The sequence below is a fragment of the Gordonia polyisoprenivorans genome, from assembly GCF_017654315.1.
GTDB lineage: Bacteria > Actinomycetota > Actinomycetes > Mycobacteriales > Mycobacteriaceae > Gordonia > Gordonia polyisoprenivorans_A.
Genome location: NZ_CP072203.1, coordinates 2,128,580 through 2,243,922, shown reverse-complemented (window position 1 = coordinate 2,243,922; position 115,343 = coordinate 2,128,580). Strand labels below are relative to the sequence as shown.

The 115,343-nt window shown below is 66.8% G+C and carries 99 protein-coding genes, 1 tRNA gene and 3 pseudogenes (1 of these 103 cut by a window edge); 47 read left to right on the top strand and 56 right to left on the bottom strand.

Annotation, left to right across the window (positions count from 1 at the left end):
- The 4 genes and pseudogenes from sfnG to J6U32_RS10000 all read right to left on the bottom strand — a co-directional run.
- Nucleotides 1-581, bottom strand: partial view of a dimethylsulfone monooxygenase SfnG gene (gene sfnG / locus J6U32_RS10015; protein WP_014359358.1) — the 5' portion only. It extends 529 nt beyond the left edge of the window; the window shows 581 of its 1,110 coding nt (coding positions 1-581); its start codon is at nucleotides 579-581; the stop codon falls past the left edge of the window.
- Between the two features lie 163 nt (nucleotides 582-744).
- Nucleotides 745-1,416: a TetR family transcriptional regulator gene (locus J6U32_RS10010; protein ID WP_094602501.1), complete on the bottom strand. Its 672-nt coding sequence runs from the start codon at nucleotides 1,414-1,416 to the stop codon at nucleotides 745-747.
- An 84-nt stretch (nucleotides 1,417-1,500) separates the two neighbouring features.
- Nucleotides 1,501-1,734 (bottom strand): annotated as a pseudogene (locus J6U32_RS10005) (acyl-CoA dehydrogenase family protein); the annotation flags it as partial.
- Nucleotides 1,735-1,831: 97 nt separating this feature from the next.
- The gene (locus J6U32_RS10000) at nucleotides 1,832-5,101 is read right to left on the bottom strand and encodes an acetyl-CoA carboxylase family protein (protein ID WP_208795156.1); all 3,270 of its coding nucleotides are present in this window, start codon (nucleotides 5,099-5,101) and stop codon (nucleotides 1,832-1,834) included.
- A gap of 236 nt (nucleotides 5,102-5,337) precedes the next feature.
- Between J6U32_RS10000 and J6U32_RS09995 the strand changes: the two genes are divergently transcribed.
- The 4 genes from J6U32_RS09995 (at nucleotide 5,338) to J6U32_RS09980 (ending at nucleotide 8,910) form a co-directional block, all read left to right on the top strand.
- On the top strand, nucleotides 5,338-6,441 hold the full coding sequence (locus tag J6U32_RS09995; RefSeq protein ID WP_208795149.1) for a ferredoxin reductase: 1,104 nt from the start codon (nucleotides 5,338-5,340) through the stop codon (nucleotides 6,439-6,441).
- Between the two features lie 5 nt (nucleotides 6,442-6,446).
- Entirely contained in the window at nucleotides 6,447-7,649 is a 1,203-nt protein-coding gene (locus tag J6U32_RS09990) for a fatty acid desaturase family protein (RefSeq protein ID WP_208795147.1), read from the top strand.
- 122 nt (nucleotides 7,650-7,771) lie between these two features.
- On the top strand, nucleotides 7,772-8,230 hold the full coding sequence (locus J6U32_RS09985; protein WP_208795139.1) for a hypothetical protein: 459 nt from the start codon (nucleotides 7,772-7,774) through the stop codon (nucleotides 8,228-8,230).
- Between the two features lie 170 nt (nucleotides 8,231-8,400).
- Nucleotides 8,401-8,910, top strand: a complete 510-nt coding sequence (locus J6U32_RS09980; RefSeq protein WP_208795138.1) for a DUF4395 domain-containing protein — start codon at nucleotides 8,401-8,403, stop codon at nucleotides 8,908-8,910.
- A gap of 116 nt (nucleotides 8,911-9,026) precedes the next feature.
- Here the strand turns inward: J6U32_RS09980 and J6U32_RS09975 are convergent, their stop codons facing one another.
- From J6U32_RS09975 to J6U32_RS09955, 5 genes are all read right to left on the bottom strand, one after another.
- Nucleotides 9,027-9,974, bottom strand: coding sequence for a Ppx/GppA phosphatase family protein (locus J6U32_RS09975; protein WP_208795136.1), 948 nt, complete (start codon nucleotides 9,972-9,974; stop codon nucleotides 9,027-9,029).
- Nucleotides 9,971-10,495, bottom strand: a complete 525-nt coding sequence (locus J6U32_RS09970) for a DUF501 domain-containing protein (protein WP_208795134.1) — start codon at nucleotides 10,493-10,495, stop codon at nucleotides 9,971-9,973. Before J6U32_RS09970 ends, J6U32_RS09975 begins: the two co-directional genes overlap by 4 nt.
- A gap of 46 nt (nucleotides 10,496-10,541) precedes the next feature.
- Nucleotides 10,542-11,228, bottom strand: a complete 687-nt coding sequence (locus J6U32_RS09965) for an FtsB family cell division protein (protein ID WP_208795132.1) — start codon at nucleotides 11,226-11,228, stop codon at nucleotides 10,542-10,544.
- Nucleotides 11,229-11,241: 13 nt separating this feature from the next.
- The gene (eno, locus tag J6U32_RS09960; RefSeq protein WP_208795130.1) at nucleotides 11,242-12,525 is read right to left on the bottom strand and encodes a phosphopyruvate hydratase; all 1,284 of its coding nucleotides are present in this window, start codon (nucleotides 12,523-12,525) and stop codon (nucleotides 11,242-11,244) included.
- 278 nt (nucleotides 12,526-12,803) lie between these two features.
- Nucleotides 12,804-13,565 carry a lytic transglycosylase domain-containing protein gene (locus J6U32_RS09955; RefSeq protein ID WP_208796046.1) on the bottom strand — a complete coding sequence of 254 codons (762 nt, stop codon included), beginning with the start codon at nucleotides 13,563-13,565 and terminating at the stop codon, nucleotides 12,804-12,806.
- 453 nt (nucleotides 13,566-14,018) lie between these two features.
- On the opposite strand from J6U32_RS09955, the gene efeU reads away from it, so the two are divergent.
- The 4 genes and pseudogenes from efeU (at nucleotide 14,019) to J6U32_RS09935 (ending at nucleotide 19,801) form a co-directional block, all read left to right on the top strand.
- Nucleotides 14,019-15,746, top strand: coding sequence for an iron uptake transporter permease EfeU (gene efeU / locus J6U32_RS09950; protein ID WP_208795128.1), 1,728 nt, complete (start codon nucleotides 14,019-14,021; stop codon nucleotides 15,744-15,746).
- Nucleotides 15,743-16,936, top strand: a complete 1,194-nt coding sequence (efeO, locus tag J6U32_RS09945; protein WP_208795126.1) for an iron uptake system protein EfeO — start codon at nucleotides 15,743-15,745, stop codon at nucleotides 16,934-16,936. The genes efeU and efeO overlap by 4 nt, the downstream gene beginning before the upstream one ends.
- A gap of 43 nt (nucleotides 16,937-16,979) precedes the next feature.
- Nucleotides 16,980-18,275 carry an iron uptake transporter deferrochelatase/peroxidase subunit gene (gene efeB, locus J6U32_RS09940; RefSeq protein WP_208795124.1) on the top strand — a complete coding sequence of 432 codons (1,296 nt, stop codon included), beginning with the start codon at nucleotides 16,980-16,982 and terminating at the stop codon, nucleotides 18,273-18,275.
- A gap of 103 nt (nucleotides 18,276-18,378) precedes the next feature.
- Nucleotides 18,379-19,801, top strand: a pseudogene (locus J6U32_RS09935) (serine hydrolase domain-containing protein).
- An 18-nt stretch (nucleotides 19,802-19,819) separates the two neighbouring features.
- On the opposite strand, the gene cysC reads toward J6U32_RS09935, so the two are convergent.
- The 9 genes from cysC to J6U32_RS09890 all read right to left on the bottom strand — a co-directional run bounded on the left by cysC (nucleotide 19,820) and on the right by J6U32_RS09890 (nucleotide 30,066).
- Nucleotides 19,820-21,709: an adenylyl-sulfate kinase gene (gene cysC, locus J6U32_RS09930; protein WP_208795122.1), complete on the bottom strand. Its 1,890-nt coding sequence runs from the start codon at nucleotides 21,707-21,709 to the stop codon at nucleotides 19,820-19,822.
- On the bottom strand, nucleotides 21,709-22,671 hold the full coding sequence (cysD, locus tag J6U32_RS09925) for a sulfate adenylyltransferase subunit CysD (protein WP_208795120.1): 963 nt from the start codon (nucleotides 22,669-22,671) through the stop codon (nucleotides 21,709-21,711). The genes cysC and cysD overlap by 1 nt, the downstream gene beginning before the upstream one ends.
- Nucleotides 22,668-23,468 (bottom strand): trehalose 2-sulfotransferase, encoded by an 801-nt coding sequence (gene stf0 / locus J6U32_RS09920; protein ID WP_208795118.1) that lies wholly within the window; start codon nucleotides 23,466-23,468, stop codon nucleotides 22,668-22,670. Before stf0 ends, cysD begins: the two co-directional genes overlap by 4 nt.
- Nucleotides 23,469-23,563: 95 nt before the next feature.
- On the bottom strand, nucleotides 23,564-25,081 hold the full coding sequence (locus J6U32_RS09915; RefSeq protein ID WP_208795116.1) for a sulfatase family protein: 1,518 nt from the start codon (nucleotides 25,079-25,081) through the stop codon (nucleotides 23,564-23,566).
- 42 nt (nucleotides 25,082-25,123) lie between these two features.
- Nucleotides 25,124-26,197, bottom strand: coding sequence for a quercetin 2,3-dioxygenase (locus J6U32_RS09910; protein WP_208795114.1), 1,074 nt, complete (start codon nucleotides 26,195-26,197; stop codon nucleotides 25,124-25,126).
- Entirely contained in the window at nucleotides 26,194-27,192 is a 999-nt protein-coding gene (locus J6U32_RS09905; protein WP_244332767.1) for an alpha/beta hydrolase, read from the bottom strand. The genes J6U32_RS09910 and J6U32_RS09905 overlap by 4 nt, the downstream gene beginning before the upstream one ends.
- Nucleotides 27,193-27,261: 69 nt before the next feature.
- Nucleotides 27,262-28,149: a LysR family transcriptional regulator gene (locus J6U32_RS09900; protein WP_208795113.1), complete on the bottom strand. Its 888-nt coding sequence runs from the start codon at nucleotides 28,147-28,149 to the stop codon at nucleotides 27,262-27,264.
- A 25-nt stretch (nucleotides 28,150-28,174) separates the two neighbouring features.
- Complete coding sequence (locus J6U32_RS09895; RefSeq protein ID WP_208795111.1) at nucleotides 28,175-29,431, bottom strand: MFS transporter; 1,257 nt, start codon at nucleotides 29,429-29,431, stop codon at nucleotides 28,175-28,177.
- Nucleotides 29,428-30,066 carry a GntR family transcriptional regulator gene (locus tag J6U32_RS09890; protein WP_208795109.1) on the bottom strand — a complete coding sequence of 213 codons (639 nt, stop codon included), beginning with the start codon at nucleotides 30,064-30,066 and terminating at the stop codon, nucleotides 29,428-29,430. Before J6U32_RS09890 ends, J6U32_RS09895 begins: the two co-directional genes overlap by 4 nt.
- 102 nt (nucleotides 30,067-30,168) lie before the next feature.
- Here J6U32_RS09890 and J6U32_RS09885 point away from each other — a divergent pair, with 102 nt between their 5' ends.
- The 5 genes from J6U32_RS09885 (at nucleotide 30,169) to J6U32_RS09865 (ending at nucleotide 33,834) form a co-directional block, all read left to right on the top strand.
- Entirely contained in the window at nucleotides 30,169-30,450 is a 282-nt protein-coding gene (locus J6U32_RS09885) for a type II toxin-antitoxin system RelE/ParE family toxin (protein WP_208795107.1), read from the top strand.
- Between the two features lie 15 nt (nucleotides 30,451-30,465).
- Nucleotides 30,466-30,750, top strand: a complete 285-nt coding sequence (locus J6U32_RS09880; RefSeq protein WP_208795105.1) for a HigA family addiction module antitoxin — start codon at nucleotides 30,466-30,468, stop codon at nucleotides 30,748-30,750.
- A gap of 384 nt (nucleotides 30,751-31,134) precedes the next feature.
- On the top strand, nucleotides 31,135-32,280 hold the full coding sequence (locus tag J6U32_RS09875) for a TIGR03364 family FAD-dependent oxidoreductase (RefSeq protein WP_208795103.1): 1,146 nt from the start codon (nucleotides 31,135-31,137) through the stop codon (nucleotides 32,278-32,280).
- Between the two features lie 35 nt (nucleotides 32,281-32,315).
- Nucleotides 32,316-32,999 (top strand): phosphonatase-like hydrolase, encoded by a 684-nt coding sequence (locus tag J6U32_RS09870; RefSeq protein ID WP_208795101.1) that lies wholly within the window; start codon nucleotides 32,316-32,318, stop codon nucleotides 32,997-32,999.
- Between the two features lie 103 nt (nucleotides 33,000-33,102).
- Nucleotides 33,103-33,834 (top strand): GntR family transcriptional regulator, encoded by a 732-nt coding sequence (locus J6U32_RS09865; protein WP_208796044.1) that lies wholly within the window; start codon nucleotides 33,103-33,105, stop codon nucleotides 33,832-33,834.
- 20 nt (nucleotides 33,835-33,854) lie between these two features.
- Here the strand turns inward: J6U32_RS09865 and J6U32_RS09860 are convergent, their stop codons facing one another.
- The gene (locus J6U32_RS09860) at nucleotides 33,855-35,090 is read right to left on the bottom strand and encodes a MazG family protein (protein WP_432276989.1); all 1,236 of its coding nucleotides are present in this window, start codon (nucleotides 35,088-35,090) and stop codon (nucleotides 33,855-33,857) included.
- Between the two features lie 225 nt (nucleotides 35,091-35,315).
- Here J6U32_RS09860 and J6U32_RS09855 point away from each other — a divergent pair, with 225 nt between their 5' ends.
- Entirely contained in the window at nucleotides 35,316-36,443 is a 1,128-nt protein-coding gene (locus J6U32_RS09855; protein WP_208795099.1) for a M48 family metallopeptidase, read from the top strand.
- 12 nt (nucleotides 36,444-36,455) lie between these two features.
- Here the strand turns inward: J6U32_RS09855 and mfd are convergent, their stop codons facing one another.
- Nucleotides 36,456-40,031, bottom strand: coding sequence for a transcription-repair coupling factor (gene mfd, locus J6U32_RS09850; protein WP_208795097.1), 3,576 nt, complete (start codon nucleotides 40,029-40,031; stop codon nucleotides 36,456-36,458).
- 90 nt (nucleotides 40,032-40,121) lie between these two features.
- Between mfd and J6U32_RS09845 the strand changes: the two genes are divergently transcribed.
- The gene (locus J6U32_RS09845) at nucleotides 40,122-40,916 is read left to right on the top strand and encodes a dioxygenase family protein (RefSeq protein ID WP_208795095.1); all 795 of its coding nucleotides are present in this window, start codon (nucleotides 40,122-40,124) and stop codon (nucleotides 40,914-40,916) included.
- Nucleotides 40,917-40,931: 15 nt separating this feature from the next.
- Here the strand turns inward: J6U32_RS09845 and J6U32_RS09840 are convergent, their stop codons facing one another.
- On the bottom strand, nucleotides 40,932-41,627 hold the full coding sequence (locus tag J6U32_RS09840; RefSeq protein WP_208795093.1) for a TetR/AcrR family transcriptional regulator: 696 nt from the start codon (nucleotides 41,625-41,627) through the stop codon (nucleotides 40,932-40,934).
- 280 nt (nucleotides 41,628-41,907) lie between these two features.
- Between J6U32_RS09840 and J6U32_RS09835 the strand changes: the two genes are divergently transcribed.
- The 4 genes from J6U32_RS09835 to J6U32_RS09820 are packed head-to-tail and all read left to right on the top strand — an operon-like array spanning nucleotide 41,908 to nucleotide 45,657.
- Nucleotides 41,908-42,552 (top strand): ABC transporter permease, encoded by a 645-nt coding sequence (locus J6U32_RS09835; RefSeq protein ID WP_208796042.1) that lies wholly within the window; start codon nucleotides 41,908-41,910, stop codon nucleotides 42,550-42,552.
- Nucleotides 42,549-43,853 (top strand): ABC transporter ATP-binding protein, encoded by a 1,305-nt coding sequence (locus J6U32_RS09830; RefSeq protein WP_208795091.1) that lies wholly within the window; start codon nucleotides 42,549-42,551, stop codon nucleotides 43,851-43,853. Before J6U32_RS09835 ends, J6U32_RS09830 begins: the two co-directional genes overlap by 4 nt.
- Nucleotides 43,854-43,906: 53 nt before the next feature.
- Nucleotides 43,907-44,653, top strand: a complete 747-nt coding sequence (locus tag J6U32_RS09825) for an ABC transporter permease (RefSeq protein WP_208796041.1) — start codon at nucleotides 43,907-43,909, stop codon at nucleotides 44,651-44,653.
- Nucleotides 44,653-45,657 carry a glycine betaine ABC transporter substrate-binding protein gene (locus J6U32_RS09820; protein ID WP_208795089.1) on the top strand — a complete coding sequence of 335 codons (1,005 nt, stop codon included), beginning with the start codon at nucleotides 44,653-44,655 and terminating at the stop codon, nucleotides 45,655-45,657. The genes J6U32_RS09825 and J6U32_RS09820 overlap by 1 nt, the downstream gene beginning before the upstream one ends.
- Nucleotides 45,658-45,669: 12 nt before the next feature.
- Here the strand turns inward: J6U32_RS09820 and J6U32_RS09815 are convergent, their stop codons facing one another.
- Nucleotides 45,670-46,347 (bottom strand): TetR/AcrR family transcriptional regulator, encoded by a 678-nt coding sequence (locus J6U32_RS09815; protein WP_208795088.1) that lies wholly within the window; start codon nucleotides 46,345-46,347, stop codon nucleotides 45,670-45,672.
- Nucleotides 46,348-46,446: 99 nt separating this feature from the next.
- Here J6U32_RS09815 and J6U32_RS09810 point away from each other — a divergent pair, with 99 nt between their 5' ends.
- Together J6U32_RS09810 and J6U32_RS09805 are read left to right on the top strand one after the other, a co-directional pair.
- Entirely contained in the window at nucleotides 46,447-47,970 is a 1,524-nt protein-coding gene (locus J6U32_RS09810; RefSeq protein ID WP_208795086.1) for an MFS transporter, read from the top strand.
- A 330-nt stretch (nucleotides 47,971-48,300) separates the two neighbouring features.
- Nucleotides 48,301-49,485 carry a serine/threonine-protein kinase gene (locus tag J6U32_RS09805; RefSeq protein ID WP_208795084.1) on the top strand — a complete coding sequence of 395 codons (1,185 nt, stop codon included), beginning with the start codon at nucleotides 48,301-48,303 and terminating at the stop codon, nucleotides 49,483-49,485.
- A 28-nt stretch (nucleotides 49,486-49,513) separates the two neighbouring features.
- Here the strand turns inward: J6U32_RS09805 and J6U32_RS09800 are convergent, their stop codons facing one another.
- The 7 genes from J6U32_RS09800 to J6U32_RS09770 form a co-directional block, all read right to left on the bottom strand.
- Entirely contained in the window at nucleotides 49,514-49,798 is a 285-nt protein-coding gene (locus J6U32_RS09800; protein ID WP_006370873.1) for a hypothetical protein, read from the bottom strand.
- A 159-nt stretch (nucleotides 49,799-49,957) separates the two neighbouring features.
- Nucleotides 49,958-50,404 carry an SRPBCC family protein gene (locus J6U32_RS09795; RefSeq protein ID WP_208795082.1) on the bottom strand — a complete coding sequence of 149 codons (447 nt, stop codon included), beginning with the start codon at nucleotides 50,402-50,404 and terminating at the stop codon, nucleotides 49,958-49,960.
- 87 nt (nucleotides 50,405-50,491) lie between these two features.
- On the bottom strand, nucleotides 50,492-51,160 hold the full coding sequence (locus J6U32_RS09790) for an O-methyltransferase (protein WP_208795080.1): 669 nt from the start codon (nucleotides 51,158-51,160) through the stop codon (nucleotides 50,492-50,494).
- 67 nt (nucleotides 51,161-51,227) lie between these two features.
- A complete protein-coding gene (locus J6U32_RS09785; protein ID WP_208795078.1) occupies nucleotides 51,228-53,864 on the bottom strand; it encodes an ABC transporter ATP-binding protein/permease in 2,637 nt (878 codons plus the stop codon).
- Nucleotides 53,861-54,826, bottom strand: a complete 966-nt coding sequence (locus J6U32_RS09780; protein ID WP_208795076.1) for an ABC transporter permease — start codon at nucleotides 54,824-54,826, stop codon at nucleotides 53,861-53,863. Before J6U32_RS09780 ends, J6U32_RS09785 begins: the two co-directional genes overlap by 4 nt.
- Nucleotides 54,823-56,430, bottom strand: a complete 1,608-nt coding sequence (locus J6U32_RS09775) for an ABC transporter substrate-binding protein (RefSeq protein ID WP_208795074.1) — start codon at nucleotides 56,428-56,430, stop codon at nucleotides 54,823-54,825. The genes J6U32_RS09780 and J6U32_RS09775 overlap by 4 nt, the downstream gene beginning before the upstream one ends.
- A gap of 122 nt (nucleotides 56,431-56,552) precedes the next feature.
- Nucleotides 56,553-57,443 carry a LysR family transcriptional regulator gene (locus J6U32_RS09770; protein ID WP_208795065.1) on the bottom strand — a complete coding sequence of 297 codons (891 nt, stop codon included), beginning with the start codon at nucleotides 57,441-57,443 and terminating at the stop codon, nucleotides 56,553-56,555.
- An 84-nt stretch (nucleotides 57,444-57,527) separates the two neighbouring features.
- Between J6U32_RS09770 and J6U32_RS09765 the strand changes: the two are divergent.
- Nucleotides 57,528-57,739, top strand: a pseudogene (locus J6U32_RS09765) (malate:quinone oxidoreductase); the annotation flags it as partial.
- An 87-nt stretch (nucleotides 57,740-57,826) separates the two neighbouring features.
- Nucleotides 57,827-59,191: a malate:quinone oxidoreductase gene (locus tag J6U32_RS09760; protein WP_432276997.1), complete on the top strand. Its 1,365-nt coding sequence runs from the start codon at nucleotides 57,827-57,829 to the stop codon at nucleotides 59,189-59,191.
- A gap of 24 nt (nucleotides 59,192-59,215) precedes the next feature.
- Here the strand turns inward: J6U32_RS09760 and J6U32_RS09755 are convergent, their stop codons facing one another.
- Complete coding sequence (locus J6U32_RS09755; protein WP_244332765.1) at nucleotides 59,216-59,479, bottom strand: hypothetical protein; 264 nt, start codon at nucleotides 59,477-59,479, stop codon at nucleotides 59,216-59,218.
- 189 nt (nucleotides 59,480-59,668) lie between these two features.
- Between J6U32_RS09755 and J6U32_RS09750 the strand changes: the two genes are divergently transcribed.
- Nucleotides 59,669-60,529 (top strand): HpcH/HpaI aldolase/citrate lyase family protein, encoded by an 861-nt coding sequence (locus tag J6U32_RS09750; protein WP_208795063.1) that lies wholly within the window; start codon nucleotides 59,669-59,671, stop codon nucleotides 60,527-60,529.
- A 41-nt stretch (nucleotides 60,530-60,570) separates the two neighbouring features.
- Here the strand turns inward: J6U32_RS09750 and J6U32_RS09745 are convergent, their stop codons facing one another.
- From J6U32_RS09745 to J6U32_RS09730, 4 genes are all read right to left on the bottom strand, one after another.
- Nucleotides 60,571-61,296, bottom strand: a complete 726-nt coding sequence (locus J6U32_RS09745) for a class I SAM-dependent methyltransferase (protein WP_208795062.1) — start codon at nucleotides 61,294-61,296, stop codon at nucleotides 60,571-60,573.
- Nucleotides 61,297-61,384: 88 nt separating this feature from the next.
- A complete protein-coding gene (locus tag J6U32_RS09740; RefSeq protein WP_244332763.1) occupies nucleotides 61,385-62,764 on the bottom strand; it encodes an MFS transporter in 1,380 nt (459 codons plus the stop codon).
- A 51-nt stretch (nucleotides 62,765-62,815) separates the two neighbouring features.
- The gene (locus J6U32_RS09735; protein ID WP_208795060.1) at nucleotides 62,816-63,784 is read right to left on the bottom strand and encodes a PDR/VanB family oxidoreductase; all 969 of its coding nucleotides are present in this window, start codon (nucleotides 63,782-63,784) and stop codon (nucleotides 62,816-62,818) included.
- Complete coding sequence (locus J6U32_RS09730; RefSeq protein ID WP_208795058.1) at nucleotides 63,781-64,908, bottom strand: aromatic ring-hydroxylating oxygenase subunit alpha; 1,128 nt, start codon at nucleotides 64,906-64,908, stop codon at nucleotides 63,781-63,783. Before J6U32_RS09730 ends, J6U32_RS09735 begins: the two co-directional genes overlap by 4 nt.
- Nucleotides 64,909-65,197: 289 nt before the next feature.
- Between J6U32_RS09730 and J6U32_RS09725 the strand changes: the two genes are divergently transcribed.
- Together J6U32_RS09725 and J6U32_RS27330 are read left to right on the top strand one after the other, a co-directional pair.
- Complete coding sequence (locus J6U32_RS09725) at nucleotides 65,198-65,614, top strand: hypothetical protein (RefSeq protein ID WP_208795056.1); 417 nt, start codon at nucleotides 65,198-65,200, stop codon at nucleotides 65,612-65,614.
- On the top strand, nucleotides 65,578-66,024 hold the full coding sequence (locus J6U32_RS27330) for a hypothetical protein (RefSeq protein ID WP_244332761.1): 447 nt from the start codon (nucleotides 65,578-65,580) through the stop codon (nucleotides 66,022-66,024). The genes J6U32_RS09725 and J6U32_RS27330 overlap by 37 nt, the downstream gene beginning before the upstream one ends.
- A 124-nt stretch (nucleotides 66,025-66,148) precedes the next feature.
- Here the strand turns inward: J6U32_RS27330 and J6U32_RS09715 are convergent.
- Nucleotides 66,149-66,220 (bottom strand) — tRNA-Gln (locus tag J6U32_RS09715).
- 125 nt (nucleotides 66,221-66,345) lie between these two features.
- Complete coding sequence (locus J6U32_RS09710; protein ID WP_079931750.1) at nucleotides 66,346-67,101, bottom strand: SDR family oxidoreductase; 756 nt, start codon at nucleotides 67,099-67,101, stop codon at nucleotides 66,346-66,348.
- A gap of 211 nt (nucleotides 67,102-67,312) precedes the next feature.
- Here J6U32_RS09710 and glmU point away from each other — a divergent pair, with 211 nt between their 5' ends.
- The 5 genes from glmU to asnB all read left to right on the top strand — a co-directional run bounded on the left by glmU (nucleotide 67,313) and on the right by asnB (nucleotide 73,486).
- A complete protein-coding gene (gene glmU, locus J6U32_RS09705; RefSeq protein WP_208795054.1) occupies nucleotides 67,313-68,815 on the top strand; it encodes a bifunctional UDP-N-acetylglucosamine diphosphorylase/glucosamine-1-phosphate N-acetyltransferase GlmU in 1,503 nt (500 codons plus the stop codon).
- Nucleotides 68,816-68,897: 82 nt separating this feature from the next.
- Entirely contained in the window at nucleotides 68,898-69,875 is a 978-nt protein-coding gene (locus J6U32_RS09700) for a ribose-phosphate diphosphokinase (protein ID WP_006370856.1), read from the top strand.
- A 118-nt stretch (nucleotides 69,876-69,993) separates the two neighbouring features.
- Nucleotides 69,994-71,169 carry an MFS transporter gene (locus J6U32_RS09695; RefSeq protein WP_208795052.1) on the top strand — a complete coding sequence of 392 codons (1,176 nt, stop codon included), beginning with the start codon at nucleotides 69,994-69,996 and terminating at the stop codon, nucleotides 71,167-71,169.
- A 10-nt stretch (nucleotides 71,170-71,179) separates the two neighbouring features.
- On the top strand, nucleotides 71,180-71,521 hold the full coding sequence (gene arsC / locus J6U32_RS09690; RefSeq protein WP_208795050.1) for an arsenate reductase (glutaredoxin): 342 nt from the start codon (nucleotides 71,180-71,182) through the stop codon (nucleotides 71,519-71,521).
- A gap of 123 nt (nucleotides 71,522-71,644) precedes the next feature.
- Entirely contained in the window at nucleotides 71,645-73,486 is a 1,842-nt protein-coding gene (asnB, locus tag J6U32_RS09685) for an asparagine synthase (glutamine-hydrolyzing) (RefSeq protein ID WP_208795048.1), read from the top strand.
- Nucleotides 73,487-73,516: 30 nt separating this feature from the next.
- On the opposite strand, the gene J6U32_RS09680 is transcribed toward asnB, so the two are convergent.
- From J6U32_RS09680 to J6U32_RS09670, 3 genes are read right to left on the bottom strand one after another with little or no spacing between them, the layout of a single operon-like run.
- The gene (locus J6U32_RS09680) at nucleotides 73,517-73,927 is read right to left on the bottom strand and encodes a DUF2752 domain-containing protein (protein ID WP_208795046.1); all 411 of its coding nucleotides are present in this window, start codon (nucleotides 73,925-73,927) and stop codon (nucleotides 73,517-73,519) included.
- A gap of 40 nt (nucleotides 73,928-73,967) precedes the next feature.
- The gene (locus J6U32_RS27835) at nucleotides 73,968-74,390 is read right to left on the bottom strand and encodes a TM2 domain-containing protein (protein ID WP_208795044.1); all 423 of its coding nucleotides are present in this window, start codon (nucleotides 74,388-74,390) and stop codon (nucleotides 73,968-73,970) included.
- A gap of 27 nt (nucleotides 74,391-74,417) precedes the next feature.
- Nucleotides 74,418-74,873: a limonene-1,2-epoxide hydrolase family protein gene (locus tag J6U32_RS09670; protein WP_208795042.1), complete on the bottom strand. Its 456-nt coding sequence runs from the start codon at nucleotides 74,871-74,873 to the stop codon at nucleotides 74,418-74,420.
- A 292-nt stretch (nucleotides 74,874-75,165) separates the two neighbouring features.
- Between J6U32_RS09670 and J6U32_RS09665 the strand changes: the two genes are divergently transcribed.
- The 3 genes from J6U32_RS09665 (at nucleotide 75,166) to J6U32_RS09655 (ending at nucleotide 77,520) form a co-directional block, all read left to right on the top strand.
- Nucleotides 75,166-75,798, top strand: coding sequence for a 50S ribosomal protein L25/general stress protein Ctc (locus J6U32_RS09665; protein WP_208795041.1), 633 nt, complete (start codon nucleotides 75,166-75,168; stop codon nucleotides 75,796-75,798).
- Nucleotides 75,799-75,807: 9 nt separating this feature from the next.
- Complete coding sequence (gene pth / locus J6U32_RS09660) at nucleotides 75,808-76,374, top strand: aminoacyl-tRNA hydrolase (protein WP_208795039.1); 567 nt, start codon at nucleotides 75,808-75,810, stop codon at nucleotides 76,372-76,374.
- A gap of 75 nt (nucleotides 76,375-76,449) precedes the next feature.
- Nucleotides 76,450-77,520, top strand: a complete 1,071-nt coding sequence (locus J6U32_RS09655) for a beta-ketoacyl-ACP synthase 3 (RefSeq protein ID WP_208795037.1) — start codon at nucleotides 76,450-76,452, stop codon at nucleotides 77,518-77,520.
- A gap of 83 nt (nucleotides 77,521-77,603) precedes the next feature.
- On the opposite strand, the gene J6U32_RS09650 is transcribed toward J6U32_RS09655, so the two are convergent.
- From J6U32_RS09650 to J6U32_RS09640, 3 genes are all read right to left on the bottom strand, one after another.
- Entirely contained in the window at nucleotides 77,604-78,365 is a 762-nt protein-coding gene (locus J6U32_RS09650; protein WP_244332760.1) for a hypothetical protein, read from the bottom strand.
- 377 nt (nucleotides 78,366-78,742) lie between these two features.
- Nucleotides 78,743-79,504 carry an ABC transporter permease gene (locus J6U32_RS09645; RefSeq protein WP_208795034.1) on the bottom strand — a complete coding sequence of 254 codons (762 nt, stop codon included), beginning with the start codon at nucleotides 79,502-79,504 and terminating at the stop codon, nucleotides 78,743-78,745.
- Nucleotides 79,501-80,514: an ATP-binding cassette domain-containing protein gene (locus J6U32_RS09640; protein WP_208795032.1), complete on the bottom strand. Its 1,014-nt coding sequence runs from the start codon at nucleotides 80,512-80,514 to the stop codon at nucleotides 79,501-79,503. The genes J6U32_RS09645 and J6U32_RS09640 overlap by 4 nt, the downstream gene beginning before the upstream one ends.
- A 258-nt stretch (nucleotides 80,515-80,772) precedes the next feature.
- Here J6U32_RS09640 and J6U32_RS09635 point away from each other — a divergent pair, with 258 nt between their 5' ends.
- From J6U32_RS09635 to J6U32_RS09620, 4 genes are all read left to right on the top strand, one after another.
- Nucleotides 80,773-81,789: a beta-ketoacyl-ACP synthase III gene (locus J6U32_RS09635; RefSeq protein WP_014359290.1), complete on the top strand. Its 1,017-nt coding sequence runs from the start codon at nucleotides 80,773-80,775 to the stop codon at nucleotides 81,787-81,789.
- An 84-nt stretch (nucleotides 81,790-81,873) separates the two neighbouring features.
- Nucleotides 81,874-83,484 (top strand): peptide chain release factor 3, encoded by a 1,611-nt coding sequence (locus J6U32_RS09630; protein ID WP_208795030.1) that lies wholly within the window; start codon nucleotides 81,874-81,876, stop codon nucleotides 83,482-83,484.
- 8 nt (nucleotides 83,485-83,492) lie between these two features.
- Nucleotides 83,493-84,167 carry a hypothetical protein gene (locus J6U32_RS09625; RefSeq protein WP_244332758.1) on the top strand — a complete coding sequence of 225 codons (675 nt, stop codon included), beginning with the start codon at nucleotides 83,493-83,495 and terminating at the stop codon, nucleotides 84,165-84,167.
- A 417-nt stretch (nucleotides 84,168-84,584) separates the two neighbouring features.
- On the top strand, nucleotides 84,585-85,874 hold the full coding sequence (locus J6U32_RS09620; protein ID WP_208795028.1) for an HNH endonuclease: 1,290 nt from the start codon (nucleotides 84,585-84,587) through the stop codon (nucleotides 85,872-85,874).
- A 533-nt stretch (nucleotides 85,875-86,407) separates the two neighbouring features.
- Here the strand turns inward: J6U32_RS09620 and J6U32_RS09615 are convergent.
- Together J6U32_RS09615 and J6U32_RS09610 are read right to left on the bottom strand one after the other, a co-directional pair.
- A complete protein-coding gene (locus J6U32_RS09615; RefSeq protein WP_208795026.1) occupies nucleotides 86,408-87,415 on the bottom strand; it encodes an enoyl-CoA hydratase/isomerase family protein in 1,008 nt (335 codons plus the stop codon).
- 5 nt (nucleotides 87,416-87,420) lie between these two features.
- On the bottom strand, nucleotides 87,421-88,311 hold the full coding sequence (locus J6U32_RS09610) for a LysR family transcriptional regulator (protein ID WP_208795024.1): 891 nt from the start codon (nucleotides 88,309-88,311) through the stop codon (nucleotides 87,421-87,423).
- A 92-nt stretch (nucleotides 88,312-88,403) separates the two neighbouring features.
- Here J6U32_RS09610 and J6U32_RS09605 point away from each other — a divergent pair, with 92 nt between their 5' ends.
- Together J6U32_RS09605 and J6U32_RS09600 are read left to right on the top strand one after the other, a co-directional pair.
- Nucleotides 88,404-89,357 carry a DMT family transporter gene (locus J6U32_RS09605; protein ID WP_208795022.1) on the top strand — a complete coding sequence of 318 codons (954 nt, stop codon included), beginning with the start codon at nucleotides 88,404-88,406 and terminating at the stop codon, nucleotides 89,355-89,357.
- A 146-nt stretch (nucleotides 89,358-89,503) separates the two neighbouring features.
- The gene (locus tag J6U32_RS09600; RefSeq protein ID WP_208795020.1) at nucleotides 89,504-91,039 is read left to right on the top strand and encodes an ABC-F family ATP-binding cassette domain-containing protein; all 1,536 of its coding nucleotides are present in this window, start codon (nucleotides 89,504-89,506) and stop codon (nucleotides 91,037-91,039) included.
- A gap of 36 nt (nucleotides 91,040-91,075) precedes the next feature.
- On the opposite strand, the gene J6U32_RS09595 is transcribed toward J6U32_RS09600, so the two are convergent.
- Both J6U32_RS09595 and J6U32_RS09590 read right to left on the bottom strand, forming a co-directional pair.
- Complete coding sequence (locus J6U32_RS09595; RefSeq protein ID WP_370530183.1) at nucleotides 91,076-91,249, bottom strand: YbdD/YjiX family protein; 174 nt, start codon at nucleotides 91,247-91,249, stop codon at nucleotides 91,076-91,078.
- A 17-nt stretch (nucleotides 91,250-91,266) separates the two neighbouring features.
- Nucleotides 91,267-93,543, bottom strand: coding sequence for a carbon starvation CstA family protein (locus J6U32_RS09590; RefSeq protein ID WP_425324122.1), 2,277 nt, complete (start codon nucleotides 93,541-93,543; stop codon nucleotides 91,267-91,269).
- A gap of 101 nt (nucleotides 93,544-93,644) precedes the next feature.
- On the opposite strand from J6U32_RS09590, the gene J6U32_RS09585 reads away from it, so the two are divergent.
- Entirely contained in the window at nucleotides 93,645-94,421 is a 777-nt protein-coding gene (locus J6U32_RS09585; RefSeq protein WP_208795016.1) for an alpha/beta fold hydrolase, read from the top strand.
- A gap of 3 nt (nucleotides 94,422-94,424) precedes the next feature.
- Here the strand turns inward: J6U32_RS09585 and J6U32_RS09580 are convergent, their stop codons facing one another.
- The 4 genes from J6U32_RS09580 to J6U32_RS09565 form a co-directional block, all read right to left on the bottom strand.
- A complete protein-coding gene (locus J6U32_RS09580) occupies nucleotides 94,425-96,287 on the bottom strand; it encodes an ABC-F family ATP-binding cassette domain-containing protein (protein WP_208795015.1) in 1,863 nt (620 codons plus the stop codon).
- A gap of 67 nt (nucleotides 96,288-96,354) precedes the next feature.
- Nucleotides 96,355-97,452 carry a lipase family protein gene (locus tag J6U32_RS09575; RefSeq protein WP_425324121.1) on the bottom strand — a complete coding sequence of 366 codons (1,098 nt, stop codon included), beginning with the start codon at nucleotides 97,450-97,452 and terminating at the stop codon, nucleotides 96,355-96,357.
- Nucleotides 97,453-97,592: 140 nt separating this feature from the next.
- Nucleotides 97,593-98,552 carry a 4-(cytidine 5'-diphospho)-2-C-methyl-D-erythritol kinase gene (locus tag J6U32_RS09570; RefSeq protein ID WP_208795011.1) on the bottom strand — a complete coding sequence of 320 codons (960 nt, stop codon included), beginning with the start codon at nucleotides 98,550-98,552 and terminating at the stop codon, nucleotides 97,593-97,595.
- A gap of 31 nt (nucleotides 98,553-98,583) precedes the next feature.
- Nucleotides 98,584-99,270 carry an HAD family hydrolase gene (locus tag J6U32_RS09565; protein ID WP_208795009.1) on the bottom strand — a complete coding sequence of 229 codons (687 nt, stop codon included), beginning with the start codon at nucleotides 99,268-99,270 and terminating at the stop codon, nucleotides 98,584-98,586.
- A gap of 137 nt (nucleotides 99,271-99,407) precedes the next feature.
- Here J6U32_RS09565 and J6U32_RS09560 point away from each other — a divergent pair, with 137 nt between their 5' ends.
- Both J6U32_RS09560 and J6U32_RS09555 read left to right on the top strand, forming a co-directional pair.
- Nucleotides 99,408-100,406 (top strand): TIGR03557 family F420-dependent LLM class oxidoreductase, encoded by a 999-nt coding sequence (locus J6U32_RS09560; RefSeq protein ID WP_208795007.1) that lies wholly within the window; start codon nucleotides 99,408-99,410, stop codon nucleotides 100,404-100,406.
- Between the two features lie 188 nt (nucleotides 100,407-100,594).
- Entirely contained in the window at nucleotides 100,595-102,709 is a 2,115-nt protein-coding gene (locus tag J6U32_RS09555; protein ID WP_208795005.1) for a HelD family protein, read from the top strand.
- A 22-nt stretch (nucleotides 102,710-102,731) separates the two neighbouring features.
- Here the strand turns inward: J6U32_RS09555 and rsmA are convergent, their stop codons facing one another.
- The 4 genes from rsmA to J6U32_RS09535 form a co-directional block, all read right to left on the bottom strand.
- Nucleotides 102,732-103,649: a 16S rRNA (adenine(1518)-N(6)/adenine(1519)-N(6))-dimethyltransferase RsmA gene (gene rsmA, locus J6U32_RS09550; RefSeq protein ID WP_208795004.1), complete on the bottom strand. Its 918-nt coding sequence runs from the start codon at nucleotides 103,647-103,649 to the stop codon at nucleotides 102,732-102,734.
- The gene (locus J6U32_RS09545; RefSeq protein WP_244332756.1) at nucleotides 103,612-104,694 is read right to left on the bottom strand and encodes a resuscitation-promoting factor; all 1,083 of its coding nucleotides are present in this window, start codon (nucleotides 104,692-104,694) and stop codon (nucleotides 103,612-103,614) included. The genes rsmA and J6U32_RS09545 overlap by 38 nt, the downstream gene beginning before the upstream one ends.
- Before the next feature lie 178 nt (nucleotides 104,695-104,872).
- The gene (locus J6U32_RS09540) at nucleotides 104,873-105,805 is read right to left on the bottom strand and encodes a TatD family hydrolase (protein ID WP_208795002.1); all 933 of its coding nucleotides are present in this window, start codon (nucleotides 105,803-105,805) and stop codon (nucleotides 104,873-104,875) included.
- Between the two features lie 80 nt (nucleotides 105,806-105,885).
- Nucleotides 105,886-106,764: a PhzF family phenazine biosynthesis protein gene (locus J6U32_RS09535; RefSeq protein WP_208795000.1), complete on the bottom strand. Its 879-nt coding sequence runs from the start codon at nucleotides 106,762-106,764 to the stop codon at nucleotides 105,886-105,888.
- A gap of 106 nt (nucleotides 106,765-106,870) precedes the next feature.
- On the opposite strand from J6U32_RS09535, the gene J6U32_RS09530 reads away from it, so the two are divergent.
- Nucleotides 106,871-107,581: an HAD family hydrolase gene (locus J6U32_RS09530; protein WP_208794999.1), complete on the top strand. Its 711-nt coding sequence runs from the start codon at nucleotides 106,871-106,873 to the stop codon at nucleotides 107,579-107,581.
- Nucleotides 107,578-109,932, top strand: coding sequence for a glycoside hydrolase family 65 protein (locus J6U32_RS09525; RefSeq protein WP_014359269.1), 2,355 nt, complete (start codon nucleotides 107,578-107,580; stop codon nucleotides 109,930-109,932). Before J6U32_RS09530 ends, J6U32_RS09525 begins: the two co-directional genes overlap by 4 nt.
- Before the next feature lie 31 nt (nucleotides 109,933-109,963).
- On the opposite strand, the gene J6U32_RS09520 is transcribed toward J6U32_RS09525, so the two are convergent.
- Together J6U32_RS09520 and J6U32_RS09515 are read right to left on the bottom strand one after the other, a co-directional pair.
- On the bottom strand, nucleotides 109,964-111,079 hold the full coding sequence (locus J6U32_RS09520; protein ID WP_208794997.1) for an alpha/beta hydrolase: 1,116 nt from the start codon (nucleotides 111,077-111,079) through the stop codon (nucleotides 109,964-109,966).
- Nucleotides 111,080-111,148: 69 nt separating this feature from the next.
- The gene (locus tag J6U32_RS09515) at nucleotides 111,149-112,264 is read right to left on the bottom strand and encodes an alpha/beta hydrolase (RefSeq protein ID WP_208794995.1); all 1,116 of its coding nucleotides are present in this window, start codon (nucleotides 112,262-112,264) and stop codon (nucleotides 111,149-111,151) included.
- 252 nt (nucleotides 112,265-112,516) lie between these two features.
- Here J6U32_RS09515 and metG point away from each other — a divergent pair, with 252 nt between their 5' ends.
- Nucleotides 112,517-114,103: a methionine--tRNA ligase gene (gene metG / locus J6U32_RS09510; protein WP_208794993.1), complete on the top strand. Its 1,587-nt coding sequence runs from the start codon at nucleotides 112,517-112,519 to the stop codon at nucleotides 114,101-114,103.
- A gap of 10 nt (nucleotides 114,104-114,113) precedes the next feature.
- The gene (locus tag J6U32_RS09505) at nucleotides 114,114-115,331 is read left to right on the top strand and encodes an aminodeoxychorismate synthase component I (RefSeq protein ID WP_208794991.1); all 1,218 of its coding nucleotides are present in this window, start codon (nucleotides 114,114-114,116) and stop codon (nucleotides 115,329-115,331) included.
- Nucleotides 115,332-115,343: the final 12 nt, after the last annotated feature.

The window sequence follows — 115,343 nt, the reverse complement described above, 5'->3', positions numbered from 1 at the left end:
TGGAACAGTTCGGGATTGGGACGCTCGGGGGTGTTGAGCGGCTTGGGCTTGAGGGTGAAGTCGTGGATGCGATAGAAGTCGCCACGGAAGTCGACGTTGTCCTCGGTCCAGATCTTGCGGATCACCTCGAGGAATTCCGCGCTGCGGCGGTACCGTTCGTCGTGCTCGAGCCACGGCTCGCCGAGGTGGGTGAACTCGTCCTTGAACCATCCGCTGACGACGTTGATCGCAAAGCGTCCGTTCGACAGGATGTCGGCGGTCGCACCGAACTTCGCGAGCACGGCCGGATGCCACAGGCCCGGGTGGATGGCGGCGATCAGCTTGAGGCGCTGGGTGGCCAGTAGCAGCGCGAGGCTGAAACTGGTGGACTCGTGCTGGAACTCCGCACCGTAGGACGCCTCGTAACGGACCTGGGACAGCGCGTACTCGAAGCCGTTGTTCTCGGCGGTCTGCGCGAGTTTGACGTTGTACTCGTAGTCCCAGCTGGTCCGCTGCTCGATGTCACTGGTCACCAGCCCACCGGACACATTGGGCACCCAGTAGGCGAACTTGATCTCGTCGGCGATCTTCTCGGTGGACACGGGTCTCCTGCTCGTCATGTGAACGCGACGCACCCAGGACGCGGTGCGCGACAACGTCGGCCATCTTCACCCGGGAAGCCGGCGCGGCCCACCCTTGAAATCGGCGTGCGTGAAAACCCTCGACGCGGCGGTCCACCTGAACCGGCGCGTCACTCGCCGCTGCCTACCCGCTCTTCCACTGCCCCATGCCGAGGAACACCATCACCAGTTGCCGCTCGGTGCGGTGCACGATGTCGGCCTCGGCGTCGCGTCCGCGGTGTTCACCGTCGAGCAGGTCGGCCACCGCGGTCAGCATGATGGTGACGATGAGTTCGGCGGCAAGTTCGAGATCCTGGGGCTGCCACTGCGAGAGATCCGGGATGCGCGACAGATCGATGGCGAGTTCCTTGGAGAACAACCGCAGTTCGGTGTCGATCGCGCGACGGATCTCGGCGACCCCGCCGTGCTGTTCGCGGATCAGGAAGCGGTAGTCGGTCTCGTGCTCGTGCACGTGGCGCAACAGGATCGCCAACGAATTCTGTGCGGTCGGCAGCGCCTGACGGGCGGCGAGATCGCGCCGGCCTTCGCGCAGTGTGCGACGCAGGATCCGCATCGAATCCTCGACGAGGGTGACGCCGAGATCCTCCATCGACGCGAAGTGTCGGTAGAACGCCGTCGGGACGATCCCCGCGCCGCGGGCGACCTCCCGCAGGCTGATGCTGGCGAAGCTGCGCTCACTCACCAGGTCCAGCGTGGTTTCCAGCAGTGCCTGCCGGGTGCGGTTCTTGCGATCGGCCCGGCTCTCCGGTTCCGCGGGCCGCGGGGCACGCGAGGTGGGGCGGCGGGTCCGGGTCACCTAAGCGAGTCTAGGACATCGCAGCGTGCCCGCGGTGCCGGGTCCACGGCGCGCCGAAGCCACGAGAAGCGCTCTCACCTGCGGTTACCGCCAGGAAGAAGACGGGGCCAGGGCCACGAGTTCAGCCAGCTGGCCACGGTGGTGAGAGCCGTTGCCGAGCGCCAGCTGGTCGGCCTTGGCACGCTTGAGATACAGGTGGGCGGGATACTCCCAGGTCATGCCGATGCCACCATGGAGTTGGATGCATTCCTCGGCGGCCCGGACATTGGCGCCGGCCGCGGCCAGTGCTGCGGCCGCAGCCGAACCGATCCCCCGCGAGGCACCGGTGACCAGGGCCGTGCGGCCGTGCAGATCCGGGAGCATTGTCATTCGTTTCGCCTTTCGCGAGTAACTGGGGTCTCCCCGTCATCTGAACTCAACGTGATCGCCCGAGCTGACGGATCCAGTGCCGGGTGGTCGACGGGTCGATCACGTCGTCGAGTTCGAACGTGGTGGCCGAGTGCAACGCCTTCCCGTGCTCGTAGGCCTTCGCGAGGAGATCAGCGAACAGGGACTCCCGTTCGGCGGGGTCGGAGACGGCGTCGAGTTCTTTGCGAAAGCCCAGGCGTACCGCACCTTCGAGGCCCATACCGCCGATCTCCCCGGTCGGCCACGCGATGGTGAATTCCGGTGCGTGGAACGACCCGCCGGCCATGGCCATCGCGCCGAGCCCGTAACCCTTGCGCAGGATCACGGTGCCGAACGGTACGGTCAATCGCGCACCGGCGGCAAAAAAGTTGCCGAATCGACGTACCGTCGCCTGCTCCTCGGACTCCGGACCGACCATGAAACCCGGTGTGTCACAAAGCGTCACGAGGGGCAGTCCGTGTGCCTGGCACAGCGTCAGGAATTCGGCGGCCTTGTCGGCGGCCTCGGCGTCGATCGCTCCCCCGAGGTGTCGACTGGAATTGGCCAGCAGCCCATAGGCCACCCCCTCGACCCGGATCAACGCGGTGACGATGCCGCGGCCGAAGACGGGTCGTAGCTCCAGCACCGATCCGACGTCGGCGATCGATTCGATGGCGGAGTGGATGTCGTAGGCGCGCAAGCGGTTCTCCGGGACGACGTGTCGCGCCGATCGCGGATCGGGTGCTACCCATCGGTCGAGGTCACCCTGGAAGTAGGACAGGTAGTTCCGTGCGGTGGCCACGGCGTCGGCTTCATCGCGCGCGAGCACGTCGATGACGCCGTTGCGGGTCTGCACGTCGACCGGTCCGATCTCTTCGGGAGCGAATACCCCGAGACCACCGCCTTCGATCATCGCCGGTCCTCCCATTCCGATGTTGGCGTCGGGAGTGGCGATGAGGACGTCGCAGGCGCCGGCGAGTGCGGCGTTGCCGGCGAAGCAGCGGCCGGAGACGATGGCCACCGTCGGCACCGCCCCGCGCAGGCCCGCCATCGACCGGAAGGTGTCGAGTTCGAGCCCAGCGGCGCCGAGGGCGTCGGTGTCGCCGGGCCGCCCACCACCGCCCTCGGCGAAGAGTACGAGCGGAATCCGCTTGCGCCGGGCCACCTCCAGCAGGCGGTCGGTCTTCACATGGTTACGCATGCCCTGCGTGCCCGCGAGGACGGTGTAGTCGTAGGAGATCACCACGGCCTCCGCGGCGGCAGCGCCGAAGCGGTCGGCGCCGATCGTCGCGACCCCGCCGACCAGGCCGTCGGCCGGGGTGTTGGCGATAAGATCCGCTTCACTGCGGCGGGTGCGTTGGGCCGCGAGGGCCAGCGCACCGTACTCGGTAAAGCTGTCGGGATCGATGAGGTCGGCGATGTTCTCCCGAGCGGTGCGGCGCGAGCGCCGGTGCCGCTTGGCAACGGCATCGGGACGCCCCTCGTCGAGCGTGACGGCGTGGCGAGCGATCACCTCGGCCAGATCGGGACGGATGTGGTCGGGGTCCGCGGCCGTCGCGTTCACGTCGGCGTCGCCGTGGTCGGCGTCGGTGACCACCAGCAAAGGCGTTCCGGCGCTGACGGATTGGCCCTGGTCGACGAGACTGCGTCGAACCTCGACAGGGCGTGGGTCGGTGACGACGTGCTCCATCTTCATCGCCTCGAGGATCACCAGCGCCTCGCCGCCGGCCACCGTGGCATCGGTGGCGGGAGTGGAGACGACGACGCCCGCCATCGGGGCGGTGATCACCCGCTCGTCGGTGCCGATGCTGATGTCGGTGCGGGCGGGGATGTCGCCCGCGGGCGCCGCTTTCGCACGCTCGCCGGCGAACCGGTCTGCGGCCGCGCTCAATTCGGCCAGACTCTGCTCGACGAAGTCAGTGGTCAGTGCGGCCGTCCCGAATTCCTTGGCCGCCAGTACGGCCCGGAGCAGATCGATGGTGGTCTCGACGCCGCCGATCGTGAAGTCGCGTAGTGCCGTGTCGAGTTTGCGGGCGGTGACGGCGACGTCGTCGGAGCGGGTGTGGGCGATCACCTTGGCCAGCAAGGAATCGAACCGCGGACTCAGCGTCAGACCCGGCCGGCCGTGCGTGTCGACGCGGATTCCGGGGCCGGTCGGCGCCGAAAAGACCTTCAGCACACCGGAATCAGGGGTCGTGGTTCCGTCGGCGCCGATCCGCTCGGCGTTGACCCGCGCCTGGACCGCCACGCCGCGCGCCTGTGCCACAGTGCCGCTCACACCGTCGGCCGTGGCGAGAATACCGGCAGGCAGATCGAGTTCCTCGTAGGTGGCGCCGGCGGCGATGTGAAGCGCGGTGGCCACCAGCTCGACGTCGGTCACCTCTTCGGTCACCGTGTGTTCGACCTGGATGCGGGGATTGACCTCGAGAAAGACGAATCTCTCGGCGGCGAGCAGGAATTCGACGGTCGCCAGGCCACGGAAGTCCTGGGCGGCGCACAGCACGACCGCGGCGCGGTGGATGCCGTGCCGGATCTCGTCGTCGAGGTCCGGTGCCGGTGCGATCTCGACCAGTTTCTGCCGTCTGCGCTGCACGCTGCAGTCCCGGTCGCCGAGCGCGAGTGCCCGCACCGTGCCGTCCGCGGCGGGAGCGGCAACGACCTGGACCTCGATGTGGCGCGCACCCGTGAGCAGTTCCTCGGCGAACAACGCGGCGTTGCCGAAGCCCATCCGAGCTTCGGCGGTGCACGCGCGAAACGCAGCGGGGAGATCGGCCGGGAAGGTGACCGGACGCATGCCCCGTCCCCCTCCACCGGCGACGGCTTTGAGCATGATCCCGGCGGGATGTACCCGCAGAAACTGTGCAGCCTGCTGTTCGTCGATGCCGGAGGTGGTCGCATCGAGCACCGGAATCGACGCCGATACCGCCGCGTCCCGGGCAGCGGCCTTGTCGCCGAACGTGCGCAGGACACGCGAATCCGGGCCGACGAATCGGAGCCCGGCGGTACGGCACGCGTCGGCGAAATCGGCATCTTCACTGAGGAATCCGTACCCGGGATGAACCATCGTCGCACCGGCGGAGACGGCGGCCGACACCAGTGCCGAAGCATCGAGGTAGGCGGCGGGCCCGGTACCGGGTAGTGCGACGGCCGTGGTGGCCGCTCTGACATGCGGAGCGTCCGCGTCGTCGACGGAGTACACAGCGACGGTGCGCACGCTGAGCTCCGACGCCGTTCGGAGGATCCGCAGCGCGATCTCACCTCGGTTGGCCACGAACAGCGTTGTCGGCGCCTGGCTCACGTCAGAGTTCCTTCCTCCGGGTGTGTCCGACGCTACACCGCCACTTGAACCTGACCTCACCCTCATCATTACTGCGCCCGCTTCGACGACCACTGTGTTGTCAATCACATCGGGTTGCGGGCTGTGACGCGATCACGGACCGCGTCAATCCCTTGACGGATCGGGCCGGAATCGTGCCACACTGTTCGGAGTACAGATGTTCACTCATCGGAGTGAGACGAACGGAGCCAGCCCCCATGAGCATCCGCCTTCCCGAAGTGTTCTCCTCGATCATCGAGGCGACCATGTCCCCGCATCCGGTCGACCGCTATCTCGAACTGGTCGACCCGATGCTGACCTGGCGTGACCTACGCGCCCGAGTGATCCGCGTCGAGCGTCCGACCGACCGAACGGTCCGGCTCACCCTGGCCCCCACGCGCCAGTGGCAAGGACACGAGGCAGGTCAATTCGTCCAGCTCAGCGTGGTGGTCGAGGGCGTGCGCCAGACCCGTTGCTTCTCCCCCGCCAACGCTGCCGCGGGACCCGAGGGCACCGTCGAACTGACCATCACCGCACACGACGACGGACTGGTCTCGCGATACCTGCGCAAGACCGCCGCGGTCGGCGACGTCTACGGCCTCTCGCAGGCTGCAGGCGACTTCGTCCTGCCTGCCGAGGGGGTACGTGCGCCGGTGTTCATCAGCGGCGGTAGCGGCATTACACCTGCACTCTCAATGCTGCGTACGCTCGTTGCGAATGGCTATGACGAGCCGGTCACCTTTGTCCACTACGCCCGGACACCGTCGGACCTCGCCTACCGCGCCGAACTGACCGCATTGGCCGCGGTCCATCCTCACCTGGACCTGCGACTGCACTACACCCGCAGTAGCGGCGAAGCCGGGATGGACGAGGGCGTCATCGGACATTTCACCGGCGAGCACCTCGAGGGCATCGCCGACCACGACGATGCGGACGTCTTCGTCTGCGGGCCGCCCACCCTGATGGACGCGGTCTTCGACCACTACGAGACCGCCCATCCGCACGCCCGTGTGCACAGCGAGGCCTTCACCCTCGCCGTGCCGGCGGCCATCGATCCCAATGAGCCCGTCCACGGTGAACTGAGCTTCACCGCGTCGGGCACCTCGGCGACCAACGACGGTCGCACGATCCTCGACCAGGCCGAGTCGGCGGGGCTGAGCCCCGAATCCGGCTGCCGGATGGGGATCTGCTTTTCCTGCACCGCAATCAAGAAGTCGGGCTGCACCCGCAACGTGCTGACCGGCGAGACCGATACCGAATCCGACACCCAGATCCAGCTGTGCATCAACGCACCCGTCGGCGACGTCGAAATCGAGGTATGACACCCATGGCAACCAACATCCTTCCCCCCGAAACCGAGACACCCGAGACCGAGACCGCCGCGCCGCTCGCGCTGCGCAAGGTTGCAGACCCCAACACCGTGCGGCTCTCCTACGCACAGGTCGAACAACTCGGCCGCGAGCTCGACGAGATCAAGGCCCGCGTGGTCGCCGATCTCGGTACCAAGGATCGCGAGTACCTGTACTCGATCATCCGTACGCAGCGTGGACTCGAATTCGCCGGGCGCGCACTGTTGTTCCTCGGGTTCTTCCCGCCCGCGTGGGTCGCCGGTGTCGGTGCCCTGTCGGTCTCGAAGATCCTCGACAACATGGAGATCGGCCACAACGTCATGCACGGCCAGTACGACTGGATGCGTGAGGACACCTACAACTCTCGCGAATTCGAGTGGGACAACGTGTGTCCGGCCGATCAGTGGAAGCACAGCCACAACTATCTGCACCACACCTTCACCAACATCCTCGGCGAGGATCGCGACATCGGTTACGGCATCCTGCGGATGGCACGTGATCAGAAGTGGAACCCCTACTATCTCGGCAACCTCGGCTACGCCACCGCGCTGATGCTGCTGTTCGAGTGGGGCGTGATGCTCCACGATCTCGAGGCGGAGAACATCGTCGCCGGCAAGCGCAAGTGGAGCGACATCAAAGGCCTCGTGAAGGGCATGTGGCGCAAGGCAAGTCGACAGGTCCTCAAGGACTACGTCGTCTTCCCCGCACTCAGCGGCCCGATGTTCGTGCCGACCCTGCTCGGCAACGCGACCGCCAACCTGGTGCGCAACGTGTGGGCGTACTCCATCATCTTCTGCGGCCACTTCCCCACCGGTGCACAGACTTTCACCGCCGAGGAATGCGCCGACGAGACACGCGGCCAGTGGTATCTGCGGCAGATGCTGGGCTCGGCCAACATCACCGGCAGCCAGCTGTTCCACATCATGAGTGGCAACCTGTCGCATCAGATCGAGCATCACCTCTTCCCCGACATCCCGGCCAGCCGGTATCCGGCGATGTCGGCCGAGGTACGCGAGGTGTGCGAGCGCTACGGTTTGCCGTACAACACCGGGTCGCTGAGCCATCAGCTCGGGTCGACGTGGAAGAAGATCGCCAAGCTGTCGCTGCCGAACTTCATGACCCGCGATGACGACGATCTGACGGTCATCATCGACCGACAGAAGCCGGCCGAGGTCGCCTGAGCAAGCCATCGCGTCGCCCCGAGACGGGCGGTATCGTCGGAATCACACCGTCGATGCCGCCCGTTCGGCTTTGCCGTCCGCGCGCGTCACCATCCCGCACGACCCAGCGAGGAGAATCCACCGTGGTCGATCGCATCGAACGCAACAAGGATCTGATCCAGGAACTGGTGGAGTCCACCGCCACCCATGTCGGCCAGATCGCCACCATCATCACCAGCGCCGTGGCCGGTGTGGCCCGGGAGATCGGTGAGATCGTCACCGACGGCTTCGAGATGCGGGAGGCGGCGCAACGGGCCAAGGCGGACGAGGCGCACCACGTCATCGACGCCGAAATCGCCGACGACCACGACGAGGGTGCTCTCGATGCGGAGGACTCCGTCGACGCTCCCGCGATCGAAGAGTCGGCAACGTCGGACCGAGGACCGATCAACCTCGAAGGGTCGTTCGAGGCACCGGTGGTGCCGCAGGATCTCGACGAATCAGATCCGGACTCCGGTGCCGATGACCGTCACGCCGACGACATCGATGGCGCGACTCTCGAGGGCGCCATGGAGGCTCCGGTCGCACCCGTCGAGGAGTGACCGACAGCGCTCGCCAGTGCGTCGACAGCGCCCGCCAGTACGCCCACAGCGCTTGTCACCTCGCCGACAGCGCCCGCACGCCCCGGTTTCATTCGCTGTGAGCCCAACCCGTGACCCCGGACAGTCCGTCGCGTAGCTTCGTCCTGTTGAGGACGTCAGAGGAGGATCTTGTGTCGGTGCGTTCGGTGTTCACCTTCCCCAACCCGGTGAATGATTACGCGGCGCGATCCACCGCGGGTCTGGTGGTGGCTCTCGCAATCGTGGCAGTCGTCGTCAATCACTGGGCGCTCTACGCGGTGCTGGCGATCGGATTCGCGCTGCGCGTCGCATCCGGCCCCAAGCTGTCGCCGTTCGGCCAACTCTCGGTGCGGGTCATCGCCCCCAAGATCTGGCGCAAGACCAAGCTCGTCCCCGGACCCCCGAAGCGGTTCGCCCAGGGCATCGGACTGGCCTTCAGCACCACCGCGCTCGTGCTGAGCCTCCTCGGCTACGGACTCGCGGCCCAAATCGTCGTCGGCGTCCTGATCGTCGCTGCCACACTGGAATTCGCGCTCGGTTTCTGCCTGGGCTGCGTGGTCTTCGGCTTCTTGCAGCGCAACGGGATCATCCCCGACACCGTCTGCGAGGCCTGCAACAACATCTCTTTGCGCAACCCGGATCTGGCGAACACCTCCCGCTGATCTGACCCAGGCGCCGTCGGCGACATAGCGGGCGCTGTCGGCAGAATCCCGAGCGCTGTCGGCGAGATACCAGGCGCCGTCGGCGAACTGACGAGCGCTGTCGGCGAGGCGCCGGGCTAGTCGAGCAAACCCAGCGCGATGCCGTCGAGGATGTCGTGCTCGCTGACGACGAGTTCGGTGATCCCGGCGCGCTGCGCCAACTGCCGGGCCAATTCCATCGTCACCAGTGATCCGCCGCCGATGACGTCGACGCGACCCGGGTGCATGGGGCCGAGCGCGGCTCGCTCGGCACGCGTCATGCCAACCAGTCCTCGGCACACCGCGTCGAGATCGTCACGCCCCACCCGGGACAGGTGAATGGCGTCGGAATCGTATTCGGCGAGACCGAGATGCAGTGCCGACAGCGTCGTCAGGGTTCCCGCCACCCCCACCCAGGTGCGCGCGGACGAGACGTCGACGACAGCGAACGCCTCGGCGAGCCGCTCCGCGATGAACCCCTGCGCGGCGGCGATCTCCTCGGCGGTGGGCGGGTCGGAGGGCAGTGCGCGTTCGGTGACGCGCACGCAGCCGACGTCGGCGGAGAAGCCCGCGGTGACACCGTCGGCATCCCCGACGACAACCTCCGTCGAGCCGCCACCGAGGTCGGTCACCACGAACGGCCCCTGATCGGCGGGCAGTTCTCCCACGGCCCCGCGGAATGACAGTTGCGCTTCTTCGTCGCCGGTGATGACCTCGGCGACCGCCCCGGGCACCACGGACCCGAGTAACTCCGCGGTCATCGCGAAGAACCGGTCCCGGTTGGCGGCGTCGCGGGTGGCCGACGTCGCGACCATCCGCACCTTCTCCACGCCGGCTCCGACCATCACCTCGACGTAGTCGGCAAGAGCCACACGGGTGCGCTCGATGGCCTCGTCGGCGAACTGCCCCGTCGCGTCCACGCCCTGACCGAGACGAACCACCCGCATCTCCCGGTGGATGTCGGTCAGCGGTGTCGTGTCACCGGGCTTCGCGACCAGCAGGCGAATCGAGTTCGTACCGCAGTCGACGGCGGCGACCACACTCATCCGACATCTCCGTTCTCATCGACGGGCGCCGACGGCCAGTCGGCCGGAATGGCGGTTCCACGCAATCCGGCCTGCGCGGCCAGAGCCACCGACTCGTCACCGAGCGGATTCACCCCCGGCCCCTTGGCCAACGAATGCGCGATCAACACATGCAGACACTTGACCCGGTCGGGCATCCCGCCGCCGGTGAAATCCGTTCCGAGAGAATCGATCTCATCGCGCTCGGCCAGATAGGACTCGTGTGCGGCGCGATAGGCGGCGGCCAGCTGTTCGTCGGTCGCCAGCCGCGCGGTCATGTCTTTCATGACACCGGCCGATTCCTGTCGACTCGCCTCCGACGTCAAGCGTGGATCGGTCAGGTAGTACAGCGTGGGGAACGGTGTGCCGTCGGGTAACCGTGGCCGGGTCTTGATGACGGCCGGAACACCGTCGGGGGTGCGGTAACTGACCTCGATCACCCCGCGTGGCTCGCGGCCGAGTTGGGCGGTGACAACCACCAGATCGTCGGAGGAGATGCTCACGAGTGGTCACAGTAGCCGCCGCGGGGCGACGGAGAGAAAACGCCGGTCACCGGCCGTCGGGTGGCGTGGCCACCGTTTCCCAGAGGTTGCTGTACCACGGGTTGGCCGCATGCTTCTGCGCGGCCTGTTCGGCGGCCTGCTTGCCGGCGTCGCCCGGATACATCATGACCAATCCGGTCTCACCCGGCCGGACCATGCCCAATCGCTCCCGCGCCTGGGCCTCCTTGTAAGCCGGATCGCCCTGCTCGTTGACCTTCTTCTGGTAGTAGGTCACCTGTTGGCGCAGCTGCTCGTTGGAGGCGACGACCTGGTTGTACTCCGAGCGGCCCTGATAGTAGTTGCGCAGCGACGGCGCCAGAGCGATGGCGACCACACCGACGACCAGCGCCATGATCACCGCACGTTTGGCGTCGAGTCCGCGCACGCGCGCCACGACCGAGTCGGCGATGGTGGGGCGCCGACGTGGCGCACGACTCCCCCGCGACGACGCCCGTCGGGACGCGTCGTCGGAGGGGATTGCGTCGGCGTCGATCTCGTCGACCGAGTCGACGTCGTCGCGATGGATCTCCTGTTCCCCGGTCTCGATCACCGAGACCGGGGTACGACGCGACGACGACGCGGAGCGACGAGGGGCACGGCGGGCGCGTTCGGCCGAACGCGGATCCCTGGTGGATCGCTTCGCCCGCCGACGCCCGTCGCGCTCGGAGTTGAAACGCCCATCGGCATCGGCCATGGACCCTAGCTAATCACGAACCGAACGAGAACCGTGGGAAGGCAAGGTCTCCGGCGTAGCGTGCCGCGTCGCCGAGGCCCTCTTCGATGCGCAGCAGCTGGTTGTACTTGGCGACACGCTCGCTGCGAGCGGGCGCACCGGTCTTGATCTGACCGCAGCCGCAGGCCACGGCGAGATCAGCGATGGTGGTGTCCTCGGTCTCACCGGACCGGTGGCTCATCATCGTCTTGTAGCTGTTGTTGTGCGCCAGCGTGACGGCGTCGAGGGTTTCGGTGAGGCTGCCGATCTGGTTCACCTTGACCAGCAGCGCGTTGGCGATGCCCTTGGAGATGCCCCCTTCGAGCCGCTCGGGGTTGGTGACGAACAGGTCGTCGCCGACGAGCTGCACGCGGTCGCCGATGGCCTCGGTGAGCTTGGCCCAACCGTCCCAGTCGTCCTCGGCCAGACCGTCCTCGATGGAGACGATCGGGAAGTCGGTGATGAGCTTCTCGTAGAACGGCACCATCTCGTCGGACGAGAAGTCCTTGCCCTCGAGCTTGTACACGCCGCCCGAGAAGAACTCGGTCGACGCGGCGTCGAGAGCGATCACCACGTCACGGCCGAAGCCGTAACCGGCCTTCTCGACGGCCTCGCCGATGACCGCGATCGCGGCCTCGGTGTTGGGCAGATCGGGAGCGAAACCACCCTCGTCGCCGAGTGCGGTGTTCAAACCCTGCTTGTGCAGGACCGACTTGAGCGCGTGGTAGACCTCGGCGCCGCAGCGCAGCGCTTCCTTGAAGGTCGGGGCACCGACCGGCGCGATCATGAATTCCTGGAAATCGATGCCGTTGTCGGCGTGCTCACCGCCGTTGATGATGTTCATCATCGGCACGGGCAGGATGTGCGCGTTGGGTCCGCCGACGTAGCGGAACAGCGGCAGCCCGGCCGATTCGGCAGCGCCCTTGGCCACCGCGAGCGAGACACCGAGGATCGCGTTGGCGCCGACGCGGCCCTTGTCGGGGGTGCCGTCGCAGTCGAGGAGCGCCTGGTCGACGAGGCGCTGTTCTTCGGCGTCGATGCCGATGACCGCGGGGGCCAGCTCACCGAGAACGCTCTCGACGGCCTTGGTGACGCCCTTGCCGTTGTAGCGATCGCCACCGTCGCGCAGCTCCACCGCCTCGTGTTCGCCGGTCGATGCACCCGACGGAACCGCGGCCCGGGTGAAGGTGCCGTCGTCGAGCAGCACCTCGACCTCGACAGTGGGATTACCGCGCGAGTCGAGAATTTCACGAGCGCCCACCTGTTCGATGATTGCCACGCTGCGCCCCTTTCGATGGACGGGTCGGCGTCTTCTTGAGCGCCGACGGGTACGCGACAAAGCCTAGGGCATGTCTCCCGATTCTTCTGCGATGGCTTTGCGGAGGCGATGGTTTCCTGGCAAGGCGGAGGAGGCGCCGATAGCGGAGCTATCGGCGCCGACGACAACGCAGACAGGGAGCCATCGAGCCGCAAAGACGCGCAAAGGGAATCGGGAGACATGCCCAAGGGCATGTCTCCCGATTCTTCTGCGATGGCTTTGCGCCAGGGACCCCGACGTCAGTAGCGGACGTTGACGGAGTAGGCGTTGGCGTGATTGCGGACGTCGATGACGTAGGCCATCGAGTTGTTGTAGACCTTGACCGCCTTCTCCCAGCCGGCCGCGGTGGTCAGGTCTCCGCCGGAGGAGACGCACAGGTAGCGGGCCGCCGACAGCGCCGCATCGTCGATGTTGTCCGGGTCGGCCTTGCCGTCACCGTTGGCGTCGACGCCATAACGCTCCCAGGTCTGCGGGATGAACTGGAAGGGCCCCATCGCACGGTCGTGGGTGGCGTCACCGTCGAGCCGGCCGTGGTCGGTGTCGGGGATCTCCATGTTGCCGCGGGTGCCGTCGAGCGGCACTCCCCGAATCGGCGGCGACACATCACCATTGGCGGCGATATGCGCGCCTCGGTAGGTGCCGTGTTTGCTTTCCACACCGGCGATGCCGGCGAGGGTCGTCCACGCGAGCCCGCACTCGGGATGCTGTTGGCGTTGGATCTCGGCGGCGTTGCCGTATGCCTCGAGGGAGATCAGCGGGATGCCGGTGCCCTCGGCGATCGGACGAGCCCAGTCGGCCATGGCGTCGGCGGTCCGGCCCGGCTGGTCGATGTCGATGTAGGGCTGCTGGACGCCGGGCGCGGGCGGGATGCCGTCGGGGATGTCGGGTCGGTTCAGTGAACCGATGTCGAGACAACTCGTCAGGGTCATCGATCCGACGACCGCAGCGATCGCGACGACGATCAGCGTGCGATACTGACGCGCGCCCCTACCCGCTTGCACCCTCACTACCCCTCCTGCGCGTGTGGACCACGCGTATTGCACCTCGTTGTCGGCCTCTCCCCGATGACCACACGAACGACGATGACCACACGAACGACGATGACCGCACGAACGACGACGACCGCACGAACGACACAGGGTGACACATCCCCGACGCCGGACTCCACTCGTCGACGCGTCGAAGCCCGACATTGTTCTCAACTCCACCCAAGCGTGTCCGGTTCCCGAGGAAAGGGCATACTGTCGTCGGTTAGCCTCACCAACACTGCGTCGCACGGCGCGGAACACGGTGTGCACTGGAGAAAGAAAGCCGCATATGGAGCTGGTGGCGGGCATAACGCCCTCGCAGTTCACGGTCGACGACCGTGATGCCACCGCCCGTCCAGAAGCCGAGGAAACGGGCATTTCCGGCAGCATGCCGCATCGTCCGCATCGCATGGAGCGGGGGCAACAATGCTCGCAACCCTGATCATCGGCCTCCGCGAAGGCCTCGAAGCAGCCCTCATCGTCGGGATCATCGCCGCATTCCTGCGGCGCCAGCAACGCCGTGACGCGCTGCGCTGGATGTGGATCGGCGTGATCGTCGCGGTCCTCATCTGCGTCGCCGTGGCGATCGGCCTGGAGGTGCTTTCCCGCGATCTGCCCCAACAGCAGCAGGAAGCCCTGGAAACGGTCATCGGTGCCATCGCGGTCGCGATGGTCACCTACATGATCGTCTGGATGCGCGAGCATTCCCGAGACCTCAAGGGGGACTTGGAATCCGCCGCATCCGAGGCGATGGCCAACGGGTCGGCGTTCGCCTTCGTGCTGATGGCGTTCCTGGCGGTGCTGCGCGAAGGGCTCGAGACCGCCGTCTTCCTCGTCGCGGCGTTCAACGCCAGCGGCAACGCTGTGCCCTCGGCGGCCGGGGCGATCCTCGGCATCGCCATCGCGGTGGCACTGGGATACGGCATCTACCGCGGCGGGGTCCACATCAATCTCGCCCGCTTCTTCAAGATCACCGGCTTGTTGCTGGTACTCGTCGCCGCCGGACTGGTGATGACGGCCCTGCACACCGCCCACGAGGCCGGATGGCTCGACATCGGACAACAGCAGGTCGTCGACCTGAGTTGGTTGGTGCGGCCAGGTTCGGTGCAGTCGTCGTTGCTGACCGGTGTGCTCGGGTTACAACCCAAACCGGTGCTCATCGAGGTCCTCGGCTGGCTGATCTACGTGCTGGTGGTCGGCACGATCGTCCTGTGGCCGGCCGGGCGCGCATTCCCGCGGCGTCTCGCCGCGATCGCCACCGGAGCCTGCGCCGCAGTGCTCGCAATCGCCGCGCTCGTCGTGTTCCTCACCGCGCCGGCCACCCCCGCGCTGCCGTCGTCGACGCTGGCGACGCCGTCCACCGGGTCTCCGACCACCAGCGGCATCCTGTCCGGCACGACGGTGCAGGTACCCGCGGACGTCTCGGTGTCGGTGTCGAAGGCAGGCGCCGACTCCGCGACCGGAGTGCTGACCAGCGGCGCCGTCACGACCCCCCTCGAACGACTGTCCGGGGGTGAGACGACCACGTTCGGCAGCCTGTCCGCGCCGACCTTCGACCAGGTCGTCACCCCGAACCTGCCGATCACCGCCTTGGTACCGGGCGCTCCGACGCGGGTGAGCGTCGCCCAGATCGTCGCCGGCAATGGCGGACGTCTGCCGGTGGGTCTGGACACCCGCCGGTTCGGTGAGTCCGCGCCGGTGGTCTACGTCGTCAGCGCCTCGGTGACCGTCTCGGTCGATCCGTATTTCGACCGCCCGCTCGCCGCCGATGTGCGCTACGCGATCACCGCGACGGCCACCCCGGAACAAGGGTCGGCGGTCGTGCTCGGCAAGGTCGCCACGTTCGAGACCGGACATCAGCCCACCGCCGCCGACCTCACCGCGCTCGGGGCCGCGAATGATCAGCTCAATCGCCATCATTCGCGAGGCGTGACGGTCCCGCTGACCCTCACCGTCATCGCAGCGGTACTGGCCGTGCTCGCGGCGCTTCTCGCGATGGCGTCGCGCCGTCGACCGACCCCATCGGCACCGTCAGCCCCGGTGTCCGGGGGCGGTGACCCGACCACATCGGAGCCCTCGGGACCCGACGTGACCCCGGATGTGGACCCGGCCGCCGTGGTGGCGCCGCCCGAGAAAAAGGAGAGAACCCGATGAGGGCTTCCAGACTGGTTGCCGTGTCGGCGACCGCCGTGGCCATCGTAGGTGTGGCCGCCTGCAGCAGCAGCAGCGACGACGGCGATTCGTCGAGTGCGACGAAGACCGTCACCGTCGAGATGACCAACGACGGCTGCAAGGTCACCCCCGACAAGGTCGACGCCGGGCCGATCACCTTCGAGATCAAGAACACCAACGCGGCGGCGGTCAGCGAGGTGGAGCTGTTGCAGGACGGCAAGATCCTCGCCGAGCGCGAGAACATCGCGCCGGGTATGGCGGCAACGTCGTTCTCCCACAAGCTCGATGGCGGCACCTACGAGATCTACTGCCCGGGCGCGACCAACGAGAAGACCACCTTCACCGTCACCGGCACGGCCACCAAGGCCACCGGTAGCGTCGCCGACCAGCTCAACGCGGCCGCGGCCGAGTACAAGCAATATGTGGTCACCCAGGTGAACAGTCTGACCACGGCGACCCAAACCCTCGTCGACGCCGTCAACGCCGGTGATGTCGTCGCCGCCAAGGACGCCTACATCAAGGCCCGCCCGTACTACGAGCGCATCGAGCCGATCGCCGGATCCTTCTGTGCCAACGGCGCTTCGGACTGCTCGACCGACAACGCGGTGAACCTCGACGTCGCCATCGACGCCCGCCCGGACGCCCTGGGCCCCGGCGACACCTGGCAGGGCTTCCACGTCATCGAGAAGCAACTGTGGGAGGCCGGCAACCTCGACGGGATGAAGCCGGTCGCGGCCACCCTCCTGACGAACGTCAAGGATCTGCAGCGCCTGGTCAACGAGCCCTCGTTCACCGTCAAGCCCGCCGACATCATCAACGGTGCCGGTGACCTCCTCGACGAGGTGTCCACCAGCAAGCTGACCGGTGAGGAAGAGTCCTACTCGCATATCGACTTCGTCGACATGCAGGCCAACATCGAGGGCAGCCAGCAGGCGTTCGCCATCGTCAAGCCCGCCCTCAACGAGATCGATCCGCAGTTGACGACGACGATCCAGCAGGCCTTCGACCGCGTCGACTCGCTGATCGACAGCTTCCGGGATCCCAACGGGCCCGGCGGATTCAAGCCGTTCAACGACGTGACCGAACAGCAGAAGCGGGATATGGCCGCAGCCATCATCGCGGTCAAGGATCCGCTGTCGCAGGCCGGCGGAAAGATCGCCGCCGCCAGCTGACGGCACCGCCCCGGCACCGCATCACAGGAGAATTCGACACCCCATGAGCACCACCGACACGCCAGAACCCACAGCGCAGAAACGGGGCCGGGTGAACCGACGAGGGTTCCTCACCGGCGCCGGCATCGCCGGTGCCGGCTTGGCTGTCGGTGGTGCCGCGGGCGCGGGGATCACCTACGCCGCCACCGGCAACGAAAGCAGCGATCCGGCCACCGAGACCGTGGAGTTCTACGGCGAGCACCAGGCCGGCATCACCACACGCCAACAGAATTCACTCGTGTTCGCCGCGTTCGATCTCAAACCGACGACGGTCGCACAGGTCGAGACGATGATGGCGCGGTGGGCTGCGGCGGCAAGCCTGCTCGCCCAGGGCAAACCGGTCGGTCCGGTCGAGTCGCGCCCGATGGCACCTCCTGCCGACACCGGAGAGGCGTTCGACCTGGGCCCCAACCGTCTCACCATCACCGTGGGATTCGGGCCGAGTTTCTTCGACGACCGGCTGGGCCTGGGCGCCAAGATGCCCGCGGCACTGAAACCTCTGGGCCAGTTGGCCGTCGACACCACCATCGACCCGTCCATCAGTGGCGGTGACATCTGCGTGCAGGCCTGCTCCGAGGACCCACAGGTGGCCTTCCACGCCGTGCGCAACCTCGCCCGCATCGGGCGCAGCGTGGTCACCCTGCGGTGGCTGCAGGAAGGGTTCGGCCGCGCTTCGGCGACCAGCACCGACCAGGTGACGCCACGAAATCTGTTGGGCTTCAAGGACGGAACGGCCAACATCAAGGCCGAGGAGCCGGCCGTCGCCGACAAATGGGTGTGGGTCGGCGACGAGACCGACCAGCCGTGGATGAAGGGCGGCAGTTACCTCGTCACCCGCAAGATCCGCATGCACATCGAGGCCTGGGATTCCGACGACATCTCCGATCAGGAACGGATCTTCGGGCGCACCAAGGATTCCGGCGCACCACTGTCCGGTGGCGGCGAGTTCACCGATTTGAACTTCACGGTCAAGGGAACTGACGGCCGCACCAAGATCGACCGCTTCTCTCACGTGCGCCTGGCCCACCCCGACAGCAACGGCGGTGCCCAGCTCCTGCGCCGCGGGTACAACTTCACCGACGGGATCGACACTCGCACCGGCACGCTGTCGGCCGGTCTGTTCTTCATCGCCTACCAGAAGAACGCCCACGATCAGTTCGCCCGCATCCAGAACAACCTGGCCCAGGATGCCCTCAACGAGTACATCTCCCCGATCTCCAGTTCGCTGTTCGCGGTCCCACCGGGCCTGACCGAGATCGGTGACTGGTACGGCAAGAAGATGTTCGGCTACCAGGGCTGAGCCTGCGCCTTCTGCTCTGCCACATCGGCTTGCCTGTTCGGCCGCGGTCGATGCATGGCCTGTGCCAGACTGCGATATCGGTGCAGTCGGGTTCAGGGGTGAGATGGTGTCCGAAACGCGGGTTTCGCGGAAGTTCTTCGTGAATGTGCTTGTCGTCGTGCTCGCGGTGGTGGCCTCGGTGACCGCGATGGTGGGCACCCGCGCTCCGGCAGCGGCCGCCCCACCGCCACTGGCCTCGTGTGCACAGCCGGCCGGTGCACAGCCGACCGTGATGGCACCCGAGCGTCTCGGGGTGGACAAGGCCGGTCTCGACGACGCCATCGCCTTCGCCGCGTCCCGGATGCGCACGCACATCCAGGTCTTCCGCAACAACTGCTTGATCGGCAGTGGACCGCTGAACGAAGTCACCGGCGATGTGCCGTGGAATCTGTTCAGCTCCACCAAGAGTGTGATCTCGATGCTCGCGGGGATCGCCTACACGCAGCACAGACTCGACCTGAATGCATCGATCGCGGTATCTCCCGCCGGGAGAGGCCGATGCCGCGCATGCACGGATCACCGTCGCCGATCTCCTCACCCAGACCTCCGGCCTGTCGCAGTCGATCCTCAGTGAGGCGGTCACCGCAGGCCTCGACGTGGATCCGAACATCGCGAAACAGGCTCTTGCGCTGCCGGTCACCCACCGTCCGGGGACCTTCTTCGAGTACACCCAGCACGGTCCGGATCTTCTCGCCTACGTCGTACAGCGGGCCGTCGGCGAGGACCTTCAGCAATTCGCTCAGCGAAACCTGTTCGGTCCGTTGGGGATCGATGCCCACGACTATTACTGGGCACGTGACCGGTCCGGGAACACCTACGGTTACGCGTTTCTGTTCATGCCGCCGGCCGACTATGCCAGGCTCGGACTGTTGATGGCCGGTGACGGGGTATGGCGATCCCAGCGCATCATCGACTCCGACTACATCACGCGGTTGCGGACGCCCTCGCCGACGAATCACTGTTACGGGTATCTGTTCTGGGTCAACAGTTCTCCGTGTACCGGGCCGTCCTTCCCGTCCCGTCAGACGGTCGATCAGGCCCCATTGGCCGGGTTGCCCTCCGACGCCTACGCGATGGTCGGATTCCTGCAGCAGAACAATTTCATCGTCCCCAGTCTGGGACTGATGGTGAGCTGGAACGGGTTCCTCGGCGACGTATCCCCCGATCCGGCCACCGATCTCAGCGCCAGCCCGATCAGCGAGCTCTATCACACCTTCTTCCGGAAGCTGGTCGCAGCCTTCCGCTCTCCGCGCCTGCCCGACCCCGGTCCCTACCTGCCCGCGATGAACCTGAATCTCGACCCGATGCAGTTCGCCGACCCCAACATCACCCTCGGCGCACTCGGCATTGGCCCCGACGCCCCGGGTGACTGCACCGTACTGTCGTGCGGCAACACCCCGCTGCGTGCGCCGCTGTCGGGCAACCCGGGTTGCTTCGCCATCACCTGCCCGCCGCTCACCGCACAGGCACCGCACCGGGTGGGCTGAGCGCGATCTCGGTGGCCATCACTCGTCGATGATTCCGCGTTCGACCAGCAGCGCGAGCACACGGCCGGCGAGTTCGTCGATGTCGGCACCGGTGGTATCGAAACGCAGATCCGGTGATTGCGGCTTCTCATAGGGTGCGTCGATCCCGGTGAGGCCCTTGAGTTCACCGCGCCGCGCCCGCGCGTAGAGACCCTTGGGGTCGCGTCGTTCGCACTCGGTGACCGGCGTCGACACGTGTACCTCGATGAAGTCGAGCTCGGCGGCGCGATGCAGTTCGCGGGCGATCTCCCGATCGGAGTGCAGCGGCGAGACCATCGACGCGATCGCGATGACCCCGGCGTCGGCGAACAGACGCGCGAGATGCCCGACGCGCCTGATGTTCTCGGCGCGGTCACCGGGTGAGAAACCGAGGTCGTCGGAGATGCCGTGCCGGATGTTGTCACCGTCGACGAGATAGGCCACCCGCGTCCGGGTGACCAGTTCACGTTCGAGCGCCACCGCCACGGTCGACTTGCCCGACGCGGGTAATCCGGTCAGCCACACCGTCGCCCCGCGTTGTCCGGTCTTGGCCCACCGTTCGGATCGCTGCAGCGAACTCGGATGCCACTTGATGTCATTGCGCGTCGCCTTGCCCGGAATGACCTCCCGTGCCTCGAGGATCGTGCCGGCCGCCACCGTGTCGTTGGAGGCCTCGTCGATGAGGATGAACGCGCCGGTGTCGCGGTTCTGTGCGTAGGTGTCGGCCACGACGACCGATGAGGTCCGCAACGTCACCGTACCGATGTCGTTGAGCCCCAACTCTGTTGGTCCGACGACCTCGAGTAGCGATTCGGGGTCGAGGCGTCGTTCCAGCGACTGCACGGTGGCGCGCACCGTGGTCGCGCCCTGCTTGAGGGCAACGCGGTCCCCGGCGTGCAGAGGCGCCGACGACAGCCAGCACAATGTGGCCGAGAGTTCTCGGGCCGAGACCGGCAGGTGTGCGTCGGGCGCGCCGCTGATGATGACATCGCCACGGCCGACGTCGATCTCGTCGGCGAGCTGCACCGACACCGACAGCCCGGCGACCGCGACGGGCCGCTGGGGGTCGAGGGTGTCCACCGCCGTCACCGTGCTGACCGACCCGGACGGCAGCACGGTGATGGGGTCACCGGGCGCGAGGGTGCCCGCGGCCACGCGGCCGGTGTAGGTCCGCTTTCCGTCGGGCCCGGGGCGCGACACCCACTGCACCGGCAACCGAAGTTCCCGCGACTGCGGCGACGGTGCCGCCAGCTCCACCGCCTCGAGATACTCCAGCAGGGTGGGTCCCGCGTACCACGGCGTGTTGGCCGAGCGGTGGACCACATTGTCGCCGAGGGTGGCGGCCACCGGGATCGCCGTGATCTCACCGATCCCCAATTGCACTGCGAGTTCGGTCAATTCGTCCTGCAACTCACCGAAGCGCTGCTGTGAGTAGTCGACCAGGTCGATCTTGTTCACCGCGGCGATCACGTGCGGCACCCCGACCAGGGTCGCGATCCGGGCGTGGCGGCGGGTCTGGCGTTGCACACCGTGGCGGGCGTCGACGAGCAGCACGGCCACGTGGGCATTGGACGCCCCGGTGAAGGTGTTGCGGGTGTAGCGCTCGTGGCCCGGGGTGTCGGCGAGAACGTAACTGCGTGTGTCGCTGGCAAAGAACCGGTAGGCGACGTCGATGGTGATGCCCTGCTCGCGTTCGGCGCGCAGACCGTCGGACAATGCGGCCAGGTCGACGTCGCCGTCGGAGGAGGTGACGCCGGCCAGATGATCAGTGGGCAGGCTGCCGGTGTCGTGCAGCAACCGTCCGATCAATGTGGACTTGCCGTCGTCGACGCTGCCCGCCGTCGCCAGCCGCAGGATCTGGCGGTGCCCAGCGGAGATCGCGGTGCTCATCAGAAGTATCCCTCTCGCTTGCGGTCCTCCATCGCCGCCGACGAGGTGCGGTCGTCGGCGCGGGTCTCCCCCCGCTCGGAGACGGTCGCCTCGCTGATCTCGGCGATGATCTCGGGAATCGTGGTGGCCCTCGACCGCACCGCACCGGTGATGGTGAGGTCACCGACGGTGCGGTACCGCACCCATTCGGTCCGCACGTCGTCGGCCGCGGTCGGCTGTGAGAACGGCGACACCGCAAGCAGAATTCCGTCCCGGTCGAAGACCTCGCGTTGCGACGCGTAGTAGATCGACGGCAGGTCGAGGCCCTCGAGTTCGATGTAGCGCCAGATGTCGGTCTCGGTCCAGTTCGACAACGGGAACACCCGCACCGACTCGCCACGCCGGATGCGGCCGTTGTACAGCGACCAGGGCTCGGGACGCTGGGCCCGCGGATCCCATTGTCCGAACTCGTCGCGGAAGCTGAACACCCGCTCCTTGGCGCGGGCACGGTCCTCATCGCGGCGGGCACCGCCGAACGCGGCGTCGAATCCCCCTTCTTCTAAGGCGCCCAACAGGACCCGGGTCTGCAGCCGGTTGCGTGATCCCGACGGGTCGGTCGATTCGGCGATGCGCCCGGCGGCGATCGCGTCGGGTACCGACGCCACGATGAGTGTGATGCCCGCGGGGTTGTCGGTACTCGCGGCTACGCGCCGGTCCCGGAACTCGATGACCTCGTCGAAATTGTGGCCGGTGTCGACGTGCAGGATCGGGAACGGCAGTGGGTGCGGACGAAAAGCCTTCTCGGCCAGCCGAAGGAGCACGATCGAGTCCTTGCCGCCGGAGAACAGCAGCACCGGTCGCTCGAGTTCGGCGACCACCTCGCGGATGATGTGTACCGCTTCGGACTCCAGGATGCGCAGTGCGGCAACATAATCGAATGCGGCGGCCTCGTTCTCGGGGGCAGCGGCGTCGGGAGAGGTCATAGCGGATATCCGTTCCTTTCCGCATCGCGGCGGTAGCGCTGCGCCCATTCCTTGGACCTCGCGTTGGACTGCGGTGCGATCGGCGGGGGTGGCGCCAGATCCGGATCGAGGCCCAGCGCGGCGAGCACGCCGGCAGTCGTGCCCTGCGGATCCTTGACCAGTTCACCGAATTCGATGTCGATCGGCGTGATGGCCTCGTCGGCGAACCAGCGGCGCCATTGCCGTTCCTGGTCGGCGAGGATCGCCGCGAGATGAGCGATCCCCTCGGCGTTGTACTGCGCACGCTCATCACGAGCCGGGTCGAAATGCGGACCGTGGCCATCGCGCCAGACCCGCGTCTGTACCGCACGCCACATCGACACCGCTTGTGGCACAACGTCATCGCGGAATACATGAACGAACAGCGGATCGGCCCCGAGGAGTTCACGCAGGGCGGTCCGCAACGATCCGGAGCCCACCCGGGTCCGCGCGATGAGCAGCGGCGTCTGATTCCACATCAATTTGCCGCCCCACACCCCGTTCGCGCTGCGACCGGCGGCCAGGACATCGGCCTGCCACCGGGTGAAGTCGCGGCTGTCCACGGCACCGACGTCGATCTCGTCGAGCAGGTCGAGTATCGCCGAATCCCGCACTCCGGCAAACCATTCACGGGGCTGCGGCGATTCCGAGGACGAGGCGAAGTACTGGAAGAACTCCTCGGGCGTTCCGGCCACCCCGGTGGCCGCGAGCGACTCGACGAGCAAGGTACTACCGCTACGCTGGCTCGCACACACCAGGTAGCTCTGCGGGTGGGGCATCGGCTCAGTCTAACTACGCCGAAACCGAGCGCAACCTGGGCTTTTAGCCTCAATACGCGGGTAATTGTTGACTTTTCGCGATCGGGGTGAAGCGCTCAGCGGGGTGTGCGATCGGCGGTGGACGCGCGCACCGCATCGCCCTCGCCGGAGGTGATGTCGCCGTCGAGCTCACGTCGCGCACCGAGCGGGCGACGTGAGGGCAGGGCCTCTTCTTCCGGCGCGGTGTCGAGGGCTTTCGCGTGGAAGGCCGCCATGAATCGCTCGGCGATGGCGGTGCCCTCGGGTTCGGGTGGGAGCTCGTCACCGGTGCTCGTCCGCCACCGGGCAAGACGGTCGGCAAGATCGGCGCGGATCTGCGAGTAGGCGGGATCCTCGGCGACATTGTTACGCTCATCCGGATCGGAATCGAGGTCGTAGACCTCTACACGGGGTCGGTCGCGTTCGGTCACCGCCGGATCGATGGAGCGCGCCGAGGCACTGTCGGCGATGTCGAGGGGCAGCAGCAGTTCGGGTCGGTGCGCGTAGTTCTCGATGTAGCTGTGGTGTTTGGTCCGCACGGCGCGGATCGGGTCGAACGCGTCGTGGTAGGTCTTCTCGGTGTAGACCTCTTCGCGGCAGACCTCTTCGCGTACCGACCGACCCGCTCGGATCAGTTGCGCGACGTGCGAGCCGCCGTCGACATCGGCGGGCACGCCGAGCCCGAGCAGATCGAGGATCGTCGGGGTGAGGTCGACCCCCGAGAACAAGCCGTCGTAAACCTGCGGTGACATCGCACGCGCCGCCGGCGGTCGGATGATCAGCGCGATCCCGGTGCCCTGCGCGTAGAGCGTCGACTTCGCGCGGGGAAACGCCAGGCCGTGGTCGGTGACGAAGACGATCCACGTGTTCTCGGTGAGCCCGAGATCGTCGACCGTCTCGAGCAGCCGGCCGACCGCGGCGTCGGCCTTGGTGATGCTGCCGTGCAGTCCTGCCAGGTCTTCCCGCACGTCGGCGGTGTCGGGCAGGAATCCGGGAACGTCGATCCCGGAGGTGTCGGCGGGCGGATATTCGTCCTCGGGATAAGGGCGATGGGTCTCGAAGAACCCCGCGGTCAGCAGGAACGGCCGATGCGGTGCGGTGCGGACGTGGTGGCCCAACCACCACTGCGACTCGGCGACGACGTAGTCGCAGCGCGAGTCGGACACGTCGACCGAGTCGAAGCCGATGCTCGTCGGATCGGTGCTCTCGTGTTGCATGCCGAACAGGACCGTCCGGTAGCCCGCCTCACCCAGGATCTGCGGCAGCGTGCGCACCCCCTCGCGATAGGCGAACCCGTGATGGGCCAACCCGACGAGCCCGTTGCGGTGCGGATACTGCCCGGTGAACAGCGACCCGCGCGCTGGCGAGCACAGCGGCGCGGTGGCGTGTGCATCGGCGAAGCGGATACCCGAGGCCGCCAGCCGGTCCAGATGCGGGCTCTCGACGCCGTCGGCGCCGTAGCAACTCAGGTGACGGCCGAGATCGTGCCAATGCACCAGGATCACGTTCTCGCGGGCCGGTACTCCTGCCGTCCGATCCGGCGCGCTCCGACCCGGCTCCGCACTGTCGTGCACATCGTCATCGTCAATGGGCATCGTCCCATGATGCACGCAGCACTGTTCTGCCGTCGCGAACGGTCAGAGATCGAGTCCACGTGTCCGCGTCGGCGGCGGACCGACGAACTCGAGGTCGAGGTCGGCCATGGCGGCGCCGAGCTTGCCCATCATGTGCTCCGGGTTGATCAGACCCTCGGTGTAGACGAGGTCGTCGGTGGCCTCGCCGGTGACGTCGAAGAAGTTCTCGAACACATCGGAGGTCAGGATGCCCAGCATCTGGGTGGTGTGCGCGTCGAAGGCGAAGCTGTGGATGGTGCCGGCCGGTGCGTGCAGGTAATCCCCGGCGGTGAGCAGGGTTTCGACGCCGTTGACGTACAGCCATACCCGACCGGAGAGGACGAAGAAGTTCTCCGTGTGGTGCCGATGGAAGTGCTGCGGGATGTACGGCGACCGGCCACCGAGGGTGAGCACCGAGAAGTACCGGCCTCCGGTGTTGGCACCGCGCGCCTGATAGGAGTTCAGGGAGTCCGGCCAGGCGCGCCGATCCCCGGTAAGTGCCCGCAGGAAGTATCCCTGCGGCCCCGACGGCAACGCGTCGTCCCACTCGTCGGATGCCGCCGCGGGCGCCTCGTCGTGGGCACGTGCACCGACCGACGAGAAGAGTTCTATCAGCGGCGTTTTGACGCCTGCTCGGGCATCGGCGGAGTAGATGTGGGAGTTCACCCCCGCACCGCTGCCGGCGAGGGCGTCCAACGCACCGCCCGGTGCGGAGAAGAACAGGATGCGCGAGCAGTGCCCGAGCATGCGGTAGGCGACCGGCGTTCCCGGCGGTACGTGGATGGAGTCGCCGGGCGCGAGAACACGGCTGCGCCCCGGGAGCCAGAACTGCACCGATCCCTCGAAGACGTGGTAGGAGCGCTGATGGTTCGGCAGGACATGGAATGCGGCGCCGGCGCCTCGCGGGCCGAGAATGAATGCGGCGTCGAACAATCCGCCGGTGTCGGCGGTTCGCGCGATGACCGTCCAGAGCTGGTTGTCGATCTCGTAGCGCAGCCCCTCCCCGCTCGCGAGGCGATACGGGACGGCTTCACCGGGGAGGACATCGATGATCGGGGCACGATCATGCATGGCATCCGGGTCGATGGTGGTGGTCATGAGTTCTCTCCTGGGGTGTGGGCGGGTCGAGACGGGGTCGACGACGAGACCGACGCGTCGGGGTGCAGATGACGGACGAAGAAGCCGGCGATCTCGTCGAATCCGAAGTCGGTGCGGCCCTGGGTCTGCCGCCCGTCACGGGCGGAGTGCAGCAGAGCGGGAGCGGCCCCCTCCGCGGCGAGCCTGCCCTCGTCCATCGCCGGCGGACCCGGGACGTCGGATCGTCGGGGCGGGTTCAGGAAACCGTGCCGGTAGCCGTCGACGAGGTAGAGGTCGGCCTCCACCCCGGCGTCGGCGAGCGCGCGGAACAACAGGCGGCTGTGATCGTCGCCGACGAGGACATCGGCGGTACCGTGCGAGATCTGGAAGGGTGGGGCGTCGCGGTGAACGTGATACAGCGGACTCGCCGCGCGGGCGGCGTCGCCGAGATCGGCGGGGTCGCCCCCGAGGAGCCGCCCCTCGGGAGTCAGAGCCGGTGCGGAGCCGCCGGGCAGCGGCTGTCCGGGTGCCACGTCGCCGGCGACGAGCGTTGCCGGACCGTAGGATTCGGCGACGGCGGACACACGGGCGTCGACGTCGGCGTCCTCGCCGGGCAGTCGCGCGCGATGCGCGTTGAGCCCCACGAGCGCGGCGAGGTGACCGCCGGCCGAGGCACCCCACACCCCGATGCGTTCGGGGTTGATGCCGTATTCGTCTGCGCGGGAACGCAGATGGTCGATCGCCGCGCGGACGTCGTGGAGTTGAGCCGGGAATCGGGCGTCACCGCTGAGTCGATAGTCGATGCTTGCCATCACGAATCCGGCTGCGGCGAAATGACGGTGCAGGTCCGGACACAGTGTGCGGTCGCCGGTGAACCATCCGCCACCGTGCACGAAGACGATGGCCGGATGGGGTCCGAGGTCTGACGGGCCGACGAGATCGAGTAGCAGGTCACCCGACGGCCGGGTGCGGTAGACGACGTCGCGCTGCACGGCGTCGGGCGGGGAGGAACTCACCGTGCCAGTGTCGCCGCGGGAATGTGATCTGGTCCACATGGAATCGCCTCACGATCATGAGGCCGGGCCTCATGATCGAATCTCGGCGGCGATCCGCTCGGCAATGGCGGCGAAAGCATCGACGAGGGCGTTCGGCTTGGCGCGCGGGTGACACAGGTAGGTCGTGACCGGCGGCAGGTCGACGATCGGGATATATCGCAAACCCGGTCGCGCGTGGGTCACCATGGCCGACGACCCGCAGATGTTGACTCCCACCCCGCCGCTGCACAGCTGCAACACATCGTCGAAATGCGTTGCCAATGGCCGGATCTCGAGATGTCGACCACTGGGGCGCGGATCGACGAACCAACTCTGTGAGTCGCCGCCACCACGCATCCCGATGAAGGTCTCGTCGTCGGTCTCGGCCAGCGTCACCGCATCCCGCCCGGCGAGACGATGCCGCTCGTTGACGACGAGCACCCGATCCTCGGACCACAACGGTCGCACCACGATCCCCGTCGGCTCGGCGGGCGGCTGATCGGCGATCATCAACGACACGTCGACCTCTCCCGAGCGCAGCGCGGTCAGTGCATCGGTGAGCGGTAGGCCGTGGATCTGCCAGGTCGCGTCCGGGTGACGCTCGACGGCCGTCGCGAGCAGCCGATTACTCATCTCGCTCGACGCCGCGATCCCGATGCGCAGCACCGACGCGGTGCCCGAACCGTCGGCCCAGGCGCGCACGGCATCCATCGCGGCGATGGCCTCACGAGCGAGCGGGACGAGGGCGGCACCGTCGGCGGTGAGTTCGACCTGCCGCGAGGTGCGGCGAAACAGTGTGACGCCGGTCCGGCGTTCGAGTTGCTGGATCTGCTGGCTCAGCGAGGGCGCCGAGATGTGCAGGCGCTGCGCGGCACGCGTGAAGTGCAGTTCCTCGGCCACCGCGAGGAAGTAGCGCAGGTGCACGATGGTGAGATCCACTTCCCGATGTCCTCCTCGCCGCGGCTCACCCCAGTGTGGCAGGCAGATGCTTGCGTGATCCGCCGATCACCACCAGCAGCGACACGAGGAGCAGTGCGGCCAGGATGAGCAGCAACTCGACGGTGGTGAACGGCGGCGTCAGCGCGGCCAACAGGGTCGGGACCGCGAAACCGGTGTAGGCGACCGCATAGAAGACGCCGGTGAGTTTGGCGAGTTCGTGTGCGGGCGCGATCCGTTGGACCTCCAACAACCCCGACACCAGCCCGATGCCGAAGCCGCAGCCGAGCACCACACTCGCGGCTACCCCGACGAGCAGATCGTCGGTGGTCACCGCGACCAGCATGACCGCCATCCCGACGACGAGGATCACCAGTGCGACGATGAGTCCGCGAGCACTCGACTGCGAGTCGATGCGGCGCGCCAGCGGTTGGATGGCAGCACCGGCACCGAGCGCGATGACGCTGAGCAGCGTGGCGTACGCCAGCCCGAGGCCACCCGCGGCGTCGGCCAGCAGCACCGGCTGGTAGCCGTAGGAGAGCCCGCAGGCGACGAAAAGCCAGGGGCCACAGATCATCACGACACGCACGAAGCGCCGGTGACGCGCGGAGGTGACCCGCAGCCGGGCCGAGATCGGTGCCGACGCCTGGGGTCGCACCGTCTCCGGTGCGCGGCCGATCAGCACCAGGAACGGCGCCGACACAGCGATGTGCAGGACGAACGGGAGAATCTGCGGAATCGGCCCCCACTGGGCGATACACCCGGCGATCAACGCACCCGAGGCCGAGCCCAGGGTGAACGCCAGTGACGCCCGACGAGCGCCGGCGCCGCGGTCGGCGGCCGGATCGAACGGCGCCGCCGACAATTCCTTGAGCCAGCTCGTGCCCACCGACATCGCCGTCCCGACCGACATGCCGGCCAACAGTCGTCCGGCGATGATCGGGAACTGGCCGAGCTCATCGAACGCCAACAGCGCGCTGCCCGCCACACCGAAGGCGACGCCGGCGATCATCGGCAACCGGCGGCCCAGGTGATCCGACACCGCTCCGGCGATGATCAGTGCGGGAGCCAATCCCGCGACGTAGACCCCGAGAAACAGGGTCACCGTCGCCGACGAGTAGTGCTCGACGTCGCGATACATCAACAACAGCGGGCTGAACTGGTTGCCCGACCAGGCGCAGACGAACAGCGCGCCGAACACCAGGACCCATGGCCGACGATCCGGACCACGCTGGTCACGCGGCGACACGGCGGTGCCGGCGCGGATGGGCATCGACGAACTCATATCGCCCCCTGATAGCGCGCGAGGTGTGCCTCGAGGAGGCGCTCGTACTCCTCGCGCTCCCCGGCGAACAGGCAGGCCGCCAGCCGTTGGTGATCGTCGTGCGAGGCCGGGAGGGTGGCCGGATCGATCCGCAACAGCACATTGCGCAGACGCTGTTGCCGCCCGCGCAGGAGCTCGTAGAAGTGCGCGGCGATCGGGTTGTTCGACGCACGCACCGCCAAGAGATGGAACTCGTCGTCGGCCTCGACGAAGCCGTCGACGTCGGCGTCCGCGGCGAGACCGGCCTGCCGGGCAAGGTTGCGCTCGATCAACTCACGAAACTCTGCCGGTGGACCGCCCGCTGCGAAAACCTGGCGCGCAGAGGCACTTTCGATGGCCTGACGCATGGCGAGCACGTCGGCGGCCTCGGTCGCGGTGACCGGGCTGACCACCGCTCCGCGGCGCGGGATGAGAGTGAGGAACTGCTCGGAGGCCAGCCGCAGGAACGCCTCGTGCACAGGCGTTCTACTCAGGCCGAGGTCGGCGCCGACCTCGACCTCGCTGAGCAGCGTGCCACCGGCGAGCGCGCCGGAGATGATGCGCTCGCGAGTGGCGGTGTACGCCTCGTCGGCGGCGTTGGACAACTGTGCGGGCATGCCGCGACCCTACACCTTGCATGCAAGGATGCATACAAGAGATGTCCGGTCGACCACTTGTCCGCGATTGAGCTGCGTAACGGTACACGTTACACTCGAAGGGTGATCCAGTCGTTCGCCACCAAGGACACAGAAAGGGTGTGGGCACGAAAGTTCGTACCCCGCCTCGGACCCGAGCTCACTCGGGTGGCGCACCGTAAGTTACAAGCCCTCGACGCCGCCCAGCGACTCGCGGACCTCGCATCCCCTCCCGGCAACAGACTCGAACCACTGTCCGGCGACCGCGCCGGACAACACAGCATCCGCGTCAACGACCAGTACCGATTGTGCTTCACCTGGACACCGGTTGGACCCGTCGACGTGGAGATCGTCGACTACCACTAACTCTTGGAGAAACCCATGCCCGACTTCGAACCGATCCATCCCGGCGAGACACTCGCCGCCGACTACCTACCCGACTACGGCCTCTCTCAGCGCAAGCTGGCCGAGCTGATCCACGTCCCTCCGCGCCGCATCAACGAGATCATCCACGGCCGTCGCGCAATAACCCCCGATACCTCCATTCGACTCGGACGTCTCTTCGGGCAGTCCGAGACCTTCTGGCTGAACATGCAAACTCGTTACGACCTCGAGATCGCCCGCGCGACAACCGATGTCTCAGACATCACGCCTCTGGCAAGCTGAGTCGCACCACAAGGACCGACCGGACGGCCCCGGCGCCCGGAACTCCGGGCAACCTGCGGTACTCTGCCTACCTCGCTCAACGCCTCGACGCGGACGAACGGTCGCGGAGATCCGCGAACAAGGCGCGTATCACGACCATCCTGCGGATGGCGACCAGCGAACCTGCCCGACACTTCGGCCCGGAGTCCACTCACGGCACGTGGGCGTCGGACGCCGAGCTGATCTTGTTCTCCTCGAGGATGATCCACATGCGTTATCCGGCGGCGAACGTTCTCGATCTCGTAACCCCACGCTTACCCCGTGTAGCCCAGCTGTCACGTTACTTGTATACCTTTCTTCTCAGAAAGTATTGACATCACGCCGGCGCGACGGAAAGCTACGACCATGACCTCACCTGGCACGTCTTACGACGTCGTCGTCGTCGGGGCCGGCATCGTCGGCCTCGCCCACGCCTATCACGCACGACGCCGCGGGCTCTCCGTCGCTGTCGTCGAGCACAACGACCAGGTCGCGGGCGCGTCGGTCCGCAACTTCGGGCACGCCTGCATGACCGCCCAGTCCGGACAAACCCTGGACTATGCACGTGCCGGACGCCGTCATTGGCTCTATCTCGCCGAGAAGGCGGGATTCTGGGCGGCGCCGACCGGTACCACGGTCCTGGCCCGGCACGCCGACGAACTGGACGTGATGAGCGAGTTCTCCCAGGCTCACGGATCGGCGGCGGCGGTACTCCTCGACCGCGACACCGTCCTCGAGCGGGTTCCGGCCGCCGCCGACGGCGTGGTCGGCGGCATGTACCTACCGGCCGACCTCCAGGTCGACCCACGTGCCGCCGCCCCACGGATCGCCGCGTGGCTCGAGACGCAGGGCGTCACCTTCTTCTGGCGCACCGCAGCCACGTCTTTCGACACCGGAGTGGTCCGTACTTCACGGGGTGAGCTGCGTGCCGGCACCACCTTCATCACGGTGAATCACGACATCGATCGGCTCTTCCCCGAGGTCGCCGAGGACATCGGCCTGCAGCGGTGCCGCCTGCACATGATCAAAGCCGCTGTGCCGACCCGTTTCCCGCTGACCACGCCCCTGTTCACCGGGTGGTCACTGTTGCGCTACAGCGCCTTCGAGACGATGCCGTCGGTGCACCGGGTCGCCCAGCGGCTGCACACCGCCCACCCCGGATACACCGCACTCGATCTTCACCAGATGTACACACCCCAACCGGACGGCACCTTGTTGATCGGCGATACCCACCTCCGCGAGGTCACCGAATCGCCGTTCCAGGGCGAGGACGGATTCGCCTGCCTCCTCGAGGTCACCCGAGAGTTGTTCGGGGTGAACAGCATCGACGTCATCGAGCGCTGGCAGGGTGTGTATGCGACGGCACCCGGCCGTGAATTCCTGCTGCGCGAGCCACTTCCCGGCACCCACATCGTCACCGTCACCACCGGCATCGGCATGACCACCGGCATGGGTCTCGCCGAGTCCAGCGTCACCGCAGCATTCGATCCGTCCACCAGTTTCGCCGTCTGATGTCCACCACCGACCACCACAGGAGTACACCCCACATGTCCACTCTCCCCACCGAACTCATCATCTTCGACATGGCGGGCACAACCGTCTCCGACGAGGGACTCGTGATCGCGAGCTTCCGCGCCGCCGACGAGCACGCCGGGCTGTCGCGCACCGACGCGGACCGCGCGGCGATGCTCGACTACGTCTCCGAGACCATGGGGCAGTCGAAGATCACCGTGTTCCGCCACCTCGCCAACGGCAACGAGGAACAGGCGCAGTCGGCGAACAAGGAGTTCGAACGGACCTATGCCCAGCTCGTCGGCGTGGGCCGGTGCTCCCCGATGCCCGGCGCCGAGGAACTGTTCTCCCACTGCCGGGAGATCGGCGTGAAGATCGCCCTCACCACCGGTTTCGCACAGCAGACCCAGGAAGCCATCCTCGAGGCGCTCGGCTGGAGCGACATCGCCGACGTCGTCCTCTGCCCCGGCGAGGAACTCCGCGGCCGCCCCCACCCCGACATGCCGCTGGCCGCCCTGATCACGACCCGCACCAGCGCTGTCGAGGCCATGATTGTGGTCGGCGACACCGCGTCCGACGTCACCACGGGGCTGCGCGCCGGCGCCGGACTCGTCGTCGGAGTGCTCTCCGGGGCCCACGACGTCGAGGCGCTGCGTGCCGCGGGCGCACACGAAGTCGTCGACAGCGTTGCCGACCTGAGGGGGCTCATCCGCCGCTGATCGCCTGCGGGATTCAGAACTGCTCATCGCCACTCCGACCTAGGTATACAAGTACAGAAGTAGTACAGTATGCGAGCGGACTGCAGTGTGGTCACAAACGGAGGTGTCGGTGTCGCCGAGATATCAGGAGATCTACGAGGCGCTGCGCCACCAGATCGTCGACGGCACGTATCAACCTGGCGACGAGTTACCGCCGGAGACCGTTCTGATGGATCAATGGCAGGTCTCGCGCGGCCCGATTCGGCAGGCGCTCTACAAGTTACGGACCGAGGGCTTCATCTACACGACCCGCGGACGACCCGCCCGCGTCCGACGGCCGCAGTCCCCGACGCAGACGTTGTCGTCGTTCACCCCGTTCTCGCAATGGGCGCTGACGACCGGTCGGGAACCGGGTAACCACACGATCAGTGTGTCCCGCACCCGGGTGACCGCCGAGATCGCCGAGGCATTGCAGATCGGGGTGGACGACTTCTTGGTCGAGGTGGTCCGACTGCGCACCCTCGACGGCATTCCGGCGCTGCTGGAGCGCAGCCGCTTCACCACCGATGTCGGGGCGAGTCTGTTCGACTTCGACCCCGACAAGGGGTCGATCACCGATCATCTCGTGGACGAGGGGGTGCAGTTCGCCTCGATGCGCCACGAACTCGACGCCGTCGCCGCCGATGCCACCGACGCCGAAGCACTCCAGATCGATTCGGGTGCACCGCTCCTGCGGGAGCGGCGGACCAGCTATGACCCCCAGGGGCGACCGTTCGAGTACTCCGACGACCGCTATCGTCCCGACCAGGTGACGTTCTCGATCATGAACACAATGACCGGCGACGAACGCGGGTGAGGCCGGCCGGCGGGCGCCGGTCAGTGTGTGGGCGGTTCGGTCGTGTCGACGACCTCGACGTCGATGATCTCCTCCTCGGAGACCTCGACGGCGACACCCGCACCCGACGAGCCCGATTCACCCGGCGCCACCGAATCGCCTACCTCCTCGGCGGCAGACTCGGTCGCCACCGGAATCTCGTCGGTGATCTCCGTCCGAGCCTCGGCGGGGACTTCGCGGCGCGACTCCCCCTCGGCCACATCCGCATCGACCGATTCCGGTACGGCCGTACCGTCGAGCCCTGCCGTCGCATCGAGGACGGCCGCCCAGGAGTCCGGGCCGTCGAGGGTCACACCGTCGCGAGCCGCTCGCTCCTCGGCAGCACGGACCTGCGCCATCAGCGCCAGGGTGCGGCGACGCGCCTGATCCTCGACGCTGTCGTCCCCGGCGGTCACGGTCACCGAGAGGACGGCCGGGTCGATGCGCTGCACCGGATATCCCGCGGCGGTGAGCCTTTCGAGGACCTTCTGGGTGAGCGCCAACGCCGGCGCCGTGGTGGCGATCCCGTCGAGTACCGATCCGCGGTTCTTCTCGGCGGCTTTACGTTCCTCCCACTCGCGGATCTGCGTCTCGAGGTCGGCATGGGCACCGGACAGCACTCCGGGCGTGCGGCCGCTGACCTTCTCGGTGAAACTGCGGGCCACCGCGTCGATGTCGAAGGGCTCGGTGGGATCATCGGCGGCGATCCGGGCATGAAAGAGCACCTGCAGCAACAGGTCTCCCAGCTCCTCCCGCAGGCTTGCCTGATCCCCGGCGTCGATGGCGTCGAGGAGTTCGTAGGCCTCCTCGAGGAGATAGCGTCGCAATGAGGCATGGGTCTGCCGGCTCTCCCACGGACCATTGCGGCGCAACGTGTCCATCAACGCGACCGCGGGCAGCAGGTCGCTGCCACTCGGGATCGTCGCGGCGATCACCTGGTCTCCCTGCGCGATTCGTGCCGCCACGAGCGGATGGCGTCGATCGGTCGACAACAGCGTCCCGGCGATCCCGTCCTCGGCGAACACCGGCTCGAAGTGGTCGAGATCCCACAGCACGGTGGTCGGGACGTCCTCGGTGACGAAGACGGTGCCGGACAGGTGGGCACGCGCGCGCACGGGAATCATGTCCGGGCGGAGCGGATCGAGCAGGACCACCGTCATCTCCAGGTGCCTTTCGTCTGCGGGCTGCGACAACAGCACACGGTAGGGAACAACATCGCGGTAGCTCACCGACAACATCACAACGGTAATCGCTGCACAAGCGACATCGTGGGACGTCACCGAGCGGGTCTCACAGGACGACGCCGGCCATGTGCGCCCATCGCGTTGACCACTCGGGCAGCCGGCTCCGGAGTCGTCCGACCGCATGAACATCCACACTCTATTGCCGATGATCAATGCTTGATTCGCTACCCTATACCCTGTCCGAATCGTCGGAGATCCGTGTCGTGGGAGGAAAGCCACATGTCGAGTTCCACCGAGGTCGTCGCGTCGCGAGCGCAGTTCCCCGGGATCAGTTCGCGCACCTGGGAACATCCGTCCGACCGCACCGCGCTGACCGCTCTGCGCAAGCTCAAGGGATTCGACCAGGTCCTCAAGACGCTGTCGGGGCTGCTTCGGGAGCGTCAGCACCGCCTCATGTATCTGGCCACGTCGGCGCGCGCAAGCGACAAGCAGTTCGCCGACCTCGATACTCTGCTCGGTGAGTGCGTCGCCACCCTCGATGCCCCGACGACACCCGAACTGTTCGTCACACAGTCACCGATCGTGAACGCCTACTGCATCGGCATGGACACCCCGTTCATCGTGGTGACCTCGGCGATGTACGAGTTGATGGATCACGACGAGATGCGCTTTGTGATCGGACACGAACTCGGACACGCACTTTCCGGCCATGCGGTGTACCGCACGATGCTCATGCACCTCACCCGGCTCGCCGCGTCCATCGGTTTCATCCCGATCGGTGGATGGGCCCTGCGCGCGGTGGTCGCCGCGCTGATGGAGTGGCAGCGCAAATCCGAGCTCTCCGGAGATCGCGCCGGCCTGTTGTGCTGCCAGGACCTCGACGTCGCGCTACGGGTCGAGCTCAAGCTCGCGGGCGGCAAACACCTCGAGCAGATGGACACCCAAGCCTTCGTGGCGCAGGCCCGGGAGTACGAGCGCACCGGGGACCTGCGCGACGGCGTGCTCAAACTGTTGAATCTCGAGTTGGCGACCCATCCCTTCTCGGTGCTGCGCGCAGCCGAACTCTCCCGCTGGGTCGACCGCGGCGAGTACGGCCGAATCCTCTCCGGCACATACCCGTTGCGCACCGACGACGACACCGCGAAGTTCTCCGACGACGTCGGCGAGGCCGCCCGCACCTATCGCGACAACTTCGATGAGTCGCAGGACCCACTGGTCAAGGGGCTGCGCGACGGACTCTCCGGTGTGGTCGACGGCGTCGGGCAGGCCGCGGCCGACGTCGCGGTCACCGTCAACCGCAAGTTCTCCCAATGGCGGACGAACGCCCAGCAGAAGTACGACGAGGCGAACCAGCCCCCGCCGGCCCCCGACTCTGACGCCCCCGGCTCCGAGCCCACCGAATCCTGAGCCCACCGACTCCTAGTCGGCCGGAGTGGGTTTGAGCTGCGTCAGGAACGTCGTCAGATAGTCGATGAGTTCGTTGTCCCGCAAGCGCGCGGACCCGACCCCACCGGTGCGCGGGATCGGCAGCGTCACGACCGATGTGGTGGCGCGGTAGGACGCCGCCGAATACAGCCGCTTGAGTCGGACCTGTTCACTGTCGAGCAGATGCAGCGGCGAGATCTTGACGTTGGTGCCGACTGCACCGATTTCGGCGACACCCCGTTCTCGGCATCGCAGACGAAGTTTGGCGATCGCCGCAAGTCGTCGGGTCTCCTCCGGCGGTTCGCCGTACCGGTCGAGCAACTCCGCGAGCACCGCGGAGACCTCGTCGTCGTCGGTGGCCGAGGCGAGTTTGCGATACGCCTCGAGACGCAGACGATCGGAGTCGACGTATTCGACCGGGATGTGGGCGTCGACCGGCAGATCGATGCGCACCTCCGTCGATTCCTCGGTGGTGACCGGTGTGCCGTCGGCCGCGGCCCGGTAGGCCTCCACCGCCTCGCCGACCAGGCGGACGTACAGATCGAAGCCGACGCCCGCGACGTGTCCGGATTGCTCTGCGCCGAGGACATTTCCGGCCCCGCGCAGCTCGAGGTCCTTGAGCGCCACCGCCATTCCGGCGCCGAGCTCGTTGTTCTGCGCGATGGTCGCCAGGCGGTCGTAGGCCGTCTCGGTGAGCGGTTTCTCGGGGCTGTAGAGCAGATAGGCGTATCCGCGTTCACGGCTGCGGCCGACGCGTCCACGCAGCTGATGTAGCTGCGACAGGCCGAGATTCTCGGCACGGTCGACGATCAGCGTGTTCGCGTTGGAGATGTCGAGTCCGGTCTCGATGATGGTGGTACACACCAGCACGTCGTATTCGCGGTTCCAGAATCCGGACACGGTGCGCTCGAGCTGATCCTCGTTCATCTGTCCGTGTGCGACCACCACCCGTGCCTCGGGCACCATGTCGGCGATGTCCTTGGCGGTCTTGTCGATGGTCGAGACCCGGTTGTGGACGTAGAAGACCTGCCCGTCGCGCAACAGTTCTCGGCGAATCGCCGCGGCAACCTGCTTGCGCGCGTAGGCACCGACATAGGTCAGCACCGGGTGGCGTTCCTCGGGCGGGGTGAGGATCGTCGACATCTCCCGGATGCCCGCCATCGACATCTCCAGGGTACGCGGGATCGGCGTCGCCGACATCGTCAACACGTCGACGTGGGTGCGCAGCGACTTGATGTGTTCCTTGTGCTCGACGCCGAAGCGCTGTTCCTCGTCGACGATCACCAAACCGAGGTCCTTCCAGACAATCCCGGTCTGCAGCAGACGATGGGTGCCGATGACGACATCGACCGACCCCTGCGCCATCTGCTCGATGATCTCCTTGGACTCCTTGGTGTCGGTGAAGCGCGACAGGCCACGCACCCGCACCGGGAACCCGGCCATCCGTTCGGTGAAGGTCTGCAGATGTTGTTGCGCCAGAATGGTTGTCGGGACCAGCACGGCAACCTGTTTGCCGTCCTGGACGGCCTTGAACGCCGCGCGCACCGCGATCTCGGTCTTGCCGTAGCCGACGTCGCCGACGATGACGCGGTCCATCGGGACCGCCTTTTCCATGTCGTCCTTGACCTCGCCGATCACCGTCATCTGGTCGACGGTCTCGGTGAAGTCGAAGGCGTCCTCCATCTCACGCTGCCATGGCGTGTCGGGACTGAAGGCGTAGCCCGGGGCGGCGTGGCGGGCGGCGTAGAGTTGCACGAGCTCACCGGCGATCTCACGAACCGCCTTGCGCGCCTTGCGTTTGGTGTTCTGCCAATCCGAACCGCCGAGTTTCGACAGGGACGGCTGCTCACCGCCGACGTAGCGGGAGAGCTGGTCGAGGGCGTCCATCGGCACGTAGAGGCGGTCGCCGGGTTGCCCGCGTTTGCCGGCGGCGTATTCGAGGACGAGGTACTCCCGCCGCGCGCCCGAGACGGTGCGTTCGATCATCTCGACGAACTTGCCGATGCCGTGCTGGTCGTGCACCACGAGATCACCGGCGCTCAGCGCGAGCGGATCAACCTGGTTGCGCCGCTTGGCCGGAAGCCGCCGACCGTCACGCACGGCCGCGACCCGCGCTCCGGTCAGGTCGCTCTCGGTGACGATCACCAGCCCGGCCGAGGGGGCGATCACGCCGCGCCGCAGGGTGCCGCAGTACACGCTCACCTCCCCGGGGACCGGAGGGGCACCGGCGTCGGCGAGCACGTGCGGAACCTCGGCGTCCGAGAGCCGTTCGGCGGTGCGGGTCGCGGTCCCTTTGCCGGCCACCACGATTGCCGCGGGTTTGCCGGTGGCGACGTGCGCGCGGAGCATGGCGAAGGTCTGCGCGATCTCGTCGTCACTGCCGTGCGGAGTGGGCCCCGGGGTCAGGTCGAGGTCGAATTCGGTGTCGAAACCCGACGACAGCGGGCTCAACGTCCACCAGGACCTCCCGGCCTCGACCGTGGTCTCGAGAACCTCGTCCAGCGGCCGATACGCACTGGCCTGCAAGTCGATTCCGGCGGTACCGCCGCGGGTGTCGACCGGCGCCGAGGCACCCAGTGCGGCGGCGTTCCAGGACGCCTCGAGGAACTCCGCCCCGGTCGCGGCGAGGTCGGCGGCGCGGGTCCGGACCTTCTCCGGGTCGAGAATCAACACCCGCGACCCGTCCGGCAGGACCTCGGTGAGCAACTGCATCCGTCCGTCGACCAGTGCCGGGATGAGGGCCTCCATCCCCTCCACCGGGATGCCCTCGGAGAGTTTGGTCAGCATCTCCGACAACGCCTGATCCGCGGAATGTTCGGCGGCGAGGTCGGCCGCGCGGTTGCGCACCTGATCGGTCAGGACCAGTTCGCGGCACGGGTGGATCTGCACCACCGAGGCGTCGACCTCGGGCTGGCTGCGCTGATCGGCCACCGAGAACGCCCGCATCTCGGTGATCTCGTCGCCCCAGAACTCCACTCGAACCGGGTAGTCCGCAGTGGTCGGGAACACGTCGAGGATGCCTCCGCGGACCGCGAACTCACCCCGACGACCGACCATGTCGACGCGCTCGTAGGCCATCTCGACGAGGTCGGCGAGCAGTGTGTCGAAGTCGATCTCGATGTTCTCACGCAGCGTGATGGTGCGGACCTCACCGAGACCCGGTGCCATCGGCTGCACCAGCGAGCGCACCGTCGTCACGACCACCCGTAGCGGCGTCTGCCCCGGCTCGGCGAGTCGATGCAGCACCGCGAGGCGGCGACCGACGGTGTCGGCGCTCGGCGACAGACGTTCGTGCGGCAGGGTCTCCCACGACGGGAACTGCGTGACCGCGTCGGGATCGTCGAGGAGTTCGGCCAGTTCCGCGGTCAGGTCATCGGCCTCACGACCGTTGGCCGAGACCACCAGCAGCGGCGCGGGGCCGTGCGCGAGCGCGGCCACCACGAAGGGCCGCGCGGCGTCGGGTCCGGTGATGTCGAGACGGGGGGTGTCGCCCTTCTCGCGCAGGGCGGACAGCGATGCGTCCGAGCACGTGACCGCGGCGAGCCCGGCGAGGGCAGGTGAAGAGGACACTCGTGCGATTGTAGGTCGTGTGCCGAAGGCCACCGTCGCGCGGGCGGATCGCCACGAAATGAAACGGACCGCGGTTCTGTTTCGTATCGTATGACCATGTCAGAAGCACCGTCACGCGCGCCCGTCCTGTTCTTGAGCCACGGCGCCCCGCCACTCGTCGACAGCGAACTGTGGGTGCAGCAGTTGCGCACGCTGGCCGCGCGACTCCCCCGACCACGCGCGATCCTCGTCGTGTCGGCGCATTGGGAGGCCGCGCCGCTGACGATCGGCTCCACCGACTCGCGCACGCCGCTGACCTACGACTTCTGGGGATTCGACGAACGCTTCTACCGCACCACCTACAACTCGCCGGGCGCACCCGACCTCGCCGCCCGGGTCGAGGCACTGATGCCCGACGGCACCCCGGTCGCCCACGACGCCCGCCGACGCCTCGACCACGGCGCCTACGTTCCGTTGACCGTGATGTATCCCGACGCGCAGATCCCGGTCCTCCAGGTGTCGTTGCCGACGCTCGACCCGGAGGCGTTGCTGGCGCTCGGGAGGCGACTGGCCCCCTTGCGTGACGAGGGCGTGCTCGTCATCGGCTCCGGCTTCACCACACACGGACTTCCGTACCTGACCGATCGGCGTCCCGACGCACAGGCCCCGACGTGGTCGGCCGAGTTCGACGCATGGGCGCACGAGTGTTTCGCGGCCGGGGATGTGGAGTCGCTCATCGACTTTCGGCGCCGGGCACCGGGAATGCCCTACGCGCACCCCACCATCGAGCATTTCGCACCGCTGTTCGTCGCACTCGGCGCGGGCGACGATCCCGAACAGCGGCCCGACGAGGCGATCGACGGTTTCTGGATGGGACTGTCCAAACGCAGCGTCGTGCTGACCTGACGACGCTCTCGGTTCTCAGTCCGTCTCGGGCGTGCGGTGATCGGGTTCGACGTAGTCGGGCCCGACGAGTTCGGGATGCGGGTCGAGGCGGGTCAAGCCGTTCCAGCACAGGTTCACCAGATGGGCGGCGACCACCTCTTTCGACGGCTCGCGCACGTCGAGCCACCACTGTGCGGTCACCGAGACCATGCCGACGAGCGCCTGCGCATAGAGGGGCGCGAGCGTCGGCTCGAAACCACGCCGCTCGAAGTCGCCGGCCAGGATGTGCTCCACCTGGCTGATGGCATCGTTGAGCAGGCTCGAATACGTGGCCGTCTCGCTGCTGTTGGTGGAGTCACCGCGTACCAGGATCCGGAAGCCGTCGGTGCGTTCCTCCATGTAGGTCAACAGCGCCAGCGCCACCTGCTGGATGCGATACAGCGACCGGTTCTTGCTCAGTGACGAGGTGACCATCTCCAGGAGCGTCTCCATCTCCCGGTCCACGACGACGGCGTAGAGCCCCTCCTTGCCGCCGAAATGCTCGTACACGATCGGTTTGGACACCCCGGCGCGCTGCGCGATCTCCTCGATGGAGGTCGCCTCGAAACCACGCTCGGCGAACAATCCTCGCGCCACCTCGATGAGTTGCAGCCGCCGCTGCGCACCGGTCATCCGGGCCCGCGGAGCACGCTGGACCTCGTCGGATTTGTCGGTGGGACGACTGATTGCCATGCCGACCAGCTTACGACCTCGACGGAAACCACGACATCCGCCGAACAGGCCCCAACACCTGCAAGCCCCGGCCTGCGACACCGTCGATCGACTCACCGGGAATCTTTGTGACCTCATCGATATCTATGCAGGTCAGCAACGGCATTATCGTGCCGATTCGACGGCCGGGTGGGACCTTTGCGCGCGAATTGCCCCACCGCGCCGCACATTCCGCCGTAAGGTGATCGAAGGTCGATTGCGTCTACCGCGCAAGTGCCCCATGCGTGAAGGGATGTCGGACGTGCACCTTTGGGACTACATCTCGCAGCACGCAAGCACTCTGACGTTCCTGACGTATCAGCACGCCTCCCTGGCATTTCAAACCGTCCTCGTGGGGACGGTGATCGCGATCGTCGTCGCCGTTCTCGTGTATCGATTGCCGCTGGCATCGGCGCTGACGCTGACGTCGAGCCGCGTGGCCCTGACGATTCCGTCGCTGGCCCTGTTGGCACTGCTGATCGTGCCCTTCGGCCTCGGCGTGGTGCCGTCGTTCCTCATGCTCGCGTTCTTCGCGACGATGCCGGTGATCGGCAATGCCGTCGTCGGTCTGCGCTCGGTACCGGGCAGCGTCGTCGAAGCGGCGCGCGGAATCGGGTTGTCGCGGTGGCGAATACTGCTCACCGTCGAGCTACCAATCGCCTGGCCGGTGATCCTCACCGGCATTCGGGTGTCGACGCAGATGATCGTCGGTGTCGCCGCGATCGTCGCCTATGTACTCGGTCCCGGCCTGGGATCGCTCATCTTCAGCGGACTTTCGCGCCTCGGCGGCGCGAACGCATTGGAAATGGCCCTCACCGGAACGATTCTCATCGTCATCGTCGCCCTGGTCTTCGATGCCCTGCTCGTTCTGCTCGGCCGACTCACCATCTCGAGGGGACTGAAATGACCCAGCCAGCCGACGCCACCGTCTCGGCGGCCGCCACCGACCGCACCGTCACCGGCGCGTCGATCACCCTCGAGGGTGTCGTCAAAAGATATCGGGGACAGGACAAACCCGCTGTGGAGCGCCTCGATCTCGACATCGACGCCGGGCACATCGTGGCGTTCGTCGGACCGTCCGGATGCGGCAAGACGACGACCCTGAAGATGATCAACCGGCTGATCGAGCCGACCGAGGGTCGGATCTACATCGGTGGCCGCGACGTCACCAAGGAGAACCCCGACAAGCTGCGGCAGTCGATCGGATACGTCATCCAGTCCGGCGGATTGTTCCCGCACTGGGACGTCGCCAAGAACATCGGCGCGATTCCCCGAGTGCTCGGCTGGAACAAGAAACGCATCGCCGAGCGCACCGAGTACCTACTCGACCTCGTCGGCCTCGACGCCGACGCATTCGCCCACCGGCTCCCCAAGGACATGTCCGGCGGCCAGCAGCAGCGCGTCGGTGTGGCCCGCGCACTCGCCGCCGACCCACCCGTCCTACTCATGGACGAACCGTTCGGCGCGGTCGATCCGATCACCCGGGTTCGCTTGCAGGACAGCCTGATCGGTATCCAGAAGGAACTCGGCAAGACGATCGTGATCGTCACCCACGATTTCGAGGAGGCCACCAAACTCGGCGACAAGGTGCTCATCCTGTCGCAGGGCGGCCACGTCGAGCAGTACGCCACGCCCGAGGAGATCCTCGCCAACCCGGCCACGCCGTTCGTCGAGGAATTCATCGGATCCGGTGCGACACTGGCACATCTGACCCTGTCGCGGGTCCGCGACGTCGCCCACGACGAGGTGACGACCGTCCACGTGGGCGAGCCGGCGGCCGACGCGCTGACCAGGGCCCGCGCAGCCGGCCACAAATGGGTGGTCGTCGTCGACCAGGCCGGCCACCCACGTGCGTGGCCGTCGCTGGAGGAACTCGCGAGCAAGAAAACCGTGTCGGACTATGTGGACCAACGACTCCCGGTGGTCGCATCCTCCTCCACCCTCAACGACGCACTCGACACCATGCTCGCCGCCAGCCAGGGCGGAACACTGGTGACCGATCGACGGGGCGCGGTGATCGGCTCCCTGGGCATCAAATCGGTCATGGACATCATCCAGGCACAGCTCGCCGAAGCGCGAGAGGAAGAGTCGCACACCTCCTACATCGAACACGCCGACGGTACCGGCCCCATCGAGACACCGATCGTGGCCGCGATCGACGACGGCGAGGACGACGTGGACGCCGAACGAACGGCGTCGGGCGCATGACGAGCCCCGAGGCGACCGGCGCCACCGGGATCGCAGCCGAGCGACCCGGTGCGATGAGTTCGGCGCTGCAACGGTTTCGGCGGTTCCCGATGGACGTGTGGCTGGAGCCGCTGCTCATCGTCGTCATCGGCGCCGGCTACATCATCTGGTATCAGTCCACGACCTTCACCGAGACCGAGAGCGCCGCGCTGTCGTGGTCGACCCTGCAGACCACGATCCTCGACCACATCAAACTGACCCTGGTGGCGACGGTGATCGTGGTGGTCATCGCGATCCCCCTGGGAATCCTGCTGACCCGCCCGTCGATGCGCTGGCTCAACCCGATCGCGGTGAACATCGCCAACATCGGTCAGGCCGCCCCGGCGGTGGGCCTGCTGGTGCTGTTCACCTTCTGGCTCGGGACCGGATTCCGCACTGCGGTGGTCGGTTTGGTGGTGTACGCGATCCTGCCGATCCTGCAGAACACCATCGTCGGTCTGCAGCAGGTGGACCGCCGCACGATCGAGGCCTCGCGCGGCATCGGCATGTCCGCGGTCCGCACGCTCGTACTCGTCGAGCTGCCGCTGGCCGTGCCGGTGATCCTCAACGGTGTGCGCACGGCGCTGGTCATCCTGGTCGGTACCGCGACCCTGAGTACCTTCATCGGCGCCACCAGCCTGGGGACACTCATCACCACCGGCATCACGTTGTTCTTGCCGAAACTGCTGATCTCCGGGGCGATCCTGGTGGGTCTGCTGGCCCTGACCATCGATTGGCTCGGCCGGCTCGTCGAGCTGGTGGCCACACCGCGAGGGATCTGATGTCGACCCTGATTCGTTCGAACCGCCCCGGACGCCGCCCGCTGTCGGCGGTGCTGATCCTCGCCGTCAGTGTCTTGGTGATCGCCGGATGCGGGTTGGTCAGCTCGTCGGGCACCTTTCACAAGTCCGCACTGCCCGACGGCAAGACGCCACTCGCCGGGGCCGAGATCACGGTCACGTCCAAGAATTTCACCGAGAGCATCCTGCTGGGCAAGATCGCCGCCACCTACCTCGCGGCGGCCGGCGCCGATGTCACCGACCTCACCAACGCACCCGGATCGGCCTCGAGCCGCCAGGCGATGCTCAATGGCGCAGCGGATCTGGCGTGGGAGTACACCGGTACGGCGTGGGTGACGTACCTGCACGAGACCAAGGTCATCCCCGACCCCCAGCAGTTGTGGCAGCAGGTCCACGACGTCGAACTCGCCCAGAATCATCTGGTGTGGTTGCCGCCGGCCAATTTCAACGACACCTACGCGTTCGCGGCGTCGTCGTCGACGGCCAAGCGGCTCAACGTCACGACGATGTCGGACATCGCCCGCTTGCCCGTCGATCAGCGCACCTTCTGCGTCAACGACGAATTCTTCTCGCGCCCAGACGGTTTCCTGCCCATGCTCAAGACCTACGACATGCCCTACGACGCCCCCAACGGGGTTCCTTCGGGCAACGTCACGCAGATGGATTCCGGCGTGGTCTACACCTCCACCGCCAAGAGTTCGCCGTGCAATTTCGGCATGGTGTACACCACCGACGGCCGCATCAAGAACCTCGACCTCAAGGTGCTCGTCGACGACAAGAAGTACTTCCTGCCCTACAGCGGGACCGTCGTGGTCCGTGAATCCGTCCTGAAGGCGCATCCGGAGATCGCGCCGCTGATGGCCACGATCTCGGAGCGTCTGACCGACGAACTCATGCAGGAACTCAACGGCCGCGTCGACATCGACGGTCAGGATCCGTCCGACGTCGCCTACGACTGGCTCAAGAGCGAGAAACTCATCACCTAGTCGCCCGGGTCCTCACCGTCCGGCCTTGTGCGCCTTCTGCATCTCGCGGATCTGCTCCGGGGTCATCGGTGGCGCTCCTAACGGCGTACGGGACGGTTCGGCGCTGACGGCGTCGAGGATGAGATCGAGGTAGCGACGCCAGGTACCCGGCGCGCACTGCTCGGTGACCTCGGAGACCGCCTTGAGCATGGTGAACAGCGCGTAGAAGTCGGTCGGGGTCAGGTCCGGCCGGAGCACACCCGCGGCCATCGCCCGGTCGAAGATCTTCTCGATGCGCTCGGACAGGGTCGCCTTGAGGGCCTCGATCTCGGGGTTGCTGTGGTCGATCGTCATGATGATCGCGGCCAGACCCCGATCCTCCGACATCACCTGACACATCCAGGTCATCAACCCCACCACGGCATTCCACGGGTCCTCGTCGTCGATCGCCTCGCCGGTCCGGGCGACCACCGATTTCAGGTGTTCCAGGAAAACGCCGAACACCAGGTCGTCCCGATTGGCGAAGCGCCGGTACACGGTGCCCACCCCGACGCCGGCGGCCTCGGCGACGTCGTCGAGCGACACGTCGAGTCCGCGCTCGGCGAAGAGTCCCCGTGCCGCGGAGATGATCCGCAGCCGGTTGCGCTCGGCGTCCGCGCGCAGCGGTTTTCCCGACGAAGCGGACGTATCCGACGCAGATGCAGTGGTCATGGTCACAGATTAGCAAACGGAGGAATCATCTCCAGTTGAGTGCCGTTGTCACCCAGGTAACCGGAGGCAGGTCCTCCACCTAGTCCACAGGGAGTCCCCATGACAACAACTCTCGAGAAGTCCGGAGACGGCGAACTCGCGGTTCCCGCCGAGTCGGCAGCCGACCGGCACCATCGCCTGCGGTGGGTCATCCTGGGCGTGCTCGGCCTCGCCCAGCTGATGGTCGTGCTCGACGCCACCATCGTCAACATCGCACTGCCGCACGCACAAACCGCCCTGCAGTTCGGCGACGCCGACCGGCAATGGATCGTCACCGCCTATGCCCTCGCCTTCGGCAGCCTGCTGCTGCTCGGCGGCCGCCTCTCCGACCTGCTGGGCAGGCGGACCACCTTCATCATCGGCCTCGTCGGATTCGCGGTCATGTCGGCGGTCGGCGGTGCCGCGGTCAACTTCGACATGCTCGTCGCCGCACGCGCCGGTCAGGGTGTGTTCGGCGCGCTGCTGGCTCCGGCCGCACTGTCGCTGCTCACCACGACGTTCACCGATCCGTCCGAGCGTGGCAAGGCCTTCGGCATCTTCGGTGCGATCGCCGGTGGCGGTGGCGCCCTGGGCCTGCTGCTCGGCGGCATGCTCACCGAGTGGGCCGACTGGCGCTGGTGCCTCTACGTCAATCTGGTGATCGCCGCGATCGCCCTGGTCGGTGCCGTCCTGTTCATCGGTCCGCATCGGGCCGAGGTCCGGCCCAGGCTGGATCTCCCCGGCGTCGTGACGGTGTCGGCGGCCCTGTTCTCCATCGTGTACGGCTTCTCCAACGCCGAGACCAACGGCTGGAACGACTGGGCGACCATCACCTGGCTGGTGGCCGGCGCCGCCCTGCTGACCCTGTTCGTGTGGCTGCAGTCGCGCACCCCGCACGCCCTGCTCCCGCTGCGCGTGATCCTCGACCGCACTCGCGGTGGCTCCTACCTCGCGGTGTTCATCGTCGGTATCGGGATGTTCGGGATCTTCCTGTTCCTCACCTACTACCTGCAGCAGAACCTGCAGTTCAGCCCGGTCCGCACCGGCCTGGCGTTCCTGCCGATGATCGGCGCCCTGATCGTCACCGCGACGACCTCGACCGCGGTGCTGCTGCCCCGCTTCGGCCCGCGCTGGTTGATGACCATCGGTTTGTCGATCGCGGCGGTCGGCATGGTGTTCCTCACCCAGCTCGACGACTCGAGCACCTATGCGGCCAATATCCTGCCCGGCCTGCTGATCATGGGCGTCGGCCTCGGCGCCTCGATGGCACCGGCCATGCAGGGCGCGATCTCGGGCGTCTCGCCCGAGGACGCGGGCGTCGCGTCGGCCACGGTCAACACCATGCAGCAGGTCGGCGGTTCGGTGGGGACAGCCCTGCTGAGCACCATCGCCTCGAGTGCCGCAGCGTCCTATGCGACGTCACATGCCGCACACGCAACGAGCCTCGAGCAGCTCAAGATGATGGCCGCCGTGCACTCCTACACCGTGGCCTTCTGGGTGGCGGCCGGCGTGTTCGCGCTCGGCGCGCTGATCGCCGCGTTCGTCATCCGCAGCGGACCGCTGCCGGTGACCGAGGGTGACGAGGTCATGGTGGCCGCCCACTAGCGGGAGCGTGTCGAGCCGCGGCGGCTCGATGACCCCCGTCCACACCCGGCCCGGTCCCCATCTGGGGTGACCGGGCCGTCTGTATGACCGACCCCGCGTCCCCGCACGGACTCGGCCGGTGTGATCGACGGGTCTCGACGAATGATGTTGGCGCCCTGCAAGTTCGGAGCTGATTGGAGAACCGGCCAGCACACCCGGAACGGTGGCGGGGGTGCTGGTTGCGCGAGTCCTGCCCGCGGCCGTGACACCGAACGGGTAGCGTACCGCGAGAAGACGTCCCGCCGGAACGAATCCGCTCGGCGCCCGGGCGAGCAGGAGGACCACCGCAGCATGCACGACCCCGCCGACCGCAGCGGCTCCGTTCTGGGTGACTACACCCTGCAACGGTTGCTGGGCCGTGGCGCCATGGGCGAGGTCTACGAGGCCCGCGACTCCCGTCGCGGGCGCACCGTCGCGTTGAAGCTGCTGTCTCCGCAGTTCGCCGGTGACGCACTGTTCCGCGAGCGGTTCCTGCGCGAATCGCGGATGGCGGCACAGTTGAGCGATCCCCACGTGATCCCCATCCACGACTGGGGCGAGATCGACGGATTCCTGTTCCTGGACATGCGAATCGTGGCCGGCGGGGGCGATTTGCGCAAGCTCCTGGCGGCGGGCCCGCTGGCACCCGACCGCGCCGTGTCGATCATCGAGCAGATCGCCCACGCACTCGACACCGCGCATGCCGCCGGGCTCGTGCACCGCGACGTCAAACCCGACAACATCCTCATCGACACCAACGATTTCGCCTACCTCGTCGATTTCGGGTTGGCCCAGACCACCACCGATCCGCGGCTCACCGACACCGGCGCGGCCGTCGGATCGTTTGCCTATATGGCACCGGAACGCTTCGGTGCGGGCAACATCGCGACACCGGCCACCGACATCTACGCGCTGACCTGTGTTCTCGTCGAATGCCTCACCGGCTCGGCACCTTTCGGCGCCGGCGACCTCCAGGTCCTCGTCGCCGCACACCTCAACTCGCCGCCGCCGATCCTGCACAGCCCGTTCGACGCCGTCGTCGCACGCGGCATGGCGAAGAATCCCGCCGAGCGGTTCGTCACCGCAGGCGAGCTGGCGCACGCCGCCACCGACGCCCTGGAGGGACGGATCGTGGCGGCACCGCCGATACCCTCGGCGCCGTCGATGCCGAATCCACCGGCGGCGGTGAACCCGCACGTCACCATCGGCCGACAACTCCCACCGGTCACCTACATCCCGCCGGTGGGCACCGCGACCGGCGCACCGCAGATGGGCGCACCCCAGATGGGAGCACCCCAGATGGGAGCACCCCAGTTGGGCGCACCCCAGTTGGGGGCACCGCAGGTGAGCTTTCCGGTTGGGCCGCAGCCGGTTCCGCATCCGCAGGCTCGGGTGTCACCGCAGGGCACCGGCACCCGTGTGGCCGTGATCGTGGGCGCGGTGGTCTTTCTCGCCGTCATCGTGATCGTCGTGGCACTGCTGGTCGCGCTGACCTGACCGGGCGGCATCGTCTGCGGCGAGTACGTCAGTAGAGCGACTTCACGCCACCACAGTTGGCCGGGTACACCGCTGCGGTGCCGAACGGCGGCACCACCGCGAACGACGGATACTGGATTCCGTTGGGGCACTGATAGGTCCCGAATCCGATGCCGATCTGATCACCGTAGTTGTGGCAGATCTGACCGGCGCAGTGGATGTTCGGAGCGGCATCGGCCTGGCCGGTTCCGGCAGCGAGAGCGGCTCCCGCCGAGAGCATCACCCCGATACCGATACCCGAGAGCGTGCGCACCATCGTCCGTCGAGCAGCCATGACTTCCTCCCCGGGCGGGGCCCCTCCCCGACCACAGCGCCAGACTGCCACAGATGTTCGTGATGTTCAATCGGCGATGGCGGCTATCGCACCGAACTATTGTGCGCGCCCGTTGCGGGTGATGTTGTGCCCGGGTTGCGGGCACAACATCACCAGGAATCATTCAACGAGTGCGGCGAGCCGATCGATCGACGCCCGCAGTCGTTCGGGCGTCGTCGCCCGGGCACGCTCCATGCGTACCGGGTCGTCGAGTTCGGTCCAGTCGTAGGTGTGGGTCACCCGAACCGACGCGTCGTCGTTCGGCTCGATCTCCCACCGCCACAGGTGACCGGGGCTCGGCTTGCCCGGCTCGTTGGGCTTCCACGCGATGAGGCGGTTGTCGTCGAATTCGACGATGCGGTTCTCGCGAACCTGCCCGTTGGTCAGGCGCATCGAGAACACGTCGCCCACGCCGTGGATGCGTGTGCCGTCGACGAGTTCGGCGAGGTTGTCGTTGCCGTCCCAGTCCGGCTGCCGCGCGGGGTCGGCGATCAACCCGAAAACCGTTGCGGCGTCGGCGTGGATGTCGCGGGACGCGGAGCGGATGCGATCGTCTGCGGAGGTCACCGGTCGAGCCTAGCGTGGCGGCCGCGTCGGCAACACCGCTTCGATGGCGCTGGCCTCGCCGTGCCGTGCCGTGCCGTGAAGATCGGGTCAGAGTCGACAACTGAGTTCGACGGTGTCGTCGTGCTTGGCGGGCAGCCCGACGCCGACGTACTCGCCGGAGTTGCGGACACGATCGAGGTAGGTCGCCGACTCGGCGTGGGAGGTGTTGTCCGCCAGGATCATCGCGCCCGGTGCCAGCTTCGGCTCGAGGAGATCGAGGACCGGGATGTAGAGGTCCTTCCAGCCGTCGAGGAGGACGAACCCGATCGGCCCGGACACCGATTCGAGCGTGTCGCGGGCGTCGCCGGCCAGGATGGTGATCAGATCGCCGAGTTGCGCCTCGGCGAAGGTCTCCTCGGCGGCCGAGACCTTCTTGGCACTGAGTTCGGTGGTGTAGAGATGTCCGGCCGCTGCCGGGTCGGCCAGGGCGTTGTCGCGCAGCGCCGCGGCGAGAAAGAGCGCCGAGATGCCATAGGACATACCGAACTCCACCACCACTGCCGGGCGCGCCGAGCGGATCAGCGAGTACGCCAGGATGCCGGTGTCCCGGGCGATCGCCATGTAGCGATCCTCGGCGGCGTCGGCTTTCGCCTGTGGCGAGAGCTCGGCGGGCGGACGCGCGGATCGCGGACCCGACGGTCGCCCGCCTTGTGCGGCCTGCTCGTAGAGTCGGTCGAGAATTGCGGAGACAGGTGCGCTGGTCAACGTCGAGGTCATGAGTTCACGGTAGGCGCCGAACCTGAACGTGTCCGCGTCTCTCCGTCAGCACCTTCCCGGCCGATTCTCAGGCGCGCTGCGGTGTCTCCGGAGGGATCGCCGCGAGCAGCTTTCGGGTGTACTCGGTTTCGGGATCGTGCAGAATCCGCGACGCCGGCCCGTGTTCGACGACGCGACCGTCCTGCATCACCGCCACCGTGTCGCTGATCTGCTCGACGACGGCGAGGTCGTGCGCGATGAACAGGTAGGTCAGATTCTTCTCCCGCTGTAGTTGCGCCAGGAGATCGAGTACCGCCGACTGCACCGACACGTCGAGGGAGGCGGTGGATTCGTCGAGGATCAGCACCTGCGGGTCGGAGGCGAGAGCCCTTGCCAGACACACTCGTTGGCGCTGCCCGCCGGACATCTCGTGCGGGTAGCGACGCAGGAACGAGGAGTCGAGGCTGACGTCGGCGAGGAGTTGTTCGGCACGCGTACGCAGCGCTTCACGCCCGGACACGAATCCGTGTGTGCGCAGCGGCTCGGCGATCGAGGCCAGCGCGGTCATTCGCGGATCGAGCGAGGCACCCGGGTCCTGGAACACCATCGCCACCTGCCGGCGCAGAAGCGCGGCGTCGGCGCCGCGGACCCCGACGGCGTCGATGGTACGTCCGTCGACGTCGACCTCGATGCTGCCGCGCACGGTGGTGCCCGCACCACTGGTGACGAGTCCGCTGAGCACGCCGGCGATCGTGGATTTGCCCGACCCGGATTCGCCGACGATGCCCAGTGTGGTGCCGGCGGTGACCGCGACATCGACATCCCGTACCGCGAGCAGGGTTTCGCGTCCGGTACTGCGTCGCACCGTGAAGTCCACCCCTAGCCCGCGGACCGCGACGATCGGCGATTCCTCGGCCGCCACCGCCGATTCGGGTTCGGCACGGTCGGCGACTCGGCTGAGCAGCGGCCGTGAATCCAGCAGTGTGCGGGTGTAATCGTTACGCGGGTGCGCGAAGACCTCGGCGACCGCGCCGCTTTCGATCACTGCGCCCAACCGCATCACGATGACGCGGTCGGCAATCCGGCCGATGACACCGAGATCGTGGCTGATCCACACCACCGCCATTCCGCGCTCTCGCTGCAGGTCGGCGACGAGATCGATGATCTGGGCCTGGGTGGTGACGTCGAGGGCGGTGGTCGCCTCGTCGGCGATGAGGACGTCGGGGTCACACGCCAGTGCCACTGCGATCATCACGCGCTGACGCTGTCCGCCCGACAACTGGTGCGGATAGGACCGCAGCCGTGTTTCCGGGTCGGGTAGGTGCACATCCCGCAGGAGTTTCAGCGCCCGCTCGCGGGCCGCCGACCGGCTGAGACCGAGGTGACGTCGGGGCCCCTCGGTCAGTTGTTCTTCGATGGTCAGCAGCGGATTGAGACTCGACGACGGGTCCTGGAACACGAATCCCACACGCGCGCCGTGCACCGACCGCAGGACCGCGTCGGAGGCGCCGATCACTTCGGTGTCGCCGATGCGCGCGCTACCGGTGATGTAGGCACTCGGCGCGTCGAACAGGCCCGTGGCCGAGAGCACCGACAAGGACTTGCCCGATCCGGATTCGCCGACGATGCCCAGGGTTTCGCCCTTGGCGACGCTGAATCCGACGCCGTGCACGATCTCCCTGGGGCCTACCCCGACGACGAGGTCGGTGACGGCCAGTACCGGGGCGGACCCGGCATCCTGAAGGCCCGGGTCGGCCGTGTTCGAGTCGTGTCGGCGACCGGCCGGTGGCGACGCGGGTGATACGGCCGTGCGGCGGCGCGATCGCCGAGAGCGGCGGTTGCGCAGCAGGGTTCGCTGCCGTGGGTCGAGGACGTCGCGCACACCGTCGCCGATGAGGTTGAACGCGAACACCGTCAACAGGATCGCCAGGCCGGGGAAGACTCCCATCCACCAGGCGCTGGTGATGAATCCCTGGGCATCGAAGAGCATTCGGCCCCAGGACGGTTCGGGCGGCTGCACCCCCAACCCGAGGAACGACAGGGCTGCCTCGGAGAGGATCGCGAACGCCAGCGAGATCGACGTCTGCACCACGACCGGGCCCGAGATGTTGGGCAGCACATGGGAGAACAGGGTGCGCGAGGTCGAGACCCCCATCGTCGTCGCCGCGGCGACGTACTGCGTCTGTCGCACGCGAAGGGTGTCGGCGCGCGCGACCCGCGCGAAGATCGGGATGTAGACGATGCCGATCGCCACCATCGCCGAGGTGACGCCCGGCCCGAGGATCGCGACGATCGCGAGCGCGAGCAGCATCACCGGGAAAGAGAACATCACGTCGACGATCCGCATCAGGACGGTGTCGACCACACCGCCGGCGAATCCGGAGAACATGCCGAGAACGACTCCGACGATCAGCGAGATGGCCACGGCGACAACGGCTACCCGCATGCTGACCGATGCGGCGAGAACCACTCGGGAGAACACGTCGCGGCCGAGGTCGTCAGTGCCGAACAAGTGTGACCAACTCGGTGCGGACAACGCGTCGGGCACGTTGATGTCGTTGGCGCCGTACGGCGCGATCAGCGGGCCGAAGATCGCGCACACGATGACCACCACGAGCACGATCACCCCCGCCACCGAGGCGCGATTACGCAAGAACAATCGCCACGCCGAATCCGTCGACACCGCTGTTCCGGCCGGGGCGGCCGTGGGCCCGGTCAGGGTCATGAGAGCCGAATCCTCGGGTCGATGATGGCGTAGAGCACGTCGACGACGAGATTGACGACCAGGAAGACCGCCGCGATCAACAGGATGGCGCCCTGCAGCATCGGGTAGTCGCGGGCGGCGACGGAGTCGTAGACGAGTTTGCCCAACCCCGGCCAGGCGAAGACCACCTCCACCACGATCACGCCGCCGAGTAGCGCCGCGAGTTGGATGCCCGAGATGGTCAGCACGGGCACCAGCGCGTTGCGGCCGATGTGAGCGACCAGGATTCGGCGGCGACTGAGTCCCTTGGATTGCGCGGTGACGACGAAGGGTGCGTTGGCCGCCTCGAGCACCGCCGTGCGTACATACCGGGTCATGATGGCGCCGGTGACGGCCCCGACGGTGATCGCCGGCAACACGATGTGTTCGAGCCACGGCACCGGTCCCGCCGACAACGGGCGATAGCCTGCCGACGGCAGCCATCCCAGTGCGGTCGAGAAGACGGCGATGAGCAGGATGCCCATCCAGAAGTCGGGGACGGAGATGCCGAACTGCGACAGGACGCGAATACTATTGTCGGCCATCCGTCCTTCGCGCATCGCCGCCCACGTGCCCAGCGGGATCGAGATCACCAGCGCCACGACGATGGCCGACAGGGCGAGCGCGATCGTGGCCGGCAGTCGTTGCAGCAGTGTGGTGGTCACCGGTTCGTTGTCACGAAAGCTCACGCCGAGATCGCCGGTGAACACGTTGCCGATGTAGTGGACGAGTTGGGTGAATGCGGGCTGATCGAGACCCGAGGCGTGCCGCAGGGCGTCATAGGCCTGCGGGGTGTACCGGGTGCCCAACGCGATGCGCACCGGGTCGCCGGGCACCACCTGGATCAGCAAGAACACCACGATGATCACCCCGAGCAGGACGATCGCCGAGTAGAGCAGGCGCAGCAGGATGAAACGTACGAGGGGCCAACCGAATCCGTTCATTGTCCGCGGCTCCTGTCCAGGCGCGCGTCGCGGAAGCGGATGGCCTTGTCCGAGCGCACCGTGTAGTCGAGCAATGCCGTGGTGTAGGCCTGGGTGGCCGACGGATTGTAGAGGTAGAGGTAGCTGACGTCGTCGGCGATGCGGGTGGCGGCGTCGGCGTAGATCGACTTGCGCCGGGTGACGTCGAGTTCGGTGCGCCCGGCGTCGAGGAGGCGATCGACCGCCGGGTTGGAGTACTTCTGGGAATTCGACGTGCCGCCCGTGTGGTGTTGGGCGTAGTAATAGTCGTCGGGGTCGATGTTGCCCAGCCACCCGAGGAGCAGCGCGTCGAACTTGCCCTGGGATTGCCTGTCGAGCCACACCCCGAAGTCGAGTTGTTCGATGGTCACGTCGATTCCGACGTCGGCGAGATTGGACGCGACGACCTGGGCGGCGGTGACGGTTTCGGGGTATTCGGTGGTGACCATCAGGCCCATGGGCAGTGAGCGGTGGCCGGCAGCTCTGAGCAACCCGCGCGCCTTGTCCAGGGCCGCATCGCGTGTCAGGCCTGCGGTGTAGCGGTCGTATTCGGTGAACCACGGACTCGTCTTGGGGATGGCAAGCTGGTTGGGGGTGGCGGTGCCGTAGCCGACGACCTGCGCTATCGACGGCCGGTCGATGGCGTAGGCGACCGCCTGCCGAATCCTGGTGTCGCCGAACGGTGCCTTCGCGAAGTTCATGGTCACATACCAGTAGTCGTTGGCGACCACCGTGCCGACGGTGAGCGCGTCGTCGTTGCGCAGGATGCCGATCTGTTGTGCGGGAATGGAATCGGTCCAGTCGACCTCGCCGGAGCGTACGGCCGAGACCGCGGTGGTGCCCTGGGAGATGAAACTGAAGGCGACCCCGTCCACGTGCGGACCGCCGGACCAGTGGCCGGGACGAGCCTTGAGGACCAGTGACGTTCCGGGCGAGCCGGATTCGTAGGCGAAGGGGCCTGTACCGATCGGGCGGGTGGTGATCTCCCCGGATTCCACATTGCGGCGGTTCACGATCGCCATGCCCTTGAACCCACCGATGTTGGCGAGCAGGTTCGGGCTCGGCGATGTGGTGGTGAGGACGACGGTCTGGGCATCCGGTGCCTCGACGGTGGCGACGTTCTCCAATCGCCATGAGCTGGAGAGCTGTTGGTCGATGATCCGGCGATACGAGTACACCACGTCGTTGGCGGTCAGCGGATCACCGTTGTGGAACTGCACCCCGGGCCGCAGGGTGAACGTCCATCGGGTGGCGTCCGGGCTGACCTCCCAACACTGGGCGAGGGCGGGCACCATCTGCAGTTGCTCGTTCGGCTCGACGAGGGTGTCGAAGACGTTCTCGAGGATTTCGAAGGAGAAATACGAGCTGGTCTTGTGCGGGTCGAGCTGATCGGGCTCCCCTGCAATGGCCGCGCGAATGGTGTTGGGCGAGTCCGCCAATCCCGAACCGGCGCTCGGGGCACACGCCGACAGAGCTGACGCCCCAACCACTCCCATGCCCGCAGCAGCCGACAACGACAAGAACCGGCGCCTGCTCACCGGGGACGCGAACGCCGATGACCTGCACTGTTGGTGCGCATCGGCCATGCGGCACATTCCCTCCCGCGCCCGTCGGGCGCCCGTGGTCAGTGTTTCGCAGTCTGCCCGCCGTCGCCCGACTTGGCAACCCAACGCATTTCATATCGTGAGACGACAACCCGGTAGCCGCACTACAGCGGGGTGGATCGAAGTGCTTCGCGCAGGAAGTCATGCAGCGTCGTCGTCACTGCGGTCTCGCCGGCCGCACCCACCACGAGTGCGATATCTCGCTCAATTCCCCCTATAGGCGCTATCTCGACCATTCCGGCACCGGCCATACCCCGCGGCAGCAATGAGATCCCCAGGCCGCGTGAGACCAGCTCGACGATCGAGGAGAACTCGGTGATCTCGATCGCGACCTGCGGTTCGAACCCTGCGGCCCGACAGATCTCCTCGGTCATTCGTCGCAGGTGGTAACTCGGTGGATTGGCAATGAAGGTCTCCCCGCTGAGCGCGCTGATGCGCAGACGTCGGTGATGAGCCAGCCGATGATCGTCGGGAACGACGATCACGATGCTCTGGCGGCCGATCAGTCTGTGCGGCAACTTCTCCGGTGGCGGAATGACCACCGCGAGGTCGAGTTCTCCGGACTGCAGGTCATCCACGAGCGCCTGGCCGTGGGCCTGCTTGAGATGCAGGTGTACGCCCGGGTGCCGACGACGAAACGCGGCAAGGATCTCGGGCATCGAGCCCGACCCCAACGTCAGCGGGTAGCCGAGGCGCACCGTCCCGGTGTCGGCATCAGCCGCCGACACCGTGTCGGCCAACACCCCGGCGAGTTCACGGAGTATCGGCCGCATCCTGGTGGCGAGTTCGCGTGCGCGCGGGGTCATCGCGACAGTCCGAACCTCTCGAACAACCAGCTCCATGCCGAGTTCCCGCTCGAGAGCGTGGATTCGACGGCTCATTGATGACTGCGGGATCCCCAGCGACGCCGCTGCGCGCGTCATGTGTCCGGCGTGCGCGTCGAGTTCGTCGAACGCCCGAAGGCAGGGTGCGAGCGCCTCGACCAATTCATCCATATTCCGATCATATCGTCCCAAACAATCATTGGACGCATCGATTACCTGCGGCACACACTGAGCTGACACCACGGAAAGGACACCATGCCCAGTCACCGATATCGCACCCTCGCGCCGACCGACGTTCTCATGATCGGCGGCGGAATCATGTCGTCCACGCTCGCATCGATGCTCGCCGTTCTCCAACCAGATTGGCGTACAACCGTTGTGGAGCGTGGATCGGGCGTGGCCCAGGAAAGCAGCAATGCCTGGAACAACGCGGGTACCGGCCACAGCGGATACTGCGAGCTCAACAAGGGCGTGTGGCCCAATTCCTCTGCGATGGATTTGCGGGGTCGATGGTTTCCTGGCAAGGCGGAGGAGGGAGCGATAGCGGAGCTATCGTGACCGACGACAACGCGGCCAGGGAGACATCGAACCGCAAAGACGCGCAAAGGGAATTGGGCGACACGCCCACAATGCCGGACCCCACCGATCCGGCGAACGCGGTCGGTATCGCAGAGCAGTTCCTGGCGACCCGGCAATGGTGGTCGTACCTGGCCGACAATGGACTCGTCGAACCATCCCGATTCGTCTCGGCAACACCGCATCTCGATGTGGTATTCGGCGAACGCAACATCACCTATCTGCGGCGCAGGTACGAAACCTTGAAACGGCAAGCATGTTTCGCCGATGTCGAGTACAGCGAAGACCGCGCACAGATCGCCCGGTGGGCGCCCTTGGTGATGGCCGACCGCCACTCCGAGGAAACCGTCGCGGCAACGCGGGTCGCCGACGGCACCGACGTCGACTTCGGCGCGCTGACCCGCGAGATGCTCGCCGTGAGCACGCGCACCGGCGGCACGGTCACCTGTGATCACGAAATCAGGACGCTGCGTCGGAATTCCCAGGGCGGGTGGGCCGCTCGCGGACGGACCTCTGACGGTGAACGATTCGAGATCACCGCGCGATTCGTCTTCGTCGGCGCGGGCGGCAAGGCACTGACGTTGTTGCAGCGCGCACGCGTTGACGAGGTCCGCGGCTACGGGGTGCTGCCGGTGGGCGCGGCGTTCTTCCGGTGCGCGAACCCGTCGGTGGTTCAACAGCATCAGGCCAAGGTGTACGGCCAAGCTCCGCTCGGCGCCCCGCCGATGTCGGTTCCCCACCTGGACGCACGCGTCGTGGACGGCACGCCCTATCTGATGTTCGGCCCGTACGCCACCTTCAGCACCAAGCTTCTCGCACACGGCGCCTGGACCGACTTCTTCGCGACACTGCGGTGGCACAACCTGCGAACGCTGAGTGCCGCCGGCCGAGACAATCTCGCGCTGGTGCGATATCTCGTATCGCAGCTGATCGCCCGTGAGTCGACCAAATTCGCGCAACTCCAGCACTTCTACCCCGGAGCTGATCCCGCCGATTGGGACATGCTCGCCGCAGGTCAGCGCGCACAGTTGGTCACCCCGGATACGGACCGGGGCGGAGTACTGCGGACCGGCACCGAACTCGTCGTCAGCGCGGATCGATCGATCGCGGGTTTACTCGGCGCTTCTCCCGGGGCGTCGACCGCCGTGCCGATCATGATCGAGGTATTGCGGCGCGCGTTCCCCGACCACTGGCGTGCGCTGTGGCACGAGGTGATGGCCGCCGCCGTTCCCGCACAGTCGAATCCGCCGCGGACCGTCGACGGGGTCCATGACGCACTTGCCGTCACCGCGCGATCGCTGGGTCTGGATGGGCCAGGTGCTCAGGCCGGTGTGTCAGCGTGAGCCCTCGGACCCGACGAGTCTCCTTCAGCCGATCAGCCACGCGACGATGGCGACCGCACCGAGATAGAACAGGACGCCGCCGACGACGAGCACCAGCGCGAACACCGTCGCCACCGGCATGACACCCCACCGCTGCGACCACGTTCCGAGGTCTCCCATGTGCGCGAGTGCTGCCGCGAGAAGCCCACACCCGGCAACGAAGAGCACCGTCCTGACCAGGTACGCCCACGCCCCGGTGATTCGTGCCGATCCGATCGACACCTCCACACGTCTGTGTCCCCACTTCACGATTGCCCACCTCCCCTTGCCTGCACTTTCGGCAATCAGGGAGTTAGTCGACCGGATTGCCGGGATGAGCACGCGAAAGTGACCGAGGTCTCATCCGCACGTCGGTTCGGATGTGAACACAATGACAACAACCTTGGCCGACAGGTGTCGGCGCGCAACCATGGGCACGTCAACGGAAAGGCAGGACACATGGCGTTCGACACCACCGCTTCGACCCTCGACCCGACAGCCCGCCCCGATCTCGACATCGCCCGCAGCTGGCTGCTGACCCCGGCAACACCCGACCAGCCCGAACTGATCGACACCGCACTGCGATCCGACGCCGATGCGGTCATCCTCGACCTCGAGGACGGTCTGGCCGCCGCACTCAAGCAGGCAGGACGGAAGGCAGTCCGCCGATTCCTCGGCTCGACAAGCGCCTGGGTGCGTGTGGCCCAGACGGGAACCCCGGATTGGGCCGCCGACATGGCCGTTCTCGCCGGGGCATCCGGGCTGCGCGGCGTCGTACTCGCCAAATGCGAGAGTCCCAACGATGTGGCGGCAACGGCCGGCCGTCTCGGCGTTGGTGTGCCCGTGGTCGCGCTGATCGAGTCGGCCGTCGGTGTGGAAGATGCCACTCTCATCGCCCGACACCCGTCGTGTGTGCGTCTGGCCTTCGGGTCCGGGGACTTCCGCCGCGATACCGGTATGGCCGATGATCCGATGGCCCTTGCCTATCCGCGAGCTCGCCTGGTGATCGCATCTCGGGTGGCCGGGCTACCGGGACCGATCGACGGGCCCACGCGGGCCGCCGACGCCGACGACCTGCACGCCGACACCATGCATGCTGCGTCGATGGGAATGACCGGTCGGTTGTGCCTTCGTCCCGACCATGCCGGGGTCATCAACACCGTGTTGAGTCCCACCGACAGCGAGGTCGCACATGCCCGTCGCCTCATCGACCGTCTCGGTGATGGGCAGCATGTCACCGACGGCAGCGATCTTCCGAATCTGGTGCGAGCCAAGGCATTGGTGGCCCGCGCCGAGCGCCTCGGCATGGCCGTGCTCTGACGCTGCACCGCCACACGAGCACGGTCACTCCGGTCCGCGAATCACTTCGGTCGCGCGGCGGTGACCGACGCCATCGCCTCCCACGGCCCGCCGAACCAGCCGTTCGGGCCGATCCGTCGGACATTCACCTCGACCATGCCCAGTTCGCGTAGGCGTTGGGCGTATTTGCCGACGCTGCGAATGTCTGCGATACAGAGGCGCCCTCCCGGACGCAGGACCCGCGCTGCCTCATCGATGGCACGCAAGCGCCCCTGAATGCCCGAAATATTGTGGATGGCAAGGGAGCTCACAACGACGTCGAACGACGCATCGGGATAGGGCAACGAACGCAGGTCGCCGGTATCGAGTTCGACGCGGTCACCGACGCTCGCGGCTTCGGCGTTCATGCGGGTGCGCGTCTGGTCATTGCCGCTCTGGTCCACCGATCGCCATAGATCGATTCCGGTGGCCGAACCCGAGTCCAGCCGACGAGCAGCAGCGACCAGGACCGCGCCGCGGCCGCATCCGAGATCCAGTACGTGCTCGGATCCCTGTAGGCCAAGCCAGTCCAGTAACCCGCTCCACACTTGATGTTTCCCGATGAGCGTCGTGTACAGATACATTGCCGTTTGGGCCAAAAAGAACAGTCCGATCACGACCAACCAGACATTGGATCCGACGATGCCGAGTACGACGAGGACGACCGTCGCCGCACCGAGGACGATCGGAACATAGATGGCGTCGATCCCGTAGCGCAGGGTGGGGCCGGACGGCTCTCGTTCGCTCATGAGTGGACGCTACACCCGAGTTGGCCGACGCGGGGCCGTGGCGGAGTCCGCAGCAGCAGAGTCCACGCCGTCGCAACCCGTTGCCCGCTCAAGCCGGCTCGGCGGACTTCGTGGGTAAGCGAACCTCCGTCTCTTCGGCCATCGCCCGGTCGGCGTCGCGCATCGGTAGGGCGAACAGCAGTACCAGCGCGACAAGCGATCCCAGCCCCATGATCCCGGATACCTGGAGCAGACTCTGGTCGCCGAGGACCTGGAACATCAAGCCCGCGAGCAGCGGCGAACTCGCCGCACCCAATCGTCCGACGCCCAGGGCGATTCCGGTGCCGGTTGCTCGGGCGTATGCCGGGAAGCACCGTGCGAACGCCGAGTAGTAGCCCACCATGGCCGCATTGGTGAACATCCCGGCGAGCAGCGCGCCGACCTGCCAGCCGAGCAGGGTGTCCTTGCCCATGCCGAAGGCAAAGACCAGCAATGCGCCGAGAATCAGGGACAGTGCCAGCGGGATCTTGATGTCCCACCAGCGCATGGCGATTCCGAAGATGAGACAGCCGATCGCTCCACCCACGTTGGCCCAGGTGAGTACGCCTGCCGCCTGCGCGGGCGAGTACCCGAGGTCGGCGACAATCTGGGTGGCCCACTTCAACACGTAATAGAAGGTGATGGTGTGGAAGGTGTAGCCGAGCGCGAGCAACACCGTGGTGCGACGTAGACCGGGCTTGCGCAGCAGATCCAGAGCCCGTGGCTTCTCGGCTGCGGTAACGCGTTTGGGCAGAGCATCGATGAGCGGAAGCTGCAGCGCTTTGAGGCTCCGGTTGATCTTGCGCACCGCATCGTCAGGGCGTCGTGCTGCATAGTAGGCGGGGGTCTCGGGCACGAGCAGCAGCACCAGCGGGATCATCACCGCCGACACGATGGCACCGAACACGAAGACCGAACGCCAGTCGAAGGCCACCAGCAACCAGTGTTGCGCCACCAGACCACCGATCACCGCGCCCACCGGGTAGCCGACGACCATCGCCGACATGGCGATGCTGCGGCCCTTGGCGCTCGACGTCTCGGCGGTCACCGCGTTGATCGCGGCGAGCATGCCGCCGATACCGAGGCCGGTGATCAGACGGACCGCCACCAGGAAGGCGACCCCGTCGGCGGTTGCCGCGAGGAACATGCCGACCGACATCACGCTCAGACACAACAGGATTGCCGGTTTGCGGCCGAGTCGGTCGGCGAGTCCGCCGAGTACGACGGACCCGATGCCCATACCTATCAGCTCTGCGGACAGGATGACGCCGAGCTCACCTCGGGCGATCCCCCAGTCCTTGGCGATGCCCGGCGCCGCGAAAGCGCTGGCGAGGACGTCGAATCCGTCGAGCGCATTCAGGACGACCATGAGTGCCACGCAGATCCATTGTCGAGATCTCATGGGGTGTTGTTCGACGACGAGTCGGGGGTCGAGGGTCGCAGAAGACATGACTGTTCTCCATCGGTCGTGGTGGGCGAAAAGGGTTCCAGGCCCTGGCGTTCAGGGTTTCTCGAGGGTGAGGATCGGCGTCGATCCGCCACCTACGACCCGGGATACACATGCGCACAATCGTTTTGCTTCGGTCTTCTGCTTCTCGCTGTAGAAGACGTCGCGGTGGTCGATCCGGCCGGACACCTCGACAACCGATAACTCGCACAGGCCGCATTCGCCACGTCGGCAGTCCGACATGACGTCGAGTCCGGCGCGCTCGAGGGCACCGAGGAGGGTCTCGGAAGTACCGACGGTGGTGCGGAAGTCGAGGCTCGGGATGGCGACCTCGAAGGGTTCGGGATCGAACCAGCCGCTGTTGCCGAAGGTTTCGTACCGCAGGTTCGCCTGTGGGAGTCGGCGGGCGAGCCAACGGCGGCGGGTGTCGTCCATGAGTCGAATGGGTCCGCACATGTAGAGTTCGGTGCTCTCGTCGAGATCGTCGACGATGTCGGCGACGTCGAGGTAGGCGCCTTCGTCGTTGGCGTACACCGTGATCCGGTCGCCATGGAGCACCTGTAGCTCGTCGAGGAAAGCCATCACCCGGCGGCTTCGGCCGACGTAATGGATCTCGTATTCGGCACCGAGTCGGGCCAGCACCGCGGCCATTCCCGCCATCGCGGTGATCCCGATGCCGCCGGCGAGGAGCACATAACGTTGCGCGCCGACGCGCAACGGAAAGTTCTGCAGGGGTGCGGTGATCTCGACCTCGTCGCCGGCACGTAGGCCATGCATATAGTGCGAGCCGCCACGTGAGGTCGGTGACCACCGGACGCCGAGCGTCACCGACGTTCCGTCGGGCGAGCCGTGCACGATCGAGTAGGAGCGGGTGTCGTTGTCGGGCAGCCGGATGTCGAGGTGCGCCCCCGGCGGCGCGTGATGGGGCCGGTCGGTGACGATCTCGATTCGCGCAATACCCTCGGCCGCAGGAACGTTCGACACCACCCGGCCGCGGAGCCATTCGATCTGGTTGTCCGTCATCGTCGTGGCCCTGCGGTGGCGGTGAGCGCATCGATGTTGGTGATGGCGCTGCGTTCCTGCTCGATCATCCGGGCAACGATGCGACGCGCCCACATCCCGCCCGCGTCGATGTTGAGGTTGTAGAACTCGTGGTCGGGGTTGGCCTCGATGGCCGCCTGTTGCGCGGTGAGCATCTCCTCGTCCTCGCCGAAGACACCGTGCACTCCGTCGCGTAGTTGGGTGGTGATGAGTTGGCTGTCGAGGCGGTAGTTGCGCATGAAAGCCCAGAAGTAGATCGCCGTACGCTCATCGACCGGACTGATGGTGTTCATGACGAATCCGTTGACGCCCTGACTTCGATCGCCTTCTGGAGCGCCGGTGCCCGCCTTGGCGACTCCGACGTCGATGCGGATCGTGCCCGGCGCCTGGAATTCGATGATCTGCCAACGATCGACCTTGCCGGTGAATCCGGGGAACTTGTCGCGCATATTCTTCAGCCAGAACGGCGGGGCGTCGATGTTGTGCATCCACCGGGTCACGGTGACCGTGTTCTCGTCGTGGGTGGTGATGAACTCGGATTCGCTGAGTTCATCCTGACCGATTGAGGACGAGTGGACGAACTCCTCGTGCGTGAGATCCATCAGATTGTCCACCACGAGTTGGTAATTGGCGCGCACGTCGATGGTCAGACCGTCGCCGGCCCACTCCGGCGAATCCATCTGGAACATGTCCGGGATCGTCGACGGGTCGGCCAGGGTCGGGTCACCGGGCCACACCCACAGGTACCGGTGGCGCTCCTCGATCGGATACGACGCGACCATCGCCGACGGATTGATGGTCTCCTGGGCGGGCATCCGCGTGCAGCGACCGGCGGCGTTGTACCGCAGTCCGTGATACGGGCATTGGATCTCCTCGGCTCCGATCCGTTTACCCATCGATAGCGGTGCCAGGCGGTGCCAACACGCGTCGGCCAACGCAACCGGGCGTCCGGAATCGGTGCGGTAAAGCGCCAGCGGTTTGCCTACGACCGTGCGAGCCAGGATCTGCGTCGAGCCGACCTCGTGGTCCCAGGCGGCTGCGTACCAGGCGTTGAGCGGAAACTGCATGTTCTTCGCGGTGGCTCCCGCGGGACCGAGGTCGGTCATGGCGTGTCCTTCATACGATGGGCTGCATCGCGTGTGTGAACTACCTATGTATGTAGATAGTTGGTGACGTGGAGCACACGATATTCATATCCGTAGAGATTGTCAACGGTTTCGGCATTCACCGACCTTGCGTTGAGGATGAGGCGCAGCAGGGTCGGCCGTTCATACGCCCGGGGGTGTCATACGTTCGGGTGGATTGCCGATGTTGGCGCCGCATGCGTACCGCGGGCAGCCCGGTCGCGTGCTATTCATTCGTGACCAAACACCGATCGGCTCGAGGTGGGAGACCATGAGAAGACTCGCGATCGCGGGTGCAATTCTCTGCGTGGCGACGGCAGTGGCGTTGACCGGCTGCACGACGTCGGGGACACCCAGCGGCTCCCCACCGTCGGTGACGTCGGCGCATTCGACCGGAGCACCACCAACCGCCACGACGCCGACGACTGTGCCGCTCGTACCGGCGAGCGACGTCGATGTGCAGGGTTTCACCGCCTACAACGGCAAAGCGCGGTGCCGTGGCACCGACCGTGCCGAGATGTACATGCGGACCGCCAAGTCCGCACTGGTCGTGTGCCGCAGTGAGATCAACCGGCTCTATTACCGCGGCTACCGGATCGCCGACGGCGCCAACATCGAGCTCTACGAGGTCTACCCCAAGGCACCGGCTATGTGGCTGTCAACGTTGCCGACAGCGCCCGCTATGTGATCACCGGCACCGGCTTCCAGGTGATCCAGAACGGCGCGATGGTCACCGAGGAGTCGGCGATCGGGATCGGGCCACAGTCGTGGGCGAGCGCTCAGACGACGGCGCCGTCATCGACCCCGGCGGCATCGGCGGTGGTGCTCGGCGCAGCCGGATCGGAGAATGAAACCGGTTATGACACAGCCCAACCCAGCTCGATTTCGCTGGGTTCCTGCTCGAACTCCATCGATCAGATCACCTGGCAGGGTTGGGGCAACGACGTCGCGTTCGGCACGGGCATCGGTTGCTCCACGACTGGCCCCAGCTCGCGATACACGCTGGTGGCCTCCGACATCGGCATGTGCAATGGCGTTCGGGCGTACCGCAAGCTCAAGATCGGCAGCAACACCTCGCCGACCGACATCTGTCGATGAGCGGACGGCGGCGGGTTTCGGCGCTGTCAGCGGAATACAGAGCGCTGTCGTCGCGATGGTGAGCGCTGTCGGCAAGGGGCAGGGCGCTGTCGGCGGAATAGAGAGCGCTGTCGGCAGTGAAGGGCTCCCCCACCAGGACTCGAACCTGGAATGCCTGAACCAAAATCAGAAGTGTTGCCGATTACACCATGGGGGAATAACGCGGACCTGATTGTGCCACAGGGCGGCGCGTGGGTCCGCATCGATTCCCGCTAGTCCGTTTCCCTCCCGCTCGATCAGGTCGACGCGCGGAAGGAAACGGAGCAGCGGGAGGCTCGGAGGTCAGTCCTTGGGGCCGCCGGCGACGTAGATGACCTGACCGGAGACGAATCCGGCGCCTTCGCTGACGAAGAACGACGCGGTGTGGGCGATGTCCTCTGGCACGCCGGTGCGGTTGACCGGGATCTGGGAGGCGCTGAGCTTCTTGAACTCCTCGAAGTCCATGCCGACGCGGGCCGCGGTGGCAGCGGTCATGTCGGTCTCGATGAAGCCCGGCGCAATGGCGTTGGCGGTGACGCCGAACTTGCCGAGTTCGATCGCGAGGGTCTTGGTGAAGCCCTGCATGCCCGCCTTGGCCGCCGAGTAGTTGGCCTGCCCGCGGTTGCCGAGCGCCGAGGTGCTCGACAGGTTCACGATGCGACCCCAGCCGGCGTCGACCATGTGCTTCTGGGCGGCCTTAGTGACGTTGAACGCACCGCGCAGGTGAACGGCCAGCACGGTGTCCCAGTCGTCGACACTCATCTTGAACAGCAGGTTGTCGCGCAGGACGCCGGCGTTGTTGACGACGACGGTCGGGGCGCCGAGTTCGGCGACGACCTTGTCGACCGCCGCGGCAACCGACGCCTCGTCGGCCACATTGGCACCGACGGCGATGGCCTTGCCCCCGGCCTCGGTGATGGCGTTGACCGTGTCGGCGCAGTTCGCCTCGTCGAGGTCGAGAACCGCCACGGCCAGCCCGTCGGCGGCCAGTCGCTTGGCGACGGCTGCACCGATCCCGCGTGCCGAACCGGTCACGATTGCTGTCTTCTGGGTGCTCATCGGCTTCCCTTCATTGCTGATCATCGGGTGTGATGTGGGTCCCTTTGGTTCTATCAGGCAGCATTCCTGCCGGGGGACGCCGGTCGGCGGCCGCGAACCGGTCAGTACTATCGGGCCGTTGCCGTGCGGCGGGGCCGGCGCCGGATCGTCTCGACGCGCGACTCCCGCCCGACGCCAACGCACCCACAGACCAGCTCCATCGGAGGTCGACATGACACAGACGTCCCCCACGACGACCGCCGTCATCGTCCTCGCCGCCGGTGCCGGTACCCGTATGCGGTCCAAGACCCCGAAGATCCTGCACACCATCGCCGGTCGCAGCCTGCTCGGGCACGCCCTGCATGCCGCCGCCGACCTCGGCGCCGCGCACGTCATCGCCGTCGTCGGACACGAACGTGAGCGGGTGACCGCGGCGGTGGAATCCACCTCGCAGTCGCTCGGCGTTCCGGTCTCGGTCGCCGTCCAGGACCAACCGCTCGGTACCGGTGACGCCGCCCGGGCCGGCCTTCAAGCGCTACCCGACGACTTCACCGGCACCGTCGTGGTCACCGCCGCCGACGTACCCCTGCTCGACGGGCCGACGCTACGTGCCCTCGTCGAGACCCATTCCGCCAACGGTGGCGCCGCGGTCACGGTCACCGGGTTCCACGCCGGCGACCCGACCGGCTACGGACGCATCGTCCGCGACGACGACGGCGGGGTCCACGCGATCGTCGAACACAAGGACGCCTCCCCCGAACAGTTGGCGATCACGGAGGTCAATGCCGGGGTCTACGCCTTCGACGCGACCGCGCTGCGCACCGCGCTCCGCGGGCTCTCCACCCATAACGCCCAGGGCGAGTACTACCTCACCGACGTCGTCGAGATCGCCCGTGAATCCGGAAAGTCGGTGCACGGCTTCACTGTTGACGATCCGATGCTCGTCGCCGGATGCAACGACCGCGCGCAGCTCGCCGAGCTGGCAGCTGAACTCAATCGACGGATCGTGCGTCGTCATCAGCTCGCCGGGGTGAGCGTCGTCGACCCGGCGACCACGTGGATCGACGTCGACGTCACGATCGCCGAAGACGTGCGGATCGAGCCGGGAACCCAGCTGCAGGGCGCGACCACGATCGGCGAGGACGCCGTCATCGGACCGGACTGCACGCTCACCGACGTCGTCGTCGGACGTGGTGCGCAGGTCATCCGCACCCACGGCAGTAGTGCTGCCATCAGCGACAACGCGCTGGTCGGCCCTTTCGCCTACCTGCGCCCGGGCACGGTCCTCGGCGTCGGCGGCAAGATCGGCACCTTCGTCGAGACCAAGAACGCGGTCATCGGTGCGGGCAGCAAGATCCCCCACCTCACCTATGTCGGGGACGCGCGGATCGGTGACGAATCCAACATCGGCGCCTCGAGCGTCTTCGTCAATTACGACGGGGTGAACAAGCATCAAACGGTCATCGGTTCGAACTGCCGGACCGGTTCTGACAATATGTTCGTCGCACCTGTACAGATCGGTGACGGCGCGTACACCGGTGCGGGTACCGTCGTGCGCGACGACGTCCCGCCCGGCGCCCTCGCGGTCTCGGCAGGTGCACAACGCAACATCGAGGACTGGGTGGTCCGCAAGCGTCCGGACACGGCCGCCGCGCAGGCCGCTCGCGCGGCCGCCGAGACGCCCTCGGCACCCACCATCGACGAGACCACCATCGACGAAACACGGCGACCGTAGGCGAATCCGCCTGCAGTCTGGGCCACCACCCGATCAGAACACCATCGAGTCCCGACCACCAGCCCCGAGTAGAAGAGTTTCCATGACCTGGACGACCGACAACCAGAAGAACCTGATGCTGTTCGCGGGGCGTGCGCACCCCGAGCTCGCGCAGGCCGTTGCCGACGAACTCGGCATCAAGCTGACGCCGCAGACCGCGCGCAACTTCGCCAACGGCGAGTTGTTCGTCCGCTTCGAGGAGTCGGTGCGCGGGTCGGATGCCTTCGTGCTGCAGAGCTGCCCGGCCCCGCTCAACGAGTGGGTGATGGAAGCACTCATCATGATCGACGCGCTCAAGCGCGGATCGGCCAAGCGCATCAGCGTCATCCTGCCGTTCTATCCGTATGCCCGTCAGGACAAGAAGCACCGTGGCCGCGAACCGATCTCGGCTCGCCTGATCGCCGATCTGATGAAGACCGCGGGCGCCGATCGCATCATCACCGTCGACCTGCACACCGATCAGATCCAGGGCTTCTTCGACGGGCCGGTCGATCACATGCACGCCCTCGGGCAGCTCTCGGAGTACGTCCGCGAGAAGTACGGCACCGACAACATCGCCATCGTCTCCCCCGACTCCGGACGCGTGCGGGTGGCCGAGAAGTGGGCCGACGCCCTCGGCGGCGCCCCGGTGGCGTTCATCCACAAGACCCGCGACCCGATGGTCGCCAATCAGGTTGTCGCACACCGTGTTGTCGGTGAGGTCGAGGGCCGCACCTGCGTGCTGATCGACGACATGATCGACACCGGCGGCACGATCGCCGGCGCCGTCAGCAAGCTCAAGGATGCCGGTGCCGGCGACGTCGTCATCGCCACCACACACGCCGTGTTCTCCGACCCGGCCGCCGAGCGCCTCGCCAACTGCGGGGCGACCGAGGTCATCGCCACCGACACCCTGCCGATCCCGCCGGAGAAGCACTTCGAACAGCTCACCGTGCTCTCGATCGCCCCGCTGCTGGCCCAGACCATCCGCGAGGTTTTCGAAAATGGATCGGTGACAAGTCTTTTCGACGGCATCGCCTGACCGTTAGCACCGGCACCGCGCCTTCGTCCTGCGACTGCGGGCCGCCACGATCATGATGGTCGAGGCGGCCCGCAGTCGTGTCGCCCTTCCCTGCCCGACCGCGAGAGGAGGATCGCCCGTGACCGACCGCGTCAGCGCCCGCACCTGGGCCGCTGTCGGCGCACTCGGCTTGGGCGTGTTCACCGTCACGACCACCGAGATCATGCCGATCGGCCTGTTGCAGCCGATGGCCGCCGATCTCGGGGTCTCCGACGGTTCGGTCGGCTTGGTGGTCACCGCGGTCGCCTTCGTCGCCGCGATCGCTGCGCCCACGTTGTCGACGACGACCCGGCGCGTAGATCGGCGACTGCTGCTGATCGCGGTGATGACGGTCTTCACCCTCGGCAACGCGCTCACCGCGATGGCCCCGGGTTTCGCGACGCTGATCATCGTGCGGGTGCTGATCGGCGGCGCTCTCGGGCTGCTGTGGACGATCGTGGCGCCGACCACCCTGCTGCTCGTGCCACCGCGATATGCGGTGCGCGCCACCACGATCACCTTCTCCGGGGTGTCGATCGCCTCGGTGCTGGGCGTGCCGTTGGGCACCCTGGCCGGCCAGCAACTCGGCTGGCGGGCCGCCTTCTGGGCGCTGGCCGGGTTGTCGGCGTTGACCCTCGCAGCCCTCGCAACGCTGCTCGGGCCGACCCGGCCCGCAGGCGGGGTCGCGTTGCGACGGTTGCCGTCGATGCTGCGCAACCGCGACCTGCGGCTCACGGTGGTCATCACCGCCGTCGTGATCACCGGTGCGTACGCCGCCTACACCTACGTGACACCGCTGATCGTCGACGGTATCGGCATCGACGACGACCTGGTCAGTGCCGTGCTCCTGGTGATGGGGGCCGCGGGCGTCGCCGGCAACTTCGCCGCCGGAGCCCTGCTCACCCGCCTCACCTCCGCCCGTGCGGGCCTCGCGACGGTAATCGGGGTACTCGCGGTGGCACTGTGGCTGGTGGCGGCGACCACCACAGTCCCGCCCCTTGCCCTGGTTGCGCTGATGGTGTGGGCCGTCGGCTACGCCGCCATCCCCATCGGATTGCAGACGACCGTGCTGCGGACCGCGCCCGCCCACCGCGAGGCCGCGACCACCGTGTATTCGACGGCCTTCAACCTGGCCATCGGCGTGGGCGCGCTCGTCGGCGCGCAGGCCATCGACAGAGCGGGCGTGCTGGCCCCGATCGTCGTCGGCGCACTGTGCGCGACGGTCGCCCTGGCATTGACCGCACGGCTGCCCGGACGCGCCGGCGCACTGGAATAGGGTGGGTCGGGTGAACGCGACGATCTACCACAACCCACGCTGCTCGACGTCCCGCAAGGCCCTGGACAAGCTCCGTGAGGCCGGCATCGAGCCGACCGTCGTCAAGTACCTCGACGAGCCGTACACGCGGGCCCAACTCGAGACACTCTTCGCCGACGCAGGCCTGACCGCGCACCAGGCGGCACGCAAGCGTGAATCGCTCTACAAGGACCTCGATCTCGCCTCGGCGTCGGAGTCCGATCTGCTCGACGCGATGGTCGCGCACCCGATCCTCGTCGAGCGACCGTTCGTCGTCACCGACAAGGGCACCCGCCTCGCCCGCCCCCTCGACGCAATCGACGAGATCCTCTGAGCCGTCGGGCATATCCGGCAACACCGACATCTCACCACGCTTTCTCGACGTCTTCGGGACCTCGTGTTACAACGGGTTTACGAAGATAGTTAGTTTCTCTAATGAAATCGAGAGGTGCGTTCTATGTGCGGTATCACCGGATGGGTGGGTTTCGACCACGATCTACGACGCGAGAGCCACGTCATCGAGGCGATGACCTCGACGATGGCGCTCCGTGGCCCCGACGACGTCGGCACGTATCTCGAGCCGCACGTCGGGCTGGGTCACCGACGCCTGGCCATCATCGACCTCCCCCTCGGCCATCAGCCGATGACGGTGCAGACCCCGGCCGGTACCTTGGCGATCGTCTACAGCGGCGAAACGTACAACTTCCGCGAGTTGCGTACCGAATTGCGTTCCCTCGGACACGAATTCGTCACCGACTCGGACACCGAGGTGGTGTTGCGCGGCTACGTGCAGTGGGGTGCCGAGGTGGCCGATCGCCTCAACGGCATGTATGCCTTCGCCATCTGGGACGGGCGGACCGAAGAACTGACCATGGTGCGTGATCGCCTGGGCATCAAGCCCTTCTACTTCTCCCGCACCGACGACGGCGTCGTCTTCGGCTCGGAGCCCAAGGCCATCCTCGCCAACCCTCTGGTCCCCCACACCGTCGACCTCGACGGTCTGCGCGAGCTGTTCGCGATGACCAAGGCGCCGGGATGGTCGTTGTGGCGCAACATCTCCGAGGTGGAGCCGGGCACCATCGTCACCGTCCGCCGCGACGGCCTGCGCACCCGCACCTACTGGTCGTTGCCGGCGCACGGCCACGACGACGACCTCGAGACGTCGGTCGCGACGGTTCGCGAGTTGCTCACCGATATCGTCGATCGACAGCTCGTCGCCGACGTGCCGCGCTGCGTACTGCTCTCCGGCGGCCTGGACTCCAGCGCCCTGACCGGTTTGGCTGCCGCCCGCCTGGGCTCCGAAGGCCAACGCGTGCACAGCTATTCGGTGGACTTCGCCGAACAGGAAGAGAACTTCACCCCCGACGAGATGCGCGACACCCCGGACTCGCCGTTCGTGCGTGACGTCGCCGCGCATGTCGGATCGATGCACCGTGACGTCGTGCTGAACCCGGCCGACCTCACCGACCCGGAGGTCCGGCGTGCGGTGATCGGCGCCCGCGACATCCCCGCCGGGCTCGGCGACATGGACACCTCGCTCTACCTGCTGTTCCGCGCGATCCGCTCGGAGTCGACGGTCGCCCTGTCGGGCGAGTCGGCCGACGAGGTCTTCGGCGGGTACCGCTGGTTCTTCGACGAGAATGCCCGCGCCGCAGACACTTTCCCGTGGCTGGCCTTCTCCTCGGCGATGACGCGCGATCGTCACGCGATGCTCTCCGGCGATCTCCAACGGCGTCTCGACGTCGAGAACTATATCGCCGACCAGTATGCCAGTGCGCTCGCCACCATCCCCGTCGTCGACGGTGAATCCGACGACGAACGGCGGATGCGCCGGTTCAGTCATCTCCACCTGACGCGATTCGTCCGAATGTTGTTGGACCGCAAGGATCGTGCGTCGATGGCCGTGGGGCTCGAGGTCCGCGTCCCGTTCTGCGACCACCGGCTCGTCGAGTACGTCTACAACACCCCGTGGTCGATGAAGACCTTCGACGGCCGGGAGAAGAGCCTGCTGCGCCACGCGACGTCACATGTGTTGCCGCAGTCGGTGATCGACCGCACCAAGAGCCCGTATCCGTCCACACAGGACACCAAGTACACCCAGACGCTGCAGGATCAGCTCACCGACATGGTCGGCGAGCGCGATCATGAGGTGTTCGCGCTGGTCGACCGCGACGCGGTGTCGGCGATGATCGCCGCCGATGCGGCAACCTGCGACACCGGGCTGCGCAACCAGATGGATCGGGTGCTCGACCTGTATCACTGGATCGACATGTACTCCCCCGAGCTGGTGCTCGACTGAGCTGCGCGCCCGCGTCGGCGCCCGCCCCGCTCAGATGACCAGGATGATCCGCACCACCGCGAAGATCAGCCACGCCGCCACGACCACTTTGGCCACCGGATTCCACAGCAACCGCTCCAGCCGGGGTAGTCGGCGGCGGGTCACCCGGCAGATCACCGCGGTGATCGCGAGTGCCAGGATCGCCGCGATCATCGGCAGCCCGAACGGGTGCGCGGCAAAGGACTGCGCCCAGTCGCCGTGGACGCCGTAGACCCAGGACCGGGTCAATCCGCACCCGGGACACGGCAATCCGGTGACCAGACGGAACGGACACAGGATCGGCCCGTGCTCGATTCCTGCGGGGCTCAATGCGCACGCCACACCGACACCGGCAACCCCCACGACGGCGGCGATCTCACTCGCCGCGAGTCTCGGGGTGCCGGTGTCGGTGTGCGCGGTCATGTCAAGGTCCTGGTGAGGCTGTGCTGGTGAGGCGGGGCGATCAGTCGGCCAGCGGTCGGCCGTCGGAGTCGGTCACCTTGCCGACGAGCATCATGATGCCGTCGATCAGCGGCCAGATCGCGCCGATACCGCAGGTCAGCCAGGTCACCGCGATCTGCGCGATCGCGATTCCGACATCGCCGGTGTAGAAGCGGCCCACGCCGAAACCACCCAGGAAGATCTGCAGCAGCCCCGCGGTGAGCTTGCTCTTGTCGGAGAACAGGCCGGGGATCTGACCGGCCGGAAACGGGTTGGGTGATTCGGCAGCGCGGATGAAGGTGCTGCTCTTGAGCTGACCCGCGAGCGCCATGTGCTGAAGATCGGTGATACCGAGCGGCCCGTGCTCCTGGCCGAGGACGTTGACGTAAAACGTGCCTCCCGCTGGTTGTCCGAAACCGTGGGCGGGTGGTTGCTGGTAGCTCATGGGCAGCAATGCTAGGCGCTCACACCGTCACTCGGCGAGAGCACGTCCGACCTTCGATCGACCGTTCAGCGGACGCACAGCCGACGGGACGAGCACCCCGACCACGCCGCGCAGGAACGCCTTGGTGATGTCGAAGTAATCGAAGTAGTCCCGCCACACTGTGATCTGGCCGTCGACCACCTCGAACCGTCCGCACACCCAGAACTGCACGCGCAATCGGCCGATACTGATCTGGTCGACACGTTCGGTCAGCACGACGGTGTCGTCGGAGGACACGTTGACCATCCGGTAGTCGAAGGAGACCGGCGAGGAATCCATCGAACCGAAGATCTTGGTGACCGGTCTGCGCCCGCGAATGGTCGCCAGCGACACGTTCGTGTAGACGACGGCGTCGGCGAGATCGAGGCAGGCGGTGGCGCTGTCACCACGTGCGAGCCTGTCGAGGAAGCCGGTGACGATGTCGATGGGTGTGCGTGAGGTCATGGTCGCCAGTATGCCCGGCACCGGTGAACGGCACAGACGATCGCGTCGGGGCGGGCCCGCGCGGCGCGAGATGACACCGACCCGGCGCGATATGACATCGGCGCAGCTCATCGGCTAGTCTGTTCGGGTTGTCTCGGCGAGGGTGAGTGATCACCGTGATCGGCGCGACCATCGCACGTCTTCTCCGGTGCCCTCGTGCGCACCTACGGGGCCGTGGTGTTGGGCGCCGTCGCGCCGAGAAGCACCACCGACGACCGGCCGACCGGTCCCGCCACCACGAGGAGAACGTCTCATGGCCACTCAAGCCAACGCCCTGACCGTCACCACCCGCACCGCCAAGGGCAAGGGCGCCGCACGTCGTGCCCGCCGCGAGGGCCAGGTCCCCGCCGTGCTCTACGGCCACGGCTCCGACCCGCAGCATCTGAACCTCCCGGCCCGCGATTTCGCCGCGATCCTGCGCAACAACGGCATCAACGCCGTCCTCGATCTCGACATCGAGGGCACCAAGCAGCTCGCCCTGACCAAGCAGGTCGACGTCCACCCGATCCGCAACTACATCGAGCACGCCGACCTGCTCGTCATCAAGCGCGGCGAGAAGGTCAGCGTCGAGGTCAACATCGTCGTCGAGGGTGACGCCGCTCCCGGCACCCTGGTCACCCAGGACGCCAACACCATCGAGATCGAGGCCGACGTGCTCTCGATCCCCGAGCAGATCGTCGTCGACGTCGAGGGCAAGGCAGCCGGCATCGCGATCCACGCCTCGGATCTCGTGCTGCCCGAGGGCGTCACGCTGGTCACCGACGCGGAGACCCTCATCGTCGCCGTGAACGAGGCCCCGAGCGCCGCCGACCTTGAGGCCGAGGCCGAGGCCGTCGACGCCGGCGCCGAGGTGCCCAGCGAGGAATCCGCCGACGAGTCCGAGTGACCCTGACACGTGAAACTCATCGTCGGACTGGGTAATCCGGGTCCGAAGTACGAGAAGACACGCCACAACATCGGCGCCATGGTCGCCGATCATCTGGTCACCTCCGCCGGTGGGCGGTATTCGGTGCACAAGCGCTCCGGCGCCGAGGTCGCATCGATACCGCTCGCCGGCGGTTCGGTGTTGGTGGCCAAGGCGCGGACCTACATGAACACCGTCGGTCGTCAGATCGGGCCGCTGGCCAAGTTCTATTCGGTCTCACCGGATGACCTGATCGTGCTGCACGACGAACTCGACATCGATTTCGGTCTGGTCCGGCTCAAGCGCGGCGGCGGCGAAGGCGGCCACAACGGTCTGCGGTCGGTGAGCCAGTCCGTCGGCACCCGCGACTATCTGCGGGTCCGGCTGGGAATCGGGCGGCCACCGGGACGCCAGGATCCGGCAGATTTCGTGCTGAAACCATTTCCGTCGGCTGCGCGTGCCGACGTCGATCTGCTGATCGAACACGGCGCCGACGCCGTCGAACTGCTGCTCTCGGCCGGTCTGGAGTCCGCGCAGAACACCGTGCACGCCTGGTGATCGCCGCGTCGGCGCCAAGGCGTGAGAGCACAAACACATAGAATCTCTCCCGGCGCAACCCGAAGGGAACGACACGTGGCGAAACTCGCAGCGAACACCGGACACCATAATGTCGCGATGCTGGGCATCGGCGCGTACCGGCCGAGGCGGCTGGTCAGCAACGACGAGGTGTGCGAGGTCCTCGACAGCACCGACGAATGGATCTATGAGCGCAGCGGTATTCGTAACCGCCGCTGGATCAGTGGCGACGAGAGTGCCCGCTCGATGGCCGCTGCCGCCGCCGTACGCGCCATCAGCAACTCCGGTGTGGCCAAGGAGGAGATCGGTGCGCTGATCCTGGCGACCAACAGCTGGAAGACCAAGATCCCGCACGGCGGCCCGATCGTCGCCTTCGACATCGGCCTCAACGGCATCCCCGCCTACGACATCGCCGCCGGCTGCGGCGGGTTCGGGTACGCCCTGGGTGTGGCGGCCGATACGGTGCGGGCCGGGTCGGCGCGGTACGTGCTGGTGGTCGGGGTGGAGACGATGTCGGTGGTCATGGAACCCACCGACCGCAACACCGCCTTCATCTTCGGTGACGGCGCCGGCGCGGTCGTCGTCGGGCCGAGCGAGGACAACGGCATCTCCCCCACCGTGTGGGGTTCCGACGGTGAAAACGCCGAGGCCATCGGACAGAACTACGACATCCCCGCCTACATGAACCGCGCGCAGGAGTATCAGCACAAGGACCCGGAGAGTGATCCCGTCGGCCGGATGGTCGTGACGATGCAGGGCCCGCGCGTGTTCCGCTGGGCGGCGATCACCCTGCCCAAGGCGTTGGCCGCGGTCATCGAAACCTCCGGTGTGGGCATCGAGGACATCGAGGTGTTCATCCCCCATCAGGCGAACGCCCGCATCAACGAACTCATGAAGAAGAACCTCGGATTCCCTGACGACCTCCCCATGGCCAACGACATCGAGAACACCGGCAACACGTCGGCGGCGTCGATCCCGCTGGCCATGGAGGAGATGCTCGCGACCGGCAAGGCCCGCGGCGGACAGACCGCGATGCTGCTGGGTTTCGGTGCGGGACTGTCGTATGCGGGTGCGATCGTCACTCTCCCACCGGCGCCGGCGATCACGAGTTTCGACGAGCTGGGCTGAGGCTTACCGCTGAACTGTTTCGTTCCCGCGTAACGAATTCGTTGCGCGGGAACGAAATCGACTAGCGGAAGTGTCGTGAGCAGTCACGCGGCGACAAAGCCGAGAGGCGCGAGTCTGCGATGCAACCTGGGAATGAACGCATCCCTTTCGAGGTCGTTCCAGGTCCAGCGGACGACCCGTGGTCCGGTGTCGCGGATCTCGTCCTCGCGCAACTTCTCTCGGATCACCGCATCGGCAATCGACTCACCGGGCCTGCGCAGACGACCGTACTTGATCATGCCGTCGAACTCGCCGACCACCAGCCACTCCCAATCGAAATCGGTGACATAGGTCGATCCGGACGCGACCCGGATGCCATGCTGCTGTCGGGGCGCCGGATACCGGGCGTCGACGATCTGCGCGCAACTCCACGACTCCCCGACACTTTCAGCCTGCCCCGTCGCCGAGGTCAACGCGACCCGAGCGACCTTTCCTCCACGTCGACGACGCGCCGCCAGCATCTCTGACATCTGATCTCGATCGGCTCCGAGTCGCAGAGCCTGGTCGAACGCGGTGAACGCCTGCGCGAAATCCCCCATGGTTGCGACATCGATCGCGGTTCGCTCCAGCGACGTCACCACGAGTCCGTCGATGGTTCGCAGTTCGGCCGGGTCGAGAGGTGCCGGATGGAGATGGCGGACAGTTCCCACCGAACCACCTCCGGGTAAACCGGTGGTGACGTGCACTCGCGCGAGGTCTGGCTTGAGCAGCGGGAGTCCGAGCATCGCCGCTGCCGACGCGTGACTCAGCGGCAACGGACGTGCGATCTCCGAGGTGGCGACCGCAATTGCCCTGAGCCGGTGCAACTTCTGGGCACCTTCATGTCCATCGAAATCCGCACTGGGTTCGACGTTGACGCCCGGAATGAGTGAAATCAACTGGCCCGCTTTCACGTCGTTGGCGCGGCAACTGTCCGAAATGCCACGCCTCAGAGCGGCATCCCTACGGATGAGCCCGTAGCGGTCATGTGGATATGCAGTCATGCACGGTTGGACGCAGCCGGTGTCGGTGCGGTTCCCTCCGACACCGAGTTGATGCTCGCGCTGGTCGTTTTCCCTCCCGCACAACGAACTCGGCGCGCGGGAAGGGAATCGACCAGCGGGAATCAACGAGCAACGTGCGATCGGCTAGGGCCTTCGGCGTCCCGCGAGCCTTCAGAACGGAACGTGATCGGACCCTCTCGTCAGGCATTCTCCTTCCGGAACACCGATGTCCCCCACCAGGTCCCGAGTGCCGCGAGAATCGCCGCGGCGAGCACCGACCACAGCACCGCCATCGTCGCGATGTCACCGCCGAAGGTGTCGCGGACGCCGTCGACGATCCAGCGGAAGGGCATGAAGTCGCTGAGCCGCTGCAACCAGGCCGGGCCGAGGGTCATCGGCAGCAGAATGCCCGAGAGCAGCAGTACCGGCATCAACACCATGTTGATCACCGGCGCCATCACGTCCTCGCTCTTGGTGGTGAGCGCCAACGCATTCGACGCCGCCGCGCAGGCCCCGCCGATGAGTAGCGTGATGACGATGCCGACGATCACCCCGATCACCGAGCCGCGCATCCCCATCGCCCAGCCGAGCAGTACCAGGATCAGCGCCTGCACGAACAGTTGCAGGAGGTCACGCATCAACCGGCCGGTGAGCATCGCGGTGCGGCTCGCCGGAGTCACCCGCTCGGCCTCGATGACGCCTTCTCGCCATTCGCCGATGAGGCTGAATCCGGCGAACATCGCCCCGAACATGCCGAGCTGCACGAGCAGGCCGGGCACCAGGAAGGTGTAGGGATTGTCTGCGCCACCGGGGAATTGGGCTACGAGGGGTTTGAGCAGCGGTCCGAACAGCACGAGATAGAGCACCGGCTGCAGGACCCCGATGACCACCCATGCGGGATTGCGCAGGTTCATCCGGATCTGGCGGCGGAAGACGATGTGGGATTCACGCAGGAAGGTCATCGCAGTACTCCTTCGTTCTCGATCTCGGTCTCCGCGGCGTTCTCCGTCGCGGCTTCGGCGTCGCGCAACGATCTGCCGGTCATGGTGAGGAAGACGTCGTCGAGGGTTGGTCGGATGATCTCGATGGAGTCCAATTCGATGGATTCCGAGGTCAATTCACGGAGCAACGACGGGATGTGACGGCCGGCGTGCTGCACCCGACCTCGAACGTGGCGGTCGAGGGTCTCCACCGAGCCCGCGATGGTCGCCAGTTTGGCGGCCGCGGTGGACACCTGGGCGGCGTCGGAGATCTCGAGGTCGACGAGATCACCGGACACCCGCGACTTGAGGTTGTCCGCGGTGTCGGCCGCCACGATCCGGCCGTTGTCGATGATGAGGATGCGATCCGAGAGTTCGTCGGCCTCGTCGAGGTAGTGCGTCGTCAAGAAGATCGTCGCCCCGTGTTCGGTGCGCAGCCGCCGGATGTGCTCCCACAGGTTGGCCCGGGCCTGCGGGTCGAGGCCGGTGGTCGGCTCGTCGAGGAACACCAGGGCCGGGTCGTGAACGAGTCCCATGGCGATGTCGAGGCGCCGCTTCTGACCGCCGGACATGTTCTTGGGCATGCGTTCCCAGAGTCCGTCGAGTTGCAGCTGCTCGAAGAGTGCCTTGCCGCGCCGTGTGGCGTCGGCGCGCGACATGCCGTAGAGCATGCCGTGATCGACGACCTCGTCCCCGGCCTGCGCCTGGCTGAACGTTCCGCCGGCCTGCGACACGTAGCCGATGCTCCGCCGCACCATCACCGCGTCGCGCACCACGTCGTAGCCGTTGACCGTGGCGGTGCCCGCGGTGGGCCGTAGCAGCGTGGTCAGCATTCGCAGCGTCGTCGTCTTGCCTGCACCGTTGGGTCCGAGGAAGCCGACGACCTCACCCTCGGCGATGTCGAGGTCGACCCCGTCGACCGCGCGAACCTCTCGTTTCTGTTTGCCGCGCCCGGTGTGGAAGGTCTGCACGAGACCTCGTGCATGGATCATGGGTTCCCTCTCCTCGACTCTGTTCACCATTCTCAAGGCCGTCATCTGTCCTGTCGGTGGATCTGTCCGATTTCCGACGCCTGCACATGTACAGACCCGCGTACCGACGAGAATTCACCGAATCGCGGACATCCAGGGTCCGCGAATCCGTGACATGCGGGAAGTGCGGCCGACAACCTGGCCGGACACCTCTACTTCCCAGTAGCGGCGACATGTGAGACGGTCTATGGCGAGTCGCATAGCGGAAGGAACCCACTTATGACCGTGATCGCCGACAAGACCGGTGTGAACAACATCGGGATGCTCGGAATCGGCGCGTACCGCCCCGAGCGCGTCGTGACCAACGACGAGATCTGCGAGCACATCGATTCCTCCGACGAGTGGATCTACACCCGCACCGGCATCAAGACCCGCCGATTCGCGCGGCGCGACGAAGACGTCACTCAGATGTCGGTCGCGGCCGGCCGCACGGCGATCGCCAACGCGCTGCTGTCGGGGTCCGACATCGATGCGGTGATCCTCGCGACCAACACCCACCTGCTATTGACGCCGGCCGGTGCGACCAAGGTTGCCACCGAACTCGGCTGTAACGGCGTCCCGGCCTTCGACGTGACCGTCGGCTGCGCCGGCTTCGGCTACGCGATGGCGCTGGCATCGGACATGGTGCGCGGCGGAAGTGCCACCCACGTGCTGGTCATCGGTGCCGAGCAGCTGTCGGTGACGCTGGACATGACCGACCGCGGCAACTGCTTCATCTTCGGTGACGGCGCCGGCGCCGTGGTCGTCGGACCGACCGAGGACCAGCAGCTCGGCCCGGTGATCTGGGGTAGCGACGGTTCGCAGTACGACGCGATCCGTCAGGACATCGACTGGGTCACCTTCCTCGACGGCGACCGCGTTCAGCGCCCCTACGTGCGACTTCAGGGCACCGCCGTCTTCCGGTGGGCCGCGTTCGAGATGGGTAAGGCCGCCCAGCGCGCCCTCGAGGCCGCCAAGATCGGCACCGAGGACCTCGACGTCTTCGTTCCGCATCAGGCGAACTCGAGGATCAACGAACTGCTCGCCAAGAGCTTGCACCTGCCCGAGCGCACCGTCGTCGCCAACGACATCGAGTACACCGGCAACACCTCGGCGGCGTCGATCCCACTCGCGATGGAGGATCTGCTCTCCACCGGAAAGGCCAAACCCGGCGACACCGCGCTGCTGCTCGGATTCGGCGCAGGCCTGAGCTACGCGGCCCAGGTCGTCAAGATGCCGCCGGTGCCGTTCGAGTAGTCGGGACGCCGAGGGGGTCAGGCGGCCGAGCGGTCCGGGCTCGTGGGTTTGGGACGCCGCGGCCTGGCCCGATAGCCTCAACAGGTGAGTTCTTCCGTTGCCGACGAGGTCCGCCGGCGTCGTACCTTCGCCATCATCTCCCACCCCGACGCCGGCAAGTCGACCATGACCGAGGCGCTGGCGCTGCACGCCCGCATGATCAGCGAGGCCGGCGCCATCCACGGCAAGGCCGGCCGCAAGTCCACGGTCTCTGACTGGATGGAGATGGAGAAGGCGCGCGGCATCTCGGTCAGCTCGACCGCGTTGCAGTTCAACTATCTGCCCGCCACCGCCGGACCCGACGACGAACCCGCCGTCATCAACCTCGTCGACACCCCCGGTCACGCCGACTTCTCCGAGGACACTTATCGGGTGCTGACCGCGGTCGACGCGGCGGTCATGCTGATCGACGCCGCCAAGGGGCTGGAGCCGCAAACCCTCAAGCTGTTCCAGGTGTGTCGTCATCGCGGCATCCCGGTGATCACCGTCATCAACAAATGGGACCGCCCGGGGCGCACGCCGCTGGAGTTGATCGACGAGATCAGCGAGCGCATCGGTCTACTGCCGACGCCCCTGTTCTTTCCCGTCGGTATCGCCGGCGACTTCCGCGGATTGCTCGATCGCCGGACCGGCCGCTACATCCACTTCACCCGCACCGCCGGTGGCGCCACCATCGCTCCCGAGGAGCTGATGGATGCCGACGCCGCGAGCGCGCGCGAGGAGCAGGCGTGGACCGAGGCCGTCGAGGAGAGCGAGTTGCTCACCGAGATGGGCCAGGATCACGATCAGGAACTCTTTCTCGGTGGGCAGACCTCGCCGATGATCTTCGCCTCGGCGATGCTGAATTTCGGTGTGCGCCAACTACTCGAGACCCTCGTCGAACTCGCACCGACGCCGGTCGCGCGCGCCGGGATCGACGGCGAGGTCCGCGAGCCCACCGATCCGTTCAGCGCCGTGGTGTTCAAGGTGCAGGCCGGCATGGATTCGAGCCACCGGGATCGATTGGCGTTCATGCGAATCGTGTCCGGCGAGTTCGAACGCGGCATGGTCGTGACGCACGCACAAACCGGAAAACCGTTCGCCACCAAGTATGCCCAGTCGGTCTTCGGCCGTGATCGCTCGACCGTCGACACCGCCTTTCCCGGCGACGTCGTGGGACTGGTCAACGCGACCGCCCTGGCGCCCGGCGACACTCTCTACGACGACCCACGCATCCAGTTCCCGCCCATCCCTTCGTTTGCGCCCGAGCACTTCTCGTCGTTGCGTGCCACCACCGCCGACAAGTACAAGCAGTTCCGCAAGGGCATGGACCAGCTCGACAGTGAAGGCGTCGTGCAGGTGTTGCGCAACGAGTTGCGCGGCGACGCCTCACCGGTTCTCGCTGCGGTCGGTCCGATGCAGTTCGAGGTCGTCACCGCCCGCATGAAGGCCGAGTACAACGTCGACACCATCATCGAACCGCTCGGCTACACCCTGGCGCGACGCACCGACGCCGACAGCGCCGACGAGCTCAACCGTCAGCGCGGCGTCGAGGTGTTCACCCGGAGCAGCGACGGGGTGATCCTCGCACTGTTCAGTGACAAGTGGCGCCTGCAGTACATCGAGAAGGAACACCCCGATCTCCTCCTGGAACCGCTTGTCGCAGCCGCTGATTGACAGGTCCGGTGACCGTCTCTCGCCGGTGGGGCGCACTCTGCGTGCTGGCCGTCATCGCAACGATCTGCGGGTGTGACACCTCGACGCCTCCCAGCAGGGTGTCGGGGTCGTCGGTGCAGCATGAGTCGCTCCGGCTCGATCCGCGCGAGTGCGCACGGACGCCGCCGACGGGTGCGATCGATCGCGTCGCCTACGATCTTCGATTCACCCGGGGCCGCATGCTTGTCGCGGTCAGCCCGTCCGGGGGCACCGGACGCTGCTACTCGTTTGCGAAGTCGGGCAACGCAGGCCCGGAGGTCCCGCCGGACTCGTTGCTCTTCACTTTTTCCGGTCCGGGTACCGATGGCGCTCAGTTGGAGTTCCTTGCAGGCGATCTCACCGGTGGCGGACCACCTCCGGTCGCCGGCACCCCGGCTCCCGGTCCACTCACAGGGCCGATCACCGCTCTCGTCGGAGTCTTGGTACACGGGGTGTACCGCTCCTCCGCCACCTGCCGGCTGACCGTGACCGCCATGTCATCCACTCTTGCCGCCGGACACTTCACCTGCCCCGAAGCCACTGCGTCGACCGCAAATCCGTTCTCCCCCAACGATGAGGGCCCTTTTGAAGATTCGTCGACACCGGCGATGCCGTCGGACGCGGACACCGCAACCCTCTCCGGCTGGTTCGAGCTGACCCCGTAACTCCTCCCCCGATACCCCAATGGTCGAGGACCTTCCCCCTTCCGATCAGCGCAACCTTTCCCTCCCGAAGGCCGAGGACCTTTCCCTCCCGATGGCCGTAACTCTTCCCCCCGATGGCCGTAACCATTCCCTCCCGAAGGCCGAGACCTTCCCCCGATAATCGAATACCTATCCCTCCCGATGGTCGAGGTGCGAGCCGCGTGCGGCGAGCCTCGAGACCCGGCGAGATGCGCAGTATCTCAACCACATCGAACATCCGCGCAGTGAAAACTGAATCCCATACCACACCCCACCGACAGGAAAGTCAGTGCCGAAACACGTTGTCCACAAGCAGAATTGATGGAAAACCCCCTTGCATCGAACACACTTTCCTGTACACTGGAGCCATCACACCGATCAGCCACCGGGGAGGGGCCCATGATCGAATCCACCACAGTCCTTGACGCGGAAACCGTTGACGCCGAAGCAGTCTTCGCCACCATCGTCACCCAACTCAACGACCTGCAATGGAATCCGGAGATGACCGGTCCCCAAGCTTTCGGCGCGATGAAACAAGTCCTGCTACTGCGGAACCTGGTTGATCACCACGCCACCACCCTCACCGGCGAGATGGACCGACTGGGGGTCGCCGACCACAAAACCACCCGACTCCGAGAACTGTTGATCAGCATGGGCTTCGCACCCTCGGTCGCAGGTCGGTATGTGCGCATCTCGGCCACCACCGATATCGACATTTTGTTGGCGCACGCTGCCGACGGGTCCATCTCCTCCGAACACACCGACGCCATCGTCCGCGGACTGGCGCACATCGACACCCGCTCCCCCGAACCCCTCGACACCGTCCAACGGTGCGAATACCTGCGGAAATTTTTGTCGCACTACTTCGCCGGCTTCACCCACGCCGAAATCAATCTCCACGCCCGGCAACTCGGAAACGAGTTGGCGGCCGAAACCCCCGGCGGGTTACCAGCCGCCGAAGACAAGAACATCAACTCCTACACCGACCGCATCACCGACGACGGCCGGTTGGAGATCTCAGCGAACCTCGACATCATCGCGGGGGAAAAGACCCGCACTTTGATGGAAACCTTGTCAGCTCCCAAGCCGCAGCCCGACGGCTCCCCCGATCCCCGCACGCCCGAACAAATCTGTGCTGCCGCGTTCGAGACGATCGTCGAACTCGCGGCACAAGGATTGGCCGACACCACCTTCTCAGCGAAACCGACCAACGGACTGTTGTGGACCTGGTCGGCCGACAACCCGGCACTCGGTGGGGACCTGCAGAACATGGGCGCGATCACCGAAGCCACCGCCAAGTTGTTGTCGTGTGACACCACAATTACCAAGATCATCCTCAACACTGACGGTGTACCCCTCGACGTCGGACACAAAGAACGCTTCTTCACCCCCGGCCAACGCAAAGCCTTGCTGGTGCGTGACCGCGGCTGCATCAAATGCGGAACACACGCCGGACGCTGCCAAGCACACCACGTGCACCACTGGGCCGACGGTGGTCCCACCGACCTCGACAACGGCTGCCTACTGTGCACCAGCTGCCACGACGATGTGCACCACCACGGATGGGACATCATCATGGGATTCGACCGACACCCCTGGCTCATCCCACCCGCCAGCGTGGATCCGCAACGCCGACCGATACCGTCGTATCACCGACGCACCATGCGACTCGACGACGCAGCAGCCTGACCTACCCTGCCCCACTAACTGATTCCTGCACCCGGCCGGCCGCCGGGACCGCATCTGATCTTTGAGAACTCCATAGAGACAGCCCACCCGATGGTCGAGGTACGTCGTGCCCGTGGCCCGGAATCCCTTCGGCACAAGGGGTCTCGAGGCTCGTCGCTGGCGCTCCTCGGCACCTCGACCACCGGGATGGGAACGACCATTGGATGGGAAGGGCGTCAACATCCTTTCGCGGCAAGTCATCTTCCCCCGATGGTCGAGGTGCGAGCCGCGTGCGGCGAGCCTCGAGACCGCCTGAGCTGGCGCTGGAACCGGACCGCGGTGGCCCGGAATCCCTTCGGCACAAGGGGCCTCGAGGCTCGTCGCTGGCGCTCCTCGGCACCTCGACCACCGGGATGGGCGTCTTCCCCCGATGGTCGAGGTGCGAGCCGCGTGCGGCGAGCCTCGAGACCGCGTGCAGCAGAGCTGGCCGGACCATAATCTCCGGAATACTCACCAAGACAACAGTTCTCGAGGCAAACTATTGATCTGAGGTGTCACACACCGACGATGCGAGAGACCTCTGCGGGATCGACGTCGTCGATCTCGGCGGGGACGAAGGCGGGATTGCGGTCCTTGTCGACCAGCACCGCTCGCACGCCTTCGGCGAAATCGTGGGTTGCGGTGATCTTTTCGGCGGAGTGCAGTTCGCGCTCCAGACATTCGTCGAGCATCGCGGTCTCGCCGAGTTCGAGTAGGCACGCGGTGACCCAGAGACTGGTCGGCGATGCGTGGCCGAGGAGGTCGAGCATCTGCGCGGCCCACTCGTCGCCGACCGCACCGCGCAGACCCCCGACGATCCCCGCGACATTCGTATCGGAGAAGTACTCACCGATCTGCTCCACGGGCAGCGGCGGGTGGTCGGTGTGCTTGTCCGGTGAGGGCACCAAGACCTCGCCGAGTGGTGCGCCGGAACGGATTCGGTCGGCAACGCCACCGAGTTCGGCGGACGGTACGAAGTGCGTCGCCAGACCCACCGACAACGCCTGCGATCCGCGGACCCGGGCGCCGGTGAGCGCCAACCACATTCCGACACCCTGCGGTAGCCGGGGCAAGAAGTAGGTGGATCCGATGTCGGGAAAGAAGCCGATCGCGGTCTCGGGCATCGCGATCATCGCCTTCTCGGTGACCACCCGGATCTCCCCATGGACGCTGATTCCCAGACCGCCACCCATGGCAGCACCGTCGATCAGCGCGATATGCGCCTTGGGATACTCGGCGATCAACTGATTGAGCCGGTATTCGTGGGAGAAGTAACGAGTGATCGACTCGGTATCGCCGGCGAGCGCGCTGTCACGGATCGCACGGATGTCGCCTCCCGCGCAGAAGGCGCGGTCGGTACCCGAGGTCAGCATCACGGTGTCGATGCCGTCATCGTCGGCCCAGCGCAACAGCACGTCATACATGTCGTCGACCATCGACTGGTCGAGCGCGTTGAGGGCCTTGGGCCGGTCGAGGACGATCTCGCCGACCCCGTTGGCAACATTGGTGCGGATGTACGACATGACGTTCACGCTAGCGTGTCCGCTCTCCGTCGGTCACCCGCCTCGACCTGCGACGTCGTCTCGGCCAGGGCCGCACGCGTCGCGGCCTGCACCGCCTCGGGGACGGTCGGCGCGAACCGTATCTGCAGGGCGCACGACGGTGAGGGCGGCAGCGATGTGACCTCGCGCATCCCCTCCGGTGGTCGGCTGACCACCGGTAACAGCACCACACCGAGTCCCGCGCGGACCGCGGCGGTGACGCCGGCGAGGTCGGCCGACTCGACGATGATCGCGAAATCGATCCGCGCCTGCCGAAGGATGTCGAGGGCCACACCTCGGGTCGAACACGGTTCGTCGAACACCACCAGCGGCAGCGGCTTGTCGGGCTCGACGACGAGGTCCGGAGCCCCGAACCAGCGCATCGCGACGCGGGGGCCCAGCAGTTCGGTCGTAGGGCCGACCGGTTCGTGATACACCGCGACGTCGACGTCGCCGTTATCGATGGCCGCGATGACCCGACGACTGCGGTCGAGACGAAAGGTGACCGCATGCCCGGGGCACTGTTCCCGCAGAATCTGCGAGAGAAACGGTAGTGACCAGTCCGCGCCGTGCTCCGTCGTCGCCACCGTCAACGTCGGAGTGGCGGAGCGAATGTTCAAGCGCCGCAACGCATCGTCGTGTGCGGCAAGGATGCTGCGCGCTTCGGCGAGCATCGCTTCCCCGTCCGCGGTGAACCGGGTGATCCGCCCCTCACGCTCGACGAGCTTGAGTCCGGTCACGGTTTCGAGTCGGCGGACATGCTGACTGACCGCGGACTGGGTGAGATGCAGCGCCGTCGCCGCGCGGTGAAAACCACCGCAGGTGGCCACTGCGACGAGGCTGCGCAGCGGGGTGATGTCGAGAACCGTGTTGGCCATGCCGCCAGCATACGGCGATCACGATTCATGATCAATCACGATTACTGATCATTGTTGGACGACGCGTATGGTCGCCGCGCACGCTGGAGCACATGAGAATCCCTCCCCTACCCGCCGCGGCACTCATCCTGTTGTGGGCCTTCGGCTATCCACTCGGCGCGCTCGGTGTGTCCGCGATGTCGCCGATGGCGCTGCTGACCATCCGATTCGCGGGGTCCGCGGCGGCGCTCGGGATCATCGCCGTCGTGACCCGGCGTGCCTTCCCCCGCGGACGGCAGCTCGGCCACGTCGCCGTCGTCGGATTGCTGACCCAATTCCTCCAATTCGGCTGCGCCTACCTGGCATTGCAGCTCGGGGTGCCCGCGGTCATCGTCGCACTGGTCATTGCCCTGAACCCGGTGGCCACGGCGATACTCGCGTGGCCTGTGCTCGGTCAACGCCTCGGGTCGCGGCAATGGACCGGCATCGCGGTCGGCACGGCCGCGGTCCTGGCCGCGTGCCTGCCCCGGGTGATGGCCGACGCCTCGACGATGGGCATCGCCGTCGGCCTGACCCTCCTCGCCCTGACGGGAGTCGCGCTCGGCGGTATCTATCAGCAACGCTTCTGCGGTGGAGTCGATCTCGTCGCCGGCAATGCCGTCCAACGGACCGTGGCCCTGATACCCACGGCCGCAATCACTCTCGCGACTCCCGAGTCGATCACCGACCCACTCCGCGCGGCCTGGGTGTTGCCGACGATGATCATCGCCTCGTCGATGATCGCCACCACCCTGTTCCTCCGGCTCGTCAACACCGCCGGTGCCGCGGCCACGTCGATGTTGTTCACGCTCATCCCCTCGGCGTCGGCACTTCTGGCGTGGGGTCTACTCGGCCAACGCCCCGATCTCGGGATCATCATCGGACTCGTCCTGGGCGCCGCGTCGTTGGTGATCGTGCGACGCCCGGGCGCCTCACCCCGGACCATCGAGCCCGCGACCACCGCACGACCCGGAACATCCGGCGAACAAAAGCGGTTGACACACCTGTCCGGGGGCGCGCTATCGTGAACGCGCATCCCTGAGGCACGCCAGCCAGCTGATTCACATCGAGGAGTGATCTGCCAGTCATGAACATCTGAGGTCGGTAAACCACCGCGAGAGTCGACGCCGTACGCGACGTCGCCGCGGAATCCTCACCACCTCAAGGAGTTCTCATGGCCTCACCCCTGCACCCCTCCGGATCGATCACTCTCTCGGGCGTCTCCTTCGCCTGGCCTGATGGCACCCCCGTCTTCGGCGACCTGTCGCTGACCGTCCCACCAGGGATCAGCTCGCTCGTCGGAGCGAACGGCGCCGGCAAGACCACGTTGCTGCAACTCATTCTCGGCGCACTGTCGCCGACCACGGGCAGCATCACGGTCTCGGGCCACTGCGCGCTGGTCCCCCAGCATCCGCAGGCCCACTCCGACGACACCGTTGCCGACGTCTTGGGAATCGCCGCGATTCGCAACGCCTTACGACGGATCGAGAGCGGATCGGTCCAACCCGACGACTACGACACCGTCGGCGACGACTGGGACGTCGAGGAGCGCGCGCTCGCGCAACTGTCGGCGTTGGGCCTCGTCGCCGACCTGGACCGCACCGTCGGCACCCTCTCCGGTGGCGAGTCGACGATGCTCGCGATCGCGGCCCGCCTCCTCCGCCGGCCCGACGTCCTGCTGCTCGACGAACCGACCAACAATCTCGACACCGATTCGCGGACAGCTCTATTCCAGGCTCTCGACGCATTCGCCGGAACCGTGCTGCTGGTCAGCCACGACCTCGAGTTGCTCGATCGCGTCAACACCACGATCGAGCTGTACCGGGGCCGGGTTCGGCTCTTCGGCGGCCCGTACTCGCTCTACCGCGAGGTCCTCGACACCGAGCAGGCCGCCGCGGAGGCTGCCGTCGCGAACGCCACGGGTGACCTGCGCGCGCAGAAACGCGACCTCGCCGACGCCCAGATCACCCTGGACCGCCGGGCCCGGACGGCCGCGAAAGCCGAACGCGAGAAACGGGTCCCGAAGATCGTCGCGCACGGCCGCCGCAACGCGGCGCAGGTATCGGCGGGCAAGTACCGCACCTCGCACCGCGAGGACGTCGCCGCGGCGGCGGGTCGGCTGGAATCGGCGCGCGCCGACGTCCGTGACGACCGGACCGCGCGGATCTCGATGCCCGAACCCGACCTCGCCACCCACGCCCAGGTGATCGCCGACGACCGATTACGCATCGACGGTCCGGAGCGGGTAGCGCTCGTCGGTGCCAACGGGTCCGGGAAGACTACCCTCATCACCGACCTCATCGTCGGCGACCACATACTCGTGCCGTATGCCCTGGTGCCGCAACGCATCACCTTCGCCGATCCGTCGCGGACGATCGCCGAGTATCTGTCGGTGACACATCCGGATGCCGGCGTCCAACAGGTTCGGGCGCATCTGGCACGATTCCTGTTCCGCGGCAACGCCGGTGACCGTGCCCTCGCCGAGTTGTCGGGCGGTGAGCGCCTGCGGGTGGCATTGGCGTCGGCGTTGCTCACCGACCCGACACCCAAGCTCCTGATCCTCGACGAGCCGACCAACAACCTCGACATCGACACCACCGAGGAACTGGTGTCGGCGTTACGTGACTGGACCGGTGCGCTACTGCTGGTCAGCCACGACCCCGGGTTCCGCGACCGCGTCGGCATCGACCGCACGGTGCGGATTGGGTGAGCGTCACCCAGGAGTAGCGCCTCAGAACGACACGCCCTAACAGCATCGCCCCTGCGGGTTGTTCTCGACGTGATCCCAGCGGTGACGCCAGTAGTCGCGCTCGCTCATCGGCGGCGTCGGATCACCATGTGCGGCATGGTGTTGCAGGTAGCGCTCGTAGTCCCGGTCACCCATGACGCTGCCGACGTACCACGCGACGCGTTCACCCATCCGGTGCAGTATCTGCCTCATGTGACCGTCTCGGTCTTGCGCTGGATGGCGATGTCATCCCATTCCCGCTGGACCTCGCGTTCGGCGGCGGTGGTGATGAGCCCGCTCGGCCCGAAGATGTGTGAGGGTTCCGGTGGGTCCTCGGTGGTCGGGAGTCCGCCGAGACGCAGCGCCTTCATCGAGATGTAGACGCCGACGATCACCACGATGAGCACGAGTACCGCGAAGATGATCGACAACGTGCCCTGGATGAAGGTGTTGCGGATGACGGCGTCGAGCTCGCCGATGTTCTTGGCGGTCTTGAACGACGTCTTGCCGGCGTCCTTGGCGTTGGCGAAGTCGCGGTGCTGGGCCCAGTAGCCGATGGCCGGATTCGACGAGAAGATCTTCTGCCAGGACGCGCTCATGGTGACGATCACGTCCCACACCAACGGGATTCCGGGTATCCACGCCCACTTGGCCTGTCCGCGTTTGAACAGGATGACGGTGACGACCGTCAACGCGACCGCGGCGAGCAACTGGTTGGCGATGCCGAACAGCGGGAACAGCGTGTTGATACCGCCGAGCGGGTCGGTGACGCCCATCAGCAGGATCGAACCCCATGCGGCGCAGACGATCACGGTGCACAGCCACGCTCCGGGCCGCCAGGACGGATCCTTGAATCGGCTCGCACCTGGAATGTTGCCGATGCCGTCGGACAGCATGAACCGCGCAACCCGGGTGCCGGCGTCGACGGTGGTGAGGATGAACAGCGCCTCGAACATGATCGCGAAGTGATACCAGAACGCGCGCAACGATTCCCCTCCGATGGCGCGCTGCAGTGTGTCGGCCATACCCATCGCGAGGGTGGGCGCACCACCGGTGCGGGAAACGATCGAGGACTCACCGACTCCCTCGGCGGCGGAGGTGAAGTCCGCTGCGGGGACAGGATTTCCACTCACCCCGAGTCCGTTGACATAGTCGGCGGCGCCCTGCGCGGTGCCATCGGTCAGCGCCTTGGGTGCGTTCATGCCGAAGTAGATGTGCTGATCGAGGATGCAGGCGGTGATCAACGCCATGATCGCCACCGACGATTCGGTGAGCATGCCGCCGTATCCGATGATCCGGGCCTGCCCTTCCTTGGCCAGCAGTTTGGGTGTGGTGCCGGAGGCGATGAGGGCATGGAAACCCGACAGCGCACCGCAGGCGATGGTGATGAACAGGAACGGGAACAATGCGCCGGAGAAGGCTGGGCCCTTACCGTTCCAGGCGAATTCGCTGACGGCCGGTGCCTTCATCACCGGTTGGACGATCAGGATGCCGAGGGCCAGCAGGGCGATCGTGCCGACCTTCATGAACGTCGACAAATAGTCGCGGGGTGCCAGCAGCAGCCACACCGGCAGTACCGCGGCGGCCACACCGTAGATGATGATCGCCCAACTCAGGAAGACCGGTGAGAGGGTGAACCAGTCCTTGCCCCAACCGGATTCGCCGACGTAGCGGCCGGCGACGATGGCGGCGAGCAGCAGCACCACACCGATCAGCGAGATCTCGCTGACCCGGCCGGGCCGCAGGTAGCGCAGGTAGATGCCCATGAACAGGGCGATCGGGATGGTCATCGCGATGGAGAACACGCCCCACGGGCTGTCGGCGAGGGCGTTGACGACGACCAGGGCCAGCACCGCGATGAGGATGATCATGATGACCAGCACGGCGACGATCGCGGCGGTGCCGCCGACGCGGCCGAGTTCGTCGCGGGCCATCTGTCCGAGGCTGCGTCCGCGACGCCGCGTCGAGATCGACAGCACCAGATAGTCCTGGACGCAGCCGGCGACCACGGCGCCTATGATGATCCAGATGGTTCCGGGCAGGTAGCCCATCTGCGCGGCGAGTACCGGTCCGACGAGTGGACCAGCTCCGGCGATGGCGGCGAAATGATGACCGAACAGCACTCGCCGGTCGGTCGGCATGTAGTCCTGCGCGTTGTCGAATTCCTCGGCGGGCGTGGCGTGATCGTCGCGGGGCTTGACCACCTTCATCTCGATCATCCGCGCGTAGAAACGGTAGGCGATCACATAGGTGCAGACGGCGGCGACGACGAACCAGACGGCGTTGACGTTCTCTCCGCGGATGAATGCCACGATCACCCACGCCACCGCGCCGAGCAGGCCGATGACGGCGAACAGGATCTTCTTCGGCACGGTCATCGGTGAGCGGTCGATGATCGCGACCGGTGGCAGGTCGGGATCGTTGCGGATGAATTCGACGTTCGGGTAGTCCTCGCGTCGCTCGCTCGTCGGTGTCGGTTCGGTCATCGTCATGGCGTTGGTGGGCCCTTTCGACGTCTCGAGGGGAGCCACGGGTAGTGGCCTGCGTCACTATACGCGGACGGTCAAAGCGGTCATACTGACTCCCGATGAGCTGCAACGAACCCGAAATGGGTACCAGCGCACGGTCGGAGGAACCCACTCCGGTGGTGCTCGTTCACGGTCTGCGCGTCAGCGGTGCGTCGCTGCATCGCATCGCTGACGCCGTCACCGACCGGCCGGTGATCCACCCCGACCTGCCCGGTCATGGCACACGCAGCGCCGAGACCTTCACGATGGCCGAGGCGGTGTCCGCCGTCGTCGACGCCGTCGACCAACTCGGCGCACCGGCGGTCCTCGCGGGAATGTCGTTGGGCGGCTATGTCGCGATGGCGACCGTGGCCGCGCATCCCGAGCGCGTGGCCGGTCTCGTCACGATGGGATCGACCGCCCAGCCCAGCGCATTGTTGGCCGCACCGTTCCGGTTGTTCGGCGCGGCCACCTCGTTCCTACCCGCGCAGAGCGCCGAGATCAGCCGGTTCCTCACCCGGATGGCGTTGGGCGCGCAGGTCTCCGACGACATGGAGGCCGGCGGCCTCGCGTTGCACTCGATCGCCGATGTGGTCGACGAGATCGCCGGATTCGACGCCCTGTCCGCACTCGCCGGGTATCCGGGACCGATGCTGTTCGCCAACGGCGGCTGGGATCAGTTCCGAATCCACGAACGCAGGTTCGTCGATCTGTCGCCGCGTGCGCGCCTGCGCGTCCTCCCTCGCGCCACCCACCTGTATCCGCTGATCCAGCCCGCCGTGGCGGGGGCGATGATCAGTGAGTTCGCGGCGTCGATCGACGCCGAGCGGGCAACGCAGCCGACGTCGGCATCCTGAGCCTCACTCGATCGCTTCGGCGGCCTCGAGCCACGCCGCTTCGGCGGCTTCCTTGTCGGCAACCACTTGCCGCAGTTCGGTATTGAGCGACACCAAACGTTCGGGGTCGGTGGCCGCGGCCACCAGCGCGGCATGCAGCTCGTCCTCGCGCCGCGAGAGTTGCTCGATCTGCCGCTCGGCCCGGTTCATCGCCTTGCGTGCCTCGCGATGTTCGGCGGCACTCACCGCGGGTCGCTCGGCAGGAGTGTCGGCCGTGCCCGGGTTCTGCGCGTCTGCGGCCCGCCCCTCTGCTGTCTGCCCCGATGCCGCCTGCGACGAACCCACCTTCGATGAACCCGAACCCGTGGTGCCGGAACGCATCTCACGACGCCGATCGAGATACTGGGCGATCCCACCGGGCAGGTTGGTGAGCGAGCCGTCGCCGAACAACGCCCACGTGGAGTCACAGATCCGCTCGATCAGGTAGCGATCGTGGGAGATGACCACCATGGTTCCGGCCCACGAGTCGAGGAGATCCTCGAGCTGTTGCAGGGTGTCGATGTCGAGATCGTTGGTCGGCTCGTCGAGCAACAACACGTTCGGTTCGGCCATCAGCACACGCGTCAACTGCAGGCGCCGACGCTCACCACCGGAGAGATCGCCGACCGGGGTGCGTTGTTTGGCCGGCGAGAAGCCAAGCCGTTCGGCGAGCTGACTCGCCGAATACTCCTTGTCACCCAACATGATCCGCGCGGCCACCGACTCCACCGCATCGAGGACCCGCTGGTCCTCGTCGAGGTCGTCGAGTTCTTGGCGCAGCCAGCCCAGTTTCACCGTCACGCCCTCGATGCGACGTCCGGGGGCCACGTCGACCTCCCCGGCCAGCGCACGCAGCAACGTCGTCTTGCCCGATCCGTTGACCCCGACCAGACCGATGCGCTCCCCCGGCGCCAGTCGCCAGGTCAGATTGTCCAGCAACGCTTGTCCCGCGGGTGTCTCGATGTGCGCGTCCTCGAGTTCGATGACCACGCGTCCGAGCCGGCGCTTGGCGAACGTCGACAGCGTCACCGTGTCGCGGGGCGGCGGGACGTCACTGATCAGCTTCTCGGCGGCCTCGATTCGGTAGCGCGGCTTGGAGGTTCGGGCGGGCGGTCCGCGGCGCAGCCACGCCAGCTCCTTGCGGGCCAGGTTGCGTCGCCGCTCCTCGGCCGCGTCGGCGAGGCGCACCCGCTCGGCGCGGGCGAACACCCAGTCATTGTATCCGCCCTCGTACTCGTCGACCCGACCGTCGTGGACCTCCCAGGTCCGGGTGGCAACGGTGTCGAGGAACCAGCGGTCGTGGGTGACCACGACGAGTGCGCCGCGGCGCCGCATGAGGTGATCGGCGAGCCATTGCACGCCTTCGACATCGAGGTGGTTGGTGGGCTCGTCGAGGATCAGGACGTCGGCCTCGGAGACCAGCGCGGCGGCCAGCCCGACGCGGCGTCGCTGTCCGCCGGAGAGTTCATCGACCCGCGCGTCGAGCAGTTCGTCGACGCCGATGCCGGCGAGGATGCCGCGGACCCGTGGGTCGCCGGCCCACTCGTGCACGGCGACGTCGGGACCGCCGACGACGACCTCGGCGACCGTCTTGCCCGCCGGTAGCTCACCGCGCTGGGTGACCACGGCGATGCGCGCCCCACCCGCCCGCGACACACGCCCCGAGTCGGGTTCGGTGACGCCACCGAGGATCTCCAGCAGCGTGGTCTTGCCGCCGCCGTTGAGTCCCACCACCCCGATGCGCTGTTCCTCGTGCACGCCGAGGCTCACCTCGTCGAGCAGGGATTTGATGCCGAAGCTCTTGCTGATGCGGTCGGCGTTGATCAGCGCGGAGGGGGCGGGTGGCACCGGTAGACGATAACAACCCCGGACTGTCGGGCTCTCCTGTGGCGCCAACTCCCCGCCCGGTCGGTGCTCAATCCCGCCCGAATGCCGCCGCGGCGGTACCCATCACCTGATCGAGAGAATCGGCGACGACCTCGGTGTGGTCGGCGCGGGTGTGGGTGTGCAGGTCGACGTCGGTACCGTCGGCCTGCATGGAGCGGACCAGCGTCGCGGTCAACGGGAACGGCACCACCGGGTCGAGCAGGCCGTGGTCGATGCGGATCGGCACCGTGTACCCGCCGGTCGGCACCCGCGTGTAGTCGGCGAGCGCGGCCACGAAGCGCTCGTCACCCAGCGAGGAGTCCAGCAGATCCCCCGGCGCCACCGACCGCATCGCGGCCGACACCTCGCCGTTGCACTCCGATCGCGCGAGATCGAGATAGCGCTTGCCCGCCTGGGTGAGGTGATCGGTGACGTGCAGATCGGGTCGCGCGTGGTCGAGGCCGGCGAGGATGTAGAGATACAGCGCACTGACGGTGTTGAGTTTCCCCAGACTCGGCACGCTGGGCGTGAACGACTTGGTGAGTACCCCTTCGATACCGGAAGCCGGTGCCAGGGCCAGGATTTCACGCAGATTCAGTTCGGGGGCGTATGACGGCGCCTCGTACCCCGCGAACAACGCCGCATGCCCGCCCTGCGAATGACCGGCGGACACCCACTCGGTACCCAGCGACGCGTCACGGGCGCGAGCCGCGCGGATCATGTCGATCACCGAGTGCGCGGCGGCCCGTCCGCCGAGATACTCGGTCTCACCGGGTGCGCCGAGACCCGCGTAATCGGTTGCGGTGACCGCATATCCGCGCTTGAGAGCGTCGATGATCGCGGCGTCGACACCGGAGCCCTTGCGGATCCGGCTCGGCGCGCACTCGTCGGCGATCCCCGTGGTGCCGTGCGCCCAGGAGAAGATGCGCCACCCGCCCGACGGCGGCGTGCCCTTCGGAACGTAGAACACGCCGGTGGACAACGCCATTCGATCATTCTGGTCGCGGGTCACATACGTGAGGCGTTGTCCCGACGCCGCGCCGGGCGGCAGGTCGGCGCCGACGATCGCGGTGCCGGCGAGCACGCGCCCGGCGACCGGGGTCGCGGCGGCCGAGCCGGTTCCGAGTGTCCCCAGGCCGACCGTCATCAGTCCGACCACGAATGCGACCACTCCGACGAGCCCGATCCGACGACATTCGCGGTGCGTCCGGGCGAACGCCCCGGGTACACCGCGGGCGTCGACCCGCTCGGACCGCGTTCGTGTTTGCGACTGCCGGGGTCGGGGGGTCACCGCCCGGGTACCCGTCGGGTCGCGCCGCTGACCGGCCCGGATGCGGTGCGTACCGAACGGGCCACCCCGGCACCGGACAGTTCGGCGGCCACGGCCACCGCGGCGTCGGCGTCGGCGCACAGGAAGGCGCACGTCGGCCCCGATCCGGAGACGATGCCGTTGAGCGCGCCGGCATCGACGCCCGCGCGCAGCGTTCGGCGCAGACCCGGCTGCAGACTCAATGCGGCCGGCTGCAGATCGTTGTGAAGAAGCGGCGCGATCTGGCTCGCCTGCCCGCCGGCGAGGGCCTGCACCAGCTCGTCGGGCCGCGGGTTGTGCACGTCGAAGGCGTCGGCGTGATCGGCGCGCAGACGATCGAGTTCGGCGAAGACGGCAGGCGTGGACAGTCCGTCGCGCGCGAATGCCAGCACCCAGTGCAGTTCGCCGCGCGCGATCATCGGCATCAGTTGCTCACCGCGGCCGGTGCCCATGGCGGTACCGCCCTGCACCGAGAAGGGCACGTCACTGCCGAGACCGGCGGCGATCTCGAGCAGTTCCGCGCGCGGCAGATCGAGTTTCCACAACGCGGCGAGGGCCACCAGGGCACCCGCGGCATCGGCGCTGCCGCCTGCCATTCCGCCGGCGACGGGTATGCGTTTGACGATCTCGATGGCCACCCGTGGGTCGCGGTCGGCCCACTCACCGAGCGCGCGGACCGCCTTGATCGCGAGGTTCTCGTCGTCGAGGGGCACGTCGGCGGCGTCGGCGCCTCGTCCGCCCTCGCGGCGCAGCGTCACCCCGAGTGCGGGGGCACGCGTGACGGTGACGTCGTCGTACAAGGAGAGCGCCTGGTAGACGGTGACGAGATCGTGGTAGCCGTCGTCGCGGAGCGGGCCGACACCGAGGTGCAGATTCACCTTGGCGGGCACGCGCACAGAGACGGCGTCGGAGATCACCGACAGAGACGCTGGGGACACGGGTATCCAGGGTAGTGAATCGCCGGGCGAGTCACGGTCGCCAACCCCGTTCGACCAGCGTGGCGACATCGTCGACGACCTCGATCGCGCCCGCATCGAGCAACTCGGCGGCCGCGAAACCACCGGTCCGTACCCCTACGCAGGCGATACCGAGTTCGTTCGCCGAGGCCACGTCCCACACGCTGTCGCCGACGAGGACCGCGGTGGCACCGCCGGAACGCTCGACGGCGACCGCCAGCAGATCCGGTGCAGGCTTGGAGTTGTTGGCGTCGTCGGCGCTGGTCACGACGGCGAAATCGGAGCGCGTCAGGCCTAGGAGATCCAGTGCGACGTCGGTGAATTCCTGCGCCCCCGACGACGCGAGCGCCACCCGAAAGCCGGCATCGGCGAGCATCTGCACCAGGTCCGCCGCACGCGGCAGCGCGCGCACCTCGGGTAGCAGCTTGCGGTATTGCTGGGCCCATTCATCGCGCAGGTCATCGCCGAGGGAGTCCTCGACGTCCGGCCCGCAGATCTCCCCCACCAACTGATCGCCGCCCATCCCGATCGCGCGGTGCACGCGCCACCATTCCGGGTAGAGATCGTGCCCGGCGAAGGCTCGCTGCCACGCCAAGGCGTGCAGATGATTCGAGTCGATGAGCGTACCGTCGACGTCGAGGAGCACGGTGTCCACAGGCGACTCTTCGGTCGGCGTCTCTGTCCGGTCGGTGTGTGTCATCGCTGTCACTCCTGTTCCTCTCGGGTCGAGACCACGTGCCCACCATCCACCTTCGCACTGTTGGACGTCGAGCCGATGGGACGTCGAGGCGGCGTCACCTCCGATTCGCGTCCGCACCGATCAGAAGGAGCGCGAGCATGGCGACACGATTCGGATACACCCTCATGACCGAGCAGGCCGGACCCCGGCAGCTGGTCCGGGACGCGGTGGCCGCGGAGAAGGCGGGCTTCGATTTCGAGGTGTCCAGCGATCATTACTTTCCGTGGCTCTCGGCGCAGGGCCATGCGCCGTACGCATGGACGGTGCTCGGCGCGGTGGCTCACGCGACCGAGGAGGTCGAGTTGATGACCTACGTGACCTGCCCGACGATTCGTTACCACCCGGCCATCATCGCCCAGAAGGCCGCGACCCTGCAGTTGCTCGCCGAGGGCCGGTTCATTCTCGGACTCGGTAGCGGTGAGAACCTCAACGAGCATGTCGTCGGCGCGGGGTGGCCTGCCATCTCCGAACGGCACGCCATGCTCGCCGAGGCGATCGAGATCATCCGCGCATTGCTCGAAGGCGGTCTCGTCGATCATCGCGGCGAGTTCTTCCAGGTCGATTCGGCACGGATCTGGGATCTGCCCGACGACGGTGTACCCATCGGCGTGGCGGTGTCCGGACCCCGTTCGATCGACGAATTCGGGCCTCTTGCAGACCATCTCATCGCCGTCGAGCCGAACGCGGACTTCATCGAGCACTGGAATGCCAATTCCGAGACCACCTCGATCGGGCAGGGCGCCGCGCTCGACCCGGCGCGCGCGATCGGACAGATCCCGATCTGCTGGGACCCGGACCGCGATACCGCGGTGGCCCGCGCCCACGACCAGTTCCGGTGGTTCGCCGGCGGCTGGCACGTGAACGCGAACCTGCCGACCACCGCGGCGTTCGCCGGCGCCACCCAGTTCGTCACCCCCGACGACGTCGCGGCCAACATCCCCTGCGGGTCGGATCTCGACGAACTCGTCGACGGTATCCGGCCATTCGTCGACGCCGGATTCACCGACGTCGCACTCGTGCAGATCGGCGGCGAGAGCCAGGAGCGGTTCCTCGACGAGGCCGCCGGGCCGTTGCTGGAGAAGTTGCGGTCGGAGTGAGCGCTTCTCACTGGAACCCAGTAAGAGGTGGGCCACGAAAGTACTGTTCTGTCAACGGATCTCCATTGAACGCGCCCTGACCTCCGTTCCCACGCGAAGGCCATGACCGGACTGCGAAGTCAACGTTGCATAGTCGGTGCCCGCCCTCCACAGTGGACGTCGTTGGTCGAACGACGGAAGACGGGGCAATGGCTGAGATCACCTACAGGGCAGCGCAGATCGCAGAGGGACAAGTCACAGAGGAGCAGCACGCCGTCGACGAGATGTACGCACGCCTCGACATCGAGACGATGACCGGTCTCCGAGCGCGTCAAGAGGCCCTCTCGTCGCCCATCGACGGTCCCGGAAATCGTGTCGCGCGAGACGCCGAGCTGTCACGTCTGGACAAGGTCGTCCGTCGGCTCCGGAAGGCGGAACACGCACTGTGTTTCGGGCGGATCGACGGAGCGGACCGCGGCGTACCGATGTACATCGGTCGGGTCGGGCTCCTGTCGGACTCGCACCGCACACTGCTCGTGGACTGGCGGGCCGACGCTGCTCGACCTTTCTACGCGGCGACTTCGGCGTCACCGCTCGGGGTGCGTCGGCGTCGTCACCTGCGACTGCGAGACCGTGAGGTCGTCGAGCTCACCGACGAGATCCTCGATGGGACCGCACCGACCGATACCGACGTCGTCGGCGACAGCCCCCTCGTCTCCGCACTGAGTGGAGCTCGGACGGGTCGGATGCGCGAAGCGATGGCGACCTTGCAAGCCGAACAGGACGAGATCGTCAGATCCGAACACCGCGGAATCATGGTTGTCGATGGCGGCCCGGGAACGGGCAAGACGATCGTTGCCCTCCATCGGGCGGCGTATGTGCTGTACGCATTTCCCGCGATTGCCGATCGCGGAGTATTGGTGTTCGGACCGAACAGACGATTTCTCACCTATATCTCCGACGTTCTGCCGTCCCTGGGTGAGAACGATGTCGCCCTGCGTACGACCACCGACCTCGTGGACGTCACGGTGACGCGCACAGAGGCAGATCCGATCGCACTCGCGAAGGGTTGCACGCACTTTGCCGAACTTCTCGCCGGTCGGGTCGAGGCCTCACAGCCTCGTGGGATACCTCTTCGATTGCAGACCGGGTACGGCGCGGTCGTGCTTGATCCCGCGCGCGTGGATGCCGCTCGCCGCAGTGCGTTGCAGGGCGGGGTCGGCCACAACCGGGCGCGTGAGGCATTCCTCGAACAGATCGTTGATGAGGTGGTTACCGAGCTGGAAGCACAAACCGCACAGGAGATCTCGGACTTCGAGGACGAGATCAGAAACGTACTCGGCATCGATCTCGATCGAATGTTCGCCGGCGAGGCCAGGCTCTCGGCGCGTGACGACGACGGCAGCGGGGAGCTCGAGATCGACTGGGACCGTATCCACGATGATCTCCTCGACGACGCCGAAATCACACGGGCCATCGACGAGGTCTGGCCACTCCTCACCGCCGACGACGTGGTGCGTGACGTGCTCACCGACGCCGTCTCGCTCACCCGCCACTTCCCCGGGTGCACCGACAAGGACGTCGCCTCGATCGGCAACGGCGCTCGACAAGGTTGGAGCATGGCCGATCTGGCGCTCCTGGATGAAGCCCGGACACTCGTCGACGGGCCACCCGAGTCGATATATGGGCACATCGTCGTCGACGAGGCGCAGCAACTCTCGCAGATGCAGTGGCGGATGCTCATCCGTCGATGCCCGAACCACTCGATGACCATCGTCGGCGACCTCGCCCAGTCGGGACCGACCACGACCATCAGCTCCTGGGGCGAGGCGCTGCACCCTTTTGTCGACGACCGCTTTGTCCACCACACCCTCACGATCAACTACCGCACCACCACGGAGATCTTGGAAACCACCGCGCCCGTCCTCGCGCGTATCGCTCCCACACAGCGGCTCTCACGCTCGATACGTCATGGCGAACATCCAACGACCGGTATCGTCACGAACGACGGCGTCGACGCTGAGGTGGACGAGTTGCTCGCGACAATACGAACGGCGCACCCCGGCGAGCTCATCGGCATCATCACCACGGCGGGGCGCGCATCGTGCTTCGACGCCGGCGCACTCGGAGACGATGTGATGGTCGTGCCGGCCGCCGACGCGCGTGGTCTGGAATTCGACACCGTGATCGTGCTCGGCGCCAACGAGATCCGAGGTGCGGACGACTCCGGTCTCCGAGATCTCTACGTGGCACAGACCCGGGCGACCAAGCGCCTGATCATGCTCGACATCGGCGGGCCCGTTCCTGACGACGGTGCGGCCTGAGCGCTTCTCGCTAGTGGTGCGCTCAGTCGCCTGCCGGGACCTGAGCCAACCGGACGAAGTCGTCGACGTCGAGCTTCTCGCCGCGGATCTGCGGGTCGATGCCGGCGGCACGCAGCCGACGCTCCGCCTCGGCCGCCGAGCCGGCCCAACCGGCCAGCGCCGAGCGCATCGTCTTGCGGCGCTGCGCGAAGGCGGCGTCGATGACGGCGAACACCTTCGCCCGCACCGCGGGATCGTCAGAATAGCGCGAATGTCGTTGTACGCGAACCAGTCCGGATTCCACCTTGGGTTCCGGCCAGAACACGTTGCGGCCCACCGCCCCCGCCCGCGACACGTCACCGAAGTAGCGGGCCTTGACGCTCGGGACGCCGTAGATGCGGCCGCCCGGTCCGGCGGCGAGGCGGTCGGCGACCTCTGCCTGCACCATCACCAGGGCGGTCTGCAGCGTCGGGCATTGCGCAAGCAGGTGCAGCAGCACGGGAACCGCGACGTTGTAGGGCAGATTCGCCACGAGTGCGGTGGGCGCGGCGGGCAAGTCGTCGGCGAGCACCGTCATCGCGTCGGCGGTGACGACGTCGAGCGCAGCGGACCGGGACGGCGCGTACTCCGCCACGGTGGCGGGAAGGCGCGCGGCCAGGACCGGGTCGATCTCGACGGCGATCACGCGTGAGACGGTGCCGAGCAGGGCCAGGGTCAGCGAGCCGAGGCCGGGACCGACCTCGAGCACGACGTCGTCGGCGCCGACACCGGATGCGGCCACGATACGTCGCACCGTGTTGGCGTCATGGACGAAGTTCTGCCCGAGGGTCTTGGTCGGGCGAACGCCCAGTTCGGTTGCCAGAGCCCGGATCTGAGCCGGACCGAGTAGGCGCGAATGCGCAGGCGCGCCGTCGGCGGTCAGATCAGAGCCCCAGCCGCGACGAGCACGACGGCCACGCACCCCAGCCCTGTGCGGCCTGGGTCTTCTCGGCGATCGCGATCTGCTCCTCACGGGTGGCGAGGTCCGGGCGCGGTGCGTATTCCTGGCCGCCCCAGCGATCCCAGGTGTTCTGGTCGAATTGGATACCGCCGTAGAAACCGTTGCCGGAGTTGATCGCCCAGTTACCGGTCGATTCACACTGGGCCAGCGCATCCCACACCGAACCGAACGGCACGAACGGTGCGCCCGGCTTGGTCCCGACGCGAACGGTCGCCGCGACCGGCTGGGTGAGCACGTCCTGACCGATCTTCACGCGCTTGGTGATCTTGCCGTTGACGGTGGTCACCTCGTACTGAACCTTCGCACGGCCCGGCTTGCCGGGCTTGACGACGACGCGGCGATTCTTGATCAGGGTCGGATCGTCCTGGGTGACGTCGGGAGCATTGACGTCCTCTTCGACCGTGGTCTCGGTGGTGCGGATGCGGGTGACGTTGATGACCGTGCCGTCGGTGACCTTCGCGTCAGCGGCCGGGGTGACCTTGTCGGCGTCCTGCAGCGGCGCACCGATGGTCTCGAGGGCCTCCGACACGGTGTCGGCGGGCACCGACTTGATCGAGGGCACCCCGCCGTCGATGATGACGAGCTTCTTGGGAAGCGTGACGTCGACGACCGCGCCGTTGACCGGGATCGGCCCGTTCGCGTTGAAGTTCGCCTGGTCTGCGCCGTGTGCGAGCCCTTGCTGGGCGAGGAGTTGGTTCACGTTGACCGCAGTCGTCTCGACGACCCGCTTCTCGCCCTCCACGTCGAGGACGACCTGCTTCTTGCGGTGGAAGGTGATCGTCTGACCGTCGGAGAACGACGAATCCGGGGACGGCGACACCATGTCGCCGCTGACCGGCTGGTAGCCCTGCGACTCGAGCAACGAGTCGACGTTCATCGTCATCGTGGCGACCTGGATCTTCTGGCCGTCGACATCGATGGTGACGTGTTTGTGCATCGTCACGCCCATCACGCCGCCCACGGCGACGGTGCAGAGCACGGCCCCGATGGCGATGCGGGCGCGCATCGACTCCAACGTGTGGATTCTCGCGAAAACAGACAAGGTCAAGCATCCTGATCGACGACGTGGTCATCCCCCGACACTGGCGCGAGGTGGTCGCCCCGGACCGGCCCGAGGGCCCACATCCCGAGGAACGAACCACCGCCGTGGCGACGGATCACAATACGATAACGAGCAGGGGTGATTACTGCAAAGACAGCCGGTACACGCGTCGCGCGTTGTCGCCGAGCGTCTGCGCCATCGTGTGCTCATCCATTCGACGGACCTCGGCGAGCAGTCGCGCCGTGTACGGCAGGCAATAGGACTGATTCGGCTGGCCACGGTAGGGATGCGGGGTCAAAAACGGTGCATCGGTCTCCACGAGGATCTGCCCGTCGGGCACCAGGTGAGCCGCCTCACGCAGCTCGCCCGCATTGGCAAATGTCACAGTTCCAGCAAAACTCAGAAAGTAGCCGCGATCTATGCATTCGCGAGCAACATTCCGGTCACCGGAGAAGCAATGCATGATCACGGCGTCCGGTGAGCCCTCGGACGCCAGGATGTCGAGAAGGTCGTGGTCGGCCTCCCGATTGTGGATCATCAACGGCTTGCCGATCCGCTTGGCCAGATCGATGTGCCAGACGAACGCCTCCTTCTGCACCTCCGGCGACGCGGCCGACTCGGACTTGCCGGGCCAGTAGTAGTCGAGGCCGGTCTCACCGATCGCCACCACCCGCGGATCGGCGGCCATCTGTTCGAGCTCGGCGCGCGCCGCATCGTCGAGTTCACCCGCGTGGGTGGGATGCAGTGCGACCGCGGCAAACGCCCGGTCGTCCCAGTGCGCGGCGTCGAGGGCCCAGCGCGCGTCGATCAAGTCGTCGGCGACGGTGACGACCTGTCCGACGCCCACCGTCTCGGCGTGATCGAGGATGGCCCGGACCGAACCCGGGTCCCGCCCACCGCAGGCGGCGAGATGGGTGTGTGCGTCGACCAGTCCCGGGAGCGGCTCGGGGTCCGGCGGCGGCTCCCGACGACGCCGCTTCTTGGCCGCCTTGGCGCTCTCGGCCTTCAGCGAAGCGCTGTCGGCGGAGTGATGAGCGCCGTCGGCGGAGTGGTGGGCACTGTCGGCGTCGGTCATGGGGCCAACTGTAGGGCTCGGCGCACCGGGGTCGGGGTTACCGGGGGCCGGGTTATCGGGGGTCGGGGCTACCGGTCCGCCTACAGGTCGACGCTGCCGGTGATGACGGTCGTGCTCTCGCCGCCGATCCAGATGTTGTCGCCGTCGTCGGTGACGTGCACGCGTCCGGACCGGCCGAGCACGGTTCCCTGAGCGGCCACATAGGTCGCCGGCGCCAGACCGGCGCTGCGCAGCCACATCGCGATGCCCGCGTTGAGACTGCCGGTGACCGGGTCCTCGGGGATGCCGTCGCCCGGTGCGAACGCGCGGACCTCGAACATCACATCGGCTCCGGGGGCGGTCGCCTCGGTGTGGGCGCCAACGAGCCCCACCTCATGGTCGCCGAGCGCGGCGAAGTCGGGGGTCACCTCAAGCACGCGCTGCGCCGAATCGAGCTGCAACACCATCCACCGCGGCCCGTTGATCACCCATTCGGCGGCGAGCACATGCTGCGGGTCTACGCCGAGGGCGGCGGTCACCTCGGCGCGGGTGTCGTCGGCGACCGGCCCGGAGCGGCTCAGCGGTGGCGCGGCGAAGGCGAGACGTCCGTCGGTCCGTCGGATGCGGACCAACCCGACACCGCACTCCTGCACGATGTCGTCGCTCGCGGCGACACCCCCGGCGGCGAGCCACGCATGCGCCGACCCCAGCGTCGGATGCCCGGCGAAGGGCATCTCCGAGCCGGGAGTGAAGATCCGCAGCCGGTAGTCGGCGTCCGGGTCGGTCGGCGGCAGCAGGAACGTGGTTTCCGACAGATTGGTCCATCGCGCGAACGCCGCCATCTGTTCGTCGCTGATCCCGTCGGCGTCCACGACCACCGCCACCGGATTGCCAGCGACCGGTTGGGACGCGAAGACATCGACCTGGGCGAAGCGGCGGGACTGTACGACATCACGAGACATGGCCTCATGGTTCATCATTCGCGTCGCGCGCGTCCACACATTTGTGCACCTGCGCGACACCCCGCGGATCCGCGTCGCTCGCATAGCGCGCCCCAGCCGCCACAGACGGGTAGCGTGGCCACTCGTGTTGGGTTTGCCAGATGACGTCACCGTCGCGCTCTTCGATCTCGACGGTGTCCTCACGAGTACCGCCGTCCTGCATCGCCACGCATGGAAGGCGGCGTTCGATGCCTACCTTCGTCAGCGCGACGGTGAGGGGTTCACGCCGTTCACCGAGCAGGACTACCTCGACCATGTCGACGGCCGTCCGCGCGACGACGGTGTGCGTGCCTTCCTCGCCAGCCGCGGGATCGACGACGTCGACGACGCGACCGTCGAGTCGATCGGCGGCGGCAAGAACGAGATGTTCCTCGCCAGCCTCGAACGTGATGGGGTGAACCCGTATCCGGGGTCGGTGCGCTATCTGCGGGCCGCCAAGGATGCCGGTCTGCGGATCGCGGTGGTGACCTCGTCGAAGAACGGTGCCGCGGTGCTCGACGCCGCCGATCTGTCGAAGTTCGTGGAGGTTCGCGTCGACGGTCTCGAGACCGCGGCCGCGGGCCTGCGCGGCAAACCCGCCCCCGATTCGTATCTTCTCGGAGCACAGCGGATGGGCGTCGAACCCGCCGCCGCCGCGGTCTTCGAGGATGCGATCTCCGGAGTCCAGGCCGGTGCCGCCGGTCATTTCGGCTACGTCGTCGGTATCGACCGGGTCGGGGGCACCCAGGCCGCGTCGATGACCACGGCCGGGGCGTCCATCGTCGTCAACGATCTCGAGGAGTTACTCCCCGCATGAGCACCTCCGACAACGCCTACGGATTCGACGTCCACCCATGGCAACTGCGCTGGCGCGGACTCGACATCGACATGCTCGGACGCACCGAGACCCTCTTCGCACTGTCCAACGGACACATCGGGTTGCGCGGCACCTTCGAGGAGGGTGAGCCGGTCGATCATCCGGGCACCTACCTCAACGGTTTCTACGAGCAGCGGGGCCTGCCGTATGCCGAAAGTGGTTACGGTTACCCCGAATCCGGGCAGACCGTGGTCAACGTCACCGACGGCAAGATCATCCGGCTGCTCGTCGAGGACGAGCCGATGGACCTGCGTTACGGTCGCACGGAGGAGCACGAGCGGGTGCTCGACTTCCGCACCGGCACGCTGCGACGCAGCACCCTGTGGACCTCCCCGACCGGCCGGACGGTACGCATCAAGTCCGAGCGACTGGTGTCGTTCACCAAGCGCACCATCGCCGCGATCCACTACGAGGTGGAGCCGGTCGGCGAGGACATGAAGCTGGTGCTGCAGTCGGATCTGCTTGCCAACGAACCGATTCCGACACCGGGTAACGATCCGCGCCTGGCGGCCGCACTTGATCAGCCACTCGTCTCGGACCTCGCGACCTGTCGCAACTACTGGGGCATCCTGGTCCACCACACCAAGCGCTCGGGCCTGCACATGGCCGCCGGCATGGACCACCAGATCGAATTCCCGGATCGCGCAGACACTTTCATTCGCGCCGACGGCGATCTCGCGCGACTGACGGTGGCCGCCAACGTCCCCGAGGGCACCCGGCTGAGCCTGACCAAGTACATCGGGTACGGCTGGTCGGCGCGGCGATCGGTGCCCGCCCTGCGCGCACAGGTCGACGCCGCGCTGGCGATGGCGATGGAGACCGGCTGGGAATCGTTGAAGGCCAACCAGGCCGCCTACCTCGAGGACTTCTGGCGCGACGCCGACATCGAGCTCGACGGCGATCCCGAACTGCAGCAGGCGATCCGGTTCGCCCTGTTCCACGTCCTGCAGGCCGGCGCCCGCGGCCAGTCGCGCGCGATCCCGGCCAAGGGACTCACCGGCCCCGGCTACGACGGCCATACCTTCTGGGACACCGAGAGTTTCATCCTTCCGATGCTGACCTACACGGTGCCCGCGGCAGCCGGCGAGGAGTTGCGCTGGCGCCACGCCACCATGGACAAGGCCAAGGCGCGCGCCGCCGAGCTCGCCCAGCGCGGCGCGATGTTCCCGTGGCGTTCGATCAACGGCGACGAGTGTTCGGGCTACTGGCCCGCGGGCACCGCCGGGGTGCACGTCAGCGCCGACATCGCCAATGCGACCGGCCGGTACCTGCGCGCCACGCACGACGAACAGTTCGAAACCGAATGCGGCGTCGAGATCCTCGTGGAGACCGCCCGCCTGTTCGCCGGCCTCGGACATCACGACGTCAACGGCCACTTCCGGATCGACGGCATCACCGGACCCGACGAGTACACGGCCGTGGTCAACAACAACATCTTCACCAATCTCGCTGCGCAACAGAATCTTCGGGATGCGGTGGCCGCGGTGCACCGACGTCCGGATCTGGCGCAGCAGTTCGGGGTCACCAACGCGGAGTCGGCGCACTGGGAGGCCTGCGCCGACGACATGGTGATGCCCTACGACGAGGCGCTCGGGGTGCACCAGCAGTGCGAGGCGTTCACCCTGTTGGGGGCATGGGATTTCGAGGCTTCACGCGGCAAATACCCACTGCTGCTGAACTATCCGTACTACGAGCTGTACCGCAAACAGGTCGTCAAACAGGCCGACCTGGTATTCGCCATGTACCTGTTCGGCGAGAGTTTCACCCCGGAACAGAAACTGCGGAACTTCGACTACTACTACCCACTGACGGTGCGGGATTCGTCGTTGTCGGCGTGTTGTGAGGCGGTCACCGCCGCCGAGGTCGGCTACCCCGACCTCTCCTACGATCTGCTCGTCGAATCGGTGTTCACCGACCTACACGATCTGCACGACAACGTCGCGAGCGGTCTGCACATCGCGGCGCTGGCCGGAGCATGGATGGATTGTGTGGCCGGGTTCGGCGGCATGCGCGACTTCGGCGGCAACATCACGTTCGCGCCGAGACTGCCGACACGACTGGACTACCTGTCGTTCCGGATGACGGTGCGCGACTCCAAGATGCTGGTCGCCATCGACAAGAGCTCGGCGACGTATCGCCTGCTCTCGGGACCCGACATCGACCTCGCGCATCACGGCGACAAGTTCACCCTCACCGAGGGCACACCGGTCACCATGTCGATCCCGGAGATCGCCCTGCGCGAGCCGCCCAAGGCCCCGCCGGGATGCGAGCCCTACCGCCGTCAGATGTGAGGCCGGGCGGCCCCCGAACTTGTCGTTACCGTCAGTGCGTCTGGGCCGCTTGCGGATCCGAGATGACGTAGCGGTCGGCGAGTTCGCCGAGTTCACGCAGCACCCGCTTGGACGACTCCGCCCACGGCATGAGGATCGGGAAGACGTGGAACATGCCACGCTCCTCCCTCCCGGTCACCGGTACCCCCGCGGCTTCCAGGTTCTCGACGAATTGCCGGATGCCGTCACGGAACATCTCCACCTCACCCCAGCAGACGAACGTCGGCGGGAACCACTCCGGGTCGGGATGGCCGTAGACCGCCGAGACCCGGTCGTCGTTGGGCTGCACCCCGCGCAGGTAAGGCGCGACCGGAATGCTCCACGGCAGGATGTCGTACGGCGCGTTCTCGACGATGGAATCGTGGTCGAGATCGAGGTCGATCTCCGGTGAGAACAGGGCCAGCGCAGCCGGTTTGGGGAGATCGTGATCGCGGAGATAGGCCACCAGCGAGGTGGCGAGCCCGCCACCGCCGGAGTCCCCGGCGACCACCAGATGCGCGGGGTCGACCCCTCGCTCGAGCAGCCCGCGGTAGACGTCGGCGGCATCGTGCACGCCCGCGGGGAACGGGAATTCCGGCGCCATCCGGTAGTCGGCGATGAAGATCTCGAACCCGGTGATGCGGACGAGGGCGGCGGCGAAGGCGGCGTACATCATCGGTGAGGTACCGATGTAGCCGCCGCCGTGCAGATATAGCATGGTGCCGTCGATGGCCTTCTTCTGCTCGGCGTCGTCGACGTAGGAGTCCGTCGAATCCTTGGCGCGACACCAGATCCCCGGAATCCCGGCGATCTCGTCGGCGACGATCTCGACCTTGCCGGCCAGGCCGACGACCGGCGGGAGCACGACCTTGCAGATGTCGTCGATGAATTTCTCCATCGAACGGAACTCCTCGATCGGCAGGCCCATCGAATAGCCCATGAACGCGCGGATCGTCTGTCGGGTCACCGACTGTCCGAGGTTGTCCAGGAGGCCGCCGGGACCGCTCCACGGCTTCTGGAACGGGACCCGGGCGAGTCCGTTGAGCATGCTCTCGGCCAGACCCACCACGGCCAGCGCGCTCACGGGTCCGGATGCGGTCGCTACCTCGGGACGATCAGCCATCACCATGCGGCCAGCCTAGGCGCCACGCACGCGACACCGCTTCTCGGTGGGTTCGCCCCTCCGGCGAAGCGCTCGTCAGTGCGTGGGCGCGGCGGCCGGGTCGGGGGTGACGTGGCGGTCGACGAACTCGTCGAGTTCGCGGTACACCTCGTGCGAGCTCTCCGCCCACGGCATCAGGATCGGGAAGACGTGGAACATGCCGCGTTCCTCCAGCGACATGACCTCGATGTCGGCGGCGCGCAGGGTCTCCACGAACTCGCGGATGGGGTCACGGAACATCTCGTCGGCACCCCACGTCACGAAGGTCGGCGGGAACCATTGCGCGTCCGGTTCGGCTTTCGTCATCGACACCCGCGTGTCATCGGGTGAGACGCCGTGCAGATACGGCGTGACCGGCACATTCCACGGCAGGATGTCGGTCTTGGCGTTGTCGGTGATCGACGGGTGGTCGAGATCGAGATCGACCTCCGGGGAGAACAGGGCCAGAGCCGCCGGGCGCGGCGACCCGATCTCCGACAGATAGGTGACCAGCGAGGTCGCCAACCCGCCGCCGCCCGAATCACCGGCGATGACGAGGTGCTCGGCGTCGACGCCGCGCTCGAGCAGTCCGCGATAGACATCGGCGGCGTCGTGCACGCCGGCGGGGAACGGGAACTCCGGTGCCATCCGGTAGTCGGCGATGAAGACCTCGCAGCCGGTGCCGCTGCACAGGGATGCGGCGAAGGCCGCGTACATCATCGGGGTGGTCCCGATGTAGCCGCCGCCGTGCAGGTAGAGGATGGTGCCGTCGATGGTCTTCTTCTGCTCGTCGTCGTCGACGAAGGCATCCGAACTCGCCCGCGACCGCACCCACAGTCCGGGTACCCCGTTGATCTCGTCGTCGGTGACCTCGACGTCGTCGGTGAGGTGGATGAACGGTGGGATGACCGTCCGGCACAGTTCGTCGAGCACCTTCTCCATCGACCGGAACTCCTCGATGGGCAGGCCGACGATGTAGCCCATGAACGAGCGCACTGCCTGACGCGTGACCGACTGCCCTACGTTGTCGAGTAGTCCGCCCGGCCCCTGCCAGAACCGGCGGAACGGCACGCGGGCCAGGCCGTTGAGCATGCTGTCGGCCAGACCGACCATGGTCAACGCGGTCACCGGCGCCGATGCGGTTGCGACCCCGGGACGATCAGCCATCACCATGGGGCCAGGGTATCGGGTGATGTCCGGATCGGCCCCCGCATCCGCGGCCGGGCGCCCGGCCGTACGAATACAACTTCCACGGAATCGGGCGAAAACAGCCGAAAATCGGGGTCGGTACCCCGCTGCGGTGGAAGCTGTATTCACACACCGCTCGCCGGTGGCCGAGACCCGCGGGATTCGCCGGCGTTCGCGCTGACCGGAGCGTGACGGGGTGGGCTGCGGCCGGGAGCGACCCCGTATCCTGTCATCACTATGCCCAGTGACCTGACCAGCACCGACGCCCCCACCTCCGACGCGACCGCCTCGCACGGAGCGGGCCGCCCGTACTACCTCACCACCGCGATCGCCTACCCCAACGGCGCACCGCACATCGGGCACGCCTACGAGTACATCTCCGCCGACGCGTTGGCCCGGTTCAAGCGGCTCGATGGCTTCGACGTGCGCTTCCTCACCGGCACCGACGTGCACGGGCAGAAGATGCAGCAGACCGCGGAGAAGGAGGGCATCCCGACCGCCGAACTCGCCAACCGCAACTCCGACCGTTTTCAGGAGCTGCAGGACCGTCTCGGTTCGAGTTATCACCGCTTCATCCGGACCTCCGACGAGGACCACAAACGGGCCTCGGCGGCGATCTGGCAGCGCATGGTCGACGCCGGCGACATCTACCTCGACACGTACTCCGGGTGGTACGACGTGCGCGACGAGATGTTCTACGCCGAGGGCGACACCGAGGTCGACGACGCCGGGCAGCGCGTGGCCACCGACACCCGTCACGTCCTGACCTGGACCGAGGAGCAGAGCTTCTTCTTCCGGCTGTCGGCGTATCAGGACAAGTTGCTCGATCTCTACGAGAGCCATCCGGAGTTCGTCGGGCCCGACGTGCGGCGCAATGAGGTGGTGAGCTTCGTCAAGGGTGGACTGACCGATCTGTCGGTGTCGCGCACCACTTTTGACTGGGGTGTGCCGGTGCCCGGGCATACCGATCACGTCATGTACGTGTGGGTCGACGCGCTGACCAACTATCTGACGGGTGCGGGTTTTCCCGACGACGAGGCCACCTACGAACGGTATTGGCCGGCCGATCTGCACATCATCGGCAAGGACATCATCCGCTTCCACTGCGTGTACTGGCCGGCATTCCTGATGAGCGCGGGCCTGCCGCTGCCCAAACGTGTGTTCGCCCACGGCTTCTTGTTCAACCGCGGCGAGAAGATGAGCAAGTCCGTCGGCAACGTCGTCGACCCGGACAACCTCATCGACGAGTTCGGTCTCGATCCGGTGCGGTACTTCTTCCTGCGCGAGGTGTCCTACGGGCAGGACGGGTCGTACTCGGCGGAGGCGATCGTGTCACGAATCAACGCCGACCTGTCCAACGAGTTCGGCAACCTCGCCCAGCGCACCCTGTCGATGATCGGCAAGTACTTCGACGGTGCGGTGCCGACTCCGGCCGAGTTCACCGAGGACGATCGGCGATTGCTCACGGCCACCGACGAATTGCTGCCGAAGATGCGTGAGCACTTCGACGCCCAGGCGATCCATCTCGGTCTCGAGACGCTGTGGACGACGCTGGCCGAGACCAACCGCTACATCTCGGCACAGGAACCGTGGAAGCTGGCCAAGACCGACCTGGCGCGTACCGGCACCGTGCTCTATGTGTGCGCCGAGGTCGTGCGTGTGGTGGCCCTGTTGGCCCAGCCGGTGATGCCGACGGCCTGCGGCACACTGCTCGATCTGCTGCGCGTCGGCGACGACCGCGACTTCGCGGCCGTCGCGCAGCGATTGGTGCCGGGGACCGAACTGCCCAAGCCCGCACCGGTTTTCCCTCGTTACGAGGCGTGATCGTTCCGGCATGACGGCCACCGCGCTCGACGTCCTGCGGTCGTTGCAGCATGCCGCGACGAAAGCGGGTGTGCCAGGGCCGGCGGCACTCATCGGCGACTGGTGGGATGCCGACGCGGTGATCGCGCCGTCGATCGAGATTCGCGCCGGGTCGGCTCCACCCGACCGCACCGACCGATTCTGGTTGGGCTACTGCGGTTTCGACGGTTCACGCGCGCCTGCGGCCACGCTGCCGTCGTGCGCCGGCGGACTCACCGAACACCTGCTGGTGCTGCGCGACGGGCAGTGGCGGCACGTGTCGGTGGACGGTACTCCGCAGCCCGACTGGGTAACCCGGGCGATGGACGACGCCGCGCTGGGTCGGGTCCGCGGGAACATGCTGCCGTCGGGGTCGCTGCGTTCGGGGTCGCTGCGTTCGGGGTCGCGGTGGTCGGCACGGTGGATGCCACCGGACCACGCCCACCACGTCGAGGCCATCGAGAAGTGTCTGGAGGCGATCCGCGCCGGCGACATCTACCAGGCGTGCGTGTGCACCCGCTTCACCGGCCACCTCGACGGGTCGGCACTGGAGTTCTATCTCGACCTCACCGGCGCGACACGTCCGGCCAAATCGGCCTTCCTGCAAGGTGAGTGGGGTGCGGTCGCGAGTTTCTCGCCGGAGACGTTCCTGCGCCGGACCGGCCACATCGTCTCGTCGTCGCCGATCAAGGGCACCATCGCCGCCGACGCCGACCCGAGCGTGTTGTCGGCGTCGACGAAGGACATCGCCGAGAACATCATGATCGTCGACCTCGTCCGCAACGATCTCGGGCGCGTCGCGGTCACCGGATCGGTGCGGGTCGCCGACCTGCTCACCGTTGTCCCGGCACCCGGTGTGTGGCACCTGGTGTCACGGGTGGAGGCGATCGTGGCACACGAGGTCGGCACCTCGCGACTCCTCGACGCCACCTGGCCACCGGCCTCGGTCACCGGTACCCCGAAACTACGTGCGCGCGAGCTGCTCGCGGAATGGGAATCGTCGGCGCGTGGAGTGTATTGCGGCGCAGTCGGTCTCGCCGGACCCGATTCGCTCCTGGATCTCAACGTGGCCATCCGCACCGTTGAGATCTCCCCCGACGGCGGGCTCGGGCTCGGCGTCGGCGGCGGCATCACCATCGACTCCGACCCCGAACGTGAATGGCAGGAGTGCCTCGACAAGGCGGCCAGCATCATCTCCGCACAGGCCTGACGTCCGGCCTCG

Excerpts from the sequence above, each read along its gene's own strand:
- efeB (WP_208795124.1), top strand. The coding sequence starts at position 16,980 with ATGAGCACCACCGACACGCCAGAACCCACAGCGCAGAAACGGGGCCGG.
- J6U32_RS09910 (WP_208795114.1), bottom strand. The coding sequence starts at position 26,197 with ATGACCACCACCATCGACCCGGATGCCATGCATGATCGTGCCCCGATC.
- J6U32_RS09525 (WP_014359269.1), top strand. The coding sequence starts at position 107,578 with ATGAGCACCTCCGACAACGCCTACGGATTCGACGTCCACCCATGGCAA.
- J6U32_RS09610 (WP_208795024.1), bottom strand. The coding sequence starts at position 88,311 with ATGGCCAACACGGTTCTCGACATCACCCCGCTGCGCAGCCTCGTCGCA.
- J6U32_RS09555 (WP_208795005.1), top strand. The coding sequence starts at position 100,595 with ATGGCTGAGATCACCTACAGGGCAGCGCAGATCGCAGAGGGACAAGTC.
- J6U32_RS09780 (WP_208795076.1), bottom strand. The coding sequence starts at position 54,826 with ATGAACGGATTCGGTTGGCCCCTCGTACGTTTCATCCTGCTGCGCCTG.
- J6U32_RS09830 (WP_208795091.1), top strand. The coding sequence starts at position 42,549 with ATGACCCAGCCAGCCGACGCCACCGTCTCGGCGGCCGCCACCGACCGC.
- J6U32_RS09870 (WP_208795101.1), top strand. The coding sequence starts at position 32,316 with ATGTCCACTCTCCCCACCGAACTCATCATCTTCGACATGGCGGGCACA.
- J6U32_RS09745 (WP_208795062.1), bottom strand. The coding sequence starts at position 61,296 with ATGAGCGAACGAGAGCCGTCCGGCCCCACCCTGCGCTACGGGATCGAC.
- J6U32_RS09600 (WP_208795020.1), top strand. The coding sequence starts at position 89,504 with ATGGCCTCACCCCTGCACCCCTCCGGATCGATCACTCTCTCGGGCGTC.
- J6U32_RS09710 (WP_079931750.1), bottom strand. The coding sequence starts at position 67,101 with ATGAGCACCCAGAAGACAGCAATCGTGACCGGTTCGGCACGCGGGATC.
- J6U32_RS09895 (WP_208795111.1), bottom strand. The coding sequence starts at position 29,431 with ATGAGTTCGTCGATGCCCATCCGCGCCGGCACCGCCGTGTCGCCGCGT.
- J6U32_RS09790 (WP_208795080.1), bottom strand. The coding sequence starts at position 51,160 with ATGACCTCGACGTTGACCAGCGCACCTGTCTCCGCAATTCTCGACCGA.
- J6U32_RS09700 (WP_006370856.1), top strand. The coding sequence starts at position 68,898 with ATGACCTGGACGACCGACAACCAGAAGAACCTGATGCTGTTCGCGGGG.
- J6U32_RS09740 (WP_244332763.1), bottom strand. The coding sequence starts at position 62,764 with ATGTCTTCTGCGACCCTCGACCCCCGACTCGTCGTCGAACAACACCCC.
- J6U32_RS09855 (WP_208795099.1), top strand. The coding sequence starts at position 35,316 with ATGTCGAGTTCCACCGAGGTCGTCGCGTCGCGAGCGCAGTTCCCCGGG.
- J6U32_RS09520 (WP_208794997.1), bottom strand. The coding sequence starts at position 111,079 with ATGGTGATGGCTGATCGTCCCGAGGTAGCGACCGCATCCGGACCCGTG.
- J6U32_RS09810 (WP_208795086.1), top strand. The coding sequence starts at position 46,447 with ATGACAACAACTCTCGAGAAGTCCGGAGACGGCGAACTCGCGGTTCCC.
- J6U32_RS09730 (WP_208795058.1), bottom strand. The coding sequence starts at position 64,908 with ATGACCGACCTCGGTCCCGCGGGAGCCACCGCGAAGAACATGCAGTTT.
- J6U32_RS09635 (WP_014359290.1), top strand. The coding sequence starts at position 80,773 with ATGACCGTGATCGCCGACAAGACCGGTGTGAACAACATCGGGATGCTC.
- J6U32_RS09805 (WP_208795084.1), top strand. The coding sequence starts at position 48,301 with ATGCACGACCCCGCCGACCGCAGCGGCTCCGTTCTGGGTGACTACACC.
- J6U32_RS09595 (WP_370530183.1), bottom strand. The coding sequence starts at position 91,249 with ATGGGTGAACGCGTCGCGTGGTACGTCGGCAGCGTCATGGGTGACCGG.
- J6U32_RS09750 (WP_208795063.1), top strand. The coding sequence starts at position 59,669 with ATGGCGTTCGACACCACCGCTTCGACCCTCGACCCGACAGCCCGCCCC.
- J6U32_RS09845 (WP_208795095.1), top strand. The coding sequence starts at position 40,122 with ATGACCATGTCAGAAGCACCGTCACGCGCGCCCGTCCTGTTCTTGAGC.
- efeU (WP_208795128.1), top strand. The coding sequence starts at position 14,019 with ATGCTCGCAACCCTGATCATCGGCCTCCGCGAAGGCCTCGAAGCAGCC.
- J6U32_RS09575 (WP_425324121.1), bottom strand. The coding sequence starts at position 97,452 with ATGACGGTCGGCCTGGGGACACTCGGAACCGGCTCGGCCGCCGCGACC.
- cysC (WP_208795122.1), bottom strand. The coding sequence starts at position 21,709 with ATGAGCACCGCGATCTCCGCTGGGCACCGCCAGATCCTGCGGCTGGCG.
- J6U32_RS09680 (WP_208795046.1), bottom strand. The coding sequence starts at position 73,927 with ATGACCGCGCACACCGACACCGGCACCCCGAGACTCGCGGCGAGTGAG.
- J6U32_RS09800 (WP_006370873.1), bottom strand. The coding sequence starts at position 49,798 with ATGGCTGCTCGACGGACGATGGTGCGCACGCTCTCGGGTATCGGTATC.
- J6U32_RS09725 (WP_208795056.1), top strand. The coding sequence starts at position 65,198 with ATGAGAAGACTCGCGATCGCGGGTGCAATTCTCTGCGTGGCGACGGCA.
- J6U32_RS09540 (WP_208795002.1), bottom strand. The coding sequence starts at position 105,805 with ATGACCGACGCCGACAGTGCCCACCACTCCGCCGACGGCGCTCATCAC.
- J6U32_RS09965 (WP_208795132.1), bottom strand. The coding sequence starts at position 11,228 with ATGGCCGATGCCGATGGGCGTTTCAACTCCGAGCGCGACGGGCGTCGG.
- J6U32_RS09975 (WP_208795136.1), bottom strand. The coding sequence starts at position 9,974 with ATGAGTGTGGTCGCCGCCGTCGACTGCGGTACGAACTCGATTCGCCTG.
- stf0 (WP_208795118.1), bottom strand. The coding sequence starts at position 23,468 with ATGCCCCACCCGCAGAGCTACCTGGTGTGTGCGAGCCAGCGTAGCGGT.
- J6U32_RS09770 (WP_208795065.1), bottom strand. The coding sequence starts at position 57,443 with ATGGATGAATTGGTCGAGGCGCTCGCACCCTGCCTTCGGGCGTTCGAC.
- J6U32_RS09615 (WP_208795026.1), bottom strand. The coding sequence starts at position 87,415 with ATGTCGTACATCCGCACCAATGTTGCCAACGGGGTCGGCGAGATCGTC.
- J6U32_RS09735 (WP_208795060.1), bottom strand. The coding sequence starts at position 63,784 with ATGACGGACAACCAGATCGAATGGCTCCGCGGCCGGGTGGTGTCGAAC.
- efeO (WP_208795126.1), top strand. The coding sequence starts at position 15,743 with ATGAGGGCTTCCAGACTGGTTGCCGTGTCGGCGACCGCCGTGGCCATC.
- J6U32_RS09515 (WP_208794995.1), bottom strand. The coding sequence starts at position 112,264 with ATGGTGATGGCTGATCGTCCCGGGGTCGCAACCGCATCGGCGCCGGTG.
- J6U32_RS27835 (WP_208795044.1), bottom strand. The coding sequence starts at position 74,390 with ATGAGCTACCAGCAACCACCCGCCCACGGTTTCGGACAACCAGCGGGA.
- J6U32_RS09535 (WP_208795000.1), bottom strand. The coding sequence starts at position 106,764 with ATGATGAACCATGAGGCCATGTCTCGTGATGTCGTACAGTCCCGCCGC.
- J6U32_RS09665 (WP_208795041.1), top strand. The coding sequence starts at position 75,166 with ATGGCCACTCAAGCCAACGCCCTGACCGTCACCACCCGCACCGCCAAG.
- J6U32_RS09825 (WP_208796041.1), top strand. The coding sequence starts at position 43,907 with ATGAGTTCGGCGCTGCAACGGTTTCGGCGGTTCCCGATGGACGTGTGG.
- J6U32_RS09990 (WP_208795147.1), top strand. The coding sequence starts at position 6,447 with ATGGCAACCAACATCCTTCCCCCCGAAACCGAGACACCCGAGACCGAG.
- J6U32_RS09605 (WP_208795022.1), top strand. The coding sequence starts at position 88,404 with ATGAGAATCCCTCCCCTACCCGCCGCGGCACTCATCCTGTTGTGGGCC.
- J6U32_RS09590 (WP_425324122.1), bottom strand. The coding sequence starts at position 93,543 with ATGACCGAACCGACACCGACGAGCGAGCGACGCGAGGACTACCCGAAC.
- glmU (WP_208795054.1), top strand. The coding sequence starts at position 67,313 with ATGACACAGACGTCCCCCACGACGACCGCCGTCATCGTCCTCGCCGCC.
- J6U32_RS09880 (WP_208795105.1), top strand. The coding sequence starts at position 30,466 with ATGCCCGACTTCGAACCGATCCATCCCGGCGAGACACTCGCCGCCGAC.
- J6U32_RS09505 (WP_208794991.1), top strand. The coding sequence starts at position 114,114 with ATGACGGCCACCGCGCTCGACGTCCTGCGGTCGTTGCAGCATGCCGCG.
- metG (WP_208794993.1), top strand. The coding sequence starts at position 112,517 with ATGCCCAGTGACCTGACCAGCACCGACGCCCCCACCTCCGACGCGACC.
- J6U32_RS09560 (WP_208795007.1), top strand. The coding sequence starts at position 99,408 with ATGGCGACACGATTCGGATACACCCTCATGACCGAGCAGGCCGGACCC.
- J6U32_RS09645 (WP_208795034.1), bottom strand. The coding sequence starts at position 79,504 with ATGACCTTCCTGCGTGAATCCCACATCGTCTTCCGCCGCCAGATCCGG.
- J6U32_RS09890 (WP_208795109.1), bottom strand. The coding sequence starts at position 30,066 with ATGCCCGCACAGTTGTCCAACGCCGCCGACGAGGCGTACACCGCCACT.
- asnB (WP_208795048.1), top strand. The coding sequence starts at position 71,645 with ATGTGCGGTATCACCGGATGGGTGGGTTTCGACCACGATCTACGACGC.
- J6U32_RS09815 (WP_208795088.1), bottom strand. The coding sequence starts at position 46,347 with ATGACCACTGCATCTGCGTCGGATACGTCCGCTTCGTCGGGAAAACCG.
- J6U32_RS09670 (WP_208795042.1), bottom strand. The coding sequence starts at position 74,873 with ATGACCTCACGCACACCCATCGACATCGTCACCGGCTTCCTCGACAGG.
- J6U32_RS09875 (WP_208795103.1), top strand. The coding sequence starts at position 31,135 with ATGACCTCACCTGGCACGTCTTACGACGTCGTCGTCGTCGGGGCCGGC.
- J6U32_RS09860 (WP_432276989.1), bottom strand. The coding sequence starts at position 35,090 with ATGTTGTCGGTGAGCTACCGCGATGTTGTTCCCTACCGTGTGCTGTTG.
- J6U32_RS09820 (WP_208795089.1), top strand. The coding sequence starts at position 44,653 with ATGTCGACCCTGATTCGTTCGAACCGCCCCGGACGCCGCCCGCTGTCG.
- J6U32_RS09565 (WP_208795009.1), bottom strand. The coding sequence starts at position 99,270 with ATGACACACACCGACCGGACAGAGACGCCGACCGAAGAGTCGCCTGTG.
- J6U32_RS09995 (WP_208795149.1), top strand. The coding sequence starts at position 5,338 with ATGAGCATCCGCCTTCCCGAAGTGTTCTCCTCGATCATCGAGGCGACC.
- J6U32_RS09620 (WP_208795028.1), top strand. The coding sequence starts at position 84,585 with ATGATCGAATCCACCACAGTCCTTGACGCGGAAACCGTTGACGCCGAA.
- J6U32_RS09785 (WP_208795078.1), bottom strand. The coding sequence starts at position 53,864 with ATGACCCTGACCGGGCCCACGGCCGCCCCGGCCGGAACAGCGGTGTCG.
- J6U32_RS09915 (WP_208795116.1), bottom strand. The coding sequence starts at position 25,081 with ATGCCCATTGACGATGACGATGTGCACGACAGTGCGGAGCCGGGTCGG.
- J6U32_RS09840 (WP_208795093.1), bottom strand. The coding sequence starts at position 41,627 with ATGGCAATCAGTCGTCCCACCGACAAATCCGACGAGGTCCAGCGTGCT.
- J6U32_RS09775 (WP_208795074.1), bottom strand. The coding sequence starts at position 56,430 with ATGGCCGATGCGCACCAACAGTGCAGGTCATCGGCGTTCGCGTCCCCG.
- J6U32_RS09640 (WP_208795032.1), bottom strand. The coding sequence starts at position 80,514 with ATGATCCATGCACGAGGTCTCGTGCAGACCTTCCACACCGGGCGCGGC.
- J6U32_RS09585 (WP_208795016.1), top strand. The coding sequence starts at position 93,645 with ATGAGCTGCAACGAACCCGAAATGGGTACCAGCGCACGGTCGGAGGAA.
- cysD (WP_208795120.1), bottom strand. The coding sequence starts at position 22,671 with ATGACCTCTCCCGACGCCGCTGCCCCCGAGAACGAGGCCGCCGCATTC.
- J6U32_RS09545 (WP_244332756.1), bottom strand. The coding sequence starts at position 104,694 with ATGCGCGCCCGCATCGCCATCGGGGCCGTGCTCTGCACCGTCGCCGTG.